Origin of the sequence: Pseudomonas sp. HD6515, from assembly GCF_024971855.1 — a bacterium.
GTDB classification, from domain to species: domain Bacteria; phylum Pseudomonadota; class Gammaproteobacteria; order Pseudomonadales; family Pseudomonadaceae; genus Aquipseudomonas; species Aquipseudomonas alloputida.
Genome location: NZ_CP079827.1, coordinates 5825816 through 5941158 on the forward strand (window position 1 = coordinate 5825816; position 115343 = coordinate 5941158).

The 115343-nt window shown below is 62.1% G+C and carries 90 protein-coding genes and 3 pseudogenes (1 of these 93 cut by a window edge); 40 read left to right on the forward strand and 53 right to left on the reverse strand.

Features of this window, described 5'->3' with window-relative positions:
- Both phaC and KW568_RS26795 read left to right on the forward strand, forming a co-directional pair.
- Positions 1 to 180: the final stretch of a class II poly(R)-hydroxyalkanoic acid synthase gene (gene phaC / locus KW568_RS26790; RefSeq protein ID WP_004576726.1), read on the forward strand. It extends 1503 nt beyond the left edge of the window; the window shows 180 of its 1683 coding nt (coding positions 1504-1683); its start codon lies off the left edge, out of view; it ends in the stop codon at positions 178 to 180.
- A 12-nt stretch (positions 181 to 192) separates the two neighbouring features.
- Positions 193 to 807 carry a TetR/AcrR family transcriptional regulator gene (locus KW568_RS26795; RefSeq protein WP_003249297.1) on the forward strand — a complete coding sequence of 205 codons (615 nt, stop codon included), beginning with the start codon at positions 193 to 195 and terminating at the stop codon, positions 805 to 807.
- A gap of 111 nt (positions 808 to 918) precedes the next feature.
- Here the strand turns inward: KW568_RS26795 and KW568_RS26800 are convergent, their stop codons facing one another.
- Both KW568_RS26800 and KW568_RS26805 read right to left on the reverse strand, forming a co-directional pair.
- Entirely contained in the window at positions 919 to 1707 is a 789-nt protein-coding gene (locus tag KW568_RS26800) for a phasin family protein (RefSeq protein WP_004576727.1), read from the reverse strand.
- Positions 1708 to 1717: 10 nt separating this feature from the next.
- A complete protein-coding gene (locus tag KW568_RS26805) occupies positions 1718 to 2137 on the reverse strand; it encodes a phasin family protein (RefSeq protein WP_003249293.1) in 420 nt (139 codons plus the stop codon).
- A gap of 311 nt (positions 2138 to 2448) precedes the next feature.
- Here KW568_RS26805 and KW568_RS26810 point away from each other — a divergent pair, with 311 nt between their 5' ends.
- Entirely contained in the window at positions 2449 to 7077 is a 4629-nt protein-coding gene (locus KW568_RS26810) for a DUF6543 domain-containing protein (protein ID WP_004576728.1), read from the forward strand.
- Between the two features lie 18 nt (positions 7078 to 7095).
- On the opposite strand, the gene KW568_RS26815 is transcribed toward KW568_RS26810, so the two are convergent.
- Positions 7096 to 7371: a polyhydroxyalkanoic acid system family protein gene (locus tag KW568_RS26815; protein ID WP_003249289.1), complete on the reverse strand. Its 276-nt coding sequence runs from the start codon at positions 7369 to 7371 to the stop codon at positions 7096 to 7098.
- 124 nt (positions 7372 to 7495) lie between these two features.
- On the opposite strand from KW568_RS26815, the gene ubiE reads away from it, so the two are divergent.
- The 12 genes and pseudogenes from ubiE (at position 7496) to KW568_RS26870 (ending at position 18175) form a co-directional block, all read left to right on the forward strand.
- Positions 7496 to 8266 carry a bifunctional demethylmenaquinone methyltransferase/2-methoxy-6-polyprenyl-1,4-benzoquinol methylase UbiE gene (gene ubiE, locus KW568_RS26820; RefSeq protein WP_004576729.1) on the forward strand — a complete coding sequence of 257 codons (771 nt, stop codon included), beginning with the start codon at positions 7496 to 7498 and terminating at the stop codon, positions 8264 to 8266.
- Positions 8266 to 8889, forward strand: a complete 624-nt coding sequence (locus tag KW568_RS26825) for an SCP2 domain-containing protein (protein WP_004576730.1) — start codon at positions 8266 to 8268, stop codon at positions 8887 to 8889. The genes ubiE and KW568_RS26825 overlap by 1 nt, the downstream gene beginning before the upstream one ends.
- On the forward strand, positions 8886 to 10508 hold the full coding sequence (gene ubiB / locus KW568_RS26830; RefSeq protein ID WP_004576731.1) for a ubiquinone biosynthesis regulatory protein kinase UbiB: 1623 nt from the start codon (positions 8886 to 8888) through the stop codon (positions 10506 to 10508). Before KW568_RS26825 ends, ubiB begins: the two co-directional genes overlap by 4 nt.
- A gap of 72 nt (positions 10509 to 10580) precedes the next feature.
- Positions 10581 to 10973, forward strand: a complete 393-nt coding sequence (hisI, locus tag KW568_RS26835) for a phosphoribosyl-AMP cyclohydrolase (RefSeq protein ID WP_003249284.1) — start codon at positions 10581 to 10583, stop codon at positions 10971 to 10973.
- A gap of 1 nt (position 10974) precedes the next feature.
- Positions 10975 to 11310 carry a phosphoribosyl-ATP diphosphatase gene (locus KW568_RS26840; RefSeq protein ID WP_003249283.1) on the forward strand — a complete coding sequence of 112 codons (336 nt, stop codon included), beginning with the start codon at positions 10975 to 10977 and terminating at the stop codon, positions 11308 to 11310.
- 25 nt (positions 11311 to 11335) lie between these two features.
- The gene (locus KW568_RS26845; protein ID WP_003249282.1) at positions 11336 to 11608 is read left to right on the forward strand and encodes a twin-arginine translocase TatA/TatE family subunit; all 273 of its coding nucleotides are present in this window, start codon (positions 11336 to 11338) and stop codon (positions 11606 to 11608) included.
- Positions 11609 to 11611: 3 nt separating this feature from the next.
- Positions 11612 to 11989 (forward strand): Sec-independent protein translocase protein TatB, encoded by a 378-nt coding sequence (gene tatB / locus KW568_RS26850; RefSeq protein WP_003249280.1) that lies wholly within the window; start codon positions 11612 to 11614, stop codon positions 11987 to 11989.
- Positions 11986 to 12774: a twin-arginine translocase subunit TatC gene (gene tatC, locus KW568_RS26855; RefSeq protein WP_003249278.1), complete on the forward strand. Its 789-nt coding sequence runs from the start codon at positions 11986 to 11988 to the stop codon at positions 12772 to 12774. Before tatB ends, tatC begins: the two co-directional genes overlap by 4 nt.
- Positions 12771 to 13478: a 16S rRNA (uracil(1498)-N(3))-methyltransferase gene (locus KW568_RS26860; protein ID WP_003249277.1), complete on the forward strand. Its 708-nt coding sequence runs from the start codon at positions 12771 to 12773 to the stop codon at positions 13476 to 13478. The genes tatC and KW568_RS26860 overlap by 4 nt, the downstream gene beginning before the upstream one ends.
- Before the next feature lie 218 nt (positions 13479 to 13696).
- A pseudogene (locus KW568_RS31255) lies at positions 13697 to 14641 on the forward strand (methyl-accepting chemotaxis protein); the annotation flags it as partial.
- Between the two features lie 141 nt (positions 14642 to 14782).
- Complete coding sequence (locus KW568_RS31260; protein ID WP_371044509.1) at positions 14783 to 15496, forward strand: methyl-accepting chemotaxis protein; 714 nt, start codon at positions 14783 to 14785, stop codon at positions 15494 to 15496.
- Between the two features lie 735 nt (positions 15497 to 16231).
- On the forward strand, positions 16232 to 18175 hold the full coding sequence (locus tag KW568_RS26870; RefSeq protein ID WP_004577165.1) for a methyl-accepting chemotaxis protein: 1944 nt from the start codon (positions 16232 to 16234) through the stop codon (positions 18173 to 18175).
- Between the two features lie 109 nt (positions 18176 to 18284).
- Here KW568_RS26870 and KW568_RS26875 read toward each other — a convergent pair whose 3' ends face one another.
- From KW568_RS26875 to hutC, 14 genes are all read right to left on the reverse strand, one after another.
- Positions 18285 to 19019 carry an amino acid ABC transporter ATP-binding protein gene (locus tag KW568_RS26875; RefSeq protein WP_259538974.1) on the reverse strand — a complete coding sequence of 245 codons (735 nt, stop codon included), beginning with the start codon at positions 19017 to 19019 and terminating at the stop codon, positions 18285 to 18287.
- Positions 19012 to 19974: an amino acid ABC transporter permease gene (locus tag KW568_RS26880; protein ID WP_003249268.1), complete on the reverse strand. Its 963-nt coding sequence runs from the start codon at positions 19972 to 19974 to the stop codon at positions 19012 to 19014. Before KW568_RS26880 ends, KW568_RS26875 begins: the two co-directional genes overlap by 8 nt.
- 79 nt (positions 19975 to 20053) lie before the next feature.
- Positions 20054 to 20851, reverse strand: coding sequence for a transporter substrate-binding domain-containing protein (locus tag KW568_RS26885; protein WP_029380729.1), 798 nt, complete (start codon positions 20849 to 20851; stop codon positions 20054 to 20056).
- A gap of 426 nt (positions 20852 to 21277) precedes the next feature.
- The gene (gene mdoH / locus KW568_RS26890) at positions 21278 to 23851 is read right to left on the reverse strand and encodes a glucans biosynthesis glucosyltransferase MdoH (protein WP_003249265.1); all 2574 of its coding nucleotides are present in this window, start codon (positions 23849 to 23851) and stop codon (positions 21278 to 21280) included.
- Positions 23844 to 25583, reverse strand: a complete 1740-nt coding sequence (locus KW568_RS26895; protein WP_004577164.1) for a glucan biosynthesis protein — start codon at positions 25581 to 25583, stop codon at positions 23844 to 23846. The genes mdoH and KW568_RS26895 overlap by 8 nt, the downstream gene beginning before the upstream one ends.
- A gap of 263 nt (positions 25584 to 25846) precedes the next feature.
- Positions 25847 to 26284 (reverse strand): D-aminoacyl-tRNA deacylase, encoded by a 438-nt coding sequence (gene dtd, locus KW568_RS26900; RefSeq protein ID WP_003249262.1) that lies wholly within the window; start codon positions 26282 to 26284, stop codon positions 25847 to 25849.
- The gene (pip, locus tag KW568_RS26905; RefSeq protein ID WP_003249260.1) at positions 26281 to 27252 is read right to left on the reverse strand and encodes a prolyl aminopeptidase; all 972 of its coding nucleotides are present in this window, start codon (positions 27250 to 27252) and stop codon (positions 26281 to 26283) included. Before pip ends, dtd begins: the two co-directional genes overlap by 4 nt.
- Before the next feature lie 169 nt (positions 27253 to 27421).
- On the reverse strand, positions 27422 to 28225 hold the full coding sequence (gene hutG, locus KW568_RS26910; RefSeq protein WP_003249258.1) for an N-formylglutamate deformylase: 804 nt from the start codon (positions 28223 to 28225) through the stop codon (positions 27422 to 27424).
- Between the two features lie 10 nt (positions 28226 to 28235).
- Positions 28236 to 29441, reverse strand: coding sequence for an imidazolonepropionase (gene hutI, locus KW568_RS26915; RefSeq protein WP_004577163.1), 1206 nt, complete (start codon positions 29439 to 29441; stop codon positions 28236 to 28238).
- A gap of 15 nt (positions 29442 to 29456) precedes the next feature.
- The gene (locus KW568_RS26920) at positions 29457 to 30860 is read right to left on the reverse strand and encodes an amino acid permease (RefSeq protein WP_003249253.1); all 1404 of its coding nucleotides are present in this window, start codon (positions 30858 to 30860) and stop codon (positions 29457 to 29459) included.
- A gap of 158 nt (positions 30861 to 31018) precedes the next feature.
- A complete protein-coding gene (gene hutH, locus KW568_RS26925; RefSeq protein WP_003249248.1) occupies positions 31019 to 32551 on the reverse strand; it encodes a histidine ammonia-lyase in 1533 nt (510 codons plus the stop codon).
- A 108-nt stretch (positions 32552 to 32659) separates the two neighbouring features.
- Complete coding sequence (gene hutU / locus KW568_RS26930) at positions 32660 to 34333, reverse strand: urocanate hydratase (protein WP_004577162.1); 1674 nt, start codon at positions 34331 to 34333, stop codon at positions 32660 to 32662.
- A 480-nt stretch (positions 34334 to 34813) separates the two neighbouring features.
- Positions 34814 to 35386, reverse strand: coding sequence for a HutD family protein (locus KW568_RS26935; protein ID WP_004576933.1), 573 nt, complete (start codon positions 35384 to 35386; stop codon positions 34814 to 34816).
- Positions 35383 to 36093 (reverse strand): histidine utilization repressor, encoded by a 711-nt coding sequence (gene hutC / locus KW568_RS26940; protein ID WP_173881450.1) that lies wholly within the window; start codon positions 36091 to 36093, stop codon positions 35383 to 35385. Before hutC ends, KW568_RS26935 begins: the two co-directional genes overlap by 4 nt.
- A 144-nt stretch (positions 36094 to 36237) precedes the next feature.
- Between hutC and KW568_RS26945 the strand changes: the two genes are divergently transcribed.
- Complete coding sequence (locus KW568_RS26945) at positions 36238 to 37602, forward strand: formimidoylglutamate deiminase (protein ID WP_259537234.1); 1365 nt, start codon at positions 36238 to 36240, stop codon at positions 37600 to 37602.
- 71 nt (positions 37603 to 37673) lie between these two features.
- Here KW568_RS26945 and KW568_RS26950 read toward each other — a convergent pair whose 3' ends face one another.
- The 5 genes from KW568_RS26950 to KW568_RS26970 form a co-directional block, all read right to left on the reverse strand.
- Complete coding sequence (locus tag KW568_RS26950; protein WP_004576931.1) at positions 37674 to 38246, reverse strand: lipocalin family protein; 573 nt, start codon at positions 38244 to 38246, stop codon at positions 37674 to 37676.
- A complete protein-coding gene (gene bamE / locus KW568_RS26955) occupies positions 38243 to 38497 on the reverse strand; it encodes an outer membrane protein assembly factor BamE (RefSeq protein WP_003249234.1) in 255 nt (84 codons plus the stop codon). Before bamE ends, KW568_RS26950 begins: the two co-directional genes overlap by 4 nt.
- Before the next feature lie 227 nt (positions 38498 to 38724).
- Positions 38725 to 39321, reverse strand: a complete 597-nt coding sequence (locus KW568_RS26960) for a DUF924 family protein (RefSeq protein WP_003249232.1) — start codon at positions 39319 to 39321, stop codon at positions 38725 to 38727.
- 3 nt (positions 39322 to 39324) lie between these two features.
- Positions 39325 to 40335, reverse strand: coding sequence for a class 1 fructose-bisphosphatase (locus tag KW568_RS26965; RefSeq protein WP_003249230.1), 1011 nt, complete (start codon positions 40333 to 40335; stop codon positions 39325 to 39327).
- Positions 40336 to 40573: 238 nt separating this feature from the next.
- On the reverse strand, positions 40574 to 43024 hold the full coding sequence (locus tag KW568_RS26970; RefSeq protein ID WP_004576930.1) for a glycogen/starch/alpha-glucan phosphorylase: 2451 nt from the start codon (positions 43022 to 43024) through the stop codon (positions 40574 to 40576).
- Positions 43025 to 43208: 184 nt separating this feature from the next.
- On the opposite strand from KW568_RS26970, the gene KW568_RS26975 reads away from it, so the two are divergent.
- Positions 43209 to 43613 (forward strand): YkgJ family cysteine cluster protein, encoded by a 405-nt coding sequence (locus KW568_RS26975; RefSeq protein ID WP_004576929.1) that lies wholly within the window; start codon positions 43209 to 43211, stop codon positions 43611 to 43613.
- Positions 43614 to 43795: 182 nt separating this feature from the next.
- Here KW568_RS26975 and typA read toward each other — a convergent pair whose 3' ends face one another.
- Together typA and thiI are read right to left on the reverse strand one after the other, a co-directional pair.
- Positions 43796 to 45616 (reverse strand): translational GTPase TypA, encoded by a 1821-nt coding sequence (gene typA, locus KW568_RS26980; RefSeq protein WP_003249222.1) that lies wholly within the window; start codon positions 45614 to 45616, stop codon positions 43796 to 43798.
- A gap of 128 nt (positions 45617 to 45744) precedes the next feature.
- Entirely contained in the window at positions 45745 to 47199 is a 1455-nt protein-coding gene (gene thiI / locus KW568_RS26985; RefSeq protein WP_003249221.1) for a tRNA uracil 4-sulfurtransferase ThiI, read from the reverse strand.
- Between the two features lie 450 nt (positions 47200 to 47649).
- On the opposite strand from thiI, the gene glnA reads away from it, so the two are divergent.
- The 3 genes from glnA to ntrC all read left to right on the forward strand — a co-directional run bounded on the left by glnA (position 47650) and on the right by ntrC (position 51940).
- Positions 47650 to 49056 carry a type I glutamate--ammonia ligase gene (gene glnA / locus KW568_RS26990; RefSeq protein WP_003249219.1) on the forward strand — a complete coding sequence of 469 codons (1407 nt, stop codon included), beginning with the start codon at positions 47650 to 47652 and terminating at the stop codon, positions 49054 to 49056.
- 365 nt (positions 49057 to 49421) lie between these two features.
- On the forward strand, positions 49422 to 50507 hold the full coding sequence (gene glnL, locus KW568_RS26995) for a nitrogen regulation protein NR(II) (protein WP_003249215.1): 1086 nt from the start codon (positions 49422 to 49424) through the stop codon (positions 50505 to 50507).
- Positions 50504 to 51940 (forward strand): nitrogen regulation protein NR(I), encoded by a 1437-nt coding sequence (gene ntrC / locus KW568_RS27000; protein WP_003249213.1) that lies wholly within the window; start codon positions 50504 to 50506, stop codon positions 51938 to 51940. Before glnL ends, ntrC begins: the two co-directional genes overlap by 4 nt.
- Before the next feature lie 590 nt (positions 51941 to 52530).
- Here the strand turns inward: ntrC and KW568_RS27005 are convergent.
- Positions 52531 to 52968 carry a hypothetical protein gene (locus KW568_RS27005; protein WP_004576091.1) on the reverse strand — a complete coding sequence of 146 codons (438 nt, stop codon included), beginning with the start codon at positions 52966 to 52968 and terminating at the stop codon, positions 52531 to 52533.
- Here KW568_RS27005 and trmL point away from each other — a divergent pair.
- A complete protein-coding gene (gene trmL, locus KW568_RS27010; protein ID WP_003249209.1) occupies positions 52967 to 53428 on the forward strand; it encodes a tRNA (uridine(34)/cytosine(34)/5-carboxymethylaminomethyluridine(34)-2'-O)-methyltransferase TrmL in 462 nt (153 codons plus the stop codon). The genes KW568_RS27005 and trmL overlap by 2 nt on opposite strands.
- Positions 53429 to 53583: 155 nt before the next feature.
- Here the strand turns inward: trmL and secB are convergent, their stop codons facing one another.
- The 3 genes from secB to KW568_RS27025 are packed head-to-tail and all read right to left on the reverse strand — an operon-like array spanning position 53584 to position 54778.
- Positions 53584 to 54069, reverse strand: coding sequence for a protein-export chaperone SecB (gene secB / locus KW568_RS27015; RefSeq protein ID WP_003249206.1), 486 nt, complete (start codon positions 54067 to 54069; stop codon positions 53584 to 53586).
- Between the two features lie 39 nt (positions 54070 to 54108).
- A complete protein-coding gene (grxC, locus tag KW568_RS27020) occupies positions 54109 to 54363 on the reverse strand; it encodes a glutaredoxin 3 (protein ID WP_003249204.1) in 255 nt (84 codons plus the stop codon).
- Between the two features lies 1 nt (position 54364).
- Positions 54365 to 54778, reverse strand: coding sequence for a rhodanese-like domain-containing protein (locus KW568_RS27025; RefSeq protein ID WP_003249200.1), 414 nt, complete (start codon positions 54776 to 54778; stop codon positions 54365 to 54367).
- Positions 54779 to 54985: 207 nt separating this feature from the next.
- Between KW568_RS27025 and gpmI the strand changes: the two genes are divergently transcribed.
- From gpmI to KW568_RS27045, 4 genes are all read left to right on the forward strand, one after another.
- Positions 54986 to 56521, forward strand: a complete 1536-nt coding sequence (gpmI, locus tag KW568_RS27030; RefSeq protein ID WP_003249196.1) for a 2,3-bisphosphoglycerate-independent phosphoglycerate mutase — start codon at positions 54986 to 54988, stop codon at positions 56519 to 56521.
- Positions 56522 to 56661: 140 nt separating this feature from the next.
- Positions 56662 to 58005, forward strand: coding sequence for a murein hydrolase activator EnvC (locus KW568_RS27035; protein ID WP_173881248.1), 1344 nt, complete (start codon positions 56662 to 56664; stop codon positions 58003 to 58005).
- A gap of 234 nt (positions 58006 to 58239) precedes the next feature.
- Positions 58240 to 59556: a S41 family peptidase gene (locus tag KW568_RS27040; RefSeq protein WP_004576741.1), complete on the forward strand. Its 1317-nt coding sequence runs from the start codon at positions 58240 to 58242 to the stop codon at positions 59554 to 59556.
- Positions 59557 to 59564: 8 nt separating this feature from the next.
- Complete coding sequence (locus KW568_RS27045) at positions 59565 to 60332, forward strand: divergent polysaccharide deacetylase family protein (protein ID WP_004576740.1); 768 nt, start codon at positions 59565 to 59567, stop codon at positions 60330 to 60332.
- Positions 60333 to 60371: 39 nt separating this feature from the next.
- Here the strand turns inward: KW568_RS27045 and KW568_RS27050 are convergent, their stop codons facing one another.
- The 4 genes and pseudogenes from KW568_RS27050 to KW568_RS27065 all read right to left on the reverse strand — a co-directional run bounded on the left by KW568_RS27050 (position 60372) and on the right by KW568_RS27065 (position 67120).
- Complete coding sequence (locus KW568_RS27050; RefSeq protein ID WP_232435457.1) at positions 60372 to 60959, reverse strand: hypothetical protein; 588 nt, start codon at positions 60957 to 60959, stop codon at positions 60372 to 60374.
- A gap of 77 nt (positions 60960 to 61036) precedes the next feature.
- The gene (locus tag KW568_RS27055) at positions 61037 to 65056 is read right to left on the reverse strand and encodes a dermonecrotic toxin domain-containing protein (RefSeq protein WP_232435456.1); all 4020 of its coding nucleotides are present in this window, start codon (positions 65054 to 65056) and stop codon (positions 61037 to 61039) included.
- Positions 65057 to 65173: 117 nt separating this feature from the next.
- Entirely contained in the window at positions 65174 to 65638 is a 465-nt protein-coding gene (locus KW568_RS27060; RefSeq protein ID WP_177331254.1) for a hypothetical protein, read from the reverse strand.
- Positions 65586 to 67120, reverse strand: a pseudogene (locus KW568_RS27065) (BCCT family transporter). Before KW568_RS27065 ends, KW568_RS27060 begins: the two are co-directional and overlap by 53 nt.
- 532 nt (positions 67121 to 67652) lie before the next feature.
- On the opposite strand from KW568_RS27065, the gene betI reads away from it, so the two are divergent.
- The 3 genes from betI (at position 67653) to betA (ending at position 71596) form a co-directional block, all read left to right on the forward strand.
- Positions 67653 to 68309, forward strand: coding sequence for a transcriptional regulator BetI (gene betI / locus KW568_RS27070; protein ID WP_003249185.1), 657 nt, complete (start codon positions 67653 to 67655; stop codon positions 68307 to 68309).
- Between the two features lie 39 nt (positions 68310 to 68348).
- On the forward strand, positions 68349 to 69821 hold the full coding sequence (betB, locus tag KW568_RS27075) for a betaine-aldehyde dehydrogenase (protein WP_004576739.1): 1473 nt from the start codon (positions 68349 to 68351) through the stop codon (positions 69819 to 69821).
- A 77-nt stretch (positions 69822 to 69898) separates the two neighbouring features.
- Positions 69899 to 71596, forward strand: a complete 1698-nt coding sequence (gene betA, locus KW568_RS27080; RefSeq protein WP_004576738.1) for a choline dehydrogenase — start codon at positions 69899 to 69901, stop codon at positions 71594 to 71596.
- 42 nt (positions 71597 to 71638) lie between these two features.
- Here betA and KW568_RS27085 read toward each other — a convergent pair whose 3' ends face one another.
- Positions 71639 to 73795 (reverse strand): dermonecrotic toxin domain-containing protein, encoded by a 2157-nt coding sequence (locus tag KW568_RS27085; RefSeq protein ID WP_004576737.1) that lies wholly within the window; start codon positions 73793 to 73795, stop codon positions 71639 to 71641.
- A 177-nt stretch (positions 73796 to 73972) separates the two neighbouring features.
- Between KW568_RS27085 and KW568_RS27090 the strand changes: the two genes are divergently transcribed.
- The 3 genes from KW568_RS27090 (at position 73973) to selO (ending at position 80682) form a co-directional block, all read left to right on the forward strand.
- Positions 73973 to 75715, forward strand: a complete 1743-nt coding sequence (locus KW568_RS27090) for a potassium/proton antiporter (protein ID WP_003249176.1) — start codon at positions 73973 to 73975, stop codon at positions 75713 to 75715.
- A gap of 35 nt (positions 75716 to 75750) precedes the next feature.
- Positions 75751 to 79059, forward strand: coding sequence for a mechanosensitive channel MscK (gene mscK, locus KW568_RS27095; protein WP_004576736.1), 3309 nt, complete (start codon positions 75751 to 75753; stop codon positions 79057 to 79059).
- Between the two features lie 162 nt (positions 79060 to 79221).
- The gene (gene selO, locus KW568_RS27100; RefSeq protein WP_004576735.1) at positions 79222 to 80682 is read left to right on the forward strand and encodes a protein adenylyltransferase SelO; all 1461 of its coding nucleotides are present in this window, start codon (positions 79222 to 79224) and stop codon (positions 80680 to 80682) included.
- 117 nt (positions 80683 to 80799) lie between these two features.
- On the opposite strand, the pseudogene KW568_RS27105 reads toward selO, so the two are convergent.
- Both KW568_RS27105 and KW568_RS27110 read right to left on the reverse strand, forming a co-directional pair.
- Positions 80800 to 81216, reverse strand: a pseudogene (locus KW568_RS27105) (transposase); the annotation flags it as partial.
- A 39-nt stretch (positions 81217 to 81255) separates the two neighbouring features.
- A complete protein-coding gene (locus tag KW568_RS27110) occupies positions 81256 to 82584 on the reverse strand; it encodes an IS110-like element ISPpu9 family transposase (protein ID WP_004577239.1) in 1329 nt (442 codons plus the stop codon).
- 366 nt (positions 82585 to 82950) lie between these two features.
- Here KW568_RS27110 and trxC point away from each other — a divergent pair, with 366 nt between their 5' ends.
- A complete protein-coding gene (gene trxC / locus KW568_RS27115; RefSeq protein ID WP_003249170.1) occupies positions 82951 to 83385 on the forward strand; it encodes a thioredoxin TrxC in 435 nt (144 codons plus the stop codon).
- On the opposite strand, the gene KW568_RS27120 is transcribed toward trxC, so the two are convergent.
- Both KW568_RS27120 and KW568_RS27125 read right to left on the reverse strand, forming a co-directional pair.
- Positions 83382 to 84155 (reverse strand): ParA family protein, encoded by a 774-nt coding sequence (locus KW568_RS27120; RefSeq protein ID WP_003249168.1) that lies wholly within the window; start codon positions 84153 to 84155, stop codon positions 83382 to 83384. The genes trxC and KW568_RS27120 overlap by 4 nt on opposite strands.
- A gap of 76 nt (positions 84156 to 84231) precedes the next feature.
- Positions 84232 to 85131, reverse strand: coding sequence for a LysR family transcriptional regulator (locus KW568_RS27125; protein WP_003249165.1), 900 nt, complete (start codon positions 85129 to 85131; stop codon positions 84232 to 84234).
- A 166-nt stretch (positions 85132 to 85297) separates the two neighbouring features.
- Between KW568_RS27125 and KW568_RS27130 the strand changes: the two genes are divergently transcribed.
- The gene (locus tag KW568_RS27130; protein ID WP_227743112.1) at positions 85298 to 86485 is read left to right on the forward strand and encodes an MFS transporter; all 1188 of its coding nucleotides are present in this window, start codon (positions 85298 to 85300) and stop codon (positions 86483 to 86485) included.
- Between the two features lie 67 nt (positions 86486 to 86552).
- Here the strand turns inward: KW568_RS27130 and KW568_RS27135 are convergent, their stop codons facing one another.
- The 11 genes from KW568_RS27135 to pilM form a co-directional block, all read right to left on the reverse strand.
- Positions 86553 to 86900, reverse strand: coding sequence for a YgiW/YdeI family stress tolerance OB fold protein (locus KW568_RS27135; RefSeq protein WP_003249161.1), 348 nt, complete (start codon positions 86898 to 86900; stop codon positions 86553 to 86555).
- Positions 86901 to 87018: 118 nt separating this feature from the next.
- Complete coding sequence (gene hemE, locus KW568_RS27140) at positions 87019 to 88083, reverse strand: uroporphyrinogen decarboxylase (RefSeq protein WP_003249158.1); 1065 nt, start codon at positions 88081 to 88083, stop codon at positions 87019 to 87021.
- A 194-nt stretch (positions 88084 to 88277) separates the two neighbouring features.
- Positions 88278 to 89696, reverse strand: coding sequence for an FAD-dependent oxidoreductase (locus tag KW568_RS27145; protein WP_004575495.1), 1419 nt, complete (start codon positions 89694 to 89696; stop codon positions 88278 to 88280).
- 123 nt (positions 89697 to 89819) lie between these two features.
- Positions 89820 to 94265: a glutamate synthase large subunit gene (gene gltB, locus KW568_RS27150; RefSeq protein WP_004575494.1), complete on the reverse strand. Its 4446-nt coding sequence runs from the start codon at positions 94263 to 94265 to the stop codon at positions 89820 to 89822.
- 373 nt (positions 94266 to 94638) lie between these two features.
- Positions 94639 to 96240 carry an SPOR domain-containing protein gene (locus KW568_RS27155; RefSeq protein ID WP_003249151.1) on the reverse strand — a complete coding sequence of 534 codons (1602 nt, stop codon included), beginning with the start codon at positions 96238 to 96240 and terminating at the stop codon, positions 94639 to 94641.
- Between the two features lie 15 nt (positions 96241 to 96255).
- Complete coding sequence (gene aroB, locus KW568_RS27160; protein WP_004575493.1) at positions 96256 to 97353, reverse strand: 3-dehydroquinate synthase; 1098 nt, start codon at positions 97351 to 97353, stop codon at positions 96256 to 96258.
- Between the two features lie 96 nt (positions 97354 to 97449).
- Positions 97450 to 97968 carry a shikimate kinase AroK gene (gene aroK, locus KW568_RS27165; RefSeq protein WP_003249147.1) on the reverse strand — a complete coding sequence of 173 codons (519 nt, stop codon included), beginning with the start codon at positions 97966 to 97968 and terminating at the stop codon, positions 97450 to 97452.
- A gap of 4 nt (positions 97969 to 97972) precedes the next feature.
- Positions 97973 to 99235: a type IV pilus secretin PilQ gene (locus KW568_RS27170; protein ID WP_080634927.1), complete on the reverse strand. Its 1263-nt coding sequence runs from the start codon at positions 99233 to 99235 to the stop codon at positions 97973 to 97975.
- Complete coding sequence (locus KW568_RS27175; protein ID WP_004575491.1) at positions 99159 to 100160, reverse strand: pilus assembly protein PilP; 1002 nt, start codon at positions 100158 to 100160, stop codon at positions 99159 to 99161. Before KW568_RS27175 ends, KW568_RS27170 begins: the two co-directional genes overlap by 77 nt.
- Positions 100161 to 100171: 11 nt before the next feature.
- Positions 100172 to 100708 carry a PilN domain-containing protein gene (locus KW568_RS27180; protein WP_004575490.1) on the reverse strand — a complete coding sequence of 179 codons (537 nt, stop codon included), beginning with the start codon at positions 100706 to 100708 and terminating at the stop codon, positions 100172 to 100174.
- A complete protein-coding gene (gene pilM, locus KW568_RS27185) occupies positions 100705 to 101586 on the reverse strand; it encodes a type IV pilus biogenesis protein PilM (protein ID WP_004575489.1) in 882 nt (293 codons plus the stop codon). Before pilM ends, KW568_RS27180 begins: the two co-directional genes overlap by 4 nt.
- Before the next feature lie 206 nt (positions 101587 to 101792).
- On the opposite strand from pilM, the gene KW568_RS27190 reads away from it, so the two are divergent.
- Positions 101793 to 104243: a penicillin-binding protein 1A gene (locus KW568_RS27190; protein ID WP_371263213.1), complete on the forward strand. Its 2451-nt coding sequence runs from the start codon at positions 101793 to 101795 to the stop codon at positions 104241 to 104243.
- Positions 104244 to 104407: 164 nt separating this feature from the next.
- On the forward strand, positions 104408 to 104536 hold the full coding sequence (locus KW568_RS27195; RefSeq protein WP_254913526.1) for a hypothetical protein: 129 nt from the start codon (positions 104408 to 104410) through the stop codon (positions 104534 to 104536).
- Between the two features lie 111 nt (positions 104537 to 104647).
- Here the strand turns inward: KW568_RS27195 and KW568_RS27200 are convergent, their stop codons facing one another.
- The 3 genes from KW568_RS27200 to rpmE all read right to left on the reverse strand — a co-directional run bounded on the left by KW568_RS27200 (position 104648) and on the right by rpmE (position 107134).
- The gene (locus tag KW568_RS27200) at positions 104648 to 105916 is read right to left on the reverse strand and encodes a malic enzyme-like NAD(P)-binding protein (protein WP_004575488.1); all 1269 of its coding nucleotides are present in this window, start codon (positions 105914 to 105916) and stop codon (positions 104648 to 104650) included.
- Between the two features lie 178 nt (positions 105917 to 106094).
- Complete coding sequence (locus tag KW568_RS27205) at positions 106095 to 106916, reverse strand: thermonuclease family protein (RefSeq protein ID WP_004575487.1); 822 nt, start codon at positions 106914 to 106916, stop codon at positions 106095 to 106097.
- A gap of 2 nt (positions 106917 to 106918) precedes the next feature.
- Positions 106919 to 107134 carry a 50S ribosomal protein L31 gene (gene rpmE, locus KW568_RS27210; protein ID WP_003249127.1) on the reverse strand — a complete coding sequence of 72 codons (216 nt, stop codon included), beginning with the start codon at positions 107132 to 107134 and terminating at the stop codon, positions 106919 to 106921.
- Between the two features lie 167 nt (positions 107135 to 107301).
- Between rpmE and KW568_RS27215 the strand changes: the two genes are divergently transcribed.
- From KW568_RS27215 to KW568_RS27225, 3 genes are all read left to right on the forward strand, one after another.
- Positions 107302 to 109521 carry a primosomal protein N' gene (locus KW568_RS27215; RefSeq protein WP_004575486.1) on the forward strand — a complete coding sequence of 740 codons (2220 nt, stop codon included), beginning with the start codon at positions 107302 to 107304 and terminating at the stop codon, positions 109519 to 109521.
- Positions 109522 to 109708: 187 nt separating this feature from the next.
- On the forward strand, positions 109709 to 111445 hold the full coding sequence (argS, locus tag KW568_RS27220; protein ID WP_003249124.1) for an arginine--tRNA ligase: 1737 nt from the start codon (positions 109709 to 109711) through the stop codon (positions 111443 to 111445).
- 1 nt (position 111446) lies between these two features.
- Entirely contained in the window at positions 111447 to 112145 is a 699-nt protein-coding gene (locus tag KW568_RS27225) for an SPOR domain-containing protein (RefSeq protein ID WP_003249122.1), read from the forward strand.
- Positions 112146 to 112236: 91 nt separating this feature from the next.
- Here the strand turns inward: KW568_RS27225 and KW568_RS27230 are convergent, their stop codons facing one another.
- Positions 112237 to 112656, reverse strand: a complete 420-nt coding sequence (locus KW568_RS27230; RefSeq protein ID WP_003249120.1) for a TM2 domain-containing protein — start codon at positions 112654 to 112656, stop codon at positions 112237 to 112239.
- A 166-nt stretch (positions 112657 to 112822) separates the two neighbouring features.
- On the opposite strand from KW568_RS27230, the gene KW568_RS27235 reads away from it, so the two are divergent.
- Positions 112823 to 113449: a C40 family peptidase gene (locus KW568_RS27235; RefSeq protein ID WP_003249118.1), complete on the forward strand. Its 627-nt coding sequence runs from the start codon at positions 112823 to 112825 to the stop codon at positions 113447 to 113449.
- 127 nt (positions 113450 to 113576) lie between these two features.
- On the opposite strand, the gene KW568_RS27240 is transcribed toward KW568_RS27235, so the two are convergent.
- A complete protein-coding gene (locus KW568_RS27240) occupies positions 113577 to 114575 on the reverse strand; it encodes a type IV pilus twitching motility protein PilT (protein ID WP_004575485.1) in 999 nt (332 codons plus the stop codon).
- A gap of 65 nt (positions 114576 to 114640) precedes the next feature.
- Between KW568_RS27240 and KW568_RS27245 the strand changes: the two genes are divergently transcribed.
- Positions 114641 to 115327, forward strand: coding sequence for a YggS family pyridoxal phosphate-dependent enzyme (locus KW568_RS27245; RefSeq protein ID WP_004575484.1), 687 nt, complete (start codon positions 114641 to 114643; stop codon positions 115325 to 115327).
- The last annotated feature ends 16 nt before the right edge of the window (positions 115328 to 115343 follow it).

Sequence of the window (115343 nt, forward strand, 5' to 3'; positions counted from 1 at the left end):
AGCAGCGACCCACGCGCCTGGTTCCACGACGCCAAGCGCAGCGAAGGCAGCTGGTGGCCGTTGTGGCTGGAGTGGATCACCGCGCGCTCCGGCCTGCTCAAGGCACCGCGCACTGAACTGGGCAACGCCACTTACCCACCGCTAGGCCCCGCGCCAGGCACCTACGTCCTGACCCGATGAGCTGCTGACTGGATGAAAACCCGCGACCGTATCCTTGAATGCGCCCTGCAGTTGTTCAACCAGCAGGGCGAACCCAACGTATCCACCCTGGAAATTGCCAACGAACTCGGCATCAGCCCAGGCAACCTGTACTACCACTTCCATGGCAAGGAGCCCTTGGTACTGGGCTTGTTCGAGCGTTTTGAAGAAGCGTTGATGCCGTTGCTGGACCCGCCGCTGGAGGTGCGCCTGGACGCAGAGGACTACTGGCTGTTTCTGCACTTGATCGTCGAGCGCATGGCTCAGTACCGCTTCCTGTTCCAGGACCTGTCCAACCTGACCGGGCGCCTGCCCAAGCTCGCCCGAGGCATGCGCAGCCTGATCACTGCAGTCAAACGCACGCTGGCGGCGCTGTTGGCCAGCCTGAAGAGCCAAGGGCTGGTAGAGAGCGATACCCAGGCGCTGGGGCAACTGGTTGAGCAGATCACACTGACGCTGATGTTCTCGCTGGATTACCAGCGTGTGCTGGGGCGCGAGGGGGATGTGGGGATCGTGGTGTACCAGGTGATGATGCTGGTGGCGCCGCATCTGCAGGCCCAGGCCCGGGCGGCGGCGGAGCAGCTGGCAGTGAAGTACCTGGAGGGGTAGGCCTGCTGGAGATGTTGTGTTGCAGCCGACGCATTCGCGGGTAAACCCGCTCCTACAAGGTTTGGCGCATCTTGTGGGAGTGGGTTTACCCGCGAAGAAGGCGACGCGGTATCAGATCAGGGTACCGGTGCCGGTAGGTGCCGATGGCGTGCTGCTGGCCGGGGTAGCGGCAGGTGCCGGTGCAGTGGTCGCAGCAGGCGCAGCGCTGGCCGCTGGGGCCGCCGGCTTGGCGGCTGCCGGTTTGGCCGGCGCCTTCTTCACCGCAGGTTTCTTGGCCGCTGCCGGCTTCGCCGCAGGCTTGGCTGCTGCAGGCTTGGCTGCAGGTTTTTCCGCTGCGGTTTTGGCTGCGGGTTTTGCCGCTGCGGTTTTAGCAGCAGGTTTGGCCGCCGCCGTTTTCGCCGCAGGTTTGGCTGCCGCTGCCTTGGCCAGTGGCTTGGCCGCAGCCTTGCTCGCAGCCGGCTTGGTTGCTGCAGTGCGCGACGAAATCGGCGTAACCGAAGCACCGGTCAGCTTCTCGATCTGCTTGGTCAGGCTGTCCACCTGCTGGTGCAGTGCCTTGATCTCGTTGCGGCTCGGTACACCAAGGCGCGAGATGGCACTGTTAAGGCGCTTGTCGAAGGCTTCTTCAAGTTCGCTCCACTTGCCCAGCGCACGGTCCTTCACGCCCGACACTCGCGAAGTGGTCGAGGACTTGGCAGTCTCGGCAACATCTTCAGCCGTCTTTTTCGCCTGCTTCTCGGCCTTCTCGCCATCCTTCACCAGCGAGTCGAACAGCTTCGGGCCGTCCTGGTCGATCTTCGAATAGATACCCAGCCCCGCCAGCCAGATCTTGCGGGAGTATTTCTCGATCCCGCCGACCCAGGAGCTGCTTTCTTTTTCGGTGTTCTTCTTGCCAGCCATCCTGCTCTCCTTATGGTTTGTGCGCGACGCGCTCAAGCAGCTCATGCAACTGTTCAAGCTTGATCGACAACGCCTCAACGTCATGTTTAGACGGAATACCCAGGCGATTCAAGGCGCGACCGACCCGTGCGTCGAAAGCTTTTTCGATCTTGTCGAGTTGAATTTCTACCTTGCCGCGTACGCGGTTCACTTCTTCACCGACTTCGTCAAGCTGGTGGTTGGCGGCATCGAGCTCTTTGTCGATGCGCTTCTTGCCGCGCGTCTCGACACCTTCACCCGCCCTGACCAGCTCTTTGAAGTAGTCAGAGCCTTCCTGACCGACGCGGGCGTAGGCGCCGATACCGGCCAGCCAGATCTTGCGCGCATAGCCGCGCACCTCGCCAAGCGTGCCCAGGGCTTCGTCTTTTTTCTTCACAATCACTTTGGCCATGCTGTGTACCTCATGCTCATGAGTGGTGGAAAACCGCCCATGGAGGCTGGGCTTGAGCATAAGGTAGGGAAGAAAATTAGAAACCTCACCCTAAGGTCTTCGTTGTCACATCTATATACCGCAAGCCCCTTTGACCATAGCGCTAGCGTCGCAGGCTTCACCTCACGGACATCGACGCTATGACTGCTGCAGCAATCCCACCCAGGCTGACGTTCAAGCAACGCGTGGCAGCCTGTTTCTCCAAACGACCCAGCCTGCGGGACGTTTTATCAAAAGAAGCATTCCAGATTTTCAGCGACCGGTATCCATGGGTGCACCGTAACCACCCTCACATCACATCGCTCGATCCTTTCGTCATCCTGCATGCACCGGCCAGCACCGATGACCTCTCACGTCAGAGCGGGCTGGTGGACGAGCTTCTGAGGCATTTTCTGGCCAAGGAACGTGTGCAACTGGGCGCCGCAGACAGGCTGAGCATCAGCCCTCCCCATGTGTTTCAAATTCAGGAGCAAGACCAGGACAACCTTCGCCAGCCCGAAATCATGCCGGACCTGACAAAGCTCAACGATGACTTCGATACAGTGCTTGGCGCGTTGATACCCGCCTTCCAGCAAGCCCAGATCGGCTTCTGGAACGGGCTCGACGAAGACAGCCAAGTCTCGCGCATGCTCTGGCTGGAGCACACCATCAAGGCTGCCTTGCTCGAGAACCTCCCTCGTCAAGGCCTTGAAGATGATGCAAAAGCTGCAATGTACGCCCTGCTCGACGGGGTACACGACAGCCTGACTGTCGAGGCGATACAAGTCACGCTCGGAACGGATGGCGGGGCACACACCGTTACCCTACCGGATCTGTTGCTCATCACCACAAGCGGCACCCGCAGCCTGGTTCTGCAATGCAAGCCCTGCGGTTCGGTGCGCCGCCATGTCGACCTGCCCAGCTTTGCCACGGCGCTGCAACGGCAGCTAGCGCAACGCTATCGCTTCGAAACGTTGTCCTGGGCACACACGCCAGTAATCGGACGCCCTTTCGCCTTCCAGGTCAGGCAACTGCTGAACGATATCCTGGACGACATCGGCCGCCTGCGTATTGGCGGCCTGGCAACCGTCGACGAAATGGAGCGACAACTGCGCCAGGTGAGCGACCCGTCAGCTTACTTCTTCGACCTGCCTTCGCAGGAACGAACTGCACCCGCCGTCAGTCCGCCGCGATGGCTGCTCAATGCCAGCGCTGAGGACCGCTATGCCTATCACACTGCACTGCTCGATCTGGCGGCGAACCAAGGCCGGTCGAAGGGCCGCACATCGCTGGGCGATGTCGAGGATATCCGTGATTACGCCGCTCGCCGCTTGCGTGAGACCCTGCAGACCAGCTACCCAGACAAGGCGGTACACGACCCGAACAAGGTGCACATCCGCATTTCCCAGGCCATCATCGGCGCCGCTACACAAGGGCAGTCACTGTTCTTGTACTCGGTTTCCCTGACCGACCTGGCGATTTCACGCCTGCGGCTGGAGGCTGGCGAGGTGATGAGCGGGATGAACTTCGAGGACGGCTCGCCTGTGACCGACTGGCTGAGCATCGACCAGATCAGGGGCCTGATTCATCAGGTCGACATCGGCGGTCACTACCCCTTCTACCTGAAGGACCAAGTCAACACCCAGCCGCGCAGGGCCGAGCGAATCCGCCAGCATGCCAGGGAATGGCGTTACGCCCTTCGGTTCAGCACGCTGAAGGCCAAGATCGAGCGACAGCTTGGCGAAGCGGCAAGCCAGGCAATGCTCAGGTTCTGCCAGGGCATGGACAATGGCGTGGACCTTCTGCGCATCGCCCCCCTGGCGTTCCTTTGCGCGCCTGGCGCTTCGGCAAGCGATGTGGCGCACGGGATGTTCATCATCGAAATACCGGCAAGCGGCAGCTGGGTCTTGTACCGCCCATTCTATGCTGACAGGGCGCTGCAGGAATTTCCGAACCTCGAATTGCTGATGGACGCAATCCGCAGCAGGGGCGAACTGCAAGAGAGCGTACTGGCCTGGCTCGAGGATGACGCGCGTCCGACTTACCAGAACGACGGGTTCAAGCACCCGCACCTGCACCCGAACATGACCAAGCTGACGCACCTGCTCAATGTGCCGGTCGAGCTGCTGGACCGCCTTTTGCAACGCCTCAGACGCCCGGTCCAGGCCTCGTTCCAGGCCTGGACGGATGATCTGGACACCCACCTGTTCAACGCGCGTATCGAGACCATGTTATTGGCCTCAGCCAGCAACAGCGTCTCCAATGCCCAGGAAGTGCGGGCTTTGGTGAAGGAGGCTGCGTGGGCGATCTTCAATACCGTCACCCAACTTTGGCATGGCCCGATGACCACCCTGGTGTGGCTGGTGGTGGCGCTGTCGGCAGCCAAGGAAGACGTCGAGGCGCTGATCAAGCGCAGCGGTGACGACAAGATCGTCGCAGCCATAGACCTGGTCACCAACCTGGCCTTGCTCCTTGCCCACCGCCCCGCAACGCCACCTGCCAACAGCGAAGAGCCCGCCAGGCTACGTTTTTCAGGCCCTGCGCCGAAGGAAGAGACCCCGCCCCCAGCGCTCGAGCAGCCACAGGAGAAACCCTGGCAGCCCCCCGTCGAGGCGCCGCAGCCCACGCTCGTGCGTGTAGATGGCTGGCATGACGGGCAGCGCCTGAGCAACCTGTCGGTACAGGAGCGCCAGTCACTGGCCCAACTGCAAGCCTCGCAGCCACTCGAAGGGCACACGCCACTGACAAGGGGCCGTTTGCGTGGGTTGTACAATATTGCCGGTCGTTACTACGCCAAGCTGGGCGATGGCACCTATGAGGTCATCGAGACGTGGAACGGCATGCAGATCATCGGCCCCGAGCCGAGCAGCAGCGAGTGGGTGTCCCAATGGAATGGCGCCCCGGACGGTTACCACATCGTTGGTCGTGAACGGCAAAAAGGACCATGGCTTACGCGCTGGCATGGCCAATGGTCTTTGAACCTGAACCTCTATGGCGGCATGCCAAGGAACAGGCAATCCATCAACGCCGAAAACCGCCAGCGGTTCGATACGTTGAGCGCAACCGCCACGGCGAATCAACACGCGCTGAATCAGGTGGGGCTACTCATGGAGCGCAGCAGAGTGCAACTGGAGGCTTATGACGAACTCGCGCTGCAGTACAGCCGGGCTATCGATGTATTGCCTGACCAGGAGCGCACGTCACTGCCGCCAGCATTGCAGCTTCAAAAGCAGGCACTGAAAGCCCAACGCTTACGCCAATTGCCTGAAATCAGGGCGTCCGCGCTCTACCTGGAGCGACAGAGCACGCTGTTGCATGGGAACATCGAAGTGTTCAAGGAAATGGCCGAACCACGGTTCAGCAAATGCGACAATCGCCCCCAGAGCCGACGTCAATATGGTAATTGGTACGGTGCTGCCATCGAAAACGACATGCTGCTGTGCCGCCGCTTGCTAGAGCAGGTCGACCACCAGGCATTGAGCGCACAGGCCGCAATGCTGCGCCGCTTTCCCGAAACTGCCGAAGATATTCAGCAGTACCTCGATTATCGCGAACGGATACACGATTCCTGCCAGGCCAGCCGCCGCCTGCTTGCCGCCAGCCAGCGACTGGACCGGACGCTGGCGGAGGCCCTCGATGACCCCAAGATCGACTTTGCCAATAAAGCCACGAAGCTCGCCCAGACCAATCGGAGCAGGACCTATTCGACACTGGTGATTCGGGCACAACTGCTCAGTGACCTGGCTTACCTCGTCGTCGACAAGACGCGGCTTTCTGCGGACATGGCCGAGCACCTGCTTGCAATGCGTGCGCCGCTCAGCAACCTCGAGTTGAGCCGCACGGTATGGAGCCACGACGGGCTGGCAGCTACCGAAGAGTCACCCCAGGTCAAGGCCGAACTGCTTGACGATATCCTTCAGAAATACCGTACCGTGCTGGACCGCGCCCAGTACATGAAGACACTGGACTCGCCTGCACTGGTCACTGACGTGCTGGACGAATACATACGCGAAGTGTCAACGATGACCCAGGTCACGGAGCAGCAACTGAGCGCGATCTTGGCCAACGTCGACAGCGGCATCAGCCCACCTCCGCCTTCCCCCGGCCATCGCCCCGCGACCATCAGGCGGCGCGTCATCCGTATTGACCGAGGTCGACCGCTGCTGGTGGAAATCGACCAGGTGGGTAACCGGGCAATTCAGCGTAATGCGTTCAACCATGAGCCGGCAGGCAGTTTCGCGCAACGCGACGGGGTGTGGCATGCCGTGGCTGAGCAAGCACGGCCCGCCCAACGTGACCGGGCCCAGGTGCGCCAACGAGCAAACCGCCTGCTGGCAGAGGTGGATGGGAAAATCGCGTTCGCCGCTCACTATGCCGATGAGCCCAACAGCCTGAGCGATTTTCTGGAATGGCCGGCCGGTGACATGCGCGAAGTGCAACAGCAGCTGAGCGAGCTGAACAACCCACTGGATAACGGCCTGATCGACCTCCTGCGTGCAGCGGTAGACCGCGTCCACCACGAAAGGCTTCGGCTACTCACCGACGCCTATCTGAACACCCGCCATCCCGACGGCAAGGCGCTGCGCTTCCTGGCCGAGCAGGATCGGATACGGATCAGGCAGACCGTGATTCGCCGCCAGCTACGTCACGCCCATGATTACCTCGATGTCTACGAGGTGCGCGATGTGCAAGCGCCTCGCAGGGTACTGTGGGAGGCGCACTTTCATTATCCCAACCTGGACGCGAGCGCCCACGACTTCGTCAAGGGCCACCTCAAGTTCTGGGATGCAGGTGTAAGAGGCCGCAAGGCCATGCTCGAGCAGGCCGCAGACGCACGCGAGCGCATCGCGATTTACCGCGGCGATCTGCGCCTGGAGCAGGTGATTGGCATCATTCCTTTCCCGGCGGACGCGCCGCAGTAGCCAGACAGCGGCGCCGGCTCAGGCCAGGGCCTTGTCCAGCGCCCGCTCGATCTCGCCTTTGATGGTGCCGCTCATCATCGACAGCATCATGCCCAGCTTCAATTCGACGCGGATGCTGTCGTCGCCAATGTGCACACTGCCATTGGCGCCACTGCGCGCAACGTCCACGCGGTCACCGTTCCAGGTGGCCTTGAGGTCGTACTCGCGGCTGAGCTTGTCGACCAGCGCTTCGGCCTTGGCGCGGGCGGCATCACGGCCGAGGGAGTGTTTGCGTTCGACGCTGATCTGGGTCATGCGGGCGTTCCTGAAGATGTAGACATAATGAGCATTATGCCCGCCCCTGCCCACTGGCACACCCCGCCAAGACAAATCCGCCCGTTCGCCCTAGAATGGCGGTAATTTTTTCCGGTGAAGCGATATGAACGACCAGCGCAAAGGCGACCACGCCGAACCCACCACCCATTTCGGCTACCAGGACGTGCCTGAAAGCCAGAAGGCGAAGAAAGTCGCCGAAGTGTTCCACTCGGTAGCAGCCAAGTACGACCTGATGAACGACGTGCTTTCCGGCGGCATGCACCGCCTGTGGAAGCGCTTTACCATCGAGCTGTCGGGCGTGCGCAGCGGTAACCGCGTGCTGGACATCGCCGGCGGTACCGGTGATCTGGCGGCCAAGTTCTCGCGTCTTGTCGGGCCGACCGGGCAAGTGGTGCTGGCCGACATCAACGATTCGATGCTCAAGGTTGGCCGTGACCGCCTGCTTGACCGTGGCGTGGCCGGCAACATCGAGTTCGTCCAGGCCGACGCTGAAAAGCTGCCGTTCCCGGACAACCACTTCGACTGCGTGACCATTGCTTTCGGCCTGCGCAACGTCACCCACAAGGACGCCGCCATCCGTTCGATGCTGCGCGTGCTCAAGCCCGGTGGCCGCCTGCTGATCCTGGAGTTCTCCAAGCCGACCAACAAGCTGATGTCCAAGGCCTACGACGCCTACTCGTTCGCCTTCATGCCGCTGGCTGGCAAGCTGATCACCAATGACGCCGAGAGCTACCGTTACCTCGCCGAGTCGATCCGCATGCACCCTGACCAGGAAACCCTGAAGAGCATGATGGTCGAGGCTGGTTTCGACCGCGTCACCTACCACAACATGACCAGCGGCATCGTTGCCGTGCACCGGGGAATCAAGCCCTGATGTTGCTGGCCGGGCTGCTCGCCAGCGTCGAACATGGCCTGAACCGCGTCCTGCGCCTGGACAGCACGGCCCTGCCGCGGCTGGCCGCGCTGGAAGGCAAAGTCATCGAGATCGACTGCCGCCAACCGGCCCTGCAGGTGTTCATCCTGCCCGATGAAGAAGGCCTGATGCTCGCCGCCCATTGGGAGGGCGAGGTCGATTGCCGCCTGTGCGCGCCCGCCGGTAGCCTGGCGCAACTGGCCTTGGTCAAGGACAAGACCGCTGTGCTGCACAGCCCGCAGGTCGAGCTGCACGGCGACAGCGCCGTACTGCTCGACCTGTTCGGTGTGCTGCAGGACCTGGAGCTGGACTGGGAGCACGAGCTGCAACGCTGGCTTGGCCCGGTCGCCACGGCAATGCTGGCCGGCCATATCCGCCTGCGCGCTCGCTGGACTCGCCAAGGCCTGGCACGGTTCAGCCAGAACCTGTCCGAATACCTGGCCGAAGAATCCCGTACCCTGGTCGGCAAGCGCGAAGCCGAAGCCGCCTTCAGCGAGCTCGATGCCTTGAAGCTTGATACAGAACGCCTCGAAGCGCGCCTCAAGCGCCTCTCCCGATCCCTTGATACCAGCGATAACGCATGAAGCTGCTCGCCGTCCGACGTCTTTTTCGCATCCAGCGTGTGGTGATCCGCTACCGCCTCGATGACCTGCTGTTCGACCAGCCCTTGCTGCCCTGGTGGCTGGCCAGCCTGCGCCTGTTGATGCCGTGGCGCTGGCTGCCACGCAAGCCCACCGAACTCAGCCGTGGCGCGCGCCTGCGCCTGGCACTGCAGGACCTGGGGCCGATCTTCATCAAGTTTGGCCAGCTGCTGTCCACCCGCCGCGACCTGCTGCCCCCCGACATCGCCGACGAGCTGATGCTGTTGCAGGACCGTGTGCCACCGTTCGACCCGAAAAAAGCCGTGGCCTTGATCGAGGAACAGCTCGGTGCAAAGGTCGGCGAGGTGTTCAGCCGTTTCGACGTCGAGCCTCTGGCCTCGGCCTCGGTGGCCCAGGTGCACGCCGCACGCCTGAAAACCGGCGAAGAGGTGGTGGTCAAGGTGGTGCGCCCGGGCCTGAAGCCGGTCATCGCCCAGGACCTGGCCTGGCTGTTCCTGATCGCCAAGGCCGCCGAACGCGCCTCGGCGGATGCCCGTCGCCTGCACCCGGTGGAAATCGTCGGCGACTACGAAAAAACCATCTACGACGAGCTCGACCTGCTGCGCGAGGCTGCCAACGCCAGCCAGCTGCGGCGCAACTTCGAAGACTCCGAGCTGATGTACGTACCCCAGGTGTACTGGGACCTGTGCCGCCCCAAGGTGCTGGTGATGGAGCGCATCTACGGCGTACCGGTGACCGACATGGCCACCTTGGCCGACCAGCGCACCGACATGAAGCTGCTGGCCGAGCGCGGCGTGGAAGTGTTCTTCACCCAGGTGTTCCGCGACAGCTTCTTCCATGCCGACATGCACCCTGGCAACATCTTCGTCAGCACGGTCAAACCGTGGAGCCCACAGTACATTGCCATCGACTGCGGCATCGTCGGCAGCCTCACCGCCGAGGACCAGGACTATCTGGCGCGCAACCTGTTTGCCTTCTTCAAGCGTGACTACCGCCGCGTCGCCCAGTTGCACATCGACTCGGGTTGGGTGCCGGCAAACACCAAGGTCAACGAGTTCGAAGCAGCGATTCGCACCGTGTGCGAGCCGATCTTTGAAAAACCGTTAAAAGATATTTCCTTTGGCCAGGTGCTGATGCGCCTGTTCCAGACCGCACGGCGCTTCAACATGGAAGTGCAGCCACAGTTGGTATTGCTGCAGAAAACCCTGCTCAACATCGAAGGCCTGGGCCGACAGCTGTACCCCGACCTGGACCTGTGGAGCACCGCCAAGCCGTACCTCGAACGCTGGATGCGCGACCGCTATAGCCCCAAGGCCGTGTTCGGCAACCTGCACAGCCAGGTAGAGCAACTGCCGCACCTGGCCGGCATGACCCGCGACCTGCTCGAGCGCCTGTCGCAGCCTCACCTGCACGATCCACAACTGCCGGAACGGCGCCGCCAGGGCGACCGCTGGGCGCTGCGCCTGCTGGGCGCCGGCCTGCTTGGCGGTGGCGCAGTTTTGGCTGCAGGCGCTGCCGAAACCGCCAGCCTGGCCGCCCCGGCCGCCTGGCCAGCCTGGTTGATGCTGGCTGCGGGCCTTTACCTGATCGTGCGCCAATAGCCAGCCGCGCCTGTGGCTGGCACACTAGCGCAAAGGGCCCGGCACAGGAGCGGGCCCGCTTTGGAGTCGACGATGAAAGACTGGCTGGACGAGATCAAGTGGAACAGCGATGGCCTGGTACCGGCGATCGCCCAGGACCACAAGACCGGACGCGTGCTGATGATGGCCTGGATGAACCGTGAATCGCTGGCCCTGACCGCCGCCGAGCAGCGTGCCATCTACTGGTCGCGTTCGCGTGGCAAGCTGTGGCGTAAAGGCGAGGAGTCCGGGCATGTGCAAAAACTGCATGAGTTGCGCCTGGACTGTGACGCCGACGTGATCATCCTGATGGTCGAGCAACTGGGCCATATCGCCTGCCATACCGGTCGTGAAAGCTGCTTCTACCGCGTCTATGAAGACGGCCAGTGGAAAATCGTCGACCCGGTCCTGAAGGACCCGGATGCCATCTACAGCGCAGGACATTGACATGAGCGACACCCTCAACCGCCTGGCCGAAGTGCTTGAAGAACGCAAGCAAGCGGCGCCTGACAGCTCCTACGTGGCCAGCCTGTACCACAAGGGCCTGAACAAGATCCTTGAAAAGCTCGGCGAAGAGTCGGTCGAAACGATCATTGCCGCCAAGGATGCCCAGATCAGCAAGGATTACAGCGATGTCATCTACGAAACCGCCGACCTGTGGTTTCATAGCCTGGTGATGCTCAGTGCGCTGGGCCAGCATCCGCAAGCCGTGCTGGATGAGCTGGAACGCCGCTTCGGGCTTTCCGGGCATGATGAAAAGGCCGCACGCCAGCCTTCGGCTTGAGCACAACGCATTCTAGGAGAGCACCATGGGTATTTTTGACTGGAAACACTGGATTGTCCTGCTGGTCGTCGTGGTCCTGGTGTTCGGCACCAAGAAACTGAAGAACTTCGGCAGCGACCTGGGCGAGTCGATCAAGGGCTTCCGCAAGGCCATGAACGAAGAAGAGAGCAAGCCGGCCGAGCAGACTCCGCCACCTGCCCAACCTGTGCCACCGGTGCAAAACACCGCGCAGCCGCAGCAAGGCCACACCATCGAAGGCCAGGCCCACCCGGTCCAAGAGCCGCAGCGGAAAGACTGACCCATGTTCGGCATCAGTTTCAGCGAGCTCCTGCTCGTCGGCCTGGTCGCCCTGCTGGTGCTCGGTCCCGAGCGCCTGCCGGGTGCCGCGCGCACGGCAGGCCTGTGGATCGGCCGGCTCAAGCGCAGCTTCAACAGCATCAAGATGGAAGTGGAGCGCGAAATTGGCGCCGACGACATCCGCCGCCAGCTGCATAACGAGCACATCCTGCAGATGGAAGAGGAAGCCAAGCGCATCCTCAACCCAATGACGCCACCCGCGAAGCCGCCGGTCACCACGGCCAGCGTGCAGCCACCTGCCGGGCTCGAAGCCAGGCCGGTCGAAGCACCTGCTGCCCCGGCCGCACCGTCTGAACCGCCTCAACCGCCGCGAGCCCCATGAGCGAGAATCCGGAACACGACCAGCCGATGCCGCTGGTTTCGCACCTGACCGAACTGCGCACCCGCCTGCTGCGCTGTGTTGCCGTCATTTTCCTGATCTTTGCCGGGCTGTTCTCCTTCGCCCAGCAGATCTACACACTGGTTTCCGCGCCGCTGCGCGAGCACTTGCCGGCCAACGCAACGATGATCGCCACCGATGTGGCCTCGCCGTTCCTCACGCCGTTCAAGCTGACCATGATCGTGGCGCTGTTCCTGGCCATCCCGTTCATCCTTCAGCAGATCTGGGGTTTTATCGCGCCAGGGCTGTACCGCCATGAAAAGCGCATCGCCATTCCACTGTTGGTGTCGAGCATCTTCCTGTTCTATGCCGGCATGGCATTCGCCTACTTCCTTGTATTCCCGCTGATCTTCGGTTTCTTCGCCAGCGCCACGCCAGAAGGCGTTTCGATGATGACCGACATCGCAAGCTACCTCGACTTCGTGATGACGCTGTTCTTCGCCTTTGGCGTGGCCTTCGAAATCCCGGTGGCGGTCGTACTGCTGGTGTGGATCGGCGTGGTCGACGTGAAGTACCTGAAGAAAGTCCGCCCGTATGTGATCATCGGCTGCTTCGTGGTCGGCATGGTCCTCACCCCACCGGACATCTTCTCCCAGACCCTGCTGGCCGTGCCCATGTGGCTGCTGTTCGAGATCGGCGTGCTGTGCGGCAGCCTGATCCGCAAGCGCAGCGCCCACGACGAAACCGCCGACGACCATAACGACCAGCCACCAGCGACCCAACCGTGAACCTGCTGCTTCTTGAAGAGGCCGACTTCGTCTCGGCCAACCGCGTCGTTCTTGCTGATCGGCGCTTCACCCATATGCAGGAAATCCACCGCGTGGCAGTGGGCGACAACCTGCGCGTGGGCCGTATCAATGGCCTGATGGGCAAGGCCACGGTGCTGCGCCTGGAAAAGCACCAAGCCGAACTTGAAGTGGCCTTCGACCAGCAGCCACCGGCCAAGCTGCCGCTGACCCTGGTGCTGGCGGTGCCTCGGCCAAAAATGCTGCGACGGCTGTTCCAGACCGTGGCCACATTAGGCGTGCCGCGGCTGATCCTGCTGAACAGCTACAAAGTCGAGAAAAGCTTCTGGCAAACACCTTTTCTGCAGCCCGAGAGCATTCGCGAAAACCTGATCCTGGGCCTGGAACAGGCGCGCGACACCGTGTTGCCCGAGGTGATCATTGAAAAACGCTTCAAGCCTTTCGTCGAAGACCGCCTGCCCACCATCGCCGCCGGCACCCTGGGCCTGGTCGGCCATCCCGGCCCCTACCCAGCCTGTCCGCGCGCCGTAGAACAAACCGTTACCCTGGCCATTGGCCCCGAGGGTGGCTGGATCCCCTACGAGATCGACCTGCTGGGCAAGGCAGGCCTGGCGCCGGTACAGCTGGGTGATCGCATCTTGCGGGTGGAGACCGCCGTTACCGCGCTGCTTTCGCGTATTTTCTGACACAAACACCACTTTTTCGCCCATCAAGTTTCCCTCTCCCGGGCCGATGGCCTTGGCAACAATACAATTATTTGTGCTGCCAAGCCGCCGGGGAGTCGAACATGTATCAATGGTTAGCCCAATCGTTGGGCAATGTGAGCGTCAATCGCAAACTGGGGCTGGGTTTCGGCCTGGTGCTGCTGTTGACCTTGGCGATTACCCTGACCGGCTGGTACGGCATGGACAGCATCATCGACCGTGGCGACAAACTGGGAAACATCTCTGTCATCCAGCAATACACCCAGGAATTGCGCATCGCCCGCCAGCATTACGATCGCCGCCGCGACGAGGCTTCGCTGGCAGAACTGGAAAAAGCCCTGAGCAACCTCGACCGCCAGGTGCAGCGGATGCTTGGCCAGATCGAACAACCCGCCGACCGCCAACACCTCGAACAGCAACGCGAGGCAGTGCGCACCTACCAGCAGGCATTCAACGAGCTTAAGCAAGCCGACCAACGCCGCGAAGCCAGCCGTGATGTACTGGGTAGCAGCGCCGATAAAGCCGTGGAGTTGATAGGCCGTGTACAGCGCAGCCTGCTGCAAGACGCAGACATCAACCAGTACCAGCACGCGGTGGACGTCAGCGCCCTGCTGCAACAAGCGCGCTTCCAGGTGCGTGGCTACACCTACAGCGGCAATGCCGAATACCAGCAAACGGCACTGAACGCCATCGACCAGGCTTTGGCCGAACTGCGTGCACTGCCGGCCAAGGTGTCTGCCGAACATGCTGCCAGCCTGGATGACGCCGCCACAGCCATGGGCGGCTACCGCGATGCGGTGACCCAGTTCGGCGATGCCCAGCTCGCCAGCGAGCAAGCGTTGCAACGCATGGCTGAACAAGGCACGGTACTGCTGCAGGCCAGCCAGATGATGACTACCTCGCAAACCGAGGTGCGCGATGCCGCTGCCGCGCAGGCCAAAACACTGCTCGCAGTTGCCACCGTGCTGGCACTGGCCTTTGGCCTGCTGGCCGCCTGGGCCATTACCCGGCAGATCATCATCCCTCTGCGCCAAACACTGCGCGCCGCAGAGCGTGTGGCCAGCGGAGACCTGACCCAGAGCCTGCAGGTGCAACGCCGCGACGAACTGGGCCAATTGCAAGCCAGCATGCATCGTATGACCCAAGGCTTGCGTGAACTGATCGGCGGTATTGGCGACGGCGTGACGCAGATCGCCAGCGCTGCCGAGCAGCTGTCGGCGGTGACAGAACAGACCAGTGCCGGGGTCAACAACCAGAAGGTCGAAACCGACCAGGTGGCGACCGCGATGAACCAGATGACTGCCACCGTGCACGAGGTGGCACGTAATGCCGAACAGGCTTCGGAAGCCGCCTTGATGGCCGACCAGCAGGCCCGCGAGGGCGATCGCGTGGTGGGCCAGGCGGTGGCACAGATCGAGCGCCTGGCAAGCGAAGTGGTCAACTCCAGCGAAGCGATGAACCTGCTCAAGACCGAAAGCGACAAGATCGGCAGCGTACTCGACGTAATTAAATCGGTGGCCCAGCAAACCAACCTGCTGGCCCTCAACGCGGCAATCGAAGCCGCCCGCGCCGGTGAGGCCGGGCGTGGCTTTGCCGTGGTTGCCGACGAAGTGCGCAGCTTGGCCCAACGCACACAGCAGTCGACCGAAGAGATCGAAGAGTTGATTGCCGGCCTGCAAAGCGGCACCCAACGGGTGGCCAGCGTGATGGACAACAGCCGCCAACTGACCGACAGCAGCGTCGAGCTGACCCGCCGCGCCGGCAGCTCGCTGGAAACCATCACCCGCACGGTGTCGTCGATCCAGGCAATGAACCAGCAGATTGCCACGGCGGCCGAGGAGCAGACGGCGGTGGCCGAAGAAATCAACCGCAGCGTGATGAATGTGCGTGATATTTCCGACCAGACCTCGGCGGCGAGTGAAGAGACGGCCAGCTCCAGCGTGGAACTGGCGCGGTTGGGTACCCATTTGCAAGGGCTGGTTGGGCGGTTCCGGCTGTGATCTGAACCAGCGGTCGCCCGGTCGGGCCTCTTCGCGGGTAAACCCGCGCCTACACACATGCACAGGCCGTCGTAGGAGCGGGTTCACCCGCGAATGGGCCGGCCCTGCTGGCCAATTTCCACCCGCCGTTCACCGTTGCCGCCGCCACCGTATTCGCGGGTAAACCCGCTCCTACACGCATGCACAGGCCGTCGTAGGAGCGGGTTTACCCGCGAATGGGCCGGCCCTGCTGGCCAATTTCCACCCGCCGTTCACCGTTGCCGGCACCACCGTATTCGCGGGTAAACCCGCTCCTACACGCATGCACAGGCCGTCGTAGGAGCGGGTTCACCCGCGAATGGGCCGGCCCTGCTGGCCAATTTCCACCCGCCGTTCACCGTTGCCGGCACCACCGTATTCGCGGGTAAACCCGCGCCTACACACACGCACAGGCCGTCGTAGGAGCGGGTTTACCCGCGAATGGGCCAGGCCGGCTGGCCAATTTCCACCCGCCGTTCACCGTTGCCGCCGCCACCGTATTCGCGGGTAAACCCGCGCCTACACACACGCACAGGCCGTCGTAGGAGCGGGTTCACCCGCGAAGAGGACGGCACAGGACGAAATATATCCTACTGTTCGCGGCGAACTTTCCTACCTGATTATCAGGTCAAGTCCTACAGCTCCGCTGCCGATGGGCAGAGATGTGATGCCAGCCATGCGCCTGCATCCTTTCTCTCACTCGCTCGGAGATTCCCCATGCTTGGCTCCCTCAACCGCAAGCTCGGCAACATCAGTGTCGCCGCCAAGCTGGCCCTCGGCTTCGCCGTGGTCCTGCTGCTCACCCTGGCCACCACCATCAGCGGCTGGCGTGCCCTGGATGGTGCCATCGTGCGCTCACAGCAACTCAGCGAAATAGGCCTGATCAACGACCTGACAAAAGACCTGCGCGCGGAACGCATCACCTACCGCGTGCTCAACGACGATGCCAGCAGAGCACGCATCAGCAACATCCTCGACCAGCTCAACAGCATGCTGACCACCCTGCAACAACGCAGCAACGTCGATGAGTCACGGCAGTTGCTGACAGAAAAAATGGCATTGTTGCAGAACCTGCGCGACACCTTCAGCGAACTGCAGCGCAGCGTCGCCAGCCGTGTAGCCCTGCGCGAAGCCCTTCAGTCACAGGAGCATGCACTCAGCGAGGCGATTGACCAACTGCAGACCCAGGCCTTGCTGAAAATGCCTGACAACAGTCAGCAAAGTAGTGTGCTGGGCCTGATGGATACCCTCAGCCGGCATGTCGAAGGTGCCAACCAGCAAAGCCTGGTTCCCGCCTACACCTTCGCCCCGGTCGAGGATTTTGCCAAAGTCGGTGATAACGCCCTGGATGCCGCCGACAATAGCCTTGCGCAACTGCTTGAAGGCCTTGCGCCGTTGGGCTTGCCACGCGCCATCAGTGAGCAACCCGGTGTCGAGCTGAGCAAGTACCGCACCAGCCTGGATCAGTACCGCCGCGCCGCCGTACGTGTGGAGCAGTTGCAGAACAACATGGAAAACATGGGCAACGAGCTGCGAACGGTGAGCCTCGAACTGGGCAAACGCAAGGTCGAACAACGCGACAGAGAGGCCTTGGCCGCCCGGTCGCTGCTGACCAGTGTGGCGCTGCTGGCCATGGTGGTAGGGGCGCTGGCCGCTTGGCTGATCACCTTGCAGATCACCCAGCCGTTGCGCCAGACACTGGCCGTGGCTGCCCGCATCGCCAAGGGTGACCTGAGCCAGGTCGACACCGTGCAACGTCGCGACGAAATGGGCCAGCTGCAAACCAGCATGCGCGAGATGACCTTGAGCCTGCGCGAGCTGATCGGTGGCATTGATCAGGGTGTCGGCCAGCTGTCACAGGCCGCCACACAGTTGGCGGCCAGTAGCGAAGACACCAAGCTGCGCATCAATCAGCAGCGCGAGGAAACTGACCAGGTGGCGACTGCCATGAACCAGATGAGCGCCACTGTGCAGGAAGTGGCACAGAACGCCGAGCAAGCCTCGCTGGCCGCGACCAGCGCTGACCAGCAGGCCCAGGTGGGTGACCAGGTCGTCGCCGAAGCCATCGGCCGTATCGAACAGCTGGCCGGGCAGATGGACCATTGCCTGGCGGCCATGCAACACCTGGCAGGCGAGAGCCAGCGGATTGGCAGCATTCTCGATGTGATCAAGTCGGTGTCCGAACAGACCAACCTGCTGGCGCTGAACGCAGCGATCGAAGCGGCACGGGCCGGTGAAGCCGGGCGCGGCTTTGCCGTGGTGGCCGATGAGGTGCGTGGCCTGGCACAGCGCACGTCGACGGCGACCGAAGAGATCGGCCAACTGATCGACAGTCTGCACAACGGTACCGACGAAGTGACCCGCTTGCTGGACAGCAGCAAGAGCCTGACCGAACAGAGTGTGGAGCTGAGCCGCAGGGCCGGGCACGCACTGAGCCAGATCACCGACACGGTGTCGAGCATTCAGGGCATGAACCAGCAGATCGCCACCGCCAGTGAAGAGCAGAGCGTGGTGGCCGAGCAGATCAACCGAAGTGTGATCAATGTGCGGGATGTTTCGGATCAGACCAGCGCGGCCAGTGAGCAGACGGCAGTCTCGAGTGGAGAACTGGAGCATCTGGGGCAGCAATTGCGGGGGATGGTGGGGCGGTTCAGCCTCTGACTTCGCCTCGCCCTCTTCGCGGGCAAGCCCGCTCACACAGGTACATCACCCCCCTCAAGGCAGTGGTGGACATGCAGGAGCGAGCTTGCCCGCGAAGAAGCCAGCGCGGTTACAGCACCTGGCGCAGGAATGCCTGCGCACGCGGGTCTTTCGGCGCAGCGAAGAACGCGGCCGGGGCCGAATCTTCCAGCAGTTTGCCGTGGTCGAAGAACAGCACGCGGTCAGCCACTTCGCGGGCGAAGCCCATTTCGTGGGTGACGCAAACCATGGTCATGCCTTCCTGGGCCAGGGTCTTCATCACGTCCAGCACCTCATCGACCATTTCCGGGTCGAGCGCCGAGGTGGGCTCGTCGAACAGCATCACTTTCGGATCCATCGCCAGGGCCCGGGCAATCGCTACCCGCTGCTGCTGGCCGCCAGAAAGCCGTGACGGGAATTCGTTGGCCTTTTGCGCGATACCGACCTTTTCCAGCAGCGCCCGGGCCTTGGCTTCGCGGTCAGCCTTGTTGCGCTTGCGCACCACCTTCTGCGCCAGGCACAGGTTTTCCAGCACAGTCATGTGCGGGAACAGGTTGAAGTGCTGGAACACCATGCCGACTTCGCGGCGGTAGGCATTGATGTCGGTCTTGGGGTCGGCCAGTTGCAGGCCATCGATGGCCACATGGCCTTGGTCGAAATGCTCCAGGCCGTTGAGGCAGCGCAGGAACGTCGATTTGCCCGACCCCGACGGGCCGAGCACGACCACCACTTCGCCCTTGGCGACCTGAGTGGTGACGTTATCCACAGCCCTTACCACCTGGCCACGGGTGTCGAAGACTTTCAGCAAATCACGGACTTCAATCACTTTGCGCAAGCCTCCGCTCGAGCCGGCTGGCAATGTGCGACAGCGGCAGGTTGATCAGCAGGTACAGGCCTGCCACGCAGAACCAGATCTCGAAGGTAGAGAACGAGGTGGTGATGGCCTCACGGCCACTCTTGGTCAGCTCGGTGATGGCGATCACCGACACCAGCGAGGTGTCCTTGACCAGGCTGATGAACTGGCCGGCCAGGGGCGGAAGCACGCGCTTGAACGCCTGCGGCAAGATCACATGACGCATCGACTGGCCAGCGTTCAGGCCCAGCGACCGCGCAGCCTCGTTCTGGCCCTTGGCGATCGACTGCACGCCAGCACGGACGATTTCGGCCACGTAAGCACCAGTAAACAATGCCAGCGCCGCTACCCCGGCAAACTCGCGGGACAGGTTGAGCACGGTGCCGATGAAGAAGTAGAAGATGAAGATCTGCACCAGCAGCGGCGTGCCGCGCACCAGTTCGACATAGACGGTCGACAGGTCGCGCAGGGTCGGGTTGTTCGACAACCGGCACAATCCGGCGAACAGGCCGATCACCAGGCCCAGCGCCCCGGACACCACCGAGATCCACAAGGTGGTCCACAGGCCCCATGCCAGCGGGCCAGCGGCCCAATGGCGGGTTACCCCAATCTGGTCGCCTTCGGCAACATCGTCGCCGCGGCTCAGTTGCAGGCTGTCCTTGGCCACATCGAGCACTTGCTCGGCACCACTTTCGTCCTTCAGCGTGACGCGAGCGTTGTCACCGGAGATGACGATTTCCTGCACAGTGCCGTAGCCGGCAGCGCGTTGTGTTTCCTCGGCCTTGTAGGCGAAGTACTGCGGTACGCGGTTCCAGCGCCACTCGTAGGAAATCATCGAGGTGGCCATGTAAAGGCTGAGCGCCAGGCCTACCAGGACCAGGGCAGTCAACCCATGCCAAGGCCACTGGGCTTTCTTGTGTTTGATCACGTGGGGTACTTCCGTAAATGCGAACGCGCAGGGTTTGCCTGCGCGTCGGGGTCATAAAGCCGGGCTTGTGGCCTGAGCCTTATTCCATTTCCTTCAGCCAGTCCTTGTTCTTGAACCACTTATCGTGAATACGATCGTAGGTCCCGTCGTGCTTGATCTGGTGCAGGAAGTTGTTGATGAAGTTGATGCTGTCGTAGTCGCCTTTCTTCAGGCCGAAGGCCAGCGGCTCGTAGGTGAAGGGTTCTTCGAGGAACAGCAGCTTGCCGGCGCCGGCTTTCTCTACCGCCACCACGTTGTACGGCGCGTCATAGACAAAGGCGTCGGCCTTGCCATTGACCACGTCCATCACCGCTTCCTGCTCGTTGTCGTAACCGTGGTACTTGGCTTTGCTGATCAGCTTCTTGGACACCATTTCGCCGGTGGTGCCAAGCTTGGAGGTCAGGCGATACTTCTCGTTGTTCAGGTCCTTGTACGACTTGATCTCGCCAGCCAGCTCCTTGCGGATCAGCAGGGTCTGGCCAACCACGATGAAGGGTTCGCTGAAGTTCAGGCGCAGGTTGCGCTCCTGGGTCAGGGTCATGCCGCTGCCGATCATGTCGAACTTGTCGGTCAGCAAGGCCGGGATGATGCCGTCATAGGCGGTGGACACTGCCTCGAACTTCACGCCCATGGACTTGGCCATGGCTTTGAGGATATCGACTTCGAAGCCGATGATCTCGCCACGTTTGTTGGTCATCTGGAACGGCATGTAGGTTGGGTCCATGCCCACCCGCAAGGTGCCGCGCTTGACCGCGTCATCGATGGCGCCCGCCTGGGCCGCGGTCACGGCGACCAGGGCGGTCACACCGACCAGCAGTCGCGAAAGGTATTTCTTGATCATCACCAAGTCCCCTAGCAAGAAAAGTAGCGAATCTTATTGTGTTGGCACGGCCGTACTGGCCGAAGCGTCGTATCGGAGAAGGATGCTAACGCATGGCGGCCCGAGGACCTAGAGCCGCGGGGGGACTTTGTTGGCCAAAATGAGGGGGCTAGGCCAAAAAGCTTCGCGGGTGAACCCGCGCCTACAAGGGAATGTGTATCCCTGGTAGGAGCGCGTTCACCCGCGAAGAGCCCCGATCAGGCGTCCTGTAGGAGCGGGTTCACCCGCGAAGAGGCCCTGTCAGGCGCCCCGTAGGAGCGGGTTCACCCGCGAAGAGGCCCTATCAGGCGCCCCGTAGGAGCGGGTTCACCCGCGAAGAGGCCCTATCAGGCGCCCCGTAGGAGCGGGTCCATCGGGGCGCCGAACCGCCGCGAACAGGCCCGATCAGGCGCCGACGAGTGCCGGTTGGCCTGCGTTTTCCGGGTGCAACGGCAACAGCGGCGAATGCGGGTCATTGTTGATCGACGCACGCCACACATCGATCCAGGCCGCATTGTGCTCGGCCCACACCTGCTCGTGCAGGCGGCTCAGTGCCACCGGGTCGCTGAGCAGGGCCAGGCGAGTATTGAGGTCCAGGCCTTTTGGCCCGACTTCAATTGCCTTGGCAACGCGCTCGGCACGCAACGCTTCGATCGGTGCCGCCTGGCCATGGCGGGCAGTGGCCATGGCGCAGGCCAGGGCGTTCTGCCGCGGGTCGACCACGGCCCGCACGAAACCATCATGCAAGGCATGCCAGCGGTTTTCGTGGGTGTACTGGTCGGTAGCCAACAGCTCTTGTGGGGTGGCGTATTCCTCTGGGATGAGGAACAGCTTCTCGTCCTTGGCCGCCAGGCCCAGGCGGGTGCGGCTGGAAATCACCGATACCGGGATCGACAGCACCAGCGAACCGACGATAGGCGCCAGCCACCACAGGAAGCTCGGGTTCAACCACGCCACCAGTGCGGCCCAGGCAACGCCCAGCAGCGTCTGCGGGCCATGCCGGCGCACGGCTTCGCCCCACGGCGTGGAGTCGTCGTCACGCTGCGGCGAGTTCCAGGTCGCAGCCCAGCCGAGGAACGCGGCCAGCACGAAGCGGGTGTGGAAGATCATGCGTACCGGTGCCAGCAACATGGAGAACAGCATCTCCATCAGCATCGACAAGGTGACCTTGACGCGTCCACCGTACTCGACGGCGCCCTTGGCCCAGATCAGGATGACGCTAAGCAGCTTGGGCAGGAACAGCAGCACAATGGTGGTGGAGAACAGCGCCACAGCCTTCTCCGGGTGCCACTGCGGCCACAGCGGGTAAAGCTGGTACGGCTCGATGAAATACTGCGGCTCCATCAGCGTGTTGGTCGCCAGCAGCGCGGTCGACAGCACCAGGAACAGGAACCACAGCGGCGCCGACAGGTAAGACATCACCCCGGTGAGAAACACCGCACGGTGAACCGGGTGCATGCCCTTGACCAGGAACAGGCGGAAGTTCATCAGGTTGCCGTGGCACCAGCGGCGGTCGCGCTTGAGCTCGTCGAGCAGGTTTGGCGGCAGTTCTTCGTAGCTGCCCGGCAAGTCGTAGGCAATCCACACACCCCAGCCGGCACGGCGCATCAGCGCGGCTTCGACGAAGTCGTGGGAAAGGATGGCACCGGCGAACGCGCCCTTGCCCGGCAACGGCGCCAGGGCGCAGTGCTCGATGAACGGCTTCATGCGGATGATCGCGTTGTGGCCCCAGTAGTGCGACTCACCCAACTGCCAGAAGTGCAGACCGGCAGTGAACAGTGGGCCGTACACGCGGGTAGCGAACTGTTGCATGCGTGCATACAGGGTATCCATGCCCGAGGCTTTCGGCCCGGTCTGGATGATGCCGGCATCCGGGTTGGCCTCCATCAGGCGCACCAGGCTGCTCAGGCACTCGCCACTCATGACGCTGTCGGCGTCGAGCACAACCATGTACTTGTACTCGCCACCCCAGCGACGGCAGAAGTCGTCGAGGTTGCCGCTCTTGCGCTTCACACGGCGCCGACGGCGGCGGTAGAAGATGCGGCCAAAGCCTTTGGTTTCGCGGCACACATCCAGCCAGGCCTGTTGCTCGGCCACGGCAATGTCGGTGTCGTTGGTGTCGCTGAGCACAAAGAAGTCGAACCGGTCGAGGTTGCCGCTGGCAGCCACCGACTCGAACGTTGCGCGCAGGCCGGCGAACACCCGCGGCACGTCTTCGTTGCAAATCGGCATCACCAGCGCGGTACGCGCCTCGGGCGCGATCGGCTCGTTGCCTGCGCTGCTACCGGAAATCTTGTATTTGTCACGCCCGGTGAGCAGCTCGAGGAAGCCCATCAGAGCGGTCCAGAAGCCCGCCGACACCCAGCAGAACAGGATGCCGAAGAGGATCAGGATGGAAGTTTGCAGGGCATACGGCCACACCTGCACCACCGTGTCCCACAGCGGCTGGTTGACGATTTCGTCAAAGTCCACGAACGACCAGCCCTGGTACGGCAGGATGCCTTTCATGTACCAGCCAGCGACGATGGTCTGGCCGATCATGAGCGTCAGCAGGATGTAACGGCGGATCGAGCCAACCGTGCGCCAGCGGGCCGGCGGCAGCTCGCGCTTGGGCGGCTGCGGGGCGTTGGGGCGGCCGGTCATGCGTCGCCACATGCGGATCAGCACATTGGTGCGCCATGGCTCGGGCACGACCTTGGTGCGCTTGATCGGCGGGGCGATCTTCAGGCACAGGCGACCGCTGCCGTCGACGCCGAGCATTTCAGCATCTTCCAGCTCGGCGGCGCTGCCCACGGTCAGGCGCGGGCCCACCGAGGCCTGCACGGCCTCGGCAGAGCTGGCGGCCGGGTTGGCCGCCAAGCGTTGGTGTAGCTCACTGAACGAGGTGCAGCTGGCAAGTTCAGCCCGCTGCTCGTCGCTCAGGGGTAGGTGGGCCAGGTACTCGCCAAGCGATTCCGGCCTTGCGCTTGAGTTACTCATCGGCAGGCAACTGATAGCTCCAGGTCTCGGTCAGCACCTTCTCGGTGGTGGCCGGGGCCCCGTTGGTGGGCGCCGCATCGGCGGCAGGTTGTTCGGCCTTGGCAGATTGCTCAGCCTTGACGGCTTTCTCGGCCTTGGCATGCTTGGCTGTGGCCTTGTCCTGCTTGGCGTCCTGGGCAGGCTTGGCGGGCTCGACCGGTACATCACGCACCAGTGCGGCGCGCATTTCGGTCGACTTGTTGGCTTCCTTGACCTTCAGGCGCAGGGTCAGGCGCCAGCCCTTGGTCTCAGGGTTATAGCGCAGATTGTTCTCGACCACCTCGGCGTTGTCGCCCACGCTGATCTGGCTGCGCACGGCGGTGTCTTCCGGCAGGGCCGCAAGCGCCGGGCCGGCGAAGTCGACCAGGAATGCCACGCTGCCATCTGGCTGGCGGATCAGGTTGGACTGCTTGACGTCACCCGTGGAACGCAGGGTCTGCTTGACCGAGCCCAGGTCAGGGGCCTGGAACTTCGGCTCGTCGATGGTCCAGTGCAGGCGGTAGGCGTACTCGAACGGTTTACCTGGCTCCGGCAGTTTCTCCGGGCTCCAGAAGGCCACGATATTGTCGTTGGTCTCATCGGCGGTCGGGATTTCGACCAGGTCGACGCTACCCTTGCCCCAGTCACCCTTCGGCTCGATCCAGGCGCTTGGGCGCTTCTGGTAGTTGTCGTCGAGGTCTTCGTAGTCGCTGAAAGCACGCTGACGCTGCATCAGGCCGAAACCACGCGGGTTCTCGACGCTGAAGTTACTTACAGCCAGGTGTTTCGGGTTGTTCAGCGGGCGCCACAGCCACTCGCCGTTGCCGGCATGGATCGACAGGCCTTCGGAGTCGTGCAGGGCCGGGCGGTAGTTGAGCACCTTGGACGGCTGGTTGGGGCCGAACAGGTACATGCTGGTCAGCGGCGCAATGCCCAGGCGGCTGACATGGTCACGCAGGAACACGCGGGACTGCACGTCGACCACGGTGTCGTTGCCTGGACGCAGGGTCAGCTTGTAGGCGCCGGTAGAGCGCGGCGAATCCAGCAGCGCGTAGATCACCAGGTGCTTGTCGGCTGGCTTGGGCTTTTCAACCCAGAACTCGGTGAAGCGCGGGAATTCTTCGCCCGACGGCAGGGCGGTGTCGATGGCCAGGCCACGGGCAGACAGGCCGTACACGTGGCCCTTGCCGACTACGCGGAAATAGCTGGCGCCAAGCAGGGTCATGATCTCGTCCTGCTTGTCGGCCTTGTTGATCGGGTACAGCACGCGGAAGCCTGCATAACCGAGGTTTTTCGTGGTTTCCGGGTCGTGCGGCACGTCACCGAACTCGAAGCGGTCCGGGTCGTACTTGATTTCCTCGACCTTGGTGGCGGTGACCTCGTTGATTTTCACCGGGGTGTCGAAGTGCATGCCCTGATGATAGAACGACAGTTTGAACGGGGTCTTCTCCTTCGCCCACTCGGCCTTTTCCTGCAGGAAACGGATTTTCTGGTAGTCCGCGAACTTCATGTCGCGGAACACGGCCGGCAGGTTGCTTTTGGGCGCGTCGTACTTCTGGCCGGCCAGATCCTTTGCCTTGGCAGCAACATCGTCAAGATTGAATGCCCACAGCTGGCCCGCGCTCATCAGGCCGACCAGAGCCACACTGGCCATCAGCGCCTTGCGTAGCCCGACGCTGGGGATTCTTGATGCTTTTTGGGGACTAACAATCACGAGCAACCCTCGCCGAAAACAGATCATGAAACCAACGGCCAGCGACAAATGCCGGGTTGGCGAGCACTGTTCGGACCCCGCGAGGGCGTAATGATTCCCCAAACGGATCCAGACAATGCTCGAGTCAGAGTGAAACGGACCTACGAACGCAGGTCCATGCAGCGCGCGATTATCCAGCAGGTTGCGTGACAACGCATCAGGCTGGAGCAACTATTTATCGTACAAAACCCCTTGTTTTCCTGTGAACAAAGGGTTTTTTGACCTCATATTTGTAACATAAATGTTACCGGGCCATCATTGACCAGGTGCACCTGCATATCTGCACCAAAACGGCCGCTGGCTACGTCGGCGTACTGTGCTTTTGCCTGTTGCAAAAGATAGTCGAACAACTCGGCGCCGAGGGCCGGTGGCGCTGCGGTCGAGAAGCTTGGGCGCATGCCGTTGCGGGTGTCGGCCGCCAAGGTGAACTGTGACACCAGTAGCAGGCCACCCCCGACATCCTTGAGCGACAGGTTCATCTTGCCCTGCTCGTCACTGAACACACGGTAGTTCAGCAGCTTGTGCAACAGCTTATCGGCCTGTTCACGGGAATCTTCAGGCTCGACCGCGACCAGCACCAGCAACCCTTGGTCGATGGCGCCGACCACCTCCCCCGCCACTTCAACCCGCGCACCGCGCACGCGCTGCAGCAGGCCCCTCATGCTTCTTCCAGGGGCAGGTCGAGCAGGCGCCGGGCCATCTGGTCGGCGGCACGCACCAAGGCATCGGTGATGCCAGGCTCGGAAGCCGCGTGACCGGCGTCACGGATCACTTTCAACTCACTGTTCGGCCAGGCCTGGTGCAACGCCCAGGCGTTGTCCAAGGGGCAGATCACATCGTAGCGCCCATGCACGATCACCGCCGGCAGGTGGGCGATTTTGGGCAGATCGCGGATCAGCTGGTCCGGTTCGAGGAAGGCGTTGTTCATGAAGTAGTGGCATTCGATGCGGGCGATCGACAACGCCCGCTGCGGTTCGGAAAAGCGGTCGACCACCAGCGGGTTGGGGCGCAGGGTGGCGGTACGGCCTTCCCAGGTGGACCACGCCTTGGCGGCGTGCATCTGGGCAATCTGGTCGTTACCGGTCAGGCGTTTGTGGAAGGCCCTGACCAGGTCGCCGCGTTCCTCCGGTGGAATCGGTGCGATGTAGTCCTGCCAGTAGTCGGGGAACAGGCGGCTGGCGCCTTCCTGGTAGAACCACTCGATTTCCTGCGGCCGGCACAGGAAGATGCCGCGCAGGATCAGGCCGTGCACGCGTTCTGGGTGAGCCTGAGCGTAGGCCAGGGCCAGGGTCGAGCCCCAAGAGCCACCAAACAGCACCCACTTGTCTATGCCAAGGTGTTCGCGAATGCGCTCCAGGTCTTCGACCAGGTGCCAGGTGGTGTTGTTCTCCAGGCTCGCATGGGGCGTGGAGCGGCCACAGCCGCGCTGGTCGAAGGTGATGATGCGGTACAGGTTGGGATCAAAGTAGCAGCGGCTCTGGGCGTCGCAGCCAGCGCCAGGGCCTCCGTGGATGAACACCACGGGCAGACCTTCCGGCGAGCCGCTTTCGTCGACATAAAGCACATGCGGCGCTTCCACGGCCAGATCGTGCCTGGCGTAGGGTTTGATCTGCGGGTAGAGGGTCTGCATTGCGCACTCCGTGTGAGGATTATTCGGCCGTGGGCCATCATAAACCTGAATTGCGCTTTCAGCACCGTCCTTGCTGACGCGTTCGAACGGCGCGAATTGACCCTTGCGCAGATTTCCGGCAACTGCCTCCCACGGTGCCTGGCGACGCCAATAGCGTCGCCGCCTCCACTCAACGCTTGTAACGCGCGTCGCCCCAGGCCAGCAGCGCTTGCAGAAGCTGCCTCAATACCGCTTGCGTCGGTTGCGCCAAGTCTTCCCGGTAGGCAAACGGCTCGACTTCCTCCATATAGGTGCTTTGCGCCAGCTCCAGTTGCACAGCATGGATATGGTTGGCCGGGTCGCCATAATGCCGGGTGATGTGACCGCCTTTGAACCGACCATTAAGCACATGGCTGTAACCTTGCACCTCGGCGCACACACCCTGCAGCCGCTCAGCCAGTGCCGGATCGCAACTGGCGCCGTTGAAAGTACCCAGGTTGAAGTCCGGTAGCTTGCCGTCGAACAGGTGCGGGATCAGCGAACGGATCGAATGGGCATCCCACAGCAGCGCATAGCCAAACTGCTCACGCAAGCGGTCCAGTTCACGACGAATGGTCGCGTGATAAGGGCGCCAGATTTGCTCCAGATAGCGTTTTCGCTCTTCGCCAGACGGCGCCAGCCCGTCTTTGAAGAGGGGTTCGCCGCCGAACAAGGTCGCCGGGTACAAGCCCGTGGTGGCGCCGGCGTACAGCGGCTTGTCGTCGTCCGGACGGTTCAGGTCGATGACGAAGCGTGAGTACTCTGCGGCTACCACGCTGGCACCCAAGTCACGGGCAAAGTCGTACAACTGCGGGATGTGCCAGTCGGTGTCCGGCAAGCTTTGCGCCTGGTCGACCAGGCCGTCGCGCACGGCGTCGGTCAGACGCAAGCCCGCGTGCGGCATGCTGATCAGCAGCGGCAGGCGACCTTGGTGAAAACTCAATACCTTGTCCATCGTGCCTCGCTCAGTTGGAGATTTCGTGGCCCATGCGCACTACGCGCTTGGGCAGGTCGCCACCCAGCCAGTAGGCCAGGTCGGCGGGGCGTTCGATTTGCCAGGCAACGAAGTCGGCCACCTTGCCCACTTGCAGCGAGCCGTGGCTGTCACCCAGGCCCAGCGCCGTGGCGGCGTGCACCGTAACGCCTGCCAGGGCCTCTTCCGGCGTCATGCGGAAGCAGGTGCAGCCCATGTTCAGCATCAACCGCAGCGACAACCCTGGCGAGGTGCCGGGGTTGAGGTCGCTGGCCAGGGCAATCTTTACCCCGTGGCGGCGCAATGCATCCATTGGCGGCAGCTGGGTTTCACGCAGGAAGTAGAAAGCACCCGGTAACAGTACGGCGACCGTGCCGGCGTTTGCCATGGCCACGGCGTCTTCCTCTGTCATGAACTCCAGGTGGTCAGCCGACAGTGCCTGGTAACGCGCGGCCAGGCTTGAGCCGTGCAACGATGACAGCTGTTCGGCATGCAGCTTGACCGGCAGGCCCAGTTCGCGCGCCTTGATGAACAGCCGCTCGACCTGGGCCGGCGAGAACGCGAGGTGTTCGCAGAAGGCATCCACCGCATCCACCAGGCCTTCGCCGGCCAGGGCCGGCAACATCTCGTCACTGATGTGCGCGATGTAGTCGTCGGCCCGACCCGCGTACTCCGGGGGCAAAGCGTGCGCCGCCAGGCAGGTGGCACGCACCGTCAGCGGCAGCTCGTCAGCCAGGCGCCGGGCCACTCGCAGCATCTTGCGCTCATTGGCCAAGTCCAGGCCGTAGCCGGACTTGACCTCGAGGGTGGTCACGCCATCGCGCATCAGTGCCTGAACGCGCTGGCGAGCACTGGCGAACAGCTCGTCTTCGCTTGCCGCCCGGGTAGCCCGCACGGTACTCGCGATACCCCCGCCCTGCGCGGCGATTTCGGCATAGCTCACGCCCTGCAGGCGCTGCTCGAACTCGCCGCTGCGGTTGCCACCGAACACCGCATGGGTGTGGCAGTCGATCAGGCCGGGGGTGACCCAGGCACCCCCCAGGTCAACCGTGCGGTCAGCTTCGACCGATGCCAGCTCGGCGCGTGGGCCTATCCACTCGATCAGCCCGGCGCTGGTGACGATCGCCGCGTCCTCGATGGCCGAGTAACGGCCATCGGCCATGGTTGCAACATGGCAATGCTGCCAGAGGGTTCTCATGCACAATCTCCTTTGCTAGCGGTGCAGCTCGGCCGGCTCCGCTACCGGCTGGCCCTGCCCTGCGCGCGGCTTGCACCACAGCAGGTAGGACGCCACCAGGAACACCACCCAGATCACGCCGACGATCAATGCCGCCTGGGTGTCCGGGAAGTAACCGAGCACGCCAAAGATGAACACCATGAACGCAATGGCCATGGCCGGGCCGTATGGCCAGAACGGTACCGGGAACTTGAGCTGGGCCACTTCCTCGCGGCTCATGCTGCGGCGCATGGCTACCTGGGTGAGCAGGATCATCAGCCACACCCACACCGTGGCGAAGGTGGCGATCGAGGCAATCAGCAGGAACACATTTTCCGGGATCAGGTAGTTGAGCAATACGCCGATCAGCAGCGCAGCCCCCATCACCACGACGGTCATCCACGGTACGCCATGTTTCGACAACTTGCTGAAGCCGCGCGGGGCGTGGCCTTGCTGGGCCAGGCCATACATCATGCGGCCAGCGCCAAAGATGTCGCTGTTGATGGCAGAGATGGCAGCGGAAATCACCACGACGTTCAGCACGGCAGCGGCAGAACCAATGCCCAGGTTGCTGAAGATCTGCACGAACGGGCTGCCCTGGCTACCGATCTGCGGCCAGGGGTACAGGCACATCAGCACGAACAGGGTGAGCACGTAGAACAGCAGGATACGCAGTGGCACCGCGTTGATCGCTTTGGGAATGACGCGCTGCGGGTCTTTTGCCTCACCGGCGGTGACGCCGATGATCTCGATACCGCCGAAGGCGAACATCACCACGGCAAACGACGCAATCAAGCCCCCCACGCCGTTAGGCATGAAGCCGCCGTGGTCGAACAGGTTGCTCATGCCTACGGCATGCCCGGTACCCACCTGGCTGAAACCGAAGGCCATGATGCCGAGGCCGGCCAGGATCATCGCCACGATGGCGCCGACCTTGAGCAGCGACAGCCAGAATTCCATTTCGCCGAATACCTTGACGTTGCACAGGTTGAGGCCGCCGATCAGGAAAACGATGCCCAGCACCCAGATCCAGCGGGCTACCTCCGGGAACCAGAAGCCCATGTAGATACCGAACGCGGTGACGTCGGCGATGGCGACGATGACCATCTCGAATGCGTAGGTCCAGCCGAGGATGAAACCGGCCATTGGGCCGAGGTAGGTCGTGGCGTAGTGGCCGAAGGAGCCGGCCACCGGGTTGTGCACGGCCATTTCGCCAAGGGCGCGCATGACCATGAACACGGCGGCGCCGCCGATCAGGTAGGCCAGCAGCACGGCCGGGCCTGCCATCTGGATGGCCGAGGCAGAGCCGTAGAACAGGCCGGTGCCGATGGCGGAGCCGAGAGCCATGAAACGGATGTGGCGGGCACTTAGCCCGCGCTTGAGACCTTGAGCTTGTTGCATGTCACGTCCTTGAATTGTTTTTGTGGTCGTGAGATTGAGCGGCTGCTGCGCAGCCCCTTCGCGGGCAAGCCCGCTCCTACATGGATAGCGTTTGCAGATCGCAAGCTGTGTAGGAGCGGGCTTGACCGCGAAGGGCCGCCAAGCGGCCCCAAGGGGCATTACAGGCTTGGCAGCACACCCGCCGGCAGCAAGCCGGTCAGACTACCCTTGGCCAACAGGTCCACGGCCTTTTCGATATCCGGCGCGAAGAAACGGTCACGGTCGTAATGCGGCACCTCGCTGCGCAGCGCCTGGCGCGCCTGCTCCAGCTTGGCCGAAGTCTTCAGGCCTTTGCGCAGGTCCAGGCCCTGGCACGCGCCCAGCCATTCGATGGCCAGCACGCCACGGGTGTTTTCGGCCATTTCCCACAGGCGCTTGCCGGCAGCCGGGGCCATCGACACGTGGTCTTCCTGGTTGGCCGAAGTTGGCAGGCTGTCGACACTGTGCGGGTGCGACAAAGCCTTGTTCTCGCTGGCCAGGGCGGCAGCGGTGACCTGGGCGATCATGAAGCCAGAGTTGACCCCACCGTTTTCCACCAGGAACGGCGGCAATTGGGACATGTGCTTGTCCATCATCAGCGAGATGCGACGCTCGCTGAGCGAACCGATTTCGGCGATGGCCAGGGCCAGGTTGTCGGCGGCCATGGCCACCGGTTCGGCGTGGAAGTTGCCGCCGGAGATCACATCACCTTCGGCAGCGAACACCAGCGGGTTGTCCGACACGGCGTTGGCTTCGATGCCCAGTACCTCGGCGGCCTGGCGCAGCTGGGTCAGGCAGGCACCCATGACCTGCGGCTGGCAGCGCAGCGAGTACGGGTCCTGGACCTTGTCGCAGTTCTTGTGCGACAGCGACACTTCGCTGGAGTCGCCCAGCAGGTCGCGGAAGCAGGCGGCGGTGTCGATCTGGCCGCGCTGGCCACGCACTTCGTGGATACGCGCATCGAACGGCGAACGCGAGCCCAGCGCAGCTTCGACGCTCAGGCCACCGCAGGCGATGGCAGCGGCATACAGGTCTTCGCCCTGGAACAGGCCACGCAAGGCATAGGCGGTGGAGGCCTGGGTACCGTTGAGCAGGGCCAGGCCCTCTTTGGCGGCCAGGGTCAGCGGCTCGAGGCCGGCAATCGCCAAGGCCTCGGTGGCCGGCAGCCACTGGCCCTTGTAGCGGGCCTTGCCTTCACCCAGCAGCACCAGCGACATATGCGCAAGCGGCGCAAGGTCACCGGATGCGCCGACCGAGCCTTTCAGCGGGATGTGCGGGTAGACTTCGGCGTTGACCAGGGCAATCAGCGCGTCGATGACTTTGCGGCGGATGCCGGAGAAGCCACGGCTGAGGCTGTTGATCTTCAGCACCATGATCAACCGCACCAAGTCGTCATCCAGCGGCGCGCCGATACCGGCGGCGTGGGACAGCACCAGCGAACGCTGCAGGTTCTCCAGGTCATGGCTGGCGATGCGGGTCGAGGCCAGCAGGCCGAAACCGGTGTTGATGCCGTAGGCAGTACGGTCTTCGGCAATGATCTGTTCGACACAGGCGACGCTGGCGTCGATGGCCGGTGCGGCGCTGGCATCCAGTTGCAGGCGCACGGGCGCGGCATGGATCGCGCGCAGCTGGGCCAGGGTCAGGGTGCCAGGCTTGAGGGTGAGTTCGGTCACGTTACTACTCCAAATCGCGTGGAGCCGCAGGCCCGCTTGTGGGTGCCTGCGCGCTCCTTCTTGTTGTTCAGTATCACCCCTTGCAGGGTGCGATCCAAAGCGTGGTGATCAGCCGGTGATCATCGGCAGGTCCAGGCCCTGCTCCTTGGCGCAGTCGATGGCGATGTCATAACCGGCATCGGCGTGACGCATGACGCCAGTCCCTGGGTCGTTGGTCAGTACCCGGGCGATGCGCTCGGCGGCCTCATCGGTACCGTCGCAGACGATGACCATGCCCGAGTGCTGCGAGAAGCCCATGCCCACGCCACCGCCATGGTGCAGCGATACCCAGGTGGCGCCGCCTGCGGTGTTCAGCAGGGCGTTGAGCAGCGGCCAGTCGGAAACAGCGTCCGAACCATCACGCATGGCCTCGGTTTCGCGGTTCGGGCTGGATACCGAGCCGGAGTCGAGGTGGTCACGGCCGATCACCACCGGTGCCGACAGCTCGCCGCTGCGGACCATTTCGTTGAAAGCCAGGCCCAGCTTGGCGCGAAGGCCCAGCCCCACCCAGCAGATACGTGCCGGCAGGCCCTGGAAGCTGATGCGCTCGCGGGCCATGTCCAGCCAGCGGTGCAGGTGGGCGTCGTCGGGGATCAGTTCCTTGACCTTGGCGTCGGTCTTGTAGATGTCCTCGGCTTCACCGGACAGCGCCGCCCAGCGGAACGGGCCGACCCCGCGGCAGAACAGTGGGCGGATGTAGGCCGGGACGAAGCCTGGGAAGTCGAAGGCATTGGCCACGCCCTCTTCCTTGGCCATCTGGCGGATGTTGTTGCCGTAGTCGAAGGTCGGGATGCCCTGCTTCTGGAAGTCCAGCATGGCCTGCACGTGCACGGCCATCGACTGCTTGGCAGCCTTGACCACTGCAGCCGGTTCGGTCTGCGCACGGTCGCGGTACTGTTCCCAGGTCCAGCCGGCAGGCAGGTAGCCGTTCAGTGGGTCGTGGGCGCTGGTCTGGTCGGTGACCATGTCCGGGCGCACGCCACGTTTGACCAGCTCTGGGAGGATTTCGGCGGCGTTGCCATGCAGGGCGATGGAGATGGCCTTGCCTTCGGCGGTGTACTTGGCGATGCGTGCCAGGGCGTCGTCGAGGTCAGTGGCCTGCTCGTCGACGTAGCGGGTTTCCAGGCGGAAGTCGATACGGCTCTGCTGGCATTCGATGTTCAGCGAGCAAGCACCGGCCAGGGTCGCGGCCAGTGGCTGGGCGCCGCCCATGCCGCCCAGGCCAGCGGTGAGTACCCACTTGCCTTTCAGGCTGCCGCCGTAGTGCTGGCGACCGGCTTCGACGAAGGTTTCATAGGTGCCCTGGACGATGCCCTGGCTGCCGATGTAGATCCAGCTGCCGGCGGTCATCTGGCCGTACATGGCCAGGCCCTTGGCGTCCAGTTCGTTGAAGTGTTCCCAGTTGGCCCAGTGTGGCACCAGGTTGGAGTTGGCAATCAGCACGCGCGGTGCGTTGCTGTGGGTCTTGAACACACCGACAGGCTTGCCCGACTGCACCAGCAGGGTTTCGTCGTCTTCCAGGCGGGTCAGGGTTTCGACGATCTTGTCGTAGCACGCCCAGTTGCGCGCGGCGCGGCCGATACCGCCGTATACCACCAGCTCTTTCGGGTTTTCCGCGACCTGTGGATCGAGGTTGTTCATCAGCATGCGCAGTGGCGCTTCGGTCAGCCAGCTTTTGGCGGTCAGCTTGTTGCCACGTGGGGCACGGATTTCAACGTCACGGTATTTGTTGTTGTCGGTCACGGGAAAGGTCCTCTGCGGTCGTCCGCGGGCGGGTATGTCGTGGTCAATATACAAACACACCTTTACTTGTATGTACAAGCATGGACAACCAAAATAATTGGACCTTGCCGTTCCTACCTTGACTTCTTGGGGGGGGGGTGAAGCGAGCGCCGGTCCGGCTTGAGTTCTGCGGCGGTGCGTAGATCGAGCGCCGCCCGCGCGGCGCTTCGCGGGTAAACCCGCTCCTACGTTTGTTTCAGGCCAGTCCATCCTGTGCCTGGCGCGCGCGACCGCCTTGTTGGTACGACGCGATATCGAGATAGGCACCAAGGCGTTCGCGCGCGAATCCCACAGGCATAATTGGCCCGAAACAAACGTAGGAGCGGGTTTACCCGCGAAGCGCCGCGCGGGCGGCGCTCGATCTCACAGGCGCAGAATGTGTCGAGGCGGACATCTGGCGGCGCTCGATCTCACAGGCGACAAAAACCTACAGCCAGGCCCTCAGCACTCAACCAGTTCGATCAGGCAGAACCGCCCCTGAACCTCCAACCCCAGCAATTCATCATTGCCTTCCAGACGCAAGCAGTCGAACAACCCCAACCGCTGCGTCTCGCGCCCGGCAATAGTGACTTCGACCAGGCTGCTGGCAGCAAACAACAACACCGTCGACGCCGAGCTGTACACCCGGCTGGTGCCATCCAGCCACTGCAGCCGCGCCCGATATCGCTGCGGTGCATAGATCAGGTTGAAATCGCGGATCGCCCCGCCCAGCAACTTGCAGCTGACCTGGCTCTCGCCGCTGAACGCAAACGCATCGAACGCCAGCAATGGCCGACTGGCCTGGCCGTCGACCAGCAGGCGCATGCCGTCGCCCTGCAGCACGGTGATGATCCGCTGGTAGCCGGCAAAGGTGGAAAACCCGCCCGACTCTTCGATATCGGCAATCGACAGACGCCAGCCAAAACCGTCCAGGCCCTCGCCACTGTCGCGGGTGATCTCTTCGGTGAAACCGCCACCGTTCTTCCACGGCATGCGCGGGTAATCGTGCGCACGCAACAACTGCAGCTGACTCATTTGCTGAAACGTCCTTCCAGGCGATGACGGGAACCGGGGTGGATCAGCCGTGCAGCGGTCACCGGCTGGCGGCCGGACCAGGTGCGACGACGAATCAGCAGGCAAGGCTCGCCCCGCTCGATCTGCAACAGGCGGCATTCTTCCGGCTCGGCCAGGATCGCCTCGACCACATGCTCACCTTCGGTCAACGGCGCCACCTGGGACAGGTAGGCGTAAGGCGTCTGCCGGGTGAAATCCTGCTTGAGGTAATCGGGCGCAATGGCCGCGTTAACGTAGCGGTCCTCGATCTGCACCGGCACACCGTTCTCAAAATGCACGATCAGCGAATGGAACACCCGCTGACCTTCACGCATGTCCAGAGCCAGCGCCCGTTCGGAGCCGGCCGCTTCTTCGGCAAGCGTGATCACCTGGCAGCTATGCTGGTGCCCGCGCGCGGCAATTTCATCGGCAATGTTGTTGACCTCGAACAGCGCCGAACGGCCCTTGGGCTCAGCCACGAAGGTGCCGACCCCTTGCATGCGCACCAGCAGGCCTTCGGCGGTGAGTTCACGCAGGGCGCGGTTGATGGTCATGCGGCTGAAGCCCAGCTCGTTGACCAGCTCGCTCTCGGAGGGTACCCGGTGATGCGGTGGCCAGCTGCCGTTGTCGATCTGCTGGATGATCATCTGTTTGACCCGGGCGTAGAGCGGCGCCGGGCCCTCGCCCATCTGGGCAACCAGCACGGAGACAGGAGGTGTCGGCACGGCGATGGATCCTTGTGCAAATGAAATGAGCGGTAGCTTGCCGCAGTTTACCCGGCAGGCAAACGCCTGTATATGTATATACAAGTTAACAATAACAGGATTCCACCGATGTCAGCCTACTTCGCCGAACGCGCCCTGCTACCTACGGGTTGGGCCAGCCATGTGCGTATCGAGGTCGCCCGCGATGGCCGCGTGGCCAGCATCGAGCCTGGCGCTTCGGCCGAAGGCGCCGAGCGCCTGGCCGGCCCGCTGCTGCCCGGCATGCCCAACCTGCACTCGCATGCCTTCCAGCGCGCCATGGCAGGCCTGGCGGAAGTTGCCGGCAACCCCAACGACAGTTTCTGGACCTGGCGAGACCTGATGTACCGCCTGGTCGGGCAGATCAGCCCAGAGCAGCTTCAGGTCATCGCCCGCCAGCTGTACATCGAGATGCTCAAGGCCGGTTATACCTCGGTGGCGGAGTTCCACTACGTGCACCACGACCAGGCCGGCAAGCCCTACGCCGACCCCGCCGAGCTGTCGCGACGCATCAGCGCGGCCGCAGCCGACAGCGGCATCGGCCTGACCTTGCTGCCGGTGCTGTACAGCCATGCAGGCTTTGGCGGCCAGGCGCCGAACGACGGGCAGCGGCGCTTCATCAACTCCACCGCGCAGTACCTGCAGCTGCAAGCCCAGCTCGCCCCGCTGCTGGCCGCGCAACCGGCGCAGCAACTGGGCCTGTGCTTCCACTCGCTGCGGGCGGTAACGCCTGGGCAGATCGCCGAAGTGCTGGCGGCCAGCGACAGGCAGTGCCCAGTGCATATCCACATCGCCGAACAGCAGAAGGAAGTCGACGACTGCCTGGCCTGGAGCGGCCTGCGCCCGCTGCAGTGGCTGTACGAGCATGTGGACGTGGACCGCCGCTGGTGCCTGGTACACGCTACCCACGCCGAACCGGACGAAGTCACTGCCATGGCCCGCAGCGGCGCGGTGGCCGGGTTGTGCCTGACCACCGAAGCCAACCTGGGCGATGGGATCTTCCCGGCAGTGGATTTCCTGGCACAGGGCGGGCGTATGGGCATTGGCTCGGACAGCCATGTGTCGTTGAGCGTGGTGGAGGAGCTGCGCTGGCTGGAATATGGCCAGCGCCTGCGGGACCAGCGGCGCAACCGCCTGTATCGCGGCGACCAACCGATGGTCGGGCGCACGCTGTATGACGCGGCGTTGGCCGGTGGTGCACAGGCGCTGGGGCAGGCGGTCGGCGAGTTGGCGGTGGGCAAGCGTGCCGACTGGCTGGTGCTCGATGGGCAGGACCCCTACATCGCCATGGCGGAGGGTGATGCCATTCTCAACCGTTGGCTGTTTGCCGGCGGCGATCGCCAGGTGCGCGATGTGATAGTGAATGGGCAGTGGGTGGTGCGCCAGGGGCGGCATGCGCAAGAAGAAGAAAGCGGGCGGGCGTTTGCCGAGGTGTTGCGCCAGCTTCTGGGCTGAGTGTATCGGGGCTGCATTGCAGCCCTTCGCGGGCTTGCCCGCGAAGGGTTGCAAAGCAACCCCAAAAAAACTCAGTGCATTTTTACTATTTGCTGATCGGACGCCCGCCAGATCAAGCGGCTGGTGTCATACCCCTGCTGCCGCGCCCTGGACAGCAGGTTCTCACGCTCCCAGGCCGGCAGTGTCGGCGTACGCGACAGAATCCAAAGGTATTTGCGGTCCGGGCTGCCGACGATGGCCGTACGGTAGTGGTCGTCCACATAAAGAATCCAGTACTCACCCCGCGCCACGCCTGGCACCAGCCTGGTGAACCAGTTATCGAACTCGACCCACAGCTTGTCGGTGTGCCCCGGCTCCTGGATATTCGCATGCCCTTCGGCGCGAAGCCATTCATCACCCATGGTGCGGCAGCGGTTGAGCACGCCATAACTGCCATCAGGCCTGAGGTTGTAATGGGCCTCGGACTGCTCGCAGCCTTCCTGGAAGCGCATGGGCAGGCGCGCCAGCTCGTACCATTTGCCCTGGTAGCGCTTGAGGTCGACATGGCCGGCGGTTTTCGGCGCCAGCGGGTCGTGCACGGAACCTGCACAACCGCCCAGCAGCAACGCCAGGCATACCCCCATCAGCAGGTACGCACGCCTCATTTGAGGCCCTGCCCGGAATACATCAGCACCTTGTCAGCTGCGTACTGCACGCTGATGAAGCTCTTCTCGTCCCCCCAGGTGCAGCTGCTCATGCCCAACGCGCCAGAACACTCGGTCGGCGTGCCGAGCAACTGCTCGACCTCGGCCTTGTTCATACCGGCCTTGATCTTGGAATAGTTTTCCTGATTGATCTTGCTGCAGGCAGTCAGCACGACGCACAGCGACAACAGGGCGAGGGAACGCAACGACATGAAGGGACACTCCTGAAAGATGATACAGGCGAGTGGCCTGCAGTGACCTTCGACGTGAAAATCCCTCCCAGGTTCCCTGCCCCACCCCCTATGTCCCTACACCATTGGTCGGATGGCCACTACTGTGCGATTAATCACAAAGCATTAATCATGCGCCCAATAAAAAAGGCCGCCCCCAATGGGAGCGGCCTTGCGTCGCGATGCCTGCACAGCAGGCCCCTTGGGCCTCAGAATCGGGACCCAGGCTCCAGCAAAAAGTCCATCTCTTCGCTGGTGCTCGGCCGCTCCAGCACCAGGTTGCGGTGCGGGAAGCGCCCGAAGCGGGCAATTACCCGCTGGTGCTGCTCGGCATAGTCGAGGAAGCCTTCAAACAGCCGGCGGTTGGCCTCGGGCTGTTCGTCCAGCAGCATTCGATAACGCTCCACGCACAGGTTCTGCCAGTCCAGCACTTCGGCATGCTCCAGTACCAGCAGCACGAACACGCGCTGGATCGGCAGCAACTGGTAATCCCAGCCCTTCTGCAGGCCCTGCATGGCCACCACCTGGGCACGCCGGTCGCCCTCGAAGGCACGCTGCGTGTCGCGGTAGATCATGCGTGGCAGCTGGTCGAGCAAAATCAGCAGGCCCAGCCAGCCCTGCGGGCTTTGCTGCCACTCTTCGAGCCCACCCGCCAGGGCATGCTCGACCAGGTCGCCAAACAGCGCATGGGCCTCGGCATCGTAATGTTTGCCGAACCACAGCGTGCTCTTCTCGTCAGCCACGGCCTGGGCACTGGTGCCCCAACCGAACCACCACTCCAGCAACGGCTGCCAAGGTGCGAGCATGACTTACTCCTTGTGGTAAGCGGTGACGCGCTCGACCTCTTCCTTCGAGCCGAGAATCACCGACACGCGCTGGTGCAGGCTTTCTGGCTTGATGTCGAGGATGCGATCGTAACCGTTGGTGGAAGCGCCACCGGCCTGTTCGATGATGAACGACATCGGGTTGGCTTCGTACATCAGGCGCAGCTTGCCCGGCTTGCTTGGTTCGCGGGCGTCACGTGGGTACATGAACAGGCCGCCGCGGGTCAGGATGCGGTGCACGTCGGCCACCATCGAGGCGATCCAGCGCATGTTGTAGTTCTTCTTCAGCGGGCCGGTCTCGCCTGCCAGCAGTTCGCCCACATAGCGCTGTACCGGGGCTTCCCAGTGGCGCTGGTTGGACATGTTGATGGCGAACTCGGCGGTGGTCTCCGGTACGCGGATGTTTTCGTGAGTCAGCACGAAGCTGCCCAGTTCGCGATCCAGGGTGAAGCCCTTGACGCCGTTGCCCAGGGTCAGGATCAGCATGGTCTGCGGGCCGTAGATGGCATAACCGGCAGCAACCTGCTCGGTACCTGGCTGCAGGAACGCTTCTTCGTTGAGGCTTTCGTTCTGGCTCAGGTATTGGTTAGGGCAACGCAGAACCGAGAAGATGGTACCGACCGACACGTTGACGTCGATGTTCGACGAACCGTCCAGCGGGTCGAAGACCAGCAGGTAGGCGCCTTTCGGGTACTTGCCCGGGATCTGGTACGCGTTGTCCATTTCTTCGGAAGCCATGCCAGCCAGGTGACCGCCCCACTCGTTGGCTTCCAGCAGGATATCGTTGGAAATCACGTCCAGTTTCTTCTGGACCTCGCCCTGCACGTTTTCAGTGCCCATGCTGCCCAGCACACCACCGAGGGCGCCTTTGGACACGTGATGGCTGATTTCCTTGCACGCACGCGCTACCACTTCGATCAGGAAGCGCAGATCGGCAGGGGTATTGTTGCTGCGGGTCTGCTCAATCAGATAGCGACTCAGGGTAACGCGGGACATGTATGGCTCCGAACGGATTGGGGGGGATGAAAAACCCCCGCAGTTTACAGGGAGAGTGACGGGCTAGCGAGTGATGAGACTCGCCACGGCTCTCAGACGGCACAATAGGTCGGTAGTTCAGCCTTCGCCAGGCCGGTGGTCTGGTTGTGGGGCCATTCGCGGACGCGCCCGCGCCTACAGGTGGATAAGGGCCCTGTAGGCGCGGGTTTACCCGCGAACAAGCCAGCACAGGCCCGCCTCAGTCCAGCGCCTTCCAGATCTCGGTCGCATACTCGCGAATGGTCCGATCCGAGGAGAACCAGCCCATCCGCGCGGTATTGAGCACCGCCTTGCGCCACCACTCCTGCGGTGTGTGCCACAGATCCTCGACCCGCCGCTGGGCATCCCAGTAGGCATCGAAATCGGCACACACCAGGAAGCGATCGTAGGCCACCAGGCCGTCGATCAACCCGGTGTACCGAGAAGGGTCGTCTGGCGAGAACACACCACTGCGAATGGCCTGCAACACATCGGTCAAGCGGTTGGAAGCAGCGATGGCGGCACTGGCGCCAAAATCACCGGCACGCTTGCGCGCTTCAACCTGCTGCGCGGTCAGGCCAAAGATGAACATGTTGTCGGCCCCCACCTGTTCGCACATCTCCACATTGGCGCCATCCAGGGTGCCGATGGTCAGCGCACCATTGAGGCCGAACTTCATGTTGCTGGTACCGGAAGCTTCGTAACCTGCGGTGGATATCTGCTCGGAAAGGTCCGCCGCCGGGATGATGCTCTCGGCCAGGCTGACGTTGTAGTTGGGCAGGAACACCACCTTCAGCAGGCCGCGCACCGTCGGGTCGTTGTTCACCACCCGGGCGATGTCGTTGGCCAGCTTGATGATCAGTTTGGCCTGGTGGTAACTGGCCGCAGCCTTGCCAGCGAAGATTTTCACCCGCGGCACCCAGTTGGTGCCAGGGTCGTTGCGTATGGCCTGGTACAGTGCAACGGTGTGCAGCAGGTTGAGCAACTGGCGCTTGTATTCGTGAATACGTTTGACCTGAACGTCGAATAGCGCCTCGGGGTTGACCGTGACGCCGAGGCGATCCTGAATGATGCTGGCCAGGGCGCGCTTGCTGTGCAGCCGCTGGGCAGCGAACTGCTTGCGGAAACCGGGTCTGTCAGCGAACGGCACCAGGCCCGCCAAAAGCGTCTGCGGGTCGTCCTTGAGTTCCGGCCCAAGCGCCTCGACCAGCATCTCGGTCAGCTGAGGGTTGGACTGGTACAACCAGCGGCGGAAGGTAATGCCGTTGGTCTTGTTGTTGATCCGTTGCGGGTAGAGCTTGTGCAGTTCGGAGAACACCGTGCTTTTCATCAACTTGCTGTGCAGCGCCGACACGCCGTTGACACTGTGCGAACCAAGAAACGCCAGGTTGCCCATGCGCACCCGTCGGCCGTTGTCTTCCTCAATCAGCGAAACCGCGCGCAGCACGTCGAAGTCGTGCAGACCTTTGGCCCGCAACGCATCGATATGGTAGGCATTGATCAGGTAGATAATCTGCATGTGCCGCGGCAGCATGCGCTCCATCAGCGCTACCGGCCAGGTTTCCAGGGCTTCTGGCAACAGGGTATGGTTGGTGTAGGCGAGCGTGCCGACGGTCAGCTCCCAGGCCTTTTCCCAAGGCACTTCGTGCTGATCCACCAGCAACCGCATCAGCTCCGCCACCGCAATCGAGGGATGGGTGTCGTTTAGCTGGATGGCCGCTGCATCAGGCAGGTTGAGCAGGTCCTTGTGCATGTTCAGGTGGCGCCGCAGCAAGTCCTGCAGCGAAGCCGAGACGAAAAAGTACTCCTGGCGAAGGCGCAGTTCCTGACCGGCCTCGGTACTGTCGGCGGGGTAAAGCACACGCGAAATGCTCTCGGCACGCGCCACTTCAGCCACAGCCCCCAAATGGTCACCGGCGTTGAAGCGCTCCAGGTGCAGTTCTTCCAGCGCGCGCGCGCGCCACAGGCGCAGGGTGTTGACGCTGGATCCGCGCCAGCCGACTACCGGCGTGTCGTAGGCCACCGCCCGCACCGTCTCGCCAGGCCACCATACCTGGCGCTGGCTACCGCTTGCATCGTGCACCGTTTCGACACTGCCGCCAAAGCTGATCGGGTAGATCACCTCGGCGCGCTCGAACTCCCAGGGGTTGCCGAAATCCAGCCAGTTCTCGGTCTGTTCCTGCTGCCAGCCATCGACCACGGCCTGACGGAACAGCCCGTGCTCGTAGCGGATGCCGTAACCATGGGCAGCGATACCCAGGGTAGACATGCTCTCCATGAAGCACGCAGCCAGACGGCCAAGGCCACCATTGCCCAGCGCGGCGTCCGGCTCGAGCAGGCGAATGCGTTCGAGGTCCACATTCAGCCCTTCCAGCGCATCGCGGGCGACGTCCAGCAGGCCCAGGTTGCTCAGGCTGTCGTACAGCAAGCGGCCGATGAGAAACTCCAGGGAAAGGTAGTAGACACGCTTCTGGCTGCGCCGATAGGCCTGCCGGGTGTGATCCATCCAGTGGTCGACCATGTGATCGCGCGCAGCCAGGGCAATGGCTTCGAACCAGTCATGGTCGAAGGCGTGCTCGGGGTCCTTGCCGACCGCGTAGGTCAGCTTGTTCAGTACAGCAGCGCGAAAATCCGCGACTTCGGCGTCACGTGCTTTGGGTTCCTGGGACATGCGGCATCCTCGGGCAAGTTGACGAAAGCGGAGGGAGAGTGTTGAGACTAGACCCTTCGACAGAGAGCGACAGTTACGGTTCGCAGTTTTCATGCCCACTCTGCGATTCCGGCAAAAGGTTGTTCATAAATTGAACAATTCCGGTATCATCGCGCGCCCCAAGACCGTGATCCACCCTATAAAGATGAAAACGACCCTGATCGCCGCGGCCGAAGTCGACCGCCTGGAGACCTGGCAGCGCTACACCAGCAACATGTGCCATGGCTGCCATTCGACCTGCTGCACCCTGCCGGTGGAGGTGAAGATCAAGGATCTGATCCGTATCGGCGTGGTCGACGAGTTCGAAAAAGACGACCCCCCCAAGAACGTGGCCAAGCGCCTGCAAAAAGAAGGCATCATCGAGCGCTTCAACCAGAAGTCCGGGATCTTCACCCTGACCCGAATGAGCAACGACGACTGCATGTACCTGGATCGTAAAAGCCGCCTGTGCACCATTTATGACAAGCGCCCGGATACCTGCCGCAACCACCCCAAGATCGGGCCGCGGCCGGGGTATTGCGCCTACAAGCCCAAGGTGGTTGGGCGCTGATCTATTGCCTGCAGCGGCCTCTTCGCGGGTAAACCCGCTCCTACAGGTCTTGACCTTTGTGGATATCCTGTAGGAGCGGGTTTACCCGCGAAGAGGCCGGTACTACCAGCACAAAAAACCCAGACAAACAAAAACGCCCCCGGCCTTTCGACCGGGGGCGTTTTCATTCAGCCTGAGCTAACTCAGTTCTTGGCTTTCTTGGCTGCGCGGGTACGCTCGCCTTCGTCCAGGATCTTCTTGCGCAGACGGATCGACTTAGGCGTCACTTCGCACAGCTCGTCGTCCTGGATGAATTCCAGGGCCTGCTCGAGGGTGTGGCGAACGGGTGGTACCAGGGCGATGACTTCGTCTTTGCCCGAAGCACGCATGTTGTCGAGCTTCTTGCCTTTGGTCGGGTTCACACCCAGGTCGTTGTCACGGCTGTTCAGGCCGATGATCTGACCGTTGTAGATCTCCTGGCCGTGTTCAACGAACAGCTTGCCGCGAGCCTGCAGGGTTTCCAGCGAGTAGGTCAGTGCCTTGCCGGTCTCGACCGAAACCAGTACGCCGTTGAGGCGGCCGGACATCTGGCCCGACTTCATGGTGTCGTAGCGATCGAAGATCGAGGTCAGGATGCCTGCACCGTTGGTCAGGGTCAGGAACTGGTTACGGAAACCGATCAGACCACGGGCTGGAATGTTGTACTCCAGACGAACACGGCCCTTGCCATCCGGAACCATGTTGGTCAGGTCGCCTTTACGCAGACCCATCTCTTCCATGACCTTGCCCTGGGATTCTTCAGGGATGTCGATGGTGACGTTCTCGAACGGCTCCTGCTTCACGCCGTCGACTTCGCGGATGATCACTTCAGGACGGCCCACGGCCATTTCGAAGCCTTCACGACGCATGGTTTCGATCAGCACCGACAGGTGCAGCTCACCACGGCCCGAAACCTTGAACTTGTCTGGGGAGTCGGTCTCCTGAACGCGCAGGGCAACGTTGTACAGCAGCTCCTTGTCCAGACGGTCCTTGATGTTACGGCTGGTGACGAACTTGCCTTCTTTACCGCAGAACGGCGAGTCGTTGACCTGGAAGGTCATCGAAACGGTCGGCTCGTCAACGGTCAGCGGCTTCATCGCTTCTACCGCATCCGGGGCGCACAGGGTGTCGGAGATGAACAGCTCATCGAAACCGCTGATGCAGACGATATCGCCAGCCTGGGCTTCTTCGACGTCAACGCGGTGCAGACCGTGGTGACCCATCAGCTTCAGGATACGGCCGTTACGCTTCTTGCCGTTGGTGTCGATGGCGACAACCGGGGTGTTCGGCTTGACGCGGCCACGGGCGATGCGGCCAACACCGATAACGCCGAGGAAGCTGTTGTAGTCCAGTGCGGAGATCTGCATCTGGAACGGGCCGTCGCGGTCAACAGACGGTGCTGGTACGTTGTCGATGATCGACTGGTACAGCGGGGTCATGTCTTCGGCCATGGCAGTGTGGTCCAGGCCGGCAATGCCGTTCAGGGCCGAGGCGTAGACCACTTTGAAGTCCAGCTGTTCGTCGGTGGCACCGAGGTTGTCGAACAGGTCGAAGATCTGGTCCAGAACCCAGTCAGGACGTGCGCCCGGACGGTCAACCTTGTTGATCACGACGATTGGCTTCAGGCCGGCTTCGAAAGCCTTCTTGGTCACGAAGCGAGTTTGCGGCATCGGGCCGTCCTGGGCGTCGACCAGCAGCAGCACGGAGTCGACCATCGACATTACACGCTCAACCTCGCCACCGAAGTCGGCGTGGCCGGGGGTGTCGACGATGTTGATGTGGTAGCCGTTCCAGTTGATGGCGGTGTTTTTCGCCAGAATGGTAATACCGCGCTCTTTTTCCTGGTCGTTGGAGTCCATGACGCGCTCGTCATTGAGCTCGTTACGCTCCAGAGTGCCGGACTGACGCAGGAGTTTGTCGACCAGAGTGGTTTTACCATGGTCAACGTGGGCGATGATGGCGATGTTACGCAGATTTTCGATCACAAGTGTATCTCGATCAGAGGATTCGGTTGCCGCCCAGTGTAGGCGGCCAATATGTACTGTTTAAGGCTCAGCGGGCCCGGCGGTCGGGAGGGCGATGGCGGATACTGCCGCCATACAGCCCCGGCGTCTTATGTCGGACGATAAACACGCACATTGGCATGTCCCTCACTGAGCAGGTGGTGTGCGTGCAAACGGCTCATCACACCCTTGTCGCAATACAGCAAGTACTGGCGCGTGGGGTCCAGGTGCTTGAACTTGCTGTTGATGGCGTAGAACGGCATGGCCTGGACTTCGATACCTTCCAGCACCAGAGGTTCGTCTTCCTGGGCATCGGGGTGGCGAATGTCGATGACGATCTGGCCTGGCAGCGCCTCGGCCACTTCCTCGATTTCGATGTCCTTGCCCAGCTCATCGATCACATGGTCGATGGAAATGAACTTGGCGCGCTCAAGAGCGCGCTCCAGCACGGCCATGTCGAACTGCTTTTCTTCGTGCTCCATGCGGTGACGCTTGGCATGGGTGGTCGGGTTTACCGAGATCACGCCGCAGTATTCCGGCATGTGCTTGGCAAAGTCCGCGGTGCCGATTTCGGTGGCCTGGTCGATGATGTCCTGCTTGTGGCTGGCCAGCAGCGGGCGCAGCACCAGCTTGTCGGTGGCCGAGTCGATGATCGACAGGTTCGGCAGGGTCTGGCTGGACACCTGGGAAATCGCTTCGCCAGTCACCAGCGCGTCGATCTGCAGGCGGTCGGCCATATGGGCGGCGCCGCGCAGCATCATGCGCTTGAGGGTCACGCCCATGTAGCTGTTGTCGACCTTGTTGAGGATCTCGCCAACCACTTCTTCGAACGGCACGCTGATGAACAGTACGCGCTGGCTGCTGCCGTATTTTTTCCACAGGTAATGGGCCACTTCCATTACGCCCAGCTCGTGGGCACGGCCGCCGAGGTTGAAGAAGCAGAAGTGGGTCATCAGGCCGCGGCGCATCATCTGGTAGGCCGCAACGGTGGAGTCGAAACCACCGGACATCAGCACCAGGGTCTGCTCCAGGGCACCCAGCGGATAACCGCCGATGCCGTTGTGCTGGTTGTGGATCACGTACAGGCGCTGGTCGCGGATTTCGATGCGCACCAGCACTTCAGGCTTTTTCAGCTCGATCCCGGCGGCGCCACACTGCTGGCGCAGCTGGCTGCCGACGTAACGGTCGACGTCCATCGAGGTGAAGTCATGGTGGCCACCGCGCTTGCAGCGCACGGCGAAGTGCTTGCCGGCCAGCAGGTGGCCGAAGTGGTGCTTGCACTTGGCGACGATGTCGTCGAAGTCACCCAGCGGGTATTCCTCTACCTGCAGGAAGTGGGTGATACCCGGGGTGCAGGTGAGGCGTTCGATCATCTCGCGCTGGACTTTTTCGTCTTCGACGCGGGTGACCACCTCGAGATTGTCCCAGACACCATCGACCGCGAGCTCAGGGTCGAGATCCTTGAGCACGTTGCGGATGTTCTTGCCAAGCTGGCGGATGAAGCGCTTGCGCACCGGCCGGCTTTTGATGGTGATTTCTGGGAAGACTTTGACGATAAGTTTCATTGGTTAACAGCGCGCGCAGGGCCTGCCGAAAATGAGGGGCGCGAATTATATCGGAAATTGCTCAGGATTTGACCAACTTTTGATCAGAAGCTTTGAGATAAATGCAGAGCCCAGGTTTTGCAGTGCCTGTTCCGGCCCTTTCGCGGGTAAACCCGCCCGTAGGAGCGGGTTTACCCGCGAAGAGGCCCTAGAAGCTAGCACACCACTCACGCCACGCACCCAATTGGTGCGAGACGATCAAAAAACGCATCGTAAGGGTGCACTTTTACCCGCCAACCCAACGCCAAATGCCCGCAAACGCCCCCTTTTATCCCACCCTCGCCATTTTCGGGCACTGGCATGCAATTTGCTCCCTTGTGAGGCAGGTAAGCTTGGCCGACTATCCGCGCCCGGCAACACCCTTTTTCCAGGGCAGCGGCCCACCGCGCTCTAGACCATCCGGAGGACAACATGTCGAAGTCGGTTCAACTCATCAAAGATCATGACGTCAAGTGGATTGATCTGCGTTTCACGGACACCAAAGGCATTCAGCACCACGTGACCATGCCGTCGCGTGATGCGCTGGACGAAGACTTCTTCGAAGTCGGCAAGATGTTCGACGGTTCCTCCATCGCTGGCTGGAAAGGCATCGAAGCTTCCGACATGATCCTGATGCCGGTCGACGAAACCGCCGTTCTGGACCCGTTCACCGAAGAACCAACCCTGATCATCACCTGCGACATCGTCGACCCGTCGAGCATGCAGGGCTACGATCGCGACCCACGCGCCATCGCCAAGCGCGCTGAAGAGTACCTGAAGAGCACCGGCATCGGTGACACCGTATTCGCCGGCCCAGAGCCTGAGTTCTTCATCTTCGACGAAGTGAAGTTCCACTCGGACATCTCCGGTTCGATGTTCAAGATCTTCTCCGAGCAGGGCTCGTGGATGACCGGCGCTGACGTGGAAGGCGGCAACAAAGGCCACCGTCCAGGCGTGAAAGGCGGCTACTTCCCGGTTCCGCCGTTCGACCACGACCACGAAATCCGTACTGCCATGTGCAACGCCCTGGAAGAAATGGGCCAGACCGTTGAAGTTCACCACCACGAAGTAGCGACTGCCGGCCAGAACGAAATCGGCGTCAAGTTCAACACCCTGGTGAAGAAGGCTGACGAAGTACAGGCGCTGAAATACGTCGTGCACAACGTTGCCGACGCTTACGGCCGTACCGCCACCTTCATGCCGAAGCCACTGTACGGCGACAACGGCTCGGGCATGCACGTGCACATGTCGATCTGGAAAGACGGCAAGAACACCTTCTCGGGTGAAGGTTATGCCGGCCTGTCCGACACCGCCCTGTACTTCATCGGCGGTATCATCAAGCACGGTAAGGCCCTGAACGGCTTCACCAACCCGTCGACCAACTCGTACAAGCGTCTGGTCCCAGGCTTCGAAGCCCCGGTAATGCTGGCCTACTCGGCTCGCAACCGTTCCGCCTCGATCCGTATTCCTTACGTTGGCAGCCCGAAAGCCCGCCGTATCGAAGCACGCTTCCCGGACCCATCGGCCAACCCGTACCTGGCGTTCGCGGCCCTGCTGATGGCTGGCCTGGACGGCATCCAGAACAAGATCCACCCAGGCGACGCGGCCGACAAGAACCTGTACGACCTGCCGCCAGAAGAAGCCAAGAACATCCCGCAAGTGTGCGGCAGCCTGAAAGAAGCTCTGGAAGAGCTGGATAAAGGCCGTGCGTTCCTGACCAAGGGCGGCGTGTTCTCCGATGACTTCATCGACGCCTTCATCGAACTGAAGAGCGAAGAAGAAATCAAGGTCCGTACCTTCGTACACCCGCTGGAATACGAGCTGTACTACAGCTGCTGATCTGATTGGCGCCTCGCGCCGATGACATGATCACAACGGCCTCCCTCGGGAGGCCGTTTTTGTTTCTGCGCACCTTGCAGAAGCACCACTGATTCGCCTGCCACGCTATGCTCTATCTTGGTGCACTAATTCACGCCATGCCCTCAATTGCTCCCCAATCTGGTTCAGATTAAACGTTTCACCAAGACTTTCTGATCCGAATTTGCGCAGATTCAGGCCTTTATCGGTAAATCCCGCTTCTTTTCGGAGCTTTGGTTTGTTTCTTGCATTTTCTTATCCAGAGTCTCGCATCAGTGGATCCACCCCGCGTCCGGCCCTGACCAAAGCAGTGCCAGGCAAGCGCCAAACGAGGTCAACGACGCCTTATGACCATCAGCGATGCACAGCACCGTCTGCTTCTGGACAACCTGACCACCGCCACGTTGCTGCTCAACGCCGAGCTGCGCCTGGAGTACATGAACCCGGCCGCAGAAATGCTACTGGCCGTCAGCGGCCAGCGCAGCCATGGGCAGTTCATCAGCGAGCTGTTCACCGAATCGACCGAGGCGCTCAGTTCGCTGCGCCAGGCGGTCGAGCAGGCGCACCCGTTCACCAAGCGTGAAGCGCAGCTTACATCGCTGACCGGGCAGACCATCACCGTCGACTACGCGGTAACGCCGATACTGCATCAAGGCCAGACCCTGCTGTTGCTCGAGGTGCATCCGCGGGACCGTCTGCTGCGCATCACCAAGGAAGAGGCCCAACTGAGCAAGCAGGAAACCACCAAGATGCTGGTGCGCGGCCTGGCCCACGAAATCAAGAACCCCCTTGGCGGCATCCGCGGAGCGGCCCAGCTACTGGCCCGCGAACTGCCCGAGGAAGGGCTGCGCGACTACACCAATGTGATCATCGAAGAGGCCGACCGCTTGCGTAACCTGGTCGACCGCATGCTCGGCTCGAACAAGCTGCCGTCGCTGGCCATGACCAATATTCACGAAGTGCTGGAGCGGGTGTGCAGCCTGGTCGATGCCGAAAGCCAGGGGTGCATCACTTTGGTGCGCGATTACGACCCAAGCCTGCCGGACGTGCTGATCGACCGAGAACAGATGATTCAGGCCGTACTCAACATCGTGCGCAACGCCATGCAGGCGATCAGCTCGCAGAATGAGCTGCGCCTGGGTCGCATCACCTTGCGCAGCCGTGCCCTTCGCCAGTTCACCATCGGCCACGTGCGTCACCGCCTGGTAGCGCGGGTAGAAATCATCGACAACGGCCCGGGCATCCCGCCGGAACTGCAGGACACCCTCTTCTATCCCATGGTCAGTGGCCGCCCGGACGGTACCGGGCTGGGCCTGGCCATTACCCAGAACATCATCAGCCAGCACCAGGGCCTGATCGAGTGTGAAAGCCACGCTGGCCATACCGCCTTCTCGATTTACCTGCCTCTGGAACAAGGAGCCACCGCCTCATGAGCCGAAGTGAAACCGTATGGATCGTCGACGATGATCGCTCCATCCGCTGGGTCCTGGAAAAAGCCCTGCAACAGGAAGGCATGACCACCCAGAGCTTCGACAGCGCAGACGGTGTCATGGGACGCCTGGCACGCCAGCAACCCGACGTGATCATTTCCGACATTCGCATGCCTGGCACCAGCGGCCTCGACCTGCTGGCGCAGATCCGCGAGCAGCACCCGCGCCTGCCGGTCATCATCATGACCGCCCACTCCGACCTGGACAGCGCCGTGGCCTCGTACCAAGGCGGTGCCTTCGAGTACCTGCCCAAGCCATTCGACGTCGACGAAGCGGTATCACTGGTCAAGCGCGCCAACCAGCACGCCCAGGAGCAGCAAGGCCTGGATGTGCCACAGAACCTGGCGCGCACCCCGGAAATCATTGGTGAAGCCCCGGCGATGCAGGAGGTGTTCCGCGCCATCGGCCGCCTCAGCCACTCCAACATCACCGTGCTGATCAATGGCGAGTCCGGCACCGGCAAAGAACTGGTGGCCCACGCCCTGCACCGGCACAGCCCACGCGCAGCATCGCCGTTCATTGCCCTGAACATGGCCGCCATCCCCAAGGACTTGATGGAGTCGGAGCTGTTCGGCCATGAGAAAGGCGCCTTCACAGGTGCTGCCAACTTGCGTCGCGGCCGTTTCGAGCAGGCCGATGGTGGCACGCTGTTCCTCGACGAAATCGGGGACATGCCTGCCGACACCCAGACCCGCCTGCTGCGTGTGCTGGCCGATGGCGAGTTCTACCGCGTGGGCGGCCATGTGCCGGTCAAGGTCGACGTGCGCATCATCGCCGCCACCCACCAGAACCTGGAGTCACTGGTGCAGGCCGGCAAGTTTCGTGAGGACTTGTTCCACCGCCTGAACGTGATCCGCATCCATATTCCGCGCCTGGCCGACCGCCGCGAGGATATCCCCGCCCTCGCCCGCCACTTCCTTGCCCGGGCGGCCCAAGAGCTGGCAGTCGAGCCGAAGATCCTCAAGCCGGAGACTGAAGAGTTCATCCGCAACCTGCCATGGCCGGGCAATGTGCGGCAGATGGAGAACACCTGCCGCTGGATCACCGTGATGGCCTCCAGCCGCGAAGTGCTGATCGGCGACCTGCCACCCGAACTGCTGAACCTGCCACAAGACGCCGCGCCGGTAACCAACTGGGAGCAGGCCCTGCGCCAGTGGGCCGACCAGGCATTGGCGCGCGGGCAGACCAGCCTGCTGGACAGTGCAGTGCCGAGCTTTGAACGGATCATGATCGAAACGGCACTCAAGCACACCGCCGGCCGCCGTCGCGATGCAGCGCTGTTGCTGGGTTGGGGGCGCAATACCCTGACGCGCAAGATCAAGGAGCTGGGGATGAATGTGGCCGGGGGGGATGATGAGGAAGGTGATGACCACTGAGCTCTGAATTAGCTTTTTAGATTGCTGGGGCTGCTTTGCAGCCCATCGCGACACAAGGCCGCTCCCACAGGATCACCTCTGCCCCCAAGGCTGATGCGATGGACACACATCGCGGTCGTCGTAGGAGCGGGTTCACCCGCGAAGAGGCCGGGCCTGCTGGCCAATCTCCACCTGCCGTTCAGCGTTGCCACCACCACCGTATTCGCGGGTAAACCCGCTCCTACCACGATCCTGTGGGAGCGGCCTTGTGTCGCGATGGGGCGCAAAGCGGCCCCAGTCATTTCAGCCTTCTGAATGCACCGTTCCTGTGCCGGCTGCACCTCTCGAAGGCACAAATCCCCTCAAAATCCGGCCAAATCACCCGCAAAGCCCAGTATTCACGGCTTTTGCAAAACTGGCACGCCCCCTGCAATAAGCAATACATCTCCAGTTTCGGGGGCCCTGGTACAGGCAGGCCGGGTGAACCCCTCTTTTATTTGCAGCACCGCCGCTTTTGGGGACCTCGGTACAGGCAGGCCGGGACATCCCCCCTTTATACGCAGCACCCCTTTTGGGGACCCTGGTACAGGCAGGCCGGGATATCCCCTCTTTTATTCGTGCAGTTTCACTTGCACCCGCCAGCGTCCAGCGTCCTCTGCACCGGCCCATTCGCCGCGCAGGGGGCGCGCGGCCACCACCGTCAACAACAAACCTTCCTTGCTGTGCTGTACCCGCCAGCTCACCGGCTTGCCCTGCAGGCTGAGCTGCCCTTGCTGAGCCTTGCCCTGGGCCTGAAACAGCAACGCCACCGTCCCTTCCACGTTCTCGCCATGCAGCTTGGGCTCTTCGTTGAACCACAGCTCCAGGCCATCCTGCGTCGCTTGCACCTGCTGCAGCTCACGCTCGTCCGGCGTAGTCAGGCGACCGATCATCAGCCCTACCATCAAGCCAACGATCGCCAATGACAGCATCACCCGTGGGAAGGCCTTCGAACGCACGTCCGGTTCAGGGGTAGAATGCCCGTCATCTTCACGTTTGGAGCCGTGCATGTTTCACGTCATCCTTTTTCAACCAGAAATTCCGCCGAATACCGGCAACATCATTCGTCTATGCGCCAACAGCGGCTGTGCCCTGCACCTGATCGAACCCATCAGCTTCGAACTGGATGACAAGCGCCTGCGCCGCGCAGGGCTGGACTACCACGAGTATGCCACGCTCAAGCGCCACGAGAGCCTGGCCGGATGCCTGGAAAGCCTTGGCAACCCACGGTTGTTCGCCTTTACCACCAAGGGCTCGCACCCGTTCCACGAAGTGGCCTTCCAGCCGGGCGACGCCTTCCTGTTCGGGCCAGAGAGCCGCGGGTTGCCGGCCGAGGTGCTGGACAGCCTGCCGGCCGAGCATCGCCTGCGCCTGCCGATGCGGCCAGGGTGCCGTAGCCTGAACCTGTCCAATACCGTGGCGGTGACGGTGTATGAGGCATGGCGGCAGAACGGGTTTGCCGGCAGCTGATGTGTTGCCTGTACGGGCCTCTTCGCGGGTAAACCCGCTCCTACGCAGGCCGAGAGAACGGCGCAATCCCCTGTAGGCGCGGGTTTACCCGCGAAGAGGCCCGCGCCGGCAACAAAAAAGCGCCCCGAGAGGCGCTTTCTTGATACCGGCAGTAATTACTGCACAGTAGGCGCTTCACCCGCTTCCTGCATACGCTGCATTTCTTGCGCGTACAGGGCGTCGAAGTTGACCGGCGACAGCATCAGCGCCGGGAACGAACCGCGGGTCACCAGGCTGTCCAGGGCCTCACGGGCATAAGGGAACAGGATGTTCGGGCAGAACGCACCCAGGGTGTGGCTCATCGAAGGCGCATCGAGGTTGGCGATCAGGAAGATACCGGCCTGCTGCACTTCAGCAATGAAGGCCACTTCATCACCGTTCTTGACGGTAACCGACAGGGTCAGCACGACCTCGTGGAAGTCACCTTCCAGGGATTTCTGCTTGGTGTTCAGGTCCAGGGCAACGCTCGGTTCCCAGGTCTGACGGAAGATCTGTGGGCTTTTCGGGGCCTCGAACGACAGGTCACGCACATAGATGCGCTGCAGGGAGAACTGAGGGCTGTTGTCTTCTGCAGCAGCGCCGTTGGTCTGTTGGTCAGTCATGTCAGATCCTTATCCTAATGTTTTTGAATGCAGTGCAAATCAGGCCGCCAGCAACGCGTCGAGCTTGCCCGCGCGCTCCAGGGCATAGAGGTCATCGCATCCACCGACATGGGTACTGCCGATCCAGATCTGCGGCACCGACGTACGGCCGGCTTTCTGACTCATCTCGGCCCGAACCTGCGGTTTGCCGTCGACCTTGATTTCCTCGAAGGCCACGCCCTTGCTCTCGAGCAGGTACTTGGCACGCATGCAGTAGGGGCAGTAGTCGCTGGAATAGACGATGACAGGCTTCATATCACTTCACCAGGGGCAGGTTATCGGCTTTCCAGCTGGAAACGCCACCGCTCAGTTTGGCGGCGTTGTAACCAGCTTTGAGCAGCTCGCGGCAAATGGTGCCGGACTGCTGGCCCATCGCGTCGACGACGATCAAGGTCTTTTCTTTATGCTTGTCCAGCTCGGTCATGCGGTTGGCCAGCTTGTCCTGCGGGATGTTCACCGCGCCGACGATGTGACCGGCGGAGTATTCCTTGGCCGGGCGAATATCGATCACCAGGGCCTTCTCAGCATTGACCAGGGCTGTCAGTTGGCCATTAGTCAGGCTCTGGCCACCACGACGGATTTCATTGACGAGCAGCAGGACCAGCAGAATGAGGAAGATCGCAACCAGGATGTAGTGATCTGTCGCGAATTGAATCAGGTGAGCAACCATCAGCGGTGTTCCAGGCGATTGAAAATGCCGGCCAGTATACACAGCCCCTTGGTGCCACCAAAGCCCGACGGGCCGGCCACAAAACCACCTTCATGTTGCTACCACAGGTGCGCCGGTCGGTGGAATGGGACGAATATTCGCCGCAGGTGGCGTATTTGCCCTAAAATGCGTGTCTTTATCATCTTTGAACAACCGTGAGTTTGATTGATGACGAGCACGCCCAAACCCCTGGTCCTGATTATCCTGGATGGCTTCGGCCATAGTGATATCCCCGAACACAACGCCATCTTTGCCGCCAATAAACCGGTCTATGACCGCCTGTGCGCCACCCAGCCGCATGGCCTCATTTCCGGCTCGGGCATGGATGTCGGCCTGCCGGACGGGCAGATGGGCAACTCCGAAGTCGGTCATATGAACCTCGGCGCAGGTCGTGTCGTCTATCAGGACTTCACCCGGGTGACCAAGGCCATCCGCGACGGCGAGTTCTTCGAAAACCCGGTACTGACAGGTGCTGTGGACAAGGCAGTCGGTGCTGGCAAGGCCGTGCACATCCTCGGCCTGCTGTCCGATGGTGGCGTACACAGCCACCAGGAGCACTTGGTGGCCATGGCCGAACTGGCCGCCCAGCGTGGCGCTGAAAAGATCTACCTGCACGCCTTCCTCGATGGCCGGGACACCCCGCCACGCAGCGCGCAGTCGCCCATCGAACTGCTCGACGCCACCTTCGCCAAACTGGGCAAGGGCCGCATTGCCAGCCTGATCGGCCGCTACTACGCCATGGACCGCGACAATCGCTGGGACCGCGTCAGCGCCGCCTACAACCTCATCGTCGACAGCACTGCCGAGTACACCGCTGACACGGCCCTGGCAGGCCTTGAAGCGGCTTACGCCCGCGACGAAAGCGACGAGTTCGTCAAGGCCACGCGCATTGGCGAAGCCGTCAAGGTCGAAGATGGCGATGCCGTGATTTTCATGAACTTCCGCGCCGACCGCGCTCGCGAACTGTCGCGTGCATTCGTAGAGCCAGACTTTACGGAATTCGCCCGTGCGCGCCTGCCGAAGATGGCGGCGTACATCGGCCTGACCCAGTATTCGGCGAAGATCCCGGCACCGGCAGCCTTTGCCCCGTCCAGCCTGAACAACGTGCTGGGCGAATACCTGGCGAAAAACGGCAAGACCCAGCTGCGCATCGCCGAAACCGAGAAATACGCCCACGTCACCTTCTTCTTCTCGGGTGGCCGTGAAGAGCCGTTCGAAGGCGAAGAACGCATCCTGATCCCGTCGCCGAAGGTCGCCACCTATGACCTGCAACCGGAAATGAGCGCACCAGAGGTGACCGATCGCATCGTCGAAGCCATCGAACAGCAGCGCTTCGACGTCATCGTGGTCAACTACGCCAACGGCGACATGGTCGGCCACACCGGCGTGTTCGAGGCGGCGGTCAAGGCCGTCGAAGCACTGGATACCTGTGTAGGGCGCATTGTCGATGCACTGGACAAGGTCGGCGGCGAGGCCCTGATCACCGCTGACCACGGCAACGTCGAGCAGATGGAAGACGAGTGCACCGGCCAGGCGCACACCGCGCACACGACCGAGCCGGTACCGTTCATCTATGTGGGCAAGCGCAACGTGAAAGTGCGTGAAGGCGGCGTGCTGGCAGACGTGGCGCCGACCATGCTGAAGCTGCTTGGGCTGGAAAAGCCGGTGGAAATGACCGGTACCTCGATTCTGGTCGACGCCTGAATGTCGAAAGGGGCTGCGTTGCAGCCCCAATTGCACATGAATTCCAGACAAACGCCCCCCTGCATCCGCAGCGAGGCGTTTTTTTTGCCTGCCTAGGCGGGCATACTAGGCCAGTCTCCATCCTTGGTACGCCAAACCCCATGCTTCGCGCCCTGATCCTCCTAGCCCTGTCTTGCCTGCTCAGCCCGGCCTTCGCCGATGAGCGTGCGCAGACCCAGCAGCAACTGGATGCCACCCGCCAGGACATTGCCGAGCTCAAGAAAACGCTGAGCAAGCTCCAGGAAGAAAAGGCAGGTGTGCAAAAAGACCTCAAAGCCACCGAAACCGACATCGGCAACCTCGAAAAGCAGGTGGAGGCCCTGCAGCAAGAACTAAAAAAGACTGAAGGCGAGCTGGAGCGCCTTGATACCGAGAAAAAAAAACTCCAGAGCGCCCGCGTTGAACAACAACGACTGATCGCCATTCAGGCCCGTTCGGCTTACCAGAACAACGGTCGCGAGGAATACCTCAAGCTGCTGCTCAACCAGCAGAACCCCGAGAAATTCGCCCGCACCCTCACCTATTACGACTACCTGAGCAAGGCGCGCCTGGAGCAATTGCGCACCTTCAACGAGACCTTGCGCCAACTGGCCAACGTCGAACAGGCAATTTCCAGCCAGCAACAACAACTGCTGGCCCAGCGCACCGACCTCGATAGCCGCCGCCAGGCCCTGGAAACCGAGCGCGCCAAGCGCCAGCAGGTACTGGCAAAGCTCAACAGCGATGTAAAAGACCGCGATCAGAAGCTGCAAGCGCGCGAACAGGACCAGGCCGACCTGGCCAAAGTCCTGAAGACCATCGAGGAAACCCTCGCCCGCCAGGCGCGTGAAGCTGAAGAGGCACGCAAGAAGGCCCTGCTGGCACAGCAGGAAGCAGAAAAACGCCGCCAGCAGGAAGCGCTGGCCGCCGCCGCTGCCCGCGACCGGGCCCGTGAGCCCGCAGAGCCCGCAGAGCCCGCAGAGCCCGCAGAGCCAGTGGAACCGCCGAAAAAGGCCCGCACCACCCTCGGGCCGATGGTTTCCAGCGATGGCGCGAACTACGGCGGCGCATTTTCTGCTGCGCGGGGCAAACTTCCATGGCCAGTCAATGGTCGATTGCTGGCACGCTTCGGTGATGCCCGCGGTAGCGACGCCCGTGCCAAGTGGGACGGGGTTATGATCAGCGCCAACCCAGGCACTCAGGTACGTGCCGTGCACGGCGGGCGTGTGGTATTCGCGGACTGGTTGCGCGGCGCCGGGCTTCTGGTCATTCTCGACCATGGCAACGGTTACCTGAGCCTGTACGGCCACAACCAGAGCCTGCTCAAGAATGCCGGTGATATCGTCAAGGCCGGTGAAGCCATTTCCACCGTTGGCGACAGCGGTGGCCAGGACGCGGCAGGCTTGTATTTCGCTATCCGCCAGCAAGGCCGGCCTGCCGACCCTTCGCAGTGGTGCCGTGGCTAGGCTCTGTACGAAAAGTCTTGAGACGCAGGTCAGGCAAGGCGAAAACAGCCGAGGAACGGCCGGGGTCGCGCCCGACTGTACTGGAGTACATGAGCATTCCGAGGCTGTTTTCAACGCAGCATGAACAAGTATCAAGGCTTTTCGTACAAAGCCTAGTCACATTTCTACGGCGCAGCCTGAGTGCTGCGCCGATGCTCCCCAGGGAGCGCTTACAGGATCAGGAGTTCGTTCGACATGCTGCACTCGCCTCGTCTCACCCAGCTGGCCCTGTCCATCGCCCTGGCGGTCGGCGCGCCCCTGGCCACCGCCGCAGAGCCGGCCAAGGCCGCCGCAGTGCCAGCCACCGAGGTGACCGCCAAGGCGCCACTGCCGCTGGAAGAACTGCGCACCTTCGCCGAGGTCCTGGACCGCATCAAGGCCGCCTACGTCGAACCGGTTGACGACAAGACTCTGCTGGAAAACGCCATCAAGGGCATGCTCAGCAACCTTGACCCGCATTCGGCCTACCTTGGCCCCGAGGACTTCCAGGAGCTGCAGGAAAGCACCAGCGGCGAGTTCGGCGGGCTGGGTATTGAAGTAGGCCAGGAAGACGGCTTCATCAAGGTGGTTTCGCCAATCGACGACACCCCAGCCTCGCGGGCCGGCGTGCAGGCTGGTGACTTGATCGTCAAGATCAACGGCGCCCCGACCCGCGGCCAGACCATGACCGAAGCGGTCGACAAGATGCGCGGCAAGGTCGGCGAGAAAATCACCCTGACCTTGGTACGCGACGGCGGCAACCCGTTCGACGTGAACCTGACCCGTGCAGTCATTCAGGTCAAGAGCGTGAAGAGCCAGCTGCTGGAGAACGATTACGGCTACATCCGTATCACTCAGTTCCAGGTCAAGACCGGTGACGAAGTGGGCAAGGCCCTGGCCAAGCTGCGCAAGGACAACGGCAAGAAGCTGCGCGGGGTGGTGCTGGACCTGCGCAACAACCCAGGCGGCGTGTTGCAGTCGGCAGTGGAAGTGGCCGACCACTTCCTGACCAAAGGTCTGATCGTCTACACCAAGGGCCGCATCGCCAACTCCGAGCTGCGTTTCTCGGCCGACCCGGCCGATGCCAGCGCAGGCGTGCCGCTGGTGGTACTGATCAACGGTGGCAGTGCATCGGCATCGGAAATTGTCGCCGGCGCCCTGCAGGACCAGAAGCGCGCCGTGCTGATGGGCACCGACAGTTTCGGCAAAGGCTCGGTGCAGACCGTGCTGCCACTGGCCAACGACCGCGCCCTGAAGCTCACCACTGCGCTGTACTACACCCCCAACGGCCGCTCGATCCAGGCTCAGGGCATTGTCCCGGACATCGAGGTGCGCCCGGCCAAGCTCACCGCCGAAGCCGACACCGAAAACTTCAAGGAAGCCGACCTGCAGGGCCACCTGGGCAACGGCAACGGCGGCGCCGACCGCCCGACCGGCAGCAGCAAGCGCAAGGAGCGACCGCAGGATGACGACTTCCAGCTGAGCCAGGCACTGAGCCTGCTCAAGGGCCTGAACATCACCAAGGGCGACTGATCCACCCTATGCGTTATCTGCTGTGTCTGTTGTTTTGCCTGATGGCCGGAATCGCGCAAGCGGCGCCGGCCAACAAGGCCTACATGAGCATCATCATCGACGACCTGGGCCAGAGCCCCGAGCGTGACAGCCGTACCCTGGCCCTGCCCGGGCCGGTGACCATGGCGATCATGCCCGACACTCCACATGCCACCGACTTTGCCCGCCAGGCGCACAAGGCCGGCAAGACGGTGATCCTGCACATGCCCATGGACCCGGCCACCGGGCCCTATGCCTGGCACCCGGGCATCGCCATCGAAGAGCTGGCGCGGCGCCTGGACGCGGCATTGGTCAAGGTGCCCTACGCTGCCGGCATCAACAACCACATGGGCAGCCGCATGACCGCACAGCGTGAACCCATGGCGTGGTTGATGGGCGAGCTGCAGCGGCGCCATCTGTTCTTTGTCGACAGCCGCACCAGTGCCGCCACGGTCGCCGCAGCCGAGGCTCAAGCACATGATGTCGCGCATGTGTCACGGGATGTATTTCTGGATGACGTGCGCACGCCGGAAGCCATCGACGCTCAGCTGCAACAGGGTATTGCACTGGCCCGCAAGCAAGGCTCGGCCGTATTGATCGGCCACCCCTACCCGCAGACGCTAGCGGTACTGGAAAGTCAAATTCCACGGCTCAAGCAATTGGGGATCGAACTGGTCACGCTGCCACAGATGATCGCCACACGTGGCAACCAGGCCATGCCTGCACACGGCAAGCATGGCCGTTACAGCAACCGCTAACATTCGCTGATCGCGGCGCTGGGCCACCCGGGCGAAGGTTCAGAGGTTGAACGGAATGACATCCTTGGCCTGTGCGTAGGTCAGGTTACCCCGATAAATGCTCAGTACCTGCCCCTCGCTCGCCGCCTTCATTTGCTCGCGATACCCCATCTTGCGCTGGCTCCACAGCTTGAGATGGCCTTTGCCAAACGCCGTCGGCGCCGCCTGCGAGTCGGCAAAATGGAAATGTGCGGCCCACAAGGGTTTACCTCGACCCTCACCGGGAGCACGCAACAGGCTGATCCGGTACTCGTCCAGATAGCCATCGGAGACCACCTGCCGAGGCCCGACATATTCCACGGCGAGCAGCCCCTGTTGATGGAGAAAATTGAGCCCTCTGGAACCTGGATAGCGCGTCTTGCTGTAAAGCGCTACCAAACAGTCGCGGCGGGCCTGACGCAACTGAATCAACGCATCGTCCATGCCCGCCAGCAGCGCGTGCTCGGCGTCGGCATCGCTGAGCTGTTCACGCAGCTCGGCCACTTCGTTGATCTGGCCATCCAGCATCGACATCAGGCCCATGTCGTCAGCATCCTTGGCAACCAGGGCTCTGGCTTGAGCGATGACATTTTCGTTCTGTGCCAGCATGGCCTCGGCCAGCTCCCGGTTGTTCCTTTCGGACTCCGGCGTAGAAGTCCGCGATGGCTGTTCCGGTTCGCCCGAGGCTACCTCTTCAACCCAGGTGTTTCCCTGTTTCTGGAAGCGATGCAGCGCGCTCTTGTTGAAAGCGCTACAACTTGCAGCACAGCCTGCCCCTCGACCACCGATTCGCTGCCAATGACTATCTGACCAGCCCGCGTATGGGCCACCTGCAGGCTCTTTCGTGAATAAACCGCACGACGTGTGCCACGGACCTGCCCGTCCGCCTGCTCGCGCATGGCCTCGACCAACGCCTCACCGGCCATGGTTTTCAGTTCCACCATCTGTTGCTTGTAGGCCTCAAGGCGCTGGACATCGATGAGCTTGCTGCCGAGTGTCTTGATCCGTTCGGCGTTGAGAATCGCCGCGAGGTATTCGTCCCACGCACTTTGCAGCACCTCGATTCGTTCGGCGACAGGCAAGTCACAGAACATCAGCAGATGATGCGTTTGTGCGGCCACCCGCAGACGCTGACTGGCGAGCGCATGGCGGAAGATCATGTAGTGCTGGGTAGGCGTGCCTTTGTGCCACTGCAGGGCCAGCTCGACCAGGCCCATGGCCTGGAAAAACCGGATGTTGATCGTGGTCGTCTTACGGCTCGCGATAATGCTCGAGACGGTCAGAGTGGAATTGATGTAAGGCACTTGCATGTCGATATCGGTGATGGCCAACAGGCGATCCAGCTGGCTGGAGACATTGATGATCCTGGGCTGCTCTTCAAGCAACTTCTCCAACATCGTCCGGAACCTGACATACAACTCGGCCTGTTTCTCTGGCGGTGCGTCATTGAGCGCATTGGTGAGTTGGTCGTATTCCCTGAACCCACCCAAGGCCAGGAGCTCATCAATGAAGAACATGCCAAAGCTGATCAGGTTCTTGCGGACCTGGCCCAAGAGTATCCGTTGATCTCTCACGCTGCCGACGTGCGTCGAGGCGCTCGACTTGTCAAGCACGTAGGTAATGTTGCGTTCGGCCTCGAGATAACCAAGGAACAATCTCTCGTTCAAGGGCAGGCGCTGGTTGCGCAGCGTATTCGTCTGCTCTTGCAACTGCTGGAACTTGAGCTTGAACAACGCGGTAGCCTGCTCGAATTGCGCACGTTCGTCTGGGTCGGTGGGTGGCGCCTTTTGCAACCGATCCTCGACTTTTCTTACCGGATCACGCAAACCGACAATCTGCTCGCTCAACGCGTTGAAATCCTTCGTGGCAGCCTCCGCGGTCAAGATAAGCCGCTCTATCTCGGCCTGAGCCTTGGCAATCGGCCCGCCAAGCTTCTTGCGCAGTCGCTCGCGGGCCAACTCGCCGGAGCGATCATTGCCACCGTACAAGCGCGAATTATTGAGGTGCCAGACATCGCCGTCGCGCATCAGGTATGGCCCAACCGTGCCGTCCGGACCGATGATGCGAAACGCTGCGTTATCAAGGCTGACTCGGTAGACATTACCGCCCAGAGACACATAGAAATCATCCCCAATCCGCACCAGCCCCGCAGCCACGCCCTGCGTCTGCGGTTCACGCCCCTCCAGCGAAACGCTGGCCGCCAACGCCCGCATTTGGCCGCGCTGGGCACTCGACAGGCCGTTGAGCCCCCCAGCCCCACGCCAGGAAAAGTCGAGGTGGGTGTTGGCCATCGCCTGCAGGCTGTCGACCGAGACGCTGGGCTCCCGCGTCGCGGTGGAAAGGTTCGCCAACTCAATCCCATTGCCTGCAGCTGGCCCCTGGAGCAGCGATGGCGGCAGGTCGCCAGAGACGGGCGGCGCTGCCAGTTTCGGCGTCTGCAGGTGTATCAGCGCCAGCAAGGTGTTGTTCAGCACATCGACCATCGCCTGGATGCGCTCGTCGAAATGCGAACTGGCCAGGCCATGCACATCGTTGATCAAGCTGCGCATGCCGATGTAGAGCCAGGCAACCGAGGTGAGCGGCCCCGGTAACACCGGAAACACGACATTCAGCAGTTCCCAGGAAAATGCCGTGACCAGCCGCCAGCGCACCTCGCTGTTGCTCATGGCGCTGCGATCCGCCAGCTCCAGCAACATCCGGCCCTTGGCTTCGAACATCTGCCGATCCACGTCCCGCGCCCAGAATTGCAGCGCCAACTGAACAGGCTGCGGTTTCTCCGGGAGGGTGTAAGGGTCGAGCAGCCATTGGGGCAGGTGCGGCTCCCGGAAGCCGCCATTATCGTAGACTGCGCGCTGAGCTTGCTCGATCCACAGCAGCACGCTGTCCTGCAGCGCCCCCGGGCGGCTGATCGCATCCAACAGTGCCTGAGCGCTGCCGAACTGAATCAGCGCCTTTTCGGTGTACAGCGGGCAGTACAACAGATAAACACCCAACTCGATGAGTTCGATCACGTAGAAACCATGCGCCACGTCGACCCTCTCTGATGTCGGCGAGCGTTTGAACGCAAGCGGTGCAATCCGCACAGCGGCTGCCCCTTCTTGGCCGCTACGGCAGAATTCTGCCAGGGCGCCGTAGGCGAACTTGTCGAGCCGTTTGACGGCACGCGCCCGCGCAGCATCGAACATCAGTGTGATACGCCAGCGTATGGCAAATGCCGAGATGTGTTCGGCCCGGCTCGCCGAGCGATCGATCATCGACTGTACATGACGTGGATAACTGCCGCCGATGTCGACTCGCTGTACCAGCTCACGGACGTAATCAATGGTCATCCACTTCATGATCAGCTGGTTTTCACGGTGCGCGATGTGTGTCACCACCCCTCCTGCGGTGGCATCCAGGCGGCCGATCGCCAGCTGTGTCAGGGTCAATTTTTTTTCACCGGTCTTCTGGCCGAAGCCCAGCCCGTGACCGTCACTGACAAAGCGCTCGACAGTGAGGATAAGGTCATCAGGAAAGTAATTGGCGTCTACCGGGTGGTCATGCAGCATCTCCTCGCGCAGGCGCGTCGCCGCATAGGTGTGCAAGTCCGGCAGACCGTCCTGAATGCCCTGGGCTGGGGTGCGCTGTTGCAGTAGCGACAAGTCGAGCATGGCTTGTAGGTAGGCGGTCTGGCTATCCGTATCGGCTCGCGACAGGCCCTTGGGGAGCGCCAAGCCCAGCCCACCGGAGCCATAGTCACTGAACTCGGCAAAAAAGGACGCGGGGTCGCAGGCCAAATGGCAGTAATGCTCCAGTTGGTCGACGCTGTCGATCGCACTCCAGCGCAGGCGGGCCACGCGCTCGAGCAAGATTTCCAGCAACAAGGCGCTGTACAGGGCGAAAGCGTCGCCTTCCACCGTCAGGCCTTGCCAGCTCAACTCATCAAACCGGTAACGTCCCGCCATCTGCATTTGCAACGCCGCGCCGAACGCAGCCTGGGCGTCGAAACTGCGGACCAGGCCTTCGGGAGAACACCAGAGTGTCAGTTCGCGAACTTCACTGGAGGCGGTAATCAGCAAACCGGGCAACAGTTCATGGAACGTGTCTTCGCCCTCACGTAACGCTACCCGCACCAGCTGCACATCGAGCCCGGTACGGTTGCCCATCATCAGGTCACGCAGCAGCTTGCGTTGTTCGTCGTCCAGCGCTTCGTCCTTCAGGCCATCGAGCAGGTTGGCGCGCAACAACTGCTGCAACCACAGGTCCCGGTCGATCGTGGCGTCGCCGTTCCAATAGCCGATCTGCGCTTGCTGGAAGTGCCAAAGCAGTATCGGCAGCAACGCGTTGAGGCCATCGGTCAGGCGCGCGGGCTCGATCAAATCGCCCTCAGCAGTTTCGAAGCTCGACTCGATGGCGAAAAAGCGCCGAGGCGGGTTCAGGCTAAGGCGGTAGTCACTTGCTGGGGTGAGGTCCAGTGGTTTAGCCGCAAGCAGGGCCTGCAGCACAACATCCACCAGCGGCTGAGGGTGCCAGACACCATCCGGCTGCAGGGACATCAGGTATAGCGGTGCAGCCGAGGTCATTTCAGGGCGATGCACGCCAACCAGAGGATAGTGCTCCAGAATCACCTTCATGATCTGTTCACCTGCGACCTGCCGGAATGTAGGACGGCTGGCGAACTGGGCGGCGACTGCGTGATTGAGGTTGTGCGCGTGAGTGGCGGGCATGACCAGGACTCGTTGTGGAATGAACCACAAAGCGTCCTGGAGATGTTATCGAATGAGGTGCTACATATTGCTGCTGGCAAGCCGCCACACCTGGCAGTGCGGCGGCCTGCCGGGAAGTCAGCTATAGACGCGGCCAAGCACCTGGCGATGGCTCTCGAACTGATCGAGCACATCACGCACGATCTGGTCTGGGGCAAAGCCCATCAGGTCGTACTCCTGACTGCCGTCATGCAGGTAGACCTCGGCGCGGTAAAAGCGCTGGCGCAGTTCAGGCTCACCCTCGACCGGCGGCTCGCTCGACGCGGCCATATAGCCGTCAAGGCTCACTTCGTAGACGAAAGGGTTGCCTTCTTCCATCATCACCCGCAAGCCCATCAGGTTGCGCGACTGGCCAACGCGGGTTTCCACCTCGAAGCCCTGCGTCTGCAGCTGTGCAGCGGCTTCTTTCAACGCCGGGCTGACCTGCTTGTCCATGAAGCGCTGTACCACGGCCTGGGTCGGCTGCAGTTCCAGCTGGGTCAGGCGCTCGCTAAAGCCGCGACGGCCACGGGCGGCCAGTTCGGCGCGCTCCTGCTCGATCACCACGTCCTGCTTCATGGCCTTGTACAGGCCGAACATGAACAGCACCAGCACCACCGAGAATGGCAGGCCCGCCAGCACGACCATGGTCTGCATGGCTTCGAAGTTACCGGCAAACAGCAGGCCGATCGTGACCAGGGTGATCACCACGGACCAGAACACCACCATCCAGTGCGGGGCATCCTCGTCGACCTTGCCGCCTGTGCACGACAGGTTGGCCATCATCACCGCGCCGGAGTCGGCCGGTGTGAGGAACAGCACGAAACCGACGAACACTGCCACACCAATGACGATCTTGGCTGCCGGGAAGTATTCCAGCAGCTGGTAGATCGACATCGATGGCTGTTCCAGCGCAGTCTTGCCCAGCTCCACGGCGCCCTGGTTGATCACCAGGTCCAGTGCGGTGTTGCCGAAGATCGACAGCCAGGCCAGGGTGAAGCCCAGCGGGATCAGCAGCACACCCATCACCAGTTGGCGCACGGTGCGGCCCTTGGAAATACGCGCAATGAACATGCCGACGAACGGGCCCCAGGAGATCCACCAGGCCCAGTAGAACACGGTCCACAGGCCCAGCCAGCGCTCCGACTTGCCGGCTTCGCCTTCATACACATAGAGGTCGAAGGTTTTCAGCACGATGCCGTTGAGGTAGTCGCCAACGTTCTGCACGAAGCCGTTGAGCAGGTGCAGGGTCTCGCCGCCCAGCAGCACGAAGATCAACAGGCCACTGAACAGCATGATGTTCAGGTTGGACAGGCGGCGAATGCCGTTTTCCACACCCGATACCGCTGCCACGGTAGCCACGCCAGCCATGACCAGGATCACCACCAGCAGGTTGGTCTTGCTGTGGTCCATGCCGAACAGGTATTCCAGGCCGGACGACACCTGCATCGAGCCGATGCCCAAGTTGGTCACCAGGCCCAGCAGGGTGACGAACATGCCGAAGATGTCGACGGCGTTGCCGGCAGCGCCCTTGACCCAACGCTCGCCCACCAGCGGGTACAGTGCCGAGCGCAGTGCCAGCGGCTGGTTGTGGCGGTAAGCGAAGTAACCCACGGCCAGGCCGACCAGGGCATAGATCGCCCAGCCGTGCAGGCCCCAGTGCAGGAAGGTCAGCTGCAGGCCCTGGCGCGCGGCCTCGAGGCTGGCCGGGGTGCCCTCCGGTGGGTTGAAGTAGTGGTCCAGGGGCTCGGAGGCGCCGAAGTACAGCAGCGAAATACCGATACCGGACGAGAACAGCATGCCGGCCCAGGCGCCGTAGCTGAAGTCAGGCTGGTCGTCCTTGCCACCCAGCTTGAGGCTGCCGTAGTCGGAGAAAGCCAGGTAGACGACGAACAGCAGGTATCCGCAGATGACCAGCATGTAGTACCAGCCAAAGGTGCGCGTCAGCCACTTCTGGGCCACGCCCAGCACCTGGCCGGCGGTTTCGGGTACAGCGATCAGCAAGGCAGTCAGAACAAGGATCATCAGCGCGGAGGTGAAAAACACCACGCGGTTGACCCGTACCCTCTCGGCGGGGGGCTTGGTAAGTGAGGCAGAACTCATTGCACGAATGCTCCGGGCAGTGCGGCTGTGGAGGCTAATCAGTCTTTCCCGAGCAATTGGTGGAATATCCCCACTGCATCAGGTGTTATAAAAGAACCCTGGAAACCGTGATCCCGAATCGATACGTTGCCAAAAACAGACAGGTGGCCTGCTGAAAATGCCACGCCTCAACGGAGGTGCGCGCATTCGTCACAGGTCACCCCGCCCGCTCCAAGGGCCTGTCGCAGGGCCAATGGCCGTACGGCAGAATCTGCATTTCGCATCGCTCATGCCCGTCAACACCTTGTATTCCGGGGGTTACGCGATTTCCTGGGGTGTCAATCCGTGCCGTCTCGACCGCCTGAAAAACTGTCAATGGCACAAATTGTCGCAGAGCTTATTCTTTATTGATTGAACGTTCAATCAAAACAAAATAGACTGGCCTTCGCCGAGTCAGCCGCCTGTCGTCTGCTCGCAGGCCTGAGGAGATAGCAAGATGCCCAAGGTCGGTATGCAACCCATCCGGCGCCAGCAGTTGATCGAAGCCACATTGCAGGCGGTCGATCAGGTCGGACTGGGGGACGCCAGCATTGCGCTGATTGCCCGTTTGGCCGGTGTGTCGAACGGCATCATCAGTCACTACTTTCGGGACAAGAACGGCCTGATCGCAGCGACGATGGGTTACATCATGAGCATGCTCAACGAAGGCGTCAGAGCACGTCGCCAGGCCCTGAAAGACGACAGCCCGCGCGCCCACCTGAAAGTGATCATCGAGGGCAACTTCGATGCCAGCCAGGTAAACGGCCCGGCAATGAAAACCTGGTTGGCCTTCTGGGCTTCCAGCATGCACCAGCCCGATTTACACAGGTTGCAGCGGATCAACGACCACCGCTTGTATTCCAACCTGTGCTGCCAGTTCCGCCGCGCCCTGCCGCTCTACCATGCGCGCAAGGCAGCCCGCGGCCTGGCAGCCCTGATCGACGGTCTGTGGCTGCGTGGCGCCCTGTCGGGTGATGCATTCGACACCGATCAGGCAATACGGATTGCTTACGAATACATGGATCTACAACTGGCTAAGCAGCACACCCTGGGCACCAATGACCAGGCCGCTGAACAAGCGCGCACGGCACTTGCCAACCCGGCAGGAGCGTGACGCGCAAGCCAAACCACACACTGCACTTGCGAGGACACTATGGCCCGTTTCGGAACGCAAAAACTCTACATTGATGGCGCTTACGTCGACGCTGGCAGCGATGCCACGTTCGAAGCCATCAACCCGGCTACCGGCGAAGTCCTCGCCCACGTGCAACGTGCTACCGAGGCTGACGTCGAGAAAGCCGTCGAAAGCGCCGAGCGTGGCCAGAAAGTCTGGGCTGCGATGACTGCCATGCAGCGTTCGCGCATCCTGCGCCGCGCCGTCGACATCCTGCGCGAGCGCAACGACGAGCTGGCCATGCTGGAAACCCTGGACACCGGCAAGTCGTACTCCGAAACCCGCTACGTCGACATCGTCACCGGCGCCGACGTCCTGGAATACTACGCAGGCCTGGTACCGGCCATCGAAGGCGAGCAGATCCCGCTGCGCGAATCGTCCTTCGTTTACACCCGCCGCGAGCCGCTGGGCGTAACCGTGGGTATCGGTGCCTGGAACTACCCGATCCAGATCGCCCTGTGGAAATCTGCCCCGGCCCTGGCCGCTGGCAACGCGATGATCTTCAAACCGTCGGAAGTCACTTCGCTGACCACCCTGAAACTGGCCGAGATCTACACCGAAGCCGGCCTGCCAAACGGCGTGTTCAACGTTCTGACCGGCAGCGGCCGCGAAGTCGGCACCTGGCTGACCGAGCACCCGCGCATCGAAAAAGTGTCTTTCACCGGCGGCACCACCACCGGCAAGAAAGTCATGGCCAGCGCCTCCAGCTCTTCGCTGAAGGAAGTGACCATGGAACTGGGCGGCAAGTCGCCTCTGATCATCTGTGCCGACGCCGATCTGGACAAGGCCGCTGATATCGCCATGATGGCCAACTTCTACAGCTCGGGCCAGGTGTGCACCAACGGCACCCGCGTGTTCATCCCGGCTGAAATGAAGGCGGCCTTCGAAGCCAAGATCGCCGAGCGCGTTGCCCGCATCCGCGTTGGCAACCCGGAAGACGAAAACACCAACTTCGGCCCGCTGGTCAGCTTCCAGCACATGGAAAGCGTGCTGGGCTACATCGCCAAGGGCAAGGAAGAAGGTGCCCGCGTGCTGTGCGGTGGCGAGCGCCTGACTGCCGGTGACTTCGCCAAAGGTGCCTTCGTTGCGCCGAGCGTGTTCACCGACTGCACCGACGACATGACCATCGTCAAGGAAGAGATCTTCGGCCCGGTGATGAGCATCCTCACCTACGAAACCGAAGAAGAAGTGATCCGCCGTGCCAACGACACCGACTACGGCCTGGCCGCCGGCGTCTGCACCAACGACATCACCCGCGCCCACCGCATCATCCACAAGCTCGAAGCCGGTATCTGCTGGATCAACGCCTGGGGTGAATCGCCGGCCGAAATGCCGGTAGGTGGCTACAAGCAGTCGGGCGTCGGCCGTGAAAACGGCGTCAGCTCGCTGGCTCAATACACTCGCATCAAGTCGGTCCAGGTCGAGCTGGGCGGCTACAACTCGGTTTTCTGAACCCTGTCTAGCCCCGCCCGTGCCAACGCGCACGGGCGTACCCGCTCCCCGATCACCGCCAACACGAGGGTACTTTCATGTCCCAAGAATTCGATTACATCATCGTCGGTGCCGGCTCGGCCGGTAACACCCTGGCGACCCGCCTGACCGAAGACGCCGGCGTCACCGTATTGCTGCTGGAAGCCGGTGGCCCCGACTACCGCTTCGACTTCCGCACCCAGATGCCAGCCGCCCTGGCCTTCCCGCTGCAAGGCCGCCGCTACAACTGGGCCTACGAGACCGACCCGGAGCCGTACATGGACGGCCGCCGCATGGAATGTGGCCGTGGCAAGGGCCTGGGTGGCTCGTCGCTGATCAACGGCATGTGCTACATCCGCGGCAACGCCATGGACTTCGACGGCTGGGCAGAACTGCCAGGCCTGGAAGACTGGACCTACCTCGACTGCCTGCCGTACTTCCGCAAAGCCGAAACCCGTGATATCGGCCCTAACGACTACCACGGCGGTGACGGCCCGGTCAGTGTTGCCACGCCAAAGGCTGGCAACAACCCGCTGTTCCACGCCATGGTTGAAGCAGGTGTGCAAGCCGGTTACCCGCGTACCGAAGACCTTAACGGCTACCAACAGGAAGGCTTCGGCCCGATGGACCGTTCGGTGACCAAGAACGGCCGCCGCTCCAGCACCGCCCGTGGCTACCTGGACCAGGCCAAGAAACGCCCGAACCTGACCATCGTCACCCACGCCCTGACCGACCGCGTGCTGTTCGACGGCAAGCGCGCCGTAGGCGTAACCTACCTGGTCGGCGACAGCGAAGAACGCGTTGAAGCCCGCGCCCGCAAGGAAGTGATCGTCAGCTCTGGCGCCATCGCTTCGCCGCAGCTGCTGCAGCGCTCCGGCGTCGGCCCGCGCGCCCTGCTGGAAAGCCTCGACATCCCGGTTGTGCACGACCTTCCGGGCGTTGGTGAAAACCTTCAGGACCACCTGGAGCTGTACCTGCAGTACGCCTGCACCCAGCCGGTATCGCTGTACCCATCGCTGCTGTGGTGGAACCAGCCGGCCATCGGTGCCGAGTGGTTGTTCAATGGCACCGGCATCGGCGCCAGCAACCAGTTCGAGGCCGGTGGTTTCATTCGTACCCGCCCGGAGTTCAAGTGGCCGAACATCCAGTACCACTTCCTGCCGGTTGCGATTAACTACAACGGCTCCAATGGCGTGAAGGAACATGGCTTCCAGGCGCACATGGGCTCCATGCGCTCGCCTGCCCGTGGCCGCATCCAGGCCAAGTCGAAAGACCCGCGCCAGCACCCGAGCATCCTGTTCAACTACATGTCCACCGAGCAGGACTGGCAGGAATTCCGTGACGGCATTCGCCTGACCCGTGAAATCATGGCCCAGCCGGCGCTGGACCCGTACCGTGGCCGCGAAATCAGCCCGGGCGCCGACGTGCAAACCGACGAGCAGCTGGACAAGTTCATCCGCGAGCACGCCGAAACTGCCTTCCACCCGTCCTGCTCGTGCAAGATGGGCACCGACGACATGGCGGTGGTCGACGGCGAAGGCCGCGTGCACGGCATGAAGGGCCTGCGCGTGGTCGATGCCTCGATCATGCCGCTGATCATCACCGGCAACCTCAACGCCACCACGATCATGATCGCCGAGAAGATTTCGGACAAGATCCGTGGCCGCAAGCCACTGCCGCGCAGCACTGCCAAGTACTACGTGGCGGGCGATGCGCCAGTGAAAGGCAAGCCGATGCGTGAAGTGAAGCAGGGCTGAGGCCTTGATCAGGGGCCGCTCAGCGGCCCCTTTCACGTGCGCTCAGGAGGGCAGCGCAAAGAATGTGCGCATCAACGAATCATCCTCCGTGCCCAGCCGCATCGCCAGTGCCTGGCGATCGAACAGCTTGCCTGTGCGCATATCACGCACTGCCTTGCCGCTTGGCGCCTGCGCCAGCGCCAGCGCCTTCAGGCACACCTCGGTAAAGCGATAATTGTGCCCTTGAACGGCCGTCACCTTTTCCACTTGCAGGTAGCGCCCGGGCATCATCAAAGACTCCGCCTCATCCGGTCGCCTTGAGAAGGGCCCGATAGGCGTCGCCTGCATATCCTCGCCCGGCTCCAACACATAAACCAACGCGTTTTCATCAAAAACATCCCTGCCACTGATTTGAGCCTGCGGGTCGTTGAAAACCTCCCAGAGGGCATAGGGGTTTTCAGTGAATGACGTGAAGTCGGTGGTCACCAGCACGTCACCCACTTCAACGGCGCCCTCACCAACTGCCTGAAAACCCGTGCCCCGCAGGCTGGAGGCAGCCCGATACAGCCTCACTTGATTAGTCACGCCGATTTGCCCAAGTGCGTGAGAAAGCGCATGGCTGCGCTGGATATGCGCGGCGCGCGTGCCCTCTAGCGGCATACCCCGCCACAGGTTGTTGTAACGCTCCGGCGAGCTGGTGTACTCGGCAATGGCGGGCGAGCCAAAGCCGTGCTCATCGCGAAACACGGGGTAGGGTTCACTGAAGGCATCCAGATACTCGCCATTGGGCCCCAAGGCATCGAGATCAGCCCACGGTACCGCGCCCAACAGAGCTTGCTGGCGGGCCAGCGCCTGATCCGACACAGCCAGCAGGTCGTCTGCTGCCGGCGCCATGTAAAGCCCCCAATCGACCTTGGCAGGAGAGGCTTGCGCCTGACCAGTCACACGCGGGGGGACGTGGCCATCAGTGAACAGCTCGCTGGCGCGCATCATGGCTATATCGAGCAGGATAAACAGGATATCTGTCAGTACTGACCACCATGCCGCCGTGCGCCAGGCCTGCTTGCCATTGATTGCCCGGTCCAGGTGCAGAGCCAGGCTTGCTGTGCCCAGACCGAGCGATGCCAATATCACTGGCCAGCCAAGCGGCGCCATCGGCGCAATTATAAAACTCGCTGCTTGCAAGCCCGACAGCCAATCGGCCTTGCGCAACTGTGCGTTGGTGGTCAGCCGTTCGTGAGCGTCGCTGGTCAGATCATCCATCACCGCATCACGTAGACGAACGAACAGGTCCCCTTCAATGGACTGCCCCAAGATGGCGGTGTCACCTCGCGACTGAGCGAGCAACTTGAAGTAATTGCGTAGTCGCGGGCGTAGCGACTGCGCCAGTACCCCGTCCCCGACGAACAGCCTGACCAGCCGCTCTCGCCCCACCGTCGTGGCGGCCTGGTCAGCCATCCACTCCTGAAACGCATGACGATCGTCGAACACCTGCACCACAGCCTGAACATCGGCAAGGTAGAGGCACAACCTGCCAGTCTTCAGCTTGCGCAAGAACATCAGCTTGGCGCTGATACCGCCGATGACAAGCGCGTTCCACCCAGATTGAGCACTCGCTTGCCGGGCGAGTCGCAAGGCTTTTACGGTAGTCGGCAGTGCGGGTGCAGCGAGCGTCACCCCCATTAGCTCCTGGCGCTCATGTTCGCTCAACCCAGATTGGCCCACAGCAGCCATGAAGCGGGCACGGGCCAGCACACAGTAGTCTTCGCCATGCCGTGCTCGAAACGTGCCCAGCGCCTCGGTGTAGCGCCCTGCAAAGTCCAACCGCCAGAACGCCGTCAGTACTTGCTGAGGGTCGAGCCGCACTTCGTTGCGTTCGTCGTAAACTGCGTGGCTGGCATCCACCCGGTAGAAGCCACCATAAATACTCAACTCGTCAGCACTGGCCTGCTGCTGCGGGCTGAATCGCTGGATGACCAGTTCGGTAAGGCTCAAAGAGCGTCGTGGCGGCCCACTGTGGCGCCAGCCGGTGAAGCTCAACGAACTGCTGGCCGCCGACTGGAACTCGTGCCAATAGAGCCCGTCCGGATCCAGCCAGTACCCCAGTTGGCGGCGAAGCACATGGCCCGCCGCCTGGCGCGCCAAACTGTGCAAATCAGGAAATTGCCCGAGCAGGCGCTGGGCCACCTGGGCTAGAGAAATGGTTTCTTTGACATTCATGTCACTTGGCTGCCTGACAGTGGGCAAACCATTACAGCCGCAAGCCGCAGCGACGATGCGGTATCGCTTTACAGCCTGCGTCGGCCTCAGGTTAGAATCGATTGGCACGCGACCTGCTAGCTTTTGCTGGAAAATGCGCTACCACGTCCCTTCCCCGCTGTCTCGGAGTACCTGCCTTTGGATGCAAGCACCATCAACAGCCTGTTCCTGATCGGCGCATTGCTGGTGGGTGCAAGTATCCTGGTCAGCTCGCTATCGTCGCGCCTGGGCATCCCTATTCTGGTCATCATCCTCGCCGTCGGCATGGTCGCCGGTGTCGATGGTGGCGGCATCATCTTCAACAATTACCCAACCGCCTACCTGGTGGGCAACCTGGCACTGGCCGTCATCCTGCTTGACGGTGGCCTGCGTACGCGGGTGGCAAGCTTCCGCGTGGCGCTGTGGCCGGCGCTGTCGCTGGCCACGGTCGGGGTGATGATCACCACCGCCCTCACCGGCCTGGTTGCCGCCTGGCTGTTCAACCTGAGCCTGATTCAGGGCTTGCTGATCGGTGCGATCGTCGGCTCCACCGACGCCGCTGCAGTGTTCTCGCTGCTCGGCGGCAAAGGCCTGAACGAGCGGGTTACGGCTACCCTCGAGATCGAGTCGGGCAGCAACGACCCGATGGCGGTGTTCCTCACTGTCACCTTGATCGACATGATTGCCAGCGGCCAGACCGGGCTGCACTGGGGCCTGCTGGGCCACTTGTTGCGTGAGTTCGGTATCGGCGGGCTGCTGGGCTTGGGCGGTGGCTGGCTGATGCTGCAACTGGTCAACCGCATCAACCTGGCCGGCGGCCTTTACCCCATTCTGGTAGTGGCCGGCGGCCTGGTGGTGTTCTCGCTGACCAACGCCCTGCATGGTAGCGGCTTCCTCGCCGTTTACCTGTGCGGCCTGGTGCTGGGCAACAAGCCTATCCGCAGCCGCCACGGCATCCTGCACATGCTCGACGGCATGGCCTGGCTGGCGCAGATCGGCATGTTCCTGGTGCTGGGGTTGCTGGTCACGCCGCACGACCTGCTGCCCATCGCCCTGCCGGCACTGGGCCTGGCGCTGTGGATGATCCTGGTGGCGCGGCCACTGTCGGTGGTCGCGGCCCTGCTGCCGTTCAAGGCTTTTCACGGCCGCGAAAAGGGCTTCATTTCGTGGGTCGGCCTGCGCGGCGCGGTACCGATCATTCTGGCGGTGTTCCCGCTGATGGCGGGCCTGCCAGACGCCCAGCTGTTCTTCAACCTGGCGTTCTTCATCGTGCTGGTGTCACTGCTGGTGCAGGGCACCAGCCTGCCGTGGATGGCCAAGCTGCTGAAAGTGACCGTACCGCCAGACCCGGCGCCGATTTCCCGCTCCGCCCTGGAAGTGCACATCACCAGCGAGTGGGAAATGTTCGTCTACCGCCTGGGCGCCGAAAAGTGGTGCATCGGTGCCGCCCTGCGCGAACTGAAAATGCCCGAAGGCACACGGATTGCCGCGCTGTTCCGTGGCGAGCAACTGCTGCACCCGTCGGGCAGCACCGTGCTGGAAGTGGGCGACATGCTCTGCGTGATCGGCCACGAGCACAACCTGCCGGCCCTCGGCAAATTGTTCAGCCAAGCGCCACAGCGTGGCCTGGACCTGCGTTTCTTCGGCGACTTCGTGCTCGAAGGCGATGCCGAACTGGGGGCGGTGGCAGCGTTGTATGGCCTGAAGCTCGATGGCCTCGACGCGAAAATGCCGCTGGCGCAGTTCATCCGACAGAAGGTCGGAGGCGCTCCAGTAGTGGGGGACCAGGTCGAATGGCATGGCACGATCTGGACCGTGGCGACCATGGACGGGAACAAGATCCAGAAAGTAGGCGTCAGATTCCCCGAAGGAACGCGACCCGGACCAGGATTGTTCCTCTAAACTTCGTTTCAGCCGGATCCACAAGTAGTCTGCCTATGTCCCTGCGCGTGTACCTTCGCACAGCCCTGCTCGGGTTGTGCCTGACCCTTTCTTTTGCCGCTAGCGCGGCAGAAGCCCCGACCACCGCCAGTATCCAGAACAGCCTCGACAAGATCGCCGAGCGCAAGCTGCCCGAGGCAGACCAGAAGGCGCTGCAGCAGGTGCTCGAACAAACGTTGAGCCTGCTTGCTGCCAAGGAAGACAACGAAAAGAAACTGGCTGCACTCAAGCAGCAGCTGAGCAGTGCCCCCAAGGAGACCAGCGACAGCCAGAAGGAGTTGGCCAGGCTCAAGGAAACCAGGGCACAACCGGTGGCACAGCGCTACGCCAACCTCACCGTGCCACAGCTTGAACAGATGCTCAGCGAACGCAACACGCTGCAGGGCGAGCTGCAAAAGGCGTTGTCTGAAGCCAACAGCCTGATCATCAACTCGCAAACCCGCCCCGAGCGTGCCCAGGCGGAGATCAGCAGCAGCCAGACCCGCACCCAGCAGATCAACAACATACTCAAAACCGGCAAGGACGGTGGCAAAGCCATCAATGCCGACCAGCGCAATCAGCTCAACGCCGAGTTGGCCTCGCTCAACGCGCTGACCCTGCTGCGCCGCCAGGAACTGGCCGGCAACAGCCTGCTGCAAGACCTCGGCAATGCGCGTCACGACCTGCTGGTCGAGCGCGCTGCGCGCCTGGAGCAGGAAATCCAGGACCTGCAGACGCTGATCAACGCCAAACGCCTGGCCCAGTCCCAGGAAGCCGTCACCCAGCAGTCGATTGAGGCTCAGAAGGCCGGCGGCAGCAGCCTGCTGGCCACTGAAAGCGCGATCAACCTCAAGCTTTCCGACTACCTGCTCAAGAGCACCGACCGCCTTAACGAACTGACCCAGCAGAACCTGCGCACCAAGCAGCAACTCGACAGCCTGACCCAGGCCGACCAGGCGCTTGACGAGCAGATCAACGTGCTCAAGGGAAGCCTGCTGCTGTCGAAGATTCTCTACAAGCAGAAGCAGACCCTGCCGCACCTGAAGGTCGACCGCGACCTGGCCGACCAGATCGCCGACACCCGCCTGTACCAGTTCGAAGTCAACCAGCAGCGCGAGCAGATGAGCAGCCCGGTCACCTACGTCGACAAGCTGCTGGCGGCGCAACCGCAGGAAGATGTGACCCCGCAGCTGCGCAAGGCCCTGCTGGAAGTGGCCATCACCCGCAGCGACCTGTTGGAGCGGCTGAACCGCGAGCTGTCGGCGCTGCTCAACGAATCGATCACCCTGCAGCTCAACCAGAAGCAGCTACTGGGCACCGCGCAGAGCCTGCGCACCACCCTCGACGAGCAAATGTTCTGGATCCCCAGCAACAAGCCGCTGGACTGGGACTGGCTGCAATACGTGCCGGAGCGCCTGGCCGACCAGGTCGCCAACCTGCCGTGGGCCTCCAGCCTGAAAGAGCTGGCCGATGGCCTGAGCCAGCGCCCGTTGCTGTTCCTGCCGCTGCTGTTGGTGATCGGCGCGTTGTTGTGGCGGCGCAAATACCTTTACCAACGATTAGGCAAAGTGCACCAGGATATCGGCCACTTCCGCCGTGACAGCCAATGGCACACGCCCCAGGCAATCCTAATCAACATTCTGCTGGCGATGCCGGTCAGCCTTGGTCTGGCGCTGTGCAGCTACGCCCTGCAGATCGACGCCCGCGGGCAGAATGCCAACCTGGGCGCCGCACTCTGGCAGCTGGCCCAGGCCTGGCTGGTGTTCTATACCGCCTACCGTATCCTCGCACCCGGTGGCGTGGCGGAAGTCCACTTCCGCTGGCACAAACCGCAGGTCGAGTTCCTGCGCGGCTGGGTTCGCCGCCTGGGCACCGTTGTGCTGGCACTGGTCGGCGTGGTGGCGGTGGCCGAGCACCAGCCTTCGGCATTGGCAGACGACGTGTTGGGCATCGGCGTGGTGCTGACCTGCTATGCGCTGATGGCCTGGCTGCTCAGCCGCCTGCTGCTCAGCAGCCCGGCACACCGTGACACCTCGCTGTTCCGCAGGGCGGTGGGGGTAGCGTTCACCGCCCTGCCCATCGCCCTGTTCGTCGCCGTGTGCTTCGGCTACTACTACACGGCACTGAAGCTTACCGACCGACTCATCTACACCCTGTACCTGCTGCTGTTCTGGCTGGTGATCGAGGCCGCCTTCGTGCGCGGCCTGTCGGTGGCTGCACGACGCCTGGCCTACCAGCGTGCGTTGACCAAGCGTGCGGCAGCCAAGGAAGGGCTGGATGGCGAAGTCATCACCGAAGAGCCAACGCTGGATATCGAACAGGTCAACCAGCAGTCGCTGCGCCTGATCCGCCTGGCCCTGCTCGGCGGCTTCATCGCCGGCCTGTACTGGGTGTGGGCCGACCTGATCTCGGTGTTCGCCTACCTCAACAATTTCGTCCTCTACGAATACACCAGCGGCACCGGCGCCGCCGCCAGCATGGTACCGATCAGCCTCGGCGACCTGCTCGGCGCGCTGGTGATCGTCGGCATCACTTTCGCCCTGGCCGGCAACTTGCCAGGCTTGCTGGAAGTACTGGTGCTGTCTCGCCTGAACCTGGCCCAGGGCAGTGCCTACGCCACCACCACGCTGTTGTCGTACACCATCGTCGGCATCGGCATCGTCAGCACCCTGTCGACCCTGGGGGTGAGCTGGGACAAGCTGCAATGGCTGGTGGCTGCGCTGTCAGTAGGGCTGGGCTTCGGCATGCAGGAAATCTTCGCCAACTTTATCTCCGGCATCATGATCCTGTTCGAGCGCCCGGTACGGATTGGCGACACCATCACCATCGGCAACCTGTCGGGCACGGTAAGCAAGATCCGCATCCGTGCCACCACCATCACCGACTTCGACCGCAAGGACATCATCGTCCCCAACAAGACCTTCATCACTGGCCAACTGATCAACTGGTCGCTGACCGATACGGTCACCCGGGTGACGCTGAAGCTGGGCATCGACTATGGCTCAGACCTCGACCTGGTGCGCGACCTGCTGCTCAAGGGCGCGCATGAGAACCCACGCGTGCTCAAGGATCCGGAACCGATCGTGTACTTCCTCAACTTCGGCGAGAGCTCGCTGGACCACGAACTGCGCATGCACGTGCGTGACCTGGGCGACCGCAACCCGACGCTGGACGAGATCAACCGCTACATCAACCGCGAGTTCAAGGCCCACAACATCAAGATCTCGGTACGCCAGGTAGAGGTATTCCTGATGGACGCCAAGGGCAGCAAACAGCAATTGATTCCGATGGAACAGCCAAAATCGGATGGCACTGCTTCGGCCTGAATAGGCTCGAATACTTTATTGTGTGCAAAATGGCTGCGAGGGCTTCGCCCTCGTTCGCGGGTAAACCCGCTCCGACATCGGGCGCTGGCCGCTGTGGGAGCGGGTTCACCCGCGAAAGGCCGCCAAGCGGCCCCATTGGCACCGATTCCAAGGAGCAGTCCCGTGAAAGCCCTCGACCAACTCACCTTCGACAACCGCTTCGCCCGCCTGGGCGATGCGTTCTCCACCCAGGTGCTGCCCGAGCCCATTGCAGACCCGCGCCTGGTGGTAGCGAGCGAGTCGGCCATGGCCTTGCTCGACCTCGACCCCGCCCAGGCCGAGCTGCCGGTGTTCGCCGAACTGTTCAGCGGCCACAAACTGTGGGAAGAGGCCGACCCTCGGGCGATGGTTTATTCCGGCCACCAGTTCGGCTCGTACAACCCACGTCTGGGCGACGGCCGTGGCTTGCTGCTGGCCGAAGTGCTCAACGACGCAGGCGAACACTGGGACCTGCACCTCAAGGGCGCCGGCCAGACACCCTACTCCCGCATGGGTGACGGCCGCGCCGTGCTGCGCTCGTCGATTCGCGAGTTCCTCGCCTCCGAAGCCCTGCACGCTCTGGGCATCGCTACCAGCCGGGCACTGTGCGTGATCGGTTCCAGCACCCCGGTGTGGCGCGAAACCCGTGAAAGCGCGGCCATGCTGACGCGCCTGGCGCAGAGCCATGTGCGTTTCGGTCATTTCGAGTACTTCTACTACACCAAGCAGCCCGAGCAGCAGCGCGTGTTGATCGACCATGTGCTGGAACAGCACTATCCCGAATGCCGTGACGCCGAGCAGCCTTACCTGGCCATGTTCCGCACCATCGTCGAGCGCAATGCCGAACTGATCGCCCGCTGGCAGGCGTATGGCTTCTGCCACGGCGTGATGAACACCGACAACATGTCGATCCTCGGCATCACCTTCGATTTTGGCCCCTACGCGTTCCTGGATGACTTCGACGCCAACTTCATCTGCAACCACTCCGACGACCGTGGCCGCTACAGCTACGCCAACCAGGTGCCCATCGCCCACTGGAACCTCAGCGCGCTGGCCCAGGCACTGACCACCGTGATCGAAGTTGAGCCGCTGAAGGAAGCGTTGGGCCTGTTCCTGCCGCTGTACCAGGCCCATTACCTGGACCTGATGCGCCGGCGCCTGGGGCTGACCACTGCCGAAGATGATGACATGGCGCTGGTCGAGCGCCTGCTGCAGTGCATGCAACGCGGTGGCGTGGACTACAGCCTGTTCTTCCGCAAACTGGGTGAGCAGCCGGTGGCCGAGGCGCTGAAGGCAGTGCGCGATGACTTTATCGACCTGGCCGGCTTCGATGCCTGGGGCGCAGACTACCTGGCCCGCTGTGGGCGTGAACCCGGCAATGCCGAAGGCCGCCGTGAGCGGATGCATGCGGTAAACCCGCTGTACGTGCTGCGCAACTACCTGGCGCAGAAAGCCATCGAAGCGGCCGAGGCGGGGGATTACAGTGAAGTTCGACGGCTGCACCAAGTCCTGACCAGGCCGTTCGAGGAACAGCCCGGGATGCAGGCCTACGCCGAGCGACCGCCGGAGTGGGGCAAGCACCTGGAAATCAGCTGCTCTTCCTGATTAGCGCCGAATCCTGAGCGGTTTTACCGGCGAAGCCGGTGCCATGCACCGCGTCGCATTCTTCGCGGGTGAACCCGCTCTCATCAAACAAAATGCAACCCATTGTTTTCTAAACACTCAAGCGGCCACCAGTTGATACCCCAGTTTCCGGGCTTTGCGAAGCAAAGCCCGGACCTGCCGGTCTTGGCTTCTGGTTTCAAACTCCTCAAGACCTTGTTCAACATAAGCCTGCTTCTTGGTTAACAGGTTGTACACCAGACGTGCCAACTGATGCGCAGTGGCCTTGATGGCGCAGCTGGTATCCATTCGAGTCAGTCTGGCTCGGTGTGATGCACCAATGAAACCCTTGTCGTTACGGGCATTGGATGCGGCCTGCTTGAGTGCTTGAGCTGCTCGATTGACTATTTTGGGCCCGCCACCTGCCAGTCGATGACCGCCGGAAATTCGGGTAGGGGGAGCCAGTCCCAACCAAGAGCAGAAGTGCTGTGAGGACGGGAAGCGTGATAGATCTGTACCGATCTCCCCTGCCAGCACTCTCATCAAACAAAATGCAACCCATTGTTTTCTAAACACTCAAGCGGCCACCAGTTGATACCCCAGTTTCCGGGCTTTGCGAAGCAAAGCCCGGACCTGCCGGTCTTGGCTTCTGGTTTCAAACTCCTCAAGACCTTGTTCAACATAAGCCTGCTTCTTGGTTAACAGGTTGTACACCAGACGTGCCAACTGATGCGCAGTGGCCTTGATGGCGCAGCTGGTATCCATTCGAGTCAGTCTGGCTCGGTGTGATGCACCAATGAAACCCTTGTCGTTACGGGCATTGGATGCGGCCTGCTTGAGTGCTTGAGCTGCTCGATTGACTATTTTGGGCCCGCCACCTGCCAGTCGATGACCGCCGGAAATTCGGGTAGGGGGAGCCAGTCCCAACCAAGAGCAGAAGTGCTGTGAGGACGGGAAGCGTGATAGATCTGTACCGATCTCCCCTGCCAGCACTAATGCAGTGTCCACCCCAATGGTTGGAATTGCGGTTAGGTCCACGCCAAGAACTTTCCACAATGTCTGATGCAATTCAGTCTGTTGGACACCGTTTCGGTGTGGGCTCCGTAAAGGCTTATTGGATGGCTCTGGCTTGTTTTGCAGCACCGGCAACTGCTCTAACGCGGCTTTTATGGCGTCGTCACAATCAGCAATTTGCTGCTCCAGGAAGTCATAGGCAGCCAATTCCTGAGTTAGCGCATGCAAATGCTCGCGCCGCCAATTGCCATGAAGACTCCGAGCGACAGCCTCCTTGCCTGCCTTGATGCGGCGGTCGGTCAGTTCAGCCAGTTGCACTGGGTCCCGTTCACCTGCGCAGATGGCTCGCAAAATCTTCATGCCAGTTACACCGGAAATATCACTGATGACATTGGCCAGCTGGATGTTCATTTGGCTCATGGCCTTTTGCATACGGTTCAGCGTCTGCGCCTGGTCTTTCACTTTGGAAGCACGCTGCCTGACCAATGACCGGACGCAGCAGGTCAGATCATCGGGGCGGAATGCGCCTCTGAGCAGTCCATGAGTCATCAGCTGCCAAATCCACTGGCAATCCAACACATCTGATTTACGGCCCGTGATTTGCCGAGTTGCTCTGGCATTGACGAGATAAACCTCAAAACCGCGCTCGCTGAGAATCTCGTAAATTGGAATCCAATAAACCCCCGTGGATTCCATGGCAACGACCTTGATCCCCAGGCTTTCAAGCCAGTTAGCCATCTTGAGTAGGTCGTCAGTAAAGGACGTGAACGACTGGACGGGATTTTCGTGCCGGGGATCGACCGCCACGAAATGTTCTCGACCACCGACATCGATCGCCGCGCAATCGGGATGGACGACGGTAAAGCGTTGCTTGGAAGGCTTGCGCGCCATGATGAATCCTCGCAGGATAAAGGGCGCGCGGGGCACACGGTGGCGAAAGGGTTCACTCTCTCATACGTGGTCACAGCTGAATCAGCTGATGCCTACAGGGACTTCACGCCGATACCGTGCGGATCACTCTCCTACGCGGGTGTGCGGACACACACCAGTGCTGGCTACGATCTCTGTCCCGCGCACACGAACCCTAACAAAGCAAAAGGCGGCTGGCCCTACCGGGCCAACCGCCTTTTCTTTTTCAAAATGTCAGCGTCGCTGCGGAACTGAAGCCGTACACCTCATGTTTGCTGCGCGACAGCGCAGCCCGGAAGGGCTGGGTGATCTCCTACAGGGAACCGCGATAGACCTACTGGAGATGAAATGACCGACCCACTGGTAATCCCCTGCCCCCACTGCAACGGCCTCAACCGCCTGCCCGCCGAGCGCCTGGGCGATGCGCCGAAATGCGGTCGCTGCAAACAGGACGTGCTGTTGAGCACCCCTTTCGAGCTCACCGAAGCCAGCTATGCCAGCCAGATCAAAGGCGACCTGCCGCTGCTGGTCGACATCTGGGCCGACTGGTGCGGCCCGTGCAAGTCATTTGCCCCCACCTTCGAAGAGGCCGCCCGGAAGCTTGCAGGCCGCTGCCGCCTGGCCAAGCTCGACAGCGAAGCCAACCGTAACCTCGCAGGGCAACTGGGCATACGCTCGATCCCCAGCCTGCTGCTGTTCAAGAACGGCCGCGAAGTCAGCCGGCAGGCCGGGGCGTTTCCACTCCAGTCCCTGCTGGAGTGGCTGCGTAACCACGGGGTTTAAGCATTCTCCTCAAGCAGCGAATGCAACTCGACAAACTGCAGAGTCAGCTTGTGCCGCGGCTCCAGGTGAATCAGCGGCAGGCTGGCGTGGTGCGATTCGCGCATTTTCACTGAGCTGCCCAAGTACACCGGCAGCACCGGTAACCCTTCGGCCAGCAGTTCGTCGAGCATCTGCTGTGGCAGGCTGGCACGTGACTGGAACTGGTTGACCACGATGCCTTCGACCACCAGGTCTTCGTTGTGGTCTTCCTTGAGGTCTTCGATCTCGGCCAGCAGGCCATACAGGGCCTGGCGCGAAAAGCTGTCGCAGTCGAAGGGGATCAGCACGCGATCGGCAGCGATCAGCGCAGAAACCGCATAGAAATTAAGCGCCGGCGGGGTATCGATGTAAATACGCTCGTAATCCTCGTCCAGCTCGTCGAGCAACTTGCGCAGCTTGTTGATCTTGTGTTTTGCCTCCAGCTTTGGCTGCAGGTCGGCCAGCTCGGCAGTGGCGGTGACCACATGCAGGTTGTCGAATGGGGTTTCGTAGATATCGACCTTGTTCTTCTTGCTGAACGGCCCGCTGGAAAGGCTTTGCTTGAAGAAGTCGGCGATGCCCATGGGGATGTCCTCGCCGGTCAGGCCGGTGAGGTATTGGGTCGAGTTCGCCTGGGCATCCAGGTCGATCAACAAGGTCCGGTAGCCTTCATTGGCACTGACCGCCGCCAGGTTGCAGGCAATGCTCGACTTGCCCACGCCACCTTTCTGATTGAACACCACGCGCCGCATGATTGACCTCCGTGTATCAACGAATGCCCGAGTATGTGGCGGCAGTGGGGCAATGACCAGTGCCAATTGACCGGCATCACGCCTGACCGACCACCTGCCCTGTCAACAACTCGGCAAATGCCTTGGCCATGACCGAATGGCCGCGCTCACGCTGCACCAGCCACACCGCCGACATCGCCTCTTCATCGAGCAAGGTGCGGTACACCACCCCTTCTATACGCATGCGCTGGAACGACGCCGGCAGCACCGACACCCCCAGCCCCGCCGAGACCAGGCCGATGATGGTCATCGCTTCCCCTGCCTCTTGCGCAAAATGGGGGCTGAAACCCGCATGCCGCGCCAGGCTCAGCAATTGTGCATGCAAGCCGCTGCCATAACTGCGCGGGAAGAACACGAAGGGCTCAGGGGCCAACGCCGCCATGTAGACGCCTTGCTCAGTGCCCTCAGCCAGCGGATGCGAAGCATTGATCACCGCCACCAACGGTTCTCGGAACAACTCGGTGGCCACCAACCCCTCCGGCAGCGGCATCGGCCGCATCAACCCCACCTCGATGGACTCGTCGAATACCCCTTCGGCAACATCACGGCTGCTCATTTCCTTGAGGTTCAGGTGCACCGCCGGAAAGCGCTGACGGAAGGCATGAATGGCCTTGGGGATTTTCGAGGTGAACGGGGCCGAGGAAGTGAAACCGATTTTCATCTCGCCCAGCTCGCCCAACTGCGCACGCCGAGCTACATCCGCGGCCTTCTCCACCTGCGCCAATACCTGGCGCGCTTCCTCGAGGAACAATCGCCCGGCCTCGCTCAGTTCGACACGACGATTGGTACGGTCGAACAACCGGGCCCCCAACTCCTGCTCCAGAGCCTGGATCTGCTGACTCAAGGGCGGCTGGGAAATACCCAGCTGCTGGGCGGCGCGGCCAAAGTGCAGCTCTTCGGCCACAGCAATGAAGTAACGCAGATGACGCAATTCCATGATCCGCTCCAAACAAGTCGCCAAACATCTCAAATAGGTCGAACAATATATTGGATCTAATCGTTAGCCAGCTATATGCTTTTTTTCATTGCGCCAGAGGTACCCGCCCGTGAAAACTGCAGTAGCCCCCCTCCTCCTTGAGCCACAACCTGCCATCCTGACCGAAATGTGGATCGAAAAAGGCACACCCGCTTTCATGAAAACCGTGCTGGCCTTGTTCAGCGGCGGTTTCGCCACCTTCGCCTTGCTGTACTGCGTACAGCCAATGATGCCTCTGCTATCCAACGAGTTTTCCATCAACGCGGCGCAGAGCAGCCTGGTACTGTCGGTGTCCACCGCCATGCTGGCGTTCGGCCTGCTGATCACCGGCCCCATTTCTGACCGCATAGGGCGCAAACCCGTGATGGTGTTCGCGCTGGTCTGCGCCGCCCTGTCCACCTTGGCCAGCGCAGTGATGCCCAGCTGGGAGCTGGTACTGGCCACCCGCGCCTTGGTCGGCCTGTCGCTGAGCGGCCTGGCGGCAGTGGCGATGACCTACCTGAGCGAAGAGATTCACCCGCAACACATTGGCCTGGCCATGGGCCTGTACATCGGCGGCAACGCGATTGGCGGCATGAGCGGGCGGCTCATCACTGGCGTACTGATCGACTTCGTCAGCTGGCACACGGCGATGCTGACCATTGGCGGCCTGGCCCTGGTGGCCGCGCTGGTGTTCTGGAAGGTGCTGCCGGAATCACGCAATTTCCGCGCACAGACGATGAACCCACGCAGCCTGCTGGACGGTTTTGTCATGCACTTCAAAGATGCAGGCCTGCCCTGGCTGTTTCTTGAAGCCTTCTTGCTGATGGGCGCCTTCGTCACCCTGTTCAACTACATCGGCTACCGCCTGCTGGCCGAGCCCTACCACATGAACCAGGCGCTGGTCGGCTTGCTGTCGGTGGTTTACCTGTCGGGTATCTACAGTTCGGCACAGGTCGGCGCGCTGGCGGACAAACTGGGCCGGCGCAAGGTGTTCTGGGCCAGTATCGTGGTAATGGCGGGTGGCTTGCTGATGACACTGGCCAGTCCGCTGGTGATGGTGATCGTGGGCATGCTGGTGTTCACCTTCGGCTTCTTTGGTGCGCACTCGGTGGCCAGCAGCTGGATCGGCCGCCGGGCGCTGAAGGCCAAGGGGCAGGCGTCGTCGCTGTACCTGTTCTGCTACTACGCTGGCTCCAGCGTGGCCGGTACGGCGGGCGGGGTGTTCTGGCACCAGTGGGGCTGGAACGGGATCGGGCTGTTCATTGGCAGCTTGCTGGCGGTGGCATTGCTGGTGGCATTGCACCTGAGCAAGTTACCACCCAAAACGGTGTGAGGCATTCGCGGGCACGCCTGCACCCACAACCTGTGGGAGCGGGCGTGACCACGAAGAGTCCATCAGATCAGTTGATGATCTCGACAATATCCACATCCACTTCCCGGCTCATCAGGTGCTTTTCCACCTCACCGGTCAGCTTCACCTTGGTCTTGTCGTTGAACGGCGTCGGCGGCAGGTCCTCATCGTCGATCTCGACAGTGATGGTGCCGGTGTTGTCCTTGAACTCGTACTTGTCGTCGTTGTTGATCTTCTTGGTCACGAAGCCCTGCAGCACGACGGGGGTGTCATCGGCGGCGTCGTTCGCGGCGGCAACCGTGGTTACCGACTGGGCGCCAGGGCCGGTGTAGCCAGCGGCAAATGCGCCAGCGCTGAACAAGGGGGCGAGGATGAGGGCAAGATAACGGATTTTCATGAGGATCGGGTCCTGTTTCGGTTTCGATGGGACCAGATTAACGACGATCGCTGAATTAAAACTTAATGCAAAATAAAAGCCCGGCACATGACCGGGCTTATGGTTTCCGCGTGTCACCTCACTGGTGATACTGCGCCGACAGCTCGTGAACGGCATTGATGAATACGCCGGCATGCTCCGGGTCGACTTCCGGGGTAATGCCGTGGCCAAGGTTGAACACATGGCCAGTGCCGTGGCCATAGCTGGCCAGGATGCGCGCCACTTCCTTGCGAATGGCCTCGGGCTTGGCGTACAGCACGGTCGGATCCATGTTGCCTTGCAAGGCTACTTTGTCACCCACGCGGCGGCGGGCGTCGCCGATCTCGCAGGTCCAGTCCAGGCCCAGTGCGTCGGCACCTGCGTCGGCGATGCTTTCCAGCCACAAACCACCATTCTTGGTGAACAGGATCACCGGCACCTTGCGCCCCTCGTGCTCGCGGATCAGGCCGCTGACGATCTTGCGCATGTAGGCCAGTGAGAACTCCTGGTAGGCCGCCGCCGACAGGTTGCCGCCCCAGGTGTCGAAGATCTGCACAGCCTGGGCGCCGGCCAGGATCTGGCCGTTAAGGTAGCTGGTGACCGACTGGGCCAGCTTGTCCAGCAGCAGGTGCAGGGCTTGCGGATTGTCGTAGGCCATGGCCTTGGTCTTGCGGAAGTCCTTCGACGAGCCGCCTTCGACCATGTAGGTGGCCAGGGTCCACGGGCTGCCGGAGAAGCCGATCAACGGCACACGGCCATTGAGCTCACGGCGAATGGTGCTGACCGCGTCCATCACGTAGCCGAGGTCTTTCTGTGGGTCCGGGACTGGCAGCGCTTCGATGTCAGCGGGGGTGCTGATGACCTTCTTGAAACGCGGGCCTTCGCCGGTTTCGAAGTACAGGCCCAGGCCCATGGCATCGGGAATGGTAAGGATGTCCGAGAACAGGATCGCTGCGTCCAGCGGGTAGCGGTCCAGCGGCTGCAGGGTGACCTCGCAGGCGAACTGCGGGTTCATGCACAGGCTCATGAAGTCACCGGCCTTGGCGCGGCTGGCGCGGTACTCCGGCAGGTAGCGGCCGGCCTGGCGCATCATCCACACCGGGGTGACGTCTACGGGTTGCTTGAGCAGTGCACGCAGGAAACGATCGTTCTTCAGGGCAGTCATGTCGGCATCCGGAAAAATAGTGCGGGCATTTTCTCAGACACCAGCGCAAAAGGCACGGCCATGACCATGTGTTTTGTCTATTGGATGCCACAGATCAAGCGTTTTTGTATACAAAAGCTTCGCGGGCATGCCCGCTACCACGGGTTCTACGCTTAACCCTGTGGGAGCGGGCATGCCCGCGAACAGGCCGAAAATCAGACTTCGAGGTAGTCCAGGATACCCTCGGCGGCCGTACGCCCTTCGAAGATTGCAGTCACCACCAGGTCCGAACCGCGCACCATGTCGCCACCGGCAAACACTTTCGGGTTGCTGGTCTGGTGCTTGAACTTGCCCTTCTCCGGGGCAACCACACGGCCCTGGCTGTCCAGCTGAATGCCATGCTGCTCAAACCACGGCGCCGGGCTCGGGCGGAAGCCGAAGGCGATTACCACGGCGTCTGCCGGCAGGATCTCTTCGGAGCCCGGGATTGGCTCAGGACTGCGGCGCCCACGGGCATCAGGCTCGCCCAGGCGAGTCTCGACCACTTTGACGCCTTCGACCTTGTCCTCACCCACAATGGCGATGGGCTGGCGGTTGTAGAGGAACTTCACACCCTCTTCCTTGGCGTTCTTCACCTCTTTGCGCGAACCCGGCATGTTGGCTTCGTCACGACGATAAGCACAGGTCACCGCCTTGGCACCCTGACGGATCGAGGTACGGTTGCAGTCCATCGCGGTGTCACCACCACCCAGCACCACCACTTTCTTGCCCTGCATGTCGACGAAGTCTTCCGGCGACTTCTCGAAGCCCAGGTTGCGGTTGACGTTGGCGATCAGGAAGTCCAGTGCGTCATGCACGCCCGGCAGGTCTTCACCCGGGAAGCCGCCCTTCATGTAGGTGTAGGTACCCATGCCCATGAACACCGCGTCGTACTCGGCGAGCAGCTGTTCCATGGTCACGTCCTTGCCCACCTCGGTGTTCAGGCGGAACTCGATGCCCATGCCGGTGAACACTTCACGGCGGTTGCTGAGCACGGTCTTTTCCAGCTTGAACTCGGGGATACCGAAAGTCAGCAGGCCACCGATCTCAGGGTTTTTGTCGAACACCACCGGGGTTACCCCGGCGCGCACCAGCACATCGGCGCAGCCCAGGCCAGCCGGGCCTGCGCCGATGATGGCGACGCGCTTGCCGGTGGGCTTGACCTTGGACATGTCCGGGCGCCAGCCCATGGCGAAGGCGGTATCGGTGATGTACTTCTCCACCGAGCCGATGGTCACCGCGCCGAAACCGTCGTTCAGGGTGCAGGCACCCTCGCACAGGCGGTCTTGCGGGCAAACACGGCCGCATACTTCCGGCAGGGTGTTGGTCTGGTGCGACAGTTCCGCCGCGGCCAGGATGTTGCCTTCGGAGACCAGCTTCAACCAGTTGGGGATGAAGTTGTGTACCGGGCACTTCCACTCGCAATACGGGTTACCGCAGCCCAGGCAGCGGTGCGCCTGCTCCAAGGACTGCTGCGGCTTGAACGGTTCGTAGATTTCCACGAACTCCTTCTTGCGCTGGCGCAACAGCTTTTTTTTCGGGTCCTTTCGGCCCACTTCGATGAACTGGAAGTCGTTGTTCAGACGTTCAGCCATTTTTCAAAACCTCTTTACAGCAGCTGCAAGCTACACGCTGCAAGCCGCAAGACGATCACTTAAGCCGGGCAAACCTCTCACTGCCATTACGTGCAGCTTGAGGCTTGCCACTTGCAGCTGTTTTTACTGCGGGTTGGCACGGGTGCTGGACAGCAGCTGCTTCAGGTTGGCTGCCTTCGGCTTGACCAGCCAGAAGCGCCGCACGTAGTCGTCCAGGTTCTCCGAGAGCTCACGCCCCCACTCGCTGCCGGTCTCATCCACATACTCGGCAAGGACACGCGCCAGGTGGCTACGGTAGGCCTCCATCGCTTCACCACTGATACGCTGGATTTCCACCAGCTCGTGGTTGAGCTTGTCGACGAAGCTATTGTCCATGTCGAGCACGTAGGCAAAGCCGCCAGTCATGCCAGAACCGAAGTTGTAACCGGTCTTGCCCAGAACGCAGACAAAGCCGCCGGTCATGTATTCACAGCAGTGATCGCCAGTGCCCTCGACAACAGCATGGGCGCCGGAGTTACGCACAGCGAAGCGCTCGCCCGCAGTACCTGCGGCAAACAGCTTGCCGCCAGTGGCACCGTACAGGCAGGTGTTGCCGACGATGGCGCTGTGCTGGGTTTCGAACGGGCTGCCGGCTGGCGGCACGATGGTGACCTTGCCACCGGTCATGCCTTTGCCGACGTAATCGTTGGCGTCGCCTTCCAGGTGCAGGTTAAGGCCACCAGCGTTCCACACGCCAAAGCTCTGGCCCGCAGTCCCCTTGAAGCGGAAGGTGATCGGCGCCGCGGCCATGCCCTGGTTGCCGTGCAGGCGGGCGATTTCGCCCGACACACGCGCACCAATGGAGCGGTCGCAGTTGCAGATGTCGAGGCTGAACTCGCCACCCGCCTGGTCGCGGATGGCCGGCATGGCCATATCAACCATCTTCTCGGCCAACTCGCCCAGGTCGAACGGCGGGTTCTTGTCGACTTCGCAGAACTGCGGTTTGTCCGCCGGAATGTGCGAGCTGCCCAGCAGCGGCGACAGGTCCAGGTACTGCTGGCGTTCGGTGTCACCTGGCAGCACTTCGAGCAGGTCGGTACGGCCGATCAACTCGCCAAGGCTGCGCACACCCAGCTTGGCCAACCACTCGCGGGTTTCTTCGGCGACAAAGGTGAAGAAGTTGATCACCATGTCGACGGTGCCGATGTAGTGGTCCTTGCGCAGCTTGTCGTTCTGGGTGGCCACGCCGGTGGCGCAGTTGTTCAGGTGGCAGATGCGCAGGTACTTGCAGCCCAGGGCAATCATTGGCGCGGTACCAAAGCCGAAGCTTTCGGCACCGAGGATGGCCGCCTTGATCACGTCCAGGCCGGTTTTCAGGCCGCCGTCGGTCTGCACCCGCACCTTGCCACGCAGGTCGTTGCCACGCAGGGTCTGGTGGGTTTCCGCAAGGCCCAGCTCCCAAGGGGCGCCGGCGTATTTGATCGAGGTCAGCGGCGAAGCACCGGTACCACCGTCGTAACCGGAGATGGTGATCAGGTCGGCATAGGCCTTGGCCACACCTGCGGCGATGGTGCCCACGCCCGCTTCGGCTACCAGCTTGACCGATACCAGCGCCTGCGGGTTGACCTGCTTGAGGTCGTAGATCAGCTGCGCCAGATCTTCGATCGAGTAGATGTCATGGTGGGGCGGTGGCGAGATCAGGGTCACGCCCGGTACCGCATAACGCAGCTTGGCGATCAGGCCGTTGACCTTTCCGCCCGGCAACTGGCCGCCCTCACCCGGCTTGGCGCCTTGGGCAACCTTGATCTGCAGCACTTCGGCGTTGACCAGATACTCCGGGGTCACACCAAAACGGCCGGTGGCCACCTGCTTGATCTTCGAGCTCTTGATGGTGCCATAGCGCGACGGGTCTTCGCCGCCTTCACCCGAGTTGGAGCGTGCGCCCAGGCGGTTCATGGCCTCGGCCAGCGCTTCGTGGGCTTCCGGCGACAGTGCACCCAGCGAGATACCCGCCGAGTCGAAACGCTTGAGAATCGCCTCCAGCGGCTCGATCTGCTCCAGCGCCAGCGGCTGGTCGGCCACTTTCACCTTGAGCAAGTCACGAATCATCGACACCGGGCGCTGGTCCACCAGCGTGGTGTATTCCTTGAACTTGGCGTAGTCGCCCTGCTGTACAGCCGCTTGCAGGGTGTTGACCACATCCGGGTTGTAGGCGTGGTATTCGCCACCGTGGACGAACTTCAGCAGGCCACCTTGCTGGATCGGCTTACGCGCGCTCCAGGCTTCGGCCGCCAGCAGCTTCTGGTCGTTCTCCAGGTCTTCGAAGCGCGCACCCTTGATGCGGCTGGACACGCCCTTGAAGCTCAGGCCGACCACTTCCTCGGCCAGGCCAATGGCTTCGAACAGCTGTGCACCGCGGTACGAGGCGATGGTGGAGATACCCATCTTCGACAGGATCTTCAGCAGGCCCTTGGAGATACCTTTGCGGTAGTACTTGAACACTTCGTCCAGGTCGCCCAGCACTTCACCGGTACGGATCAGGTCAGCCAGTACTTCATACGCCAGGTACGGGTAAACGGCCGAGGCACCGAAGCCCAGCAGCACGGCGAAGTGATGCGGATCACGGGCGGTAGCGGTTTCCACCAGGATGTTGCTGTCGCAGCGCAGGCCCTGTTCGGTCAGGCGGTGGTGCACTGCACCAACGGCCAGCGAAGCATGCACCGGCAGCTTGCCCGGGGCGATATAACGGTCGCTCAGCACCAGCTGGGTCTTGCCCCCACGCACAGCTTCTTCGGCCTGGTCGGCAATGTTGCGGATGGCCGCTTCCAGGCCGACGCCCTGCTCATAGTTGAGGTCGATCAGCTGGCGGTCGAAGCCTTCGCGCTCCAGGTTCATCAGCGAACGCCACTTGGCGGGCGAGATGACCGGCGAGCTGAGGATGACCCGCGAAGCGTGCTCCGGGGACTCCTGGAAGATGTTGCGCTCGGCACCCAGGCAGATTTCCAGCGACATCACGATCGCTTCGCGCAGCGGGTCGATCGGCGGGTTGGTTACCTGAGCGAACTGCTGGCGGAAGAAGTCGTACGGCGAACGCACGCGCTGCGACAGCACGGCCATCGGCGTGTCGTCACCCATCGAGCCAACGGCTTCCTGGCCCTGCTCACCCAACGGGCGCAGTACCTGGTCACGCTCTTCGAAGGTGACCTGGAACATCTTCATGTATTGCTTGAGCTGGTCAGCGTCGTAGCTGGCCACACCCTGGTCGTCGGTCAGCGTCGCCTGGATACGCGTAGCGTGCTGGCGCAACCAGCGCTTGTACGGGTGCCGCGACTTCAGGCGGTTGTCGATGGCGTCGGTGTCGAGGATCTGGCCGGTTTCGGTGTCCACGGCAAGGATCTGGCCCGGGCCGACACGGCCCTTGGCCAGCACTTCCTCAGGCTGATAGCCCCATACGCCGATTTCCGAGGCAATGGTGATGTAACCATTGGTGGTGGTCACCCAGCGCGCCGGGCGCAGACCGTTTCGGTCGAGCAGGCACACCGCGTGGCGGCCTTCGGTCATGACGATACCGGCCGGGCCATCCCACGGCTCCATGTGCATGGAGTTGTATTCGTAGAAGGCGCGCAGGTCGGCGTCCATGGTCTCGACGTTCTGCCACGCTGGCGGTACCAGCATGCGCACGCCGCGGAACAGATCGATGCCACCGGTGACCATCAGTTCCAGCATGTTGTCCATGCTCGACGAGTCGGAGCCGACGCGATTGACCAGCGGGCCGAGCTCTTCGAGGTCGGGGATCTGGTCATTGGCGAACTTGGTGCGACGAGCAACGGCCCAGTTACGGTTGCCGGTGATGGTGTTGATCTCGCCGTTATGGGCGAGGAAGCGGAACGGCTGCGCCAGCGGCCATTTCGGCAGGGTGTTGGTGGAGAAGCGCTGGTGGAACACGCAGATCGCGGTTTGCAGGCGCTCGTCACCCAGGTCTGGATAAAACGCCGCGAGATCGCGCGGCATCATCAGGCCTTTGTAGATGATGGTCTTGTGCGAGAAGCTGCAGATGTAGTGGTCGGCGTCGTGGGCGTTGGCCACCGACGAACGACGACGGGCACTGAACAGCTTGATGGCAAATTCCTGGTCGCTCAGGCCTTCACCGCCAATGAACACCTGCTCGATCTGCGGCAGGCGCTCGAGGGCCAGGCGGCCGAGTACGCTGGTGTCGATCGGCACCTTGCGCCAGCCAACCAGTTTCAGGCCAGCGGCGACGATCTCGCGGTCCATGTTGGCGCGGGCAGCTTCGGCTTTGACCGGGTCCTGGTTGAAGAACACCATGCCGACGGCGTACTGCTTGGGCAGCTCGACAGCGAAGTGCTCCTGGGCCATGGCACGCAGGAATTGATCGGGCTTCTGCATGAGCAGACCGCAACCGTCACCGGTCTTGCCGTCGGCATTGATGCCACCGCGGTGGGTCATGCACGTCAGCGCCTGCATGGCGGTTTGCAGAAGGTGGTGGCTCGGCACACCCGTCATATGGGCGATCAGGCCAAAACCACAGTTGTCCTTGAATTCTTCGGGATGGTACAGACCTGTTTTCATAGACACATTCTCACCAGGTTCACCTCTCAACGGAGGTAAATCTCTTTTTTAACAACCACTTACCATCCACGCCGATCAAACGCCAGCTTTTTTGCGGTGGTCATGGAAAACCATTGTTGCACAGCGACAGCGACGCCCACAAATTTTCATGTCTCATCATCGAAAATTTATGTCGCAATTTTGAATGTTTTTGCGCCATGCGCCGTGATAGCGGCTTGGCTCGAGTCTGAAGCGTTTCAGCCATGACTGCAACTAGGGGCTTGTGGCCGGCAGTCCGGGACAGAAAAGCCTGCCGCGCTCGGGCGCAGCAGGCTAGTCGAAAGCTAGAATTCGCTTAGCTACTGGGCGGCAGGGTGATGCCGCCCGGAAGGTATCAGCGGGCCGTGGCCAGCTCTTGTTGGACGCTGCCGACGGTACGTGGCCAAGGTTTACCAGCCTGGACCTTCGCTGGCAAGTTCTTGATTGCCGCTACCGCTGCGTCGCGGTTGGCGAAACTGCCGTAAGTCACGACGTACAAGGGCTTGCCCTGCAGGTTTTTCTTGAAGTAGCGATAGTCGCCACCCTGGGCCTTGACGTAAGCCTGGGCCGACGCCTCGGAGCTGGTACCGAGGATCTGCACCACGTAATTGCCCGGCTTCTGTCCGGCATACCAGCCGCTGTTGCCAGCGCTAGCGGGGGCTGGTTTTTCAGCTGGTTTTTCGGCAGCTTTGGCGGCCGGCTTGGCCACGGCGACCTGGGTCGGCGCTGGTGCTGGCTTGGCCGGCGCAACCGGTTTCGCGGGCTGGGTTGCAACAGGCTTGGGCGCAGGCGCAACCGACTGAACTGGCTGGGCCGGCGCAGGCGCCGGGCCAGCTGGCACACCTTGTGGCGGAGCGATGGTGGTCACGGTGGGTGGCGGGTTGCCAGGCTGCAGCGCGGTGTCGACAGCCGGGCCTCCCTCTTCACCCTCGCCCATGCCTGCGGCTTGGGCCAGCGGCTCGCGCATCACCGGCTGCGACTGGCCAACCAGTGGCAGCGGCATTGGCTGGGACGAGCCAGAGAACTCGATGGCAGCACCCTGCTTGCCGTCACCCAGCGGCAACTGGGCCTGGGCGGCCGGCGCTTCGGCAGGGGCCTTGTCGCCTTTCTTGGGCATCAATACCGCGGCCGCAACGGCAACCACGACCACAGCGGACAGTGCGAGCACATGTTTTTTAGGCATCTTGAACCCCATGGTTGGTCGCTTGGCCGTCGAGCGGCTGGCGATCATGGCTTCGATCAAAGTGTCACGGGCGACCTGATTGATGTTGCCAGGCCAGCCGTCGGAGTTTTCATGGATATCGGCGATCTGTTCACGGCTGAACACCTCGATTCCCCGACCAGCCCCTTCCAGGCGCTGTTCCAGGTACTCGCGGGTTTCTTCTTCACTGTAGGGCGCAAGCTCAATGATGTGGAAACGTTCTTCCTCGACATTGAGCTCATCCAGCCCGGCAATCAGCGATGGCTCACCGAACAGAAACACGTGCGGACGCCCTTCAGGAACCCCCGCCGCCAACTCCAGCAACGCTTGGAGTGCCGACTCGTCGAGTTGTTCCGCATCGTCCACCAGCAAATACACTTCCTGCCCGGTCAGTGCCAGCTGCACCACCTTCGACAGGATCGCCTGCACCTCGGGCTGGGCCACACCCAGCTCCTGCGCGACCTGCGCGAGCATACTGGAGGCGTCGCTGGCGCTGCGGGCCGACACCACCACACTTTGCACAGTCTGCTTGTTGGTGCTGGCCACCAGGGCCTGGCGAAGTAGCGACTTGCCGCTGCCCAACGGGCCGCTGACCACCAGCATCAACTGGCTATAGCGCGCCAGGTGGTGCAGTTGGCCAAGCACCGGTTTGCGCTGGGCCGGGAAGAACTTGAAGCCAGGTACGCGGGGCGCGAACGGATCATGGCTCAACTGGTAATGGTCGAGAAAGGCCTCATCGGCATGCAAACTTGTCATTGCGCTGTCACAACCTCAAAGCTGGGCCACGATCGCGCGGTAATCCGCCGACAGCGTGGCCTGAAGAATCTCTTTCGAATAGTCGTCGGTCACCACGGCCTCGCCCATCTGGCGCAGCAGCACCAAACGCAAACGACCGTCGAGCACCTTCTTGTCGACCGCCATGTGCTCCATGAAGTGCGCCGGGGTCATTTCCTGTGGTGGCACCACCGGCAAACCTGCGTCCTGCAACAGGCGGATTCCACGATCGCGCTCAGCCTGGTCGATCCAGCCAAGGCGCATGGACATTTCCAGGGCCATCACTGTGCCCGCCGCGACAGCCTCGCCGTGCAGCCACACGCCATAGCCCATGTGGGTTTCGATAGCATGCCCGAAGGTATGCCCCAGGTTCAGCGTGGCCCGTACGCCCGACTCGCGCTCGTCAGCACCCACCACTGCGGCCTTGGCCGCGCAAGAGCGGCGGATGGCCTCGGTCAGGGCTGCCGAATCGAGGGCACGCAGTGCCTGCATATTGTCTTCGAGCCAGGCGAGGAACGGCTTGTCGCAAATCAGGCCGTACTTGATCACTTCGGCCAGACCTGCGGACAGCTCGCGCGCTGGCAGGGTCTTGAGGCTGGTGGTATCGATCAGCACCGCATTGGGCTGATAGAACGCACCGACCATGTTCTTGCCCAGCGGATGATTGATGCCGGTCTTGCCACCCACGGAAGAGTCGACCTGGGACAACAGGGTAGTCGGCACCTGGATGAAGTCGACGCCGCGCTGGTAGCAGGCGGCTGCGAAACCAGCCATGTCACCAATCACGCCACCACCAAGCGCGACCACAGTAGTACGACGATCATGCCGAGCTGTCAGCAGGCCATCGAAGATCAACTGCAATGTTTCCCAGTTCTTGTGGGCTTCCCCATCGGGCAACACCACTGGCAGTACCGAGTAGGCTCCGAGGGCCTTGCTCAGGCGTTCGAGATACAGCGGCGCGACGGTCTCGTTGGAAACGATGGCTACCTGCCGACCCGCAATGTGCGGCGCCAGCAGCTCAGGCCGGTCCAGCAGGCCTTCGCCAATGTAGATCGGGTAGCTACGCTCGCCCAGGTCGACCTTTAGTGTCTGCATGTATCCCCACAATGTACTTGGGCGCGGCGCCATCCGGCGACCTGCGCGGTAACGTTGAGCCTCGCCTCGGCGCTGGAGGCCGAGAATAGTCCCGGGTTAACGGGGCGGCAACTGCTGCAAGCGCTCGAGAATATCGATCACCACCATGCGTGGTGGCCGCTCGTCGGTTTCAACCACCACGTCGGCGATCTCGCGGTAGAGCGGGTCGCGGGTTTCCAGCAAGGTGCGCAAGGTCGCCTCCGGATTGGCTGTGCGCAGCAGCGGGCGATTGCGGTCGCGCGCGGTGCGACCGACTTGCTGCTCGACCGAAGCATGCAGGTAGATCACCCGGCCACCCTGATGCAGCGCCTGCCGGTTGGCTTCGCGCATCACCGCGCCACCACCGGTGGCCAGCACCACACCGTCGAGCGCGCACAACTCGGCAATCATCGCTTGCTCGCGATCACGGAAACCCGGCTCGCCTTCCTTGTCGAATATCCACGGGATGTTTGCGCCGCATCGCAGTTCGATTTCCTTGTCGGAATCCTTGAACAGCAGGCGCAGCTCTTTGGCCAACAGGCGTCCGATGGTGCTTTTACCAGCGCCCATGGGCCCCACAAGTATCAAATTTCGCACAGAATCAACGACTCACAGCAATCGCCTGGTCACTCATGATACGCGGAGTCAGGAAGACCAGCAGCTCGGATTTTTTCTCTTGTAATGCATCGCGTCGAAACAGCCGCCCAACATACGGCAGATCGCCGAAAAATGGCACCTTGTCGACCACATTGTTTTGCGAAGTCGAGTAGACGCCACCGATCACGATCGTTTCGCCGTCAGCCACACGAACCTTGGCATTGACCTCGTTCTTGCGGATCGGCGGTACGTTGTTCAAGGCATTGACGTAATCCGGCTCGTCCTTGGTCACCCGGACGGTCATGATCACCTTGTTGTCCGGAGTGATCTGTGGCGTTACTTCCAGCGACAGCGAGGCTTCGCGAAACGATACCGAGGTAGCGCCGCTTTGGCTGGTTTCCTGGTAAGGCACCTCGGTACCCTTGAGGATCCTCGCCGTTTCCTTGTCAGCCGTGACCACCTTGGGCTGCGAAATGATCTCGCCGTTGCCGCTTTTTTCCATGGCACTGAGTTCCAGATCCAGCAACACGTCACCGCGCAACAAACCCAGGCCGATACTGCTGCCGGCTCGCTCCAGACCGAGGTCGACAAACAGCTCCTTGCCGGGCCGCAGTTTCTCGCCGTACAGCGGCCCACCCCAGCGTACCCCCAGGCTTTTCTCATAATCGACGTTGGCTTCGACGATACGCGCTTCGATCGCTACCTGACGCACCGGCACATCCAACTGCGCCACCAGCTGGCGTAACTCGGCCAGGCGGTCAGCGGGCAGGTACACCACCAGCGTATTGGTGCGCTCATCGACACTCAGGCTACCCGTGGAGATGCCGCCACCCTCCAGACTTGCCAGCAGCAACTGCGCCAAATCGGCGGCCTTGGCGTGGTGAATGGTCAGCAGTTCCCGACGCAATGGCTGCAGCTGCGCGTCCAGCACTTGGCTCACCCGGGCGTCTGCCGATTGCGCGGCAAACTCGGCCGCAGGCGCCACCAACAGCACATTGCCCTCCTGGCGCCGGGACAGGCCCTTGCTGCGCAGCACCAGGTCAAGTGCCTGATCCCACGGCACGTCCTGCAAACGCAAAGTGACGCTGCCTTGTACCGCATCACTGGCGACCAGGTTGACGCCGGCGTAGTCAGCCAGCACCTGCAGCACCGCACGCACCTCTACATCCTGGAAGTTCAGCGACAGGGGTTCACCCTGGTAAGGCGTCGCCGAAGCCAGCGGGATCGACAGCAGGGTTGCCAGCAGGTATTTCATCCACGTTTTCATTCGGGTCCGAGGCCTCCTTGCCCAGGCGCTTGGCGAGGGTGATGAACGCCGTGCGCTCGTGCCATACCCCCGCCATGAACAGCCGCTCACGCACTTCGACCTGACGTTGGTCTATATGCATCACTACCCCCTGATCACGCCCTACCCGGTCGCCCGGGCGTACGCGATAGAGCTTGCCAGCCGCCATCAGCAGTGCCTCGCGTGCCGCCCCGCGCGCCAGGCTGCCGACCATTTCCAGCTGCGCCAACGGCACGCCGACCAGCCCGGCACTGGCCACTCGCGCAGCAGCCGGCGCAAACGGGTCCACTTCAGGTGCAACCATTGCGGCCCTTGCCGGCAGGTCCGCCAGCATTGCAGGTGCCTTCAGGGGCGTAGCCGCGTGATAGGCATCAACCCGCAACTGCAGGCGCAACAGTCCAGGCTGGCGATCAACGGTTGCCAGGCTCATGTCACCGCTGCGCAGAATCCGCGCCTGCCCCAACCAGTCGCCCAGCCACAGCCGCAAGGCCGAGTAACGCCCTACCACTTGCACCACCAGCGGTACCTTACTGAATCCGGCCTGTTGCTCGCCCTCACCTACATCGAGGCGCTCGACAAGCAAGCCGTGCGCATGCCCCGACACTGCCAGACGCTCAAGCAGGTCGCTCATGCTCTCCCCGGCCGCCAGGTACCAGTGCGCCGCTTGCAACCGCTGTTCGGCAATCACCGTTAGAGCCTTCAGCCGCTCCAGTTCGGCCAACTGCGATGCACTGGCTGCCTGCAGCTGGCTCAACTCGACATGCCTGGCATCCTCCCGCGCCTGCTGCTGCAACAGGGCGGGCAGGCGCATCGCGCAGCCCAGGCTGAACAACACAACAGCCACCAGCACTGGCGCCAGCCGTCGGAAGCGCCCTGAGCCCTCGACCACCGCCAGCCAAGCGAGCATCTGCGCAGTACTCACGACCAGAACGCCGCAACGCGAGCGGTCAGCAGAAACTCATCGCCGTCCGGCAGGCTCTTGATGCGTTTGAGTTCCAGATCGAGCAAAACGCTCGAGCGGTTCAAGTCGCGCATGAACTGAGCAACCACAGCACCGGACGCAGCCACCCCTGTCATCTGCAAGCGGCCACTATCAAGGCTCAGGTCAAGTAACTGCACACCTTCAGGCAACGCCCCTTCAAGGTCGGCGAAGACACCGGCCAATACACCCTGATGGGCGCGCAGGCCTTCCAGGGCCACCGCACGGGCAAGTAGCGCTTCATGCTGCGCACGCACGTCGGCCAGCGACTGCAACTGCTCATCCTGTGCATCAAGGGTCGCTTGGCGCTGGGTATTGGCCAGCACCTGCTGATGCCCGCGTTGGCGGGCCAGCTGATCGACCAGCATCACGGCGCACAAAGCCAAGAGTGCACCACCCACCAGCTGGCCTCGAAAGCGCCGCAGCGCCGCCTGACGCTGCCGTTCGCGCCAGGGTAGAAGGTTCAGTCGCATCATGGGCGCAAACCTCCCAAGGCCAAGGCGCAGGCCAGGAGCATCGCCCCATCAACATGCTCAAGCCCTGCCAGCCCAGGCAGGTACGTGCACCGCACATTCAGCCGGCTGCCAAGGCCTTGCAGCCAGCCCGGATTGATCGATGAGCTGCTGGCAACCCACAACCCCGCAGGCAGGCTCTGCCTGGCAAGTAAAGCCTGCAGGCGCTCTGACCATTGCCCGTTCATATCCGGGCCAGTCGTTTGTAGTTCACAGCGCTGGCACACCCTGCCTGGCTGCCAGTCATGAAGCGTTACACTGCGGGTTTCGACACGCAGCAGCGCTGCTCCCTCAAGGCCACCCTGTGGCAACATGCGGCACAAGGCAATGGTGTCGACCTCGACGGCTTCCAACTGCAAGCCCGCCTCCTCGACGACGGCTTCGAGTGACGCCAGCGCACTCTGTCGACAGGCAGCAACCATTACCTCTGAGCAACCTGGCTGGTCATGGGAAGCCCCCATGACCTGAAAATCCAAGGCCAGGTCTTCCAGCGGAAACGGAAACAGCCGCTCTGCATCGGCAAGCAGTTGTGCCTCCAACTGCGCCCCGCTCTGCTCCACCGGCAGATAGCACAACTTGCAGATAACCTGACTGGCCGGCAGTGCCAGCGCTACCCGGCGTTGCCTGAGGCCGCTGCGCCGGTAAGCGCGCTGCAGCGCAGCCACCACCACCCCAGGCGCCTCAGCCCAGTCATCGGCCAGCGGCGCCTGAAACAGCTCTTGTGCCGACCCCATCACACGCCAGCGTCGATTGCGCTGCTGCAGTTGCATTATCCGAACGGCGTCGGGCGTGATTTCCACCCCCACCAGTGAACCGGCATCCTTGCCGAAGCGTCCAAACATCGCGACTCCTTTGCTGTCTGTTGCAGCTGCCAAGCGCAGCCACCTGTCGCAACCCCGCGGCAACACTGAGCCGGGGCTACTCATCGAGTCGACGGGTAGCCTGGCCGGTCACCCGGAGAGGCGAAAAATGCTTATAATGCCCAGCGTTTTTTGGTCCACCGGACCTGCGTGCAATCCACTCCCAACCTGGACACCGAAAAGCCTTGATACGTCTGCTGAAGTTCTTCTGGTGGTCTTCCGTCGCAGTCATCTGCGCGCTCGTACTCGGTGTGAGCGGTGCGTTTCTGTATCTTAGCCCCAGCCTGCCCTCGGTCGAGTCCCTCAGAAGCATCCAGTTGCAGATCCCCCTCAGGGTGTACAGCAGCGATGGCAAGCTGATTGCCGAATTCGGCGAAATGCGCCGCTCGCCGATCCGCTTCGCGGAAATTCCCCCACAATTCATTCAGGCGCTGCTGTCAGCCGAGGACGACAATTTCCTCAACCACTACGGTGTCGACCCCAGCAGCCTGATGCGCGCCGCGACCCAGCTGGTGAAAACCGGTCATATCCAGACCGGCGGCAGCACCATCACCATGCAGGTGGCGAAGAACTTCTTCCTCACCAGCGAACGCAGCTTCTCACGCAAGACCAACGAAATCCTGCTGGCCCTGCAGATCGAGCGTGAGCTGACCAAGGACGAAATCCTTGAGCTGTACGTGAACAAGATCTACCTGGGCAACCGCGCCTACGGTATCGATGCAGCAGCACAGGTGTATTACGGCAAGTCCATCCGTGACGTGAGCCTGGCGCAGATGGCGATGATCGCCGGCCTGCCCAAGGCACCGTCGCGCTTCAACCCGCTGGCCAACCCGGTGCGCGCCAAAGAGCGCCGCGACTGGATCCTTGGGCGCATGTACAAGCTAGGCAAGATCGACCAGGCCAGCTATGAGGCCGCCCTGGCCGAGCCGCTCAACGCCAGCTATCACGTGCCGACGCCTGAGGTGAATGCCCCGTACATCGCCGAAATGGCCCGCGCGGAAATGGTCGGCCGCTACGGCAGCGACGCCTACACCGAAGGCTTCCGCGTCACGACCACCGTGCCTAGCGACATGCAGGAAATGGCCAACAAGGCCGTCCTCAAGGGCCTCTCCGATTACGATGAGCGCCACGGCTACCGTGGCCCTGAAGCACGCTTCCCGGGCCGCACCCACGCAGCCTGGCTGCAGGAGCTGGGCAAGCAACGCACCCTTGGCGGCCTGGAGCCAGCCATTGTCACCCAGGTGGAACACACCGGCCTCAAGGTGCTGACCCGTGACGGCCAAGAGGCGCAGGTTGCCTGGGACACCATGAAATGGGCGCGCCCGTTCATCAACAACAACGCCCAGGGCCGTTCACCGCAATCACCGGCCGACGTGGCCCAGGTCGGTGACCTGGTGCGCCTGCAACGCCTTGACGATGGCACATTGAAGTTCAGCCAGGTGCCCGTTGCGCAGAGTGCCCTGGTCACCCTCGACCCGAACAACGGCGCCATCCGCGCCCTGGTCGGCGGTTTCTCGTTCGAACAGAGCAATTACAACCGCGCCGTGCAGGCCAAGCGCCAACCGGGCTCGAGTTTCAAACCATTCATCTACAGCGCCGCGCTGGACAGCGGCTACACCGCTTCCAGCCTGGTCAACGATGCGCCGATCGTGTTCGTTGACGAGTCGGTGGATAAAGTGTGGCGACCGAAGAACGATACCAACACCTTCCTCGGCCCTATCCGCATGCGTGAGGCGCTGTACAAGTCACGTAACCTGGTGTCGATCCGCCTGCTGCAAGCCATGGGCGTGGACCGCACCATCGACTACATCGCCAAGTTTGGCTTCAACAAGCAGGACCTGCCGCGCAACCTGTCGCTGGCCCTGGGCACCGCCACCCTGACCCCGATGGAAATCGCCACCGGCTGGAGCACCTTTGCCAACGGTGGGTACAAGATCACCCCGTACCTGATCGAGCGCATCGAGAGCCGCAGCGGCGAGACACTGTTCACCGCCAACCCGGCCCGCGTACCGCAAGGTGCCCAAGACCAGGCGGGCCTGGCCGCACCCGAGCAGCCAATCAGCACTGCGGCCATGCCGGGCGAAGCACCTTCTGCCTTGAGCCAGGTGGCCGCGGCACCGCAAGCGCCGGCAGTGGCCGAACAGATCATCGACGGGCGTACCACCTACATCCTCACCAGCATGCTGCAGGACGTGATCAAGCGCGGCACCGGCCGCCGGGCGCTGGCCTTGGGCCGCACCGACCTGGCGGGCAAGACAGGTACGACCAACGAATCCAAGGACGCCTGGTTCTCCGGTTACAACGCCGATTACGTGACTACCGTTTGGGTCGGCTTCGACCAACCGGAAACCCTCGGCCGCCGCGAATATGGCGGGACTGCGGCACTGCCGATCTGGATGAACTTCATGGGCGCGGCGCTCAAGGACAAGCCTGCGCATGCCCCGGCAGAGCCGGAGGGCATTCTCAGCTTGCGCGTCGACCCGGTCAGCGGGCGCGCGGCATCGCCGGGCACACCGAATGCCTACTTCGAGCTGTTCAAAGCCGAAGATTCGCCGCCGTCGGTGGACGAGCTGGGCAATGGCGCGGCACCGGGCAGCCCGCTGCCAGCCGATGAAGCGACGCCGATGGATCTGTTCTAAGGCAGGGCGCCTGACTCAGGTTTTGCGTGGGCGCGTGAATCGAGCGCCGCCCGCGCGGCGCATCGCGACGCAAGGCCGCTCCCATATCTGCTGCAACGTGCCGAACCTGCCAAGCCATGGTTGCCCGCCTGGGTGCATGCCTTGAGACAGGCGGGGCGGCATCAATGCCCACCTCCAAATCCAGTCATGCCAGCAAGGCTGACAACCATGGCCGCACAGGCATGGCCACGTTGCAACAAATGTGGGAGCGGCCTTTGCGTCGCGATGCGCCGCGCGGGCGGCGCTCGATCTGATAGGCGCCACAAGTGCCCTGACGAACACCTTGCAGCCCTGACACATTCCCAAGCCCCAACAAAAAGCCCCGGCTCATGCGAGCCGGGGCTTTTTTATGTCGCTTGCGGCAATCAGCCGTTGAACACTTCATCCACGCTGGTCAGCGGGTAGTGCTTCGGATATGGCAGGGTAGCCACGCCGGATTCGATGGCAGCCTTGGCCACAGCATCGGAAACGACGGTGATCAAGCGTGCATCCAGCGGCTTCGGAATGATGTACTCACGGCCGAACTCCAGGCCTTCAACGCCATAGGCTTCGCAAACTTCCTTCGGCACTGGCAGCTTGGCCAGGTCTTTCAGGGCGATAGCGGCAGCGATCTTCATCTCTTCGTTGATACGCTTGGCGCGAACGTCCAGAGCACCACGGAAGATGAACGGGAAGCCCAGTACGTTGTTGACCTGGTTCGGGTAGTCGGAACGACCGGTCGCCATGATCACGTCGTTGCGAGTGGCGTGCGCCAGCTCTGGCGAGATTTCCGGGTCCGGGTTCGAGCAGGCGAACACGATCGGGTTGGCAGCCATCGACTTCAGGCCTTCTGGGCTCAGCAGGTTCGGGCCAGACAGACCTACGAACACGTCGGCACCGTCAAGGGCGTCGGCCAGAGTACGCTTGTCGGTCGCGTGGGCGAACTGCGCCTTGTACTGGTTCAGGTCGTCACGGCCAGCGTGGATCACGCCACTACGGTCGATCATGAAGATGTTCTCGACCTTCGCACCCATGCTTACCAGCAGCTTCATGCAGGAAATGGCAGCAGCGCCGGCGCCCAGGCAGACGATCTTGGCTTCTTCCAGTTTCTTGCCAGCGATTTCCAGGGCGTTGATCATGCCGGCGGCAGTCACGATGGCAGTACCGTGCTGGTCATCGTGGAACACCGGGATGTCGCACTGTTCGATCAGGGTACGTTCGATTTCAAAGCACTCAGGCGCCTTGATGTCTTCAAGGTTGATGCCACCGAAGGTGATCGAAATGCGGCGAACGGTGTCGATGAACGCTTGCGGGCTTTCCGATTCGACTTCGATGTCGAACACATCGATACCGGCGAAACGCTTGAACAGAACACCCTTGCCTTCCATGACCGGCTTGGAAGCCAGTGGGCCGAGGTCACCCAGACCGAGGATGGCAGTGCCATCGGAAATCACCGCAACCAGGTTGCCTTTGCCGGTGTATTTGTAAGCCAGCTCTGGATCACGGCCAATTTCGCGCACCGGCTCTGCAACACCTGGGCTGTAGGCCAGGGCGAGGTCACGGGCGGTGGCAGTGGGCTTGGAGAGTTCAACGCTCAGTTTCCCCGGACGAGGTTGAGCGTGATATTCGAGAGCGGCGGTTTTCAGGTCTGACATGGTGGGCATTCCGCTATTTACTGTTCTGACGGACCGCCGAGGATACGCAAAGAGCCGGGGAGCCACAAGACTGGCCGGTCACTTGTGTCAAGGCCTTTAGCCTACGACTTTACGCTACAACCCACGGGGGCATACGACCAACAGTGTGTACAATATCGCAGCGAAATGTCTACATCTTTTAACCTGAAATGCGCTCCAACATGCTTGGATCGGTCAATGGCAACACCCAACGTCGCTGCCCGGGCTTGAGGCCACCCCTGCGGGAACGATCCAGCACCCAGCCGCGCGCTTCGACCTGGCGTCCCTTGAGATTATCGAAGAAGCTGGCGGGGAAGTTGCGCTGCAGACGAGCGGGAACCTGCAGTACCAGGGTACCGCCCAGGGTAAGCCAGACCCCACCACGATTCCGCTCGATGCCTTCGATACGACCACGCACAACAGCGAAACCTGACTGCCTGACATCGCTTGCAGCCACTACGGGCGAACGCCGCCACAGGCCAACGCCAGCCTGGCGCGCTACTTGTTCGGCAAGCTGCTGGCAACCACTGAAACGCACATTAGGGGCAATGGCCACGCGGTAGCCCAAGCCCTCGCTAAGCAATTGTGCTTCCAGATTGTCGCCATTGCGGCTGTAGATGTGCGCCAGTGTGCGACCGTACTTGTCCTTACCTTCAACACCAGGCACCAGCCCGACACGATCGTCATTGGCCTTTACCAAGGCCTGCAATCGCCGCCTGGCAGCTTCGGCATAGGGCTCACTGGTACGCCCCTTGCGGCCTATTTCCGGGGCATTGATACCGATCAGCCGCACACTGCGGCCATCGACCAGACGCAAGGTGTCGCCATCAACCACCTGTCGTACCGCTACCCATTGGGGCTTATCCGGCTGTGGGCAGAACGCCAGGACCGGGAAATGCCAGATAACGCCCACAAAAAAGGCGCCCACAAGGGACGCCTTCTTCAGCAACAATGCGAAGCCCGAAGGATTCGCCCTGCGCATGATTACTTCTTGGCACCGAACATGCCGAAGCGATCGGCGAACTTCTGTACGCGACCACCGGTGTCCAGAACTTTCTGCTTACCGGTGTAGAACGGGTGGCACAGGTTGCAAACGTCGATCGACAGGACGTTGCCCAGGGTCGAACGAGTTTCGAACTTGTTACCGCAGCTGCAGGTGACTGCAACTACTTCGTAGTTCGGGTGGATACCTTCTTTCATGGTCACTTCCTCGAGCTGCGTGCCGCCACCCAACACCAATTGTTGAATACCGCACGTAATTAGGCGGCGAATAATACCAGAGCACACCGTCAGCGCAAGATGTCGCTTGCACCGACCGTCGTCTGCTAGGCTCGCCAGTCCTTGTAACGCCCTCCGAGACTTTCCGCGTGTCCGACGTCATCCTGCGCCTTGCCCTGCCCTCTCCGCTGCGGCGCCTGTTCGACTACAAGGCGCCGGCGAGCATGGCGCGCCAGACCTTGACCCCTGGCATGCGCATCCGCGTGCCCTTTGGCCGCCGCGAAATGATCGGTGTGCTGATAGAGGTGTGCACGCAGAGCGAAGTGCCCGCCGACAAACTGAAGCCGGCCACTGCCCTGCTCGACCCGGTGTCCCCCATCCCCGCGTCGCTGTTCAAGCTGTGCCTGTGGACCGCCCAGTACTACCAGCACAGCCTGGGCGATACCCTGAGCTGGGCGCTGCCCACGCTACTGCGCCAGGGTGAAGCCGCCGAAATGCGCCAGGAACGCTTCTGGCACATAGCCCCTGGCGCCCGCCTGGAGGACCCGCGCATCGCCCGCGCGCCGCGCCAGCGCGACGCCCTCAAGACCCTGGCCCAGCACCCGCACGGCGTGGCCCACAGCCTGCTGGCCAAACTCAACCTGAACAAGGACAGCCTCGACCTGCTGCTGGCCAAGGATCTGGTGCAGATCGAGACGCGCCGCCACTTGCCGGCCCTGCGCCATGAGCACTGGCTGGCACAGCCAGAACTCCCCCTCAACGAAGAGCAACGCGATGCCTTCGACGCCGTGTGCGAGGGCTTTGGCGGTTTCGGCGCGTTCTTGCTGGCCGGCGTCACCGGCAGTGGCAAGACCGAGGTCTACCTGCAACTGATCCGCGAAACCCTGGAAGCCGGCAAGCAGGCGCTGGTGCTGATCCCGGAGATCAACCTCGGCCCGCAAACCCTGGCGCGCTTCGAGCAACGCTTCAACGCGCGCATTGCCCTGCTGCACTCTGCGGTGAACGACCGCGAACGCCTGGATGCCTGGCTGGCGGCACGGGACGGCGAGGCCGATATCATCATCGGCACCCGCTCGGCATTGTTCACGCCGATGAAAAACCCCGGCCTGATCATCATCGACGAAGAGCACGACGGCTCCTATAAACAGCAGGAAGGCCTGCGGTACCACGCCCGCGACCTGGCACTGGTACGCGCTCACCAGGAGAACATCCCGATCCTGCTCGGCTCCGCCACACCGTCGCTGGAAACCCTGCACAACGCCCTGACCGGCCGCTACCGCCTGCTGCGTATGAACCAACGCGCCGGGGGGGCACGCCCGCCGCGCATGCTGCGCCTTGATGTGAAGAGCCTGCCACTGGACAGCGGCATCAGTGGCCCGCTGCAGCAGGCTATCCGACAGACCCTGGAAGCTGGCCAACAAGTGCTGGTGTTCCTCAACCGCCGCGGCTTTGCCCCAACCTTGCTGTGCCACGATTGCGGCTGGCTGTCCGAATGCCCACGCTGCGATGCGCGCATGACCGTGCACCAGCGCTCCGGCGTGCTGCGCTGCCACCACTGTGGCTATGACGAACGCCTGCCGCACCAGTGCCCGCAATGCAACCACGTCGACCTGCGCCCGGTCGGTGCCGGTACCGAGCGCGCCGAAGAGCGCCTGAAGGTGCTGTTCCCGGATTACCCGATCCTGCGCGTGGACCGCGACAGCACGGCGCGCAAGGACGCCATGCACAACCTGTTCAGCACCATCCAGCGCGGCCAGCCAAGCATCCTCGTCGGCACCCAGATGCTCGCCAAGGGCCACCACTTCCCGCGGGTGACCCTGGTGGCCATCCTTGATGCCGATGGCGGGCTGTTTTCCGGTGACTTCCGCGCCAGCGAGCGCATGGCACAACTTATCGTACAGGTGGCCGGGCGGGCCGGGCGGGCCGAAGAACCCGGCAAGGTCATCATCCAGACCCACCTGGCCGACCACCCACTGCTGGTCCAGCTAACCGAGCAAGGCTACTTCGCCTTCGCCGAACAGGCCCTGGACGAACGCCGAGCCGCCGGGCTGCCGCCCTACTCGCACCTGGCCTTGCTGCGTGCCGAAGCACACAAGCCGGGGCAGGCCGAAGGTTTCCTCGACGAAGCCTGTGCCGCCGCCGAGCGCCTGGTGGCCGAACAGCACCTGCCGGGCATCGAACTGCTGGGCCCGGTACCGGCGCCCATGGAGCGCCGCGCCGGACGATTCCGCGCACAATTGTTGATACAGGCCAATACCCGGGCGCCGTTGCATCGACTGATCAGCGCCTGGTTGCTAGTGTTGGAACAGTTGCCGAGCGGGCGCCAGGTGCGCTGGTCGCTGGATGTCGACCCGGTAGACCTGTATTGAGCTGCAAGCTGCGAGTGACCAGCGGCAAGCAAGCGCCGGGCGGGTGCGATGCCGCTTTTTCTTGCCGCTTGTGGCCCCCAGCTTGCCGCCCAAAGGTTGGCAACCTGCTCCCGGCAACGGATAATGCCCAGTTTTTCCACCTGCGCATCCAGGCGCTCACCGCGCTTGCGGTCGAAAAGAGATCCCCATGAAAGACACCATTCGCCAGCTGATCCAGCAAGCCCTCACCCAACTCGTCACCGACGGTGTGCTGCCTGAAGGGCTGTCGCCGGCGATCCAGGTGGAAAACGCCCGGGACAAGACCCACGGCGACTTCGCCAGCAACATCGCCATGATGCTGGCCAAGCCGGCCGGCATGAAGCCGCGCGACCTCGCCGAAAAACTGATCAACGCCCTGCCGGCCAGCGCCGACATCAGCAAGGTCGAGATTGCAGGCCCCGGCTTCCTCAACTTCTTCCAGAACACCGACGCCCTGGCCAACCGCCTGGATGCCGCTCTGGCCGACGCCCACCTGGGTGCACGCAAAGCCGGCCCGGCGCAAAAGGTGGTGATCGACATGTCGGCGCCCAACCTGGCCAAGGAAATGCACGTCGGCCACCTGCGCTCGACCATCATCGGCGACAGCGTTGCGCGCGTGCTGGAGTTCCTGGGCGACAACGTCATCCGCCAGAACCACGTCGGCGACTGGGGTACCCAGTTCGGCATGCTGATGGCCTACCTGCAGGAAAACCCGATCACCAGCGACGAGCTGTCGGACCTGGAAAACTTCTACCGCGCGGCGAAGAAACGCTTCGATGAATCGGAAGAGTTCGCCACTCGCGCCCGCGGCCTGGTGGTCAAGCTGCAAGCCGGTGACCCCGAGTGCCTGGCCCTTTGGACACGCTTCAAGGACATCTCGCTGTCGCACTGCCAGAAGACCTACGAGCTGCTCAACGTCAAACTGACCATGGCCGACGTGATGGGCGAAAGCGCCTACAACGACGACTTGGCCAACGTGGTGGCCGACCTCAAGGCCAAGGGCCTGCTGGTCGAAGACCAGGGCGCCCAATGCGTGTTCCTCGACGAGTTCAAGAACAGCGAAGGCGACCCCCTGCCGGTGATCGTGCAGAAGGCTGACGGCGGCTATCTGTACGCCACCACCGACCTGGCTGCCGTGCGTTACCGCAGCAACGTGTTGAAGGCTGACCGCGCACTGTACTTCGTCGACCAGCGCCAGGCCCTGCACTTCAATCAGGTGTTCGAAGTGGCCCGCCGCGCTGGCTTCGTCGGCCACCCGATGCAAATGGAGCACATGGGCTTCGGCACCATGAACGGCGCCGACGGCCGCCCGTTCAAGACCCGTGACGGCGGCACCGTGAAGCTGATCGACCTGCTCACCGAGGCCAAGGAGCGCGCCTACGCGCTGGTCAAGGAAAAGAACCCGAGCCTGGCCGACGACGAACTGCGCCACATCGGCGAGGTGGTAGGCATCGGCGCGGTGAAATACGCTGACCTGTCCAAGCACCGCACCAGTGACTACAGCTTCAACTTCGAGCTGATGCTCAACTTCGAAGGCAACACCGCCCCTTACCTGCTGTACGCTTACACCCGCGTAGCCGGCGTGTTCCGCAAGCTGGGCAAAGGCTTTGACGAAGTCGACGGCAAAATCGTGCTGCACGCAGCCCACGAGCAGGACTTGGCCGCGCGCCTGGCGCAGTTTGGCGAAATCCTCAACAACGTCGCCGAAAAAGGCACGCCGCACGTATTGTGCAGCTACCTGTACGACTTGGCCGGCCTGTTCTCGAGCTTCTACGAGAACTGCCCGATCCTCGCTGCCGAAACCCCTTCGCAGCAGCAGAGCCGGCTGCGCCTGGCCGCCCTGACCGGCCGCACCCTCAAACAAGGTCTGGAACTGCTCGGCCTGGAAACCCTGGAGCGCATGTAAGTTGGCTGCCAAGAAAAAACCTGCCCCGAAACGCGGCGCCAGCCGCCAGACGGCACCGGCCAAACAGCCGATCCCCGGCTGGGTATGGCTGGCGGTCGGCCTGACCGTAGGCGCGTTCATCGTGTTCCTGATGAAGCTCGAACCCGGTGGCGATGACATCAAGCGCACCAAGCCCGAGCAGGAGAAACCGGCGAAAACGGCCGAAGCCGGCAAGCCCGCGCAAGCTACCCCGCAACAGCCGGTGAAGCCGAAGTACGACTTCTACACCCTGCTGCCGGAGTCTGAGGTGATCGTGCCGCCGGAAGCCGTACCGGAGAAAACGCCACCGGTGCCGGCCCAGCCGGTAACCCCGGTGACACCAGCAGAAGCGGCAAAAATCGACACGGCGAGGGCCCAGGCAGCGCTGCTCGGCCAGACCCCGCCGCCGCCACCGCCTGTGATCAAGCCGGCGGCGACCACGCAGTACTTCCTTCAGGCCGGCTCGTTCCGCAAGCAGGCCGATGCTGACAAGGTACGGGCACAGATCATCCTGCTGGGCCAGTCCGTGAAAGTGGAGTCGGGCACGGTCAAGGATGAAACCTGGTACCGCGTGCTGGTCGGGCCGTTCAGCAACCGCGAGCAGTTGACCGGGGCACAGAAGCAGCTGGCTGGGGCCGGATTCAGCAACCTGTTGCTGCAACAGCGGCAGACCCGCCAGTAACAAAGAAGGCCTTGCCGCGGCGGCGCGACAAGGCCTTTTTCATGGGGGACGGGCTTGCCCCTGAATGGGCTCTAAAACAGCCCCGGTACCGTCAGCCCCGCCCCGCATTCCTCTCGGACACCTGGCTGTTCAACGTCCAGAAGTCATACAGCACCCCCACCAGGAACAACCCGCCGGTAAAGAAGTAGATGATCGCGGTGATCCATTTGCCCTGATACAGCCGGTGCAGGCCAAACACCCCCAGGAAGGTCAGCAGAATCCAGGCGATGTTGTAGTCGATACGCCCGGACTGAAACCTCAGGTCGGCTTCACGGTCCATGGACGGGATCAGGAACAGGTCAATCAACCAACCAATGCCCAGCAAGCCGAAGGTGAAGAACCAGATGGTCCCGGTAATCGGCCTGCCGTAATAGAAACGATGGGACCCGGTGAAGCCGAAAATCCACAGCAGGTAGCCAATGGTTTTGCTGTGGGTGTCGTGAAAGGGCACCCCCTGTTGATAACTGTTCATTCATAGCCCCCGTGGGTTATCCGAAAATTTTCTAAGAAAAAATGTGACTTTCTCGCCGCTACCCGACATACGGCGCCTAGGCAATCGACCAACGGATCAATAACTGATCAAAAAGCTGTTATAAAGTTGCGCGCCCAACACATAACTATTCATAAGAGCTTCATCTATGCCGCCTTTGATCAAGACATGGCTGACCCTCTGCCTATTATTGCCCCTGGCCGCCCACGCCACCAATCGTGAGCAACGTCTTCCCAATGGTTTCACCGGCTACACGACCAACGCGTCGGTGAAACACGCACCCGCCAAGCAGACCGCGCTGCGCGCCCGCCCAAGCAATGCCGTCAGCAACCGCGGTGCGAATGTCGCCGCCATGTCGCCGAAGCAAAGCAGCGATGTGCTGAGCCGTGCGGTAAATGTGCTAGGTACCCCTTATGTTTGGGGCGGCAGCAGCCCGAAAAAAGGCTTTGACTGCAGCGGGCTGGTCAAATACGCCTTCAACGACGTCGCCGACGTCGACCTGCCGCGCACCTCCAATGCCATGGCCCAGGGCCATGGGGTGAAGGTGGCCAAGGGTGATCTGAAGCCTGGCGACCTGATCTTCTTCAACATCAAGAGCCGTCGGGTCAATCACGTCGCCATCTACCTGGGTAACGACCGCTTCATCCACGCGCCACGCCGTGGCAAGCGGGTGAGTATCGACACCTTGAGCAAGCCTTACTGGCAGAAGCACTACGTGGTGGCCAAACGGGTGCTGCCGAAAGAGCAGCAACAGCTGAGTCTGGCCAAGCGTTAATCTGATCGGCGCTATCCGGTACCGGCCCCTTCGCGGGCACGCCCGCTCCCACAGCTACCGCGTCGCTCTCGCGGGCAGCGCCATACCTGTGGGAGCGGGCGCGCCCGCGAAAGGGCCTTTGCAGGTACTACAAGCCTTTGATCAACCCTCGCTCCCTCAGCCTCCGCAACGCCCCCTCCATCGTCAGCATCCCCTCCGCCGCCCCGCCCTGCATCACCGAAGACAACTGCGCCAACCGCCCCTCCCGAACCAGGTTACGCACCGCCGGCGTCGCCACCAGCACTTCCCGCGCAGCCACCCGCCCGCCCCCCACGCGCCTGACCAGCACCTGCGCGACCACCAGGCGCAGCGACTCGGCCAGCATCGCCCGCACCAACGGCTTTTCCTCGGCAGCAAAAACCTCCACCAACCTGTCGATGCTGCTGGTCGCCGAACGCGCATGCACGGTTGCCAGCACCAGGTGCCCGGTTTCGGCCGCGCGCAGGGCCAGGCGAATGGTTTCAAGGTCGCGCAACTCGCCGATCATGATCACGTCCGGGTCCTGGCGCAGCGCACTGCGCAGCCCCTGAGCAAAGCCGCGACTATGGCGCCCCATCTCACGTTGGTTGACCAGGCTGCGCTGGCTGGCATGGATGACCTCGACAGGGTCTTCCAGGGTGATGATGTGCAGCGCTTGCTCGCGGTTCAGCTGGTCGAGTAGCGTTGCCAGGGTACTGGACTTGCCACTGCCGGTCGGCCCGCCCACGAGGATCAAGCCATCCCGGCATTGCGCAACAGCTTGAAACACATCCGCAAGGTCCAGCTCACTCACCGTCGCAATGCGCCCCGGAATCAACCGAAAGGTAACCGCCAGGCCATTCAACTGGCGAAACAGGTTCAGCCGAAAGCGCCCAAGCGCCGGCAACTCCAGCGCAAGGTCCATTTCATCGCCTTGGGCCCACTGCCGGCGCTGGTCGTCATCCAGCACGCTCGCCATGCCCTCGTTCAAGGCACCCTGGCTCAAGGGCGGCAAGCCCATACGCTGCAACTCGCCATCCAGGCGCAGCATCGGAATCTGGCCCGTCGCCAGGTGCAGGTCTGAAGCCCCCGCATCCACAGCTCGGGCCAACAGGTCGGTCACATCCATGAGACTCCCCAAAGGCCTTCAAGCAGGTAGAATGCCGCAGACCCTACAGCTGCCGGCATCGATCCATGTCCACCCTAGCAGACAACCTTTCCGCGATTTCCGCCCGTATCGCCAGTGCTGCCCAGGCAGTCGGGCGTGATCCGGCCAGCGTCCAGTTGCTGGCCGTGAGCAAGACCAAGCCCGCCAGCGCTATCCGCGAGATCCATGCCGCCGGTGTGCGCGACTTCGGGGAGAATTACCTACAGGAAGCACTGACAAAGCAGCAGGCCCTCAGCGACTTGCCCTTGATCTGGCACTTCATCGGCCCCATTCAGTCGAACAAGACCAAAGCCATCGCCGAGCATTTCGACTGGGTGCATTCCGTGGACCGCCTGAAAATTGCCCAACGCCTGTCGGAACAGCGCCCTGCCGGGTTGGCGCCGCTGAACATCTGCCTGCAGGTAAACGTCAGCGGCGAAGACAGTAAATCCGGCTGCACCCCGGCCGACCTACCCGCGTTGGCCAAAGCCGTAGCCGCACTGCCCAACCTGCGCCTGCGCGGGCTGATGGCAATCCCGGAACCCACCGAAGACCGCGCCACCCAGGAGGCCGCCTTCGCCAGCCTGCGCAAGTTGCAGGAAGGCCTGGGGTTTGGCCTGGACACCCTGTCCATGGGCATGAGCCACGACCTGGAAGCGGCTATCGCCCAGGGCGCGACGTGGGTACGAATTGGCACGGCCCTGTTCGGCGCCCGCGACTACGGCAACACCTGATTCCATGCTTCACTCA

Excerpts from the sequence above, each read along its gene's own strand:
- KW568_RS27055 (WP_232435456.1), bottom strand. The coding sequence starts at position 65,056 with ATGCCCGCCACTCACGCGCACAACCTCAATCACGCAGTCGCCGCCCAG.
- KW568_RS27135 (WP_003249161.1), bottom strand. The coding sequence starts at position 86,900 with ATGAAAATCCGTTATCTTGCCCTCATCCTCGCCCCCTTGTTCAGCGCT.
- KW568_RS27125 (WP_003249165.1), bottom strand. The coding sequence starts at position 85,131 with ATGGAATTGCGTCATCTGCGTTACTTCATTGCTGTGGCCGAAGAGCTG.
- KW568_RS27175 (WP_004575491.1), bottom strand. The coding sequence starts at position 100,160 with ATGCTCGCTTGGCTGGCGGTGGTCGAGGGCTCAGGGCGCTTCCGACGG.
- KW568_RS27005 (WP_004576091.1), bottom strand. The coding sequence starts at position 52,968 with ATGCACGGCTCCAAACGTGAAGATGACGGGCATTCTACCCCTGAACCG.
- KW568_RS27110 (WP_004577239.1), bottom strand. The coding sequence starts at position 82,584 with ATGGCGCGCAAGCCTTCCAAGCAACGCTTTACCGTCGTCCATCCCGAT.
- bamE (WP_003249234.1), bottom strand. The coding sequence starts at position 38,497 with ATGTCGTTGCGTTCCCTCGCCCTGTTGTCGCTGTGCGTCGTGCTGACT.
- KW568_RS27045 (WP_004576740.1), top strand. The coding sequence starts at position 59,565 with ATGCGTTATCTGCTGTGTCTGTTGTTTTGCCTGATGGCCGGAATCGCG.
- aroB (WP_004575493.1), bottom strand. The coding sequence starts at position 97,353 with ATGCAGACACTAAAGGTCGACCTGGGCGAGCGTAGCTACCCGATCTAC.
- KW568_RS27120 (WP_003249168.1), bottom strand. The coding sequence starts at position 84,155 with ATGCGGCGCGTGGTGTTCAATCAGAAAGGTGGCGTGGGCAAGTCGAGC.
- KW568_RS27035 (WP_173881248.1), top strand. The coding sequence starts at position 56,662 with ATGCTTCGCGCCCTGATCCTCCTAGCCCTGTCTTGCCTGCTCAGCCCG.
- rpmE (WP_003249127.1), bottom strand. The coding sequence starts at position 107,134 with ATGAAAGAAGGTATCCACCCGAACTACGAAGTAGTTGCAGTCACCTGC.
- tatC (WP_003249278.1), top strand. The coding sequence starts at position 11,986 with ATGAGCGAGAATCCGGAACACGACCAGCCGATGCCGCTGGTTTCGCAC.
- KW568_RS26800 (WP_004576727.1), bottom strand. The coding sequence starts at position 1,707 with ATGGCTGGCAAGAAGAACACCGAAAAAGAAAGCAGCTCCTGGGTCGGC.
- KW568_RS27025 (WP_003249200.1), bottom strand. The coding sequence starts at position 54,778 with ATGGTTGCTCACCTGATTCAATTCGCGACAGATCACTACATCCTGGTT.
- KW568_RS27155 (WP_003249151.1), bottom strand. The coding sequence starts at position 96,240 with ATGACAAGTTTGCATGCCGATGAGGCCTTTCTCGACCATTACCAGTTG.
- ubiE (WP_004576729.1), top strand. The coding sequence starts at position 7,496 with ATGAACGACCAGCGCAAAGGCGACCACGCCGAACCCACCACCCATTTC.
- KW568_RS27085 (WP_004576737.1), bottom strand. The coding sequence starts at position 73,795 with ATGAATGTCAAAGAAACCATTTCTCTAGCCCAGGTGGCCCAGCGCCTG.
- glnL (WP_003249215.1), top strand. The coding sequence starts at position 49,422 with ATGACCATCAGCGATGCACAGCACCGTCTGCTTCTGGACAACCTGACC.
- trxC (WP_003249170.1), top strand. The coding sequence starts at position 82,951 with ATGACCGACCCACTGGTAATCCCCTGCCCCCACTGCAACGGCCTCAAC.
- KW568_RS27230 (WP_003249120.1), bottom strand. The coding sequence starts at position 112,656 with ATGAACAGTTATCAACAGGGGGTGCCCTTTCACGACACCCACAGCAAA.
- mdoH (WP_003249265.1), bottom strand. The coding sequence starts at position 23,851 with ATGAGTAACTCAAGCGCAAGGCCGGAATCGCTTGGCGAGTACCTGGCC.
- pilM (WP_004575489.1), bottom strand. The coding sequence starts at position 101,586 with ATGTTTGGACGCTTCGGCAAGGATGCCGGTTCACTGGTGGGGGTGGAA.
- hutG (WP_003249258.1), bottom strand. The coding sequence starts at position 28,225 with ATGGACAAGGTATTGAGTTTTCACCAAGGTCGCCTGCCGCTGCTGATC.
- KW568_RS27235 (WP_003249118.1), top strand. The coding sequence starts at position 112,823 with ATGCCGCCTTTGATCAAGACATGGCTGACCCTCTGCCTATTATTGCCC.
- KW568_RS27050 (WP_232435457.1), bottom strand. The coding sequence starts at position 60,959 with ATGCTGGCACAGAACGAAAATGTCATCGCTCAAGCCAGAGCCCTGGTT.
- KW568_RS26845 (WP_003249282.1), top strand. The coding sequence starts at position 11,336 with ATGGGTATTTTTGACTGGAAACACTGGATTGTCCTGCTGGTCGTCGTG.
- hemE (WP_003249158.1), bottom strand. The coding sequence starts at position 88,083 with ATGACTGCCCTGAAGAACGATCGTTTCCTGCGTGCACTGCTCAAGCAA.
- KW568_RS27200 (WP_004575488.1), bottom strand. The coding sequence starts at position 105,916 with ATGTCAGACCTGAAAACCGCCGCTCTCGAATATCACGCTCAACCTCGT.
- KW568_RS27145 (WP_004575495.1), bottom strand. The coding sequence starts at position 89,696 with ATGGCTGAACGTCTGAACAACGACTTCCAGTTCATCGAAGTGGGCCGA.
- KW568_RS27195 (WP_254913526.1), top strand. The coding sequence starts at position 104,408 with ATGCCCACCTCCAAATCCAGTCATGCCAGCAAGGCTGACAACCATGGC.
- ntrC (WP_003249213.1), top strand. The coding sequence starts at position 50,504 with ATGAGCCGAAGTGAAACCGTATGGATCGTCGACGATGATCGCTCCATC.
- hutI (WP_004577163.1), bottom strand. The coding sequence starts at position 29,441 with ATGAGAACCCTCTGGCAGCATTGCCATGTTGCAACCATGGCCGATGGC.
- KW568_RS26970 (WP_004576930.1), bottom strand. The coding sequence starts at position 43,024 with ATGTCCCAGGAACCCAAAGCACGTGACGCCGAAGTCGCGGATTTTCGC.
- gpmI (WP_003249196.1), top strand. The coding sequence starts at position 54,986 with ATGACGAGCACGCCCAAACCCCTGGTCCTGATTATCCTGGATGGCTTC.
- hisI (WP_003249284.1), top strand. The coding sequence starts at position 10,581 with ATGAAAGACTGGCTGGACGAGATCAAGTGGAACAGCGATGGCCTGGTA.
- ubiB (WP_004576731.1), top strand. The coding sequence starts at position 8,886 with ATGAAGCTGCTCGCCGTCCGACGTCTTTTTCGCATCCAGCGTGTGGTG.
- KW568_RS26805 (WP_003249293.1), bottom strand. The coding sequence starts at position 2,137 with ATGGCCAAAGTGATTGTGAAGAAAAAAGACGAAGCCCTGGGCACGCTT.
- argS (WP_003249124.1), top strand. The coding sequence starts at position 109,709 with ATGAAAGACACCATTCGCCAGCTGATCCAGCAAGCCCTCACCCAACTC.
- KW568_RS26975 (WP_004576929.1), top strand. The coding sequence starts at position 43,209 with ATGAAAACGACCCTGATCGCCGCGGCCGAAGTCGACCGCCTGGAGACC.
- grxC (WP_003249204.1), bottom strand. The coding sequence starts at position 54,363 with ATGAAGCCTGTCATCGTCTATTCCAGCGACTACTGCCCCTACTGCATG.
- KW568_RS27130 (WP_227743112.1), top strand. The coding sequence starts at position 85,298 with ATGTGGATCGAAAAAGGCACACCCGCTTTCATGAAAACCGTGCTGGCC.
- KW568_RS27180 (WP_004575490.1), bottom strand. The coding sequence starts at position 100,708 with ATGATGCGACTGAACCTTCTACCCTGGCGCGAACGGCAGCGTCAGGCG.
- thiI (WP_003249221.1), bottom strand. The coding sequence starts at position 47,199 with ATGAAACTTATCGTCAAAGTCTTCCCAGAAATCACCATCAAAAGCCGG.
- KW568_RS26920 (WP_003249253.1), bottom strand. The coding sequence starts at position 30,860 with ATGCAACAAGCTCAAGGTCTCAAGCGCGGGCTAAGTGCCCGCCACATC.
- KW568_RS27205 (WP_004575487.1), bottom strand. The coding sequence starts at position 106,916 with ATGCGCAGGGCGAATCCTTCGGGCTTCGCATTGTTGCTGAAGAAGGCG.
- KW568_RS27245 (WP_004575484.1), top strand. The coding sequence starts at position 114,641 with ATGTCCACCCTAGCAGACAACCTTTCCGCGATTTCCGCCCGTATCGCC.
- secB (WP_003249206.1), bottom strand. The coding sequence starts at position 54,069 with ATGACTGACCAACAGACCAACGGCGCTGCTGCAGAAGACAACAGCCCT.
- mscK (WP_004576736.1), top strand. The coding sequence starts at position 75,751 with ATGTCCCTGCGCGTGTACCTTCGCACAGCCCTGCTCGGGTTGTGCCTG.
- KW568_RS26825 (WP_004576730.1), top strand. The coding sequence starts at position 8,266 with ATGTTGCTGGCCGGGCTGCTCGCCAGCGTCGAACATGGCCTGAACCGC.
- KW568_RS26945 (WP_259537234.1), top strand. The coding sequence starts at position 36,238 with ATGTCAGCCTACTTCGCCGAACGCGCCCTGCTACCTACGGGTTGGGCC.
- gltB (WP_004575494.1), bottom strand. The coding sequence starts at position 94,265 with ATGAAAACAGGTCTGTACCATCCCGAAGAATTCAAGGACAACTGTGGT.
- KW568_RS26935 (WP_004576933.1), bottom strand. The coding sequence starts at position 35,386 with ATGAGTCAGCTGCAGTTGTTGCGTGCGCACGATTACCCGCGCATGCCG.
- betA (WP_004576738.1), top strand. The coding sequence starts at position 69,899 with ATGTCCCAAGAATTCGATTACATCATCGTCGGTGCCGGCTCGGCCGGT.
- KW568_RS26965 (WP_003249230.1), bottom strand. The coding sequence starts at position 40,335 with ATGTCCCGCGTTACCCTGAGTCGCTATCTGATTGAGCAGACCCGCAGC.
- KW568_RS26815 (WP_003249289.1), bottom strand. The coding sequence starts at position 7,371 with ATGACCCAGATCAGCGTCGAACGCAAACACTCCCTCGGCCGTGATGCC.
- KW568_RS31260 (WP_371044509.1), top strand. The coding sequence starts at position 14,783 with ATGAACCAGATGACTGCCACCGTGCACGAGGTGGCACGTAATGCCGAA.
- pip (WP_003249260.1), bottom strand. The coding sequence starts at position 27,252 with ATGCAGACCCTCTACCCGCAGATCAAACCCTACGCCAGGCACGATCTG.
- trmL (WP_003249209.1), top strand. The coding sequence starts at position 52,967 with ATGTTTCACGTCATCCTTTTTCAACCAGAAATTCCGCCGAATACCGGC.
- KW568_RS26960 (WP_003249232.1), bottom strand. The coding sequence starts at position 39,321 with ATGCTCGCACCTTGGCAGCCGTTGCTGGAGTGGTGGTTCGGTTGGGGC.
- tatB (WP_003249280.1), top strand. The coding sequence starts at position 11,612 with ATGTTCGGCATCAGTTTCAGCGAGCTCCTGCTCGTCGGCCTGGTCGCC.
- betI (WP_003249185.1), top strand. The coding sequence starts at position 67,653 with ATGCCCAAGGTCGGTATGCAACCCATCCGGCGCCAGCAGTTGATCGAA.
- KW568_RS26795 (WP_003249297.1), top strand. The coding sequence starts at position 193 with ATGAAAACCCGCGACCGTATCCTTGAATGCGCCCTGCAGTTGTTCAAC.
- betB (WP_004576739.1), top strand. The coding sequence starts at position 68,349 with ATGGCCCGTTTCGGAACGCAAAAACTCTACATTGATGGCGCTTACGTC.
- KW568_RS26840 (WP_003249283.1), top strand. The coding sequence starts at position 10,975 with ATGAGCGACACCCTCAACCGCCTGGCCGAAGTGCTTGAAGAACGCAAG.
- KW568_RS27240 (WP_004575485.1), bottom strand. The coding sequence starts at position 114,575 with ATGGATGTGACCGACCTGTTGGCCCGAGCTGTGGATGCGGGGGCTTCA.
- KW568_RS27170 (WP_080634927.1), bottom strand. The coding sequence starts at position 99,235 with ATGAAAACGTGGATGAAATACCTGCTGGCAACCCTGCTGTCGATCCCG.
- KW568_RS26950 (WP_004576931.1), bottom strand. The coding sequence starts at position 38,246 with ATGAGGCGTGCGTACCTGCTGATGGGGGTATGCCTGGCGTTGCTGCTG.
- hutC (WP_173881450.1), bottom strand. The coding sequence starts at position 36,093 with ATGGGCGAGGGCCCGGCGCCGCTCTACGCCCGGGTCAAACAGATGATC.
- dtd (WP_003249262.1), bottom strand. The coding sequence starts at position 26,284 with ATGAGGGGCCTGCTGCAGCGCGTGCGCGGTGCGCGGGTTGAAGTGGCG.
- glnA (WP_003249219.1), top strand. The coding sequence starts at position 47,650 with ATGTCGAAGTCGGTTCAACTCATCAAAGATCATGACGTCAAGTGGATT.
- KW568_RS26870 (WP_004577165.1), top strand. The coding sequence starts at position 16,232 with ATGCTTGGCTCCCTCAACCGCAAGCTCGGCAACATCAGTGTCGCCGCC.
- KW568_RS27040 (WP_004576741.1), top strand. The coding sequence starts at position 58,240 with ATGCTGCACTCGCCTCGTCTCACCCAGCTGGCCCTGTCCATCGCCCTG.